Origin of the sequence: Verrucosispora sp. ts21, assembly GCF_002879555.1 — a bacterium.
Lineage (GTDB): Bacteria > Actinomycetota > Actinomycetes > Mycobacteriales > Micromonosporaceae > Micromonospora > Micromonospora gifhornensis.
Map to the genome: position 1 here is coordinate 56,113 of NZ_PNOZ01000003.1, position 104,505 is coordinate 160,617.

The 104,505-nt window shown below is 71.9% G+C and carries 99 protein-coding genes and 2 pseudogenes; 43 read left to right on the forward strand and 58 right to left on the reverse strand.

Annotation, left to right across the window (positions count from 1 at the left end; genetic code table 11):
- The first annotated feature begins 161 nt into the window (after positions 1–161).
- Positions 162–782: a cysteine hydrolase family protein gene (locus C1A38_RS01780; protein ID WP_102656082.1), complete on the forward strand. Its 621-nt coding sequence runs from the start codon at positions 162–164 to the stop codon at positions 780–782.
- On the opposite strand, the gene C1A38_RS01785 is transcribed toward C1A38_RS01780, so the two are convergent.
- The 4 genes from C1A38_RS01785 to C1A38_RS01800 all read right to left on the reverse strand — a co-directional run bounded on the left by C1A38_RS01785 (position 713) and on the right by C1A38_RS01800 (position 4,586).
- Positions 713–1,624 carry an IclR family transcriptional regulator gene (locus tag C1A38_RS01785; protein ID WP_233196558.1) on the reverse strand — a complete coding sequence of 304 codons (912 nt, stop codon included), beginning with the start codon at positions 1,622–1,624 and terminating at the stop codon, positions 713–715. The genes C1A38_RS01780 and C1A38_RS01785 overlap by 70 nt on opposite strands.
- 92 nt (positions 1,625–1,716) lie before the next feature.
- Positions 1,717–2,916, reverse strand: a complete 1,200-nt coding sequence (locus C1A38_RS01790) for an FAD-dependent oxidoreductase (protein WP_146017404.1) — start codon at positions 2,914–2,916, stop codon at positions 1,717–1,719.
- Positions 2,917–2,918: 2 nt separating this feature from the next.
- Positions 2,919–3,698, reverse strand: coding sequence for a maleate cis-trans isomerase family protein (locus C1A38_RS01795; protein WP_102656085.1), 780 nt, complete (start codon positions 3,696–3,698; stop codon positions 2,919–2,921).
- Between the two features lie 156 nt (positions 3,699–3,854).
- Complete coding sequence (locus tag C1A38_RS01800) at positions 3,855–4,586, reverse strand: SDR family oxidoreductase (RefSeq protein WP_102656086.1); 732 nt, start codon at positions 4,584–4,586, stop codon at positions 3,855–3,857.
- A 260-nt stretch (positions 4,587–4,846) separates the two neighbouring features.
- On the opposite strand from C1A38_RS01800, the gene C1A38_RS01805 reads away from it, so the two are divergent.
- Positions 4,847–5,545 carry a hypothetical protein gene (locus C1A38_RS01805; RefSeq protein ID WP_102656087.1) on the forward strand — a complete coding sequence of 233 codons (699 nt, stop codon included), beginning with the start codon at positions 4,847–4,849 and terminating at the stop codon, positions 5,543–5,545.
- Positions 5,546–5,600: 55 nt separating this feature from the next.
- On the opposite strand, the gene C1A38_RS01810 is transcribed toward C1A38_RS01805, so the two are convergent.
- Genes C1A38_RS01810 through C1A38_RS01820 form a run of 3 tightly spaced genes read right to left on the reverse strand, consistent with a single transcriptional unit; the run spans position 5,601 to position 7,731 of the window.
- On the reverse strand, positions 5,601–6,770 hold the full coding sequence (locus C1A38_RS01810; protein ID WP_102656155.1) for a GNAT family N-acetyltransferase: 1,170 nt from the start codon (positions 6,768–6,770) through the stop codon (positions 5,601–5,603).
- Positions 6,771–6,799: 29 nt separating this feature from the next.
- Positions 6,800–7,276, reverse strand: coding sequence for an OsmC family protein (locus C1A38_RS01815; protein WP_102656088.1), 477 nt, complete (start codon positions 7,274–7,276; stop codon positions 6,800–6,802).
- Between the two features lie 2 nt (positions 7,277–7,278).
- Positions 7,279–7,731: a MarR family winged helix-turn-helix transcriptional regulator gene (locus tag C1A38_RS01820; protein WP_102656089.1), complete on the reverse strand. Its 453-nt coding sequence runs from the start codon at positions 7,729–7,731 to the stop codon at positions 7,279–7,281.
- A 93-nt stretch (positions 7,732–7,824) separates the two neighbouring features.
- Here C1A38_RS01820 and C1A38_RS01825 point away from each other — a divergent pair, with 93 nt between their 5' ends.
- Positions 7,825–8,253, forward strand: coding sequence for a winged helix DNA-binding protein (locus tag C1A38_RS01825; RefSeq protein WP_146017405.1), 429 nt, complete (start codon positions 7,825–7,827; stop codon positions 8,251–8,253).
- Between the two features lie 9 nt (positions 8,254–8,262).
- On the opposite strand, the gene cydB is transcribed toward C1A38_RS01825, so the two are convergent.
- Positions 8,263–9,261, reverse strand: a complete 999-nt coding sequence (gene cydB / locus C1A38_RS01830) for a cytochrome d ubiquinol oxidase subunit II (RefSeq protein ID WP_102656091.1) — start codon at positions 9,259–9,261, stop codon at positions 8,263–8,265.
- Between the two features lie 14 nt (positions 9,262–9,275).
- Positions 9,276–10,691 carry a cytochrome ubiquinol oxidase subunit I gene (locus C1A38_RS01835; protein ID WP_102656092.1) on the reverse strand — a complete coding sequence of 472 codons (1,416 nt, stop codon included), beginning with the start codon at positions 10,689–10,691 and terminating at the stop codon, positions 9,276–9,278.
- 251 nt (positions 10,692–10,942) lie between these two features.
- Here C1A38_RS01835 and C1A38_RS01840 point away from each other — a divergent pair, with 251 nt between their 5' ends.
- The gene (locus tag C1A38_RS01840; protein WP_102656093.1) at positions 10,943–11,722 is read left to right on the forward strand and encodes a lysophospholipid acyltransferase family protein; all 780 of its coding nucleotides are present in this window, start codon (positions 10,943–10,945) and stop codon (positions 11,720–11,722) included.
- Positions 11,723–11,788: 66 nt separating this feature from the next.
- Here the strand turns inward: C1A38_RS01840 and C1A38_RS01845 are convergent, their stop codons facing one another.
- Positions 11,789–12,760: an aldo/keto reductase gene (locus C1A38_RS01845; RefSeq protein ID WP_199180046.1), complete on the reverse strand. Its 972-nt coding sequence runs from the start codon at positions 12,758–12,760 to the stop codon at positions 11,789–11,791.
- Between the two features lie 98 nt (positions 12,761–12,858).
- Here C1A38_RS01845 and C1A38_RS01850 point away from each other — a divergent pair, with 98 nt between their 5' ends.
- From C1A38_RS01850 to C1A38_RS01880, 7 genes are all read left to right on the forward strand, one after another.
- Complete coding sequence (locus C1A38_RS01850; RefSeq protein WP_102656094.1) at positions 12,859–13,626, forward strand: glycerophosphodiester phosphodiesterase family protein; 768 nt, start codon at positions 12,859–12,861, stop codon at positions 13,624–13,626.
- 23 nt (positions 13,627–13,649) lie between these two features.
- The gene (locus C1A38_RS01855) at positions 13,650–15,044 is read left to right on the forward strand and encodes an MFS transporter (protein ID WP_102656095.1); all 1,395 of its coding nucleotides are present in this window, start codon (positions 13,650–13,652) and stop codon (positions 15,042–15,044) included.
- Positions 15,045–15,105: 61 nt separating this feature from the next.
- Positions 15,106–15,837, forward strand: a complete 732-nt coding sequence (locus C1A38_RS01860) for a thymidine kinase (protein WP_373306923.1) — start codon at positions 15,106–15,108, stop codon at positions 15,835–15,837.
- A 147-nt stretch (positions 15,838–15,984) separates the two neighbouring features.
- On the forward strand, positions 15,985–19,194 hold the full coding sequence (locus C1A38_RS01865; RefSeq protein ID WP_102656097.1) for an FtsX-like permease family protein: 3,210 nt from the start codon (positions 15,985–15,987) through the stop codon (positions 19,192–19,194).
- Positions 19,195–19,402: 208 nt separating this feature from the next.
- Positions 19,403–22,117 carry an ABC transporter permease gene (locus C1A38_RS01870; protein WP_102656098.1) on the forward strand — a complete coding sequence of 905 codons (2,715 nt, stop codon included), beginning with the start codon at positions 19,403–19,405 and terminating at the stop codon, positions 22,115–22,117.
- Positions 22,114–23,082, forward strand: coding sequence for an ABC transporter ATP-binding protein (locus C1A38_RS01875; protein WP_102656099.1), 969 nt, complete (start codon positions 22,114–22,116; stop codon positions 23,080–23,082). The genes C1A38_RS01870 and C1A38_RS01875 overlap by 4 nt, the downstream gene beginning before the upstream one ends.
- The gene (locus C1A38_RS01880; protein ID WP_013733860.1) at positions 23,079–23,777 is read left to right on the forward strand and encodes an ABC transporter ATP-binding protein; all 699 of its coding nucleotides are present in this window, start codon (positions 23,079–23,081) and stop codon (positions 23,775–23,777) included. The genes C1A38_RS01875 and C1A38_RS01880 overlap by 4 nt, the downstream gene beginning before the upstream one ends.
- A gap of 3 nt (positions 23,778–23,780) precedes the next feature.
- On the opposite strand, the gene C1A38_RS01885 is transcribed toward C1A38_RS01880, so the two are convergent.
- The 5 genes from C1A38_RS01885 to C1A38_RS01905 form a co-directional block, all read right to left on the reverse strand.
- Entirely contained in the window at positions 23,781–24,191 is a 411-nt protein-coding gene (locus C1A38_RS01885) for an Rv0361 family membrane protein (protein WP_102656100.1), read from the reverse strand.
- 126 nt (positions 24,192–24,317) lie between these two features.
- Positions 24,318–25,316 carry a tyrosine-type recombinase/integrase gene (locus tag C1A38_RS01890; RefSeq protein ID WP_102656101.1) on the reverse strand — a complete coding sequence of 333 codons (999 nt, stop codon included), beginning with the start codon at positions 25,314–25,316 and terminating at the stop codon, positions 24,318–24,320.
- Positions 25,317–25,461: 145 nt separating this feature from the next.
- Positions 25,462–25,887, reverse strand: coding sequence for an Hsp20/alpha crystallin family protein (locus C1A38_RS01895; RefSeq protein WP_013733857.1), 426 nt, complete (start codon positions 25,885–25,887; stop codon positions 25,462–25,464).
- 107 nt (positions 25,888–25,994) lie between these two features.
- Complete coding sequence (locus tag C1A38_RS01900; RefSeq protein ID WP_102656102.1) at positions 25,995–26,411, reverse strand: DUF6069 family protein; 417 nt, start codon at positions 26,409–26,411, stop codon at positions 25,995–25,997.
- 97 nt (positions 26,412–26,508) lie between these two features.
- A complete protein-coding gene (locus tag C1A38_RS01905; protein WP_102656103.1) occupies positions 26,509–27,012 on the reverse strand; it encodes a CGNR zinc finger domain-containing protein in 504 nt (167 codons plus the stop codon).
- 104 nt (positions 27,013–27,116) lie between these two features.
- On the opposite strand from C1A38_RS01905, the gene C1A38_RS01910 reads away from it, so the two are divergent.
- Positions 27,117–27,998, forward strand: coding sequence for an alpha/beta fold hydrolase (locus C1A38_RS01910; RefSeq protein ID WP_102656104.1), 882 nt, complete (start codon positions 27,117–27,119; stop codon positions 27,996–27,998).
- A gap of 9 nt (positions 27,999–28,007) precedes the next feature.
- Here C1A38_RS01910 and C1A38_RS01915 read toward each other — a convergent pair whose 3' ends face one another.
- Positions 28,008–28,478 (reverse strand): MarR family winged helix-turn-helix transcriptional regulator, encoded by a 471-nt coding sequence (locus C1A38_RS01915; protein WP_013733853.1) that lies wholly within the window; start codon positions 28,476–28,478, stop codon positions 28,008–28,010.
- An 85-nt stretch (positions 28,479–28,563) separates the two neighbouring features.
- Between C1A38_RS01915 and C1A38_RS01920 the strand changes: the two genes are divergently transcribed.
- The 5 genes from C1A38_RS01920 to C1A38_RS01940 all read left to right on the forward strand — a co-directional run bounded on the left by C1A38_RS01920 (position 28,564) and on the right by C1A38_RS01940 (position 33,645).
- On the forward strand, positions 28,564–30,114 hold the full coding sequence (locus tag C1A38_RS01920; RefSeq protein WP_102656105.1) for an ArnT family glycosyltransferase: 1,551 nt from the start codon (positions 28,564–28,566) through the stop codon (positions 30,112–30,114).
- A gap of 55 nt (positions 30,115–30,169) precedes the next feature.
- Positions 30,170–30,952 carry an FkbM family methyltransferase gene (locus tag C1A38_RS01925; protein WP_102656106.1) on the forward strand — a complete coding sequence of 261 codons (783 nt, stop codon included), beginning with the start codon at positions 30,170–30,172 and terminating at the stop codon, positions 30,950–30,952.
- Positions 30,953–31,024: 72 nt separating this feature from the next.
- Entirely contained in the window at positions 31,025–31,492 is a 468-nt protein-coding gene (locus C1A38_RS01930) for an HNH endonuclease (protein WP_102656107.1), read from the forward strand.
- Positions 31,493–31,915: 423 nt separating this feature from the next.
- Entirely contained in the window at positions 31,916–32,629 is a 714-nt protein-coding gene (locus tag C1A38_RS01935; RefSeq protein WP_102656108.1) for a DUF8817 family protein, read from the forward strand.
- Positions 32,630–32,685: 56 nt separating this feature from the next.
- Positions 32,686–33,645 carry a DMT family transporter gene (locus C1A38_RS01940; RefSeq protein WP_102656109.1) on the forward strand — a complete coding sequence of 320 codons (960 nt, stop codon included), beginning with the start codon at positions 32,686–32,688 and terminating at the stop codon, positions 33,643–33,645.
- Between the two features lie 4 nt (positions 33,646–33,649).
- Here C1A38_RS01940 and C1A38_RS01945 read toward each other — a convergent pair whose 3' ends face one another.
- Positions 33,650–34,117, reverse strand: coding sequence for a DnaJ family domain-containing protein (locus C1A38_RS01945; protein WP_102656110.1), 468 nt, complete (start codon positions 34,115–34,117; stop codon positions 33,650–33,652).
- Positions 34,118–34,262: 145 nt separating this feature from the next.
- Between C1A38_RS01945 and C1A38_RS01950 the strand changes: the two genes are divergently transcribed.
- Entirely contained in the window at positions 34,263–34,913 is a 651-nt protein-coding gene (locus tag C1A38_RS01950) for a LysE family translocator (protein WP_102656111.1), read from the forward strand.
- A 3-nt stretch (positions 34,914–34,916) separates the two neighbouring features.
- On the opposite strand, the gene C1A38_RS01955 is transcribed toward C1A38_RS01950, so the two are convergent.
- On the reverse strand, positions 34,917–36,917 hold the full coding sequence (locus C1A38_RS01955) for a beta-galactosidase (protein ID WP_102656112.1): 2,001 nt from the start codon (positions 36,915–36,917) through the stop codon (positions 34,917–34,919).
- A gap of 373 nt (positions 36,918–37,290) precedes the next feature.
- On the opposite strand from C1A38_RS01955, the gene C1A38_RS01960 reads away from it, so the two are divergent.
- The 5 genes from C1A38_RS01960 to C1A38_RS01980 all read left to right on the forward strand — a co-directional run bounded on the left by C1A38_RS01960 (position 37,291) and on the right by C1A38_RS01980 (position 44,114).
- On the forward strand, positions 37,291–38,508 hold the full coding sequence (locus C1A38_RS01960; protein ID WP_102656157.1) for an ROK family transcriptional regulator: 1,218 nt from the start codon (positions 37,291–37,293) through the stop codon (positions 38,506–38,508).
- A gap of 270 nt (positions 38,509–38,778) precedes the next feature.
- Positions 38,779–41,223 (forward strand): beta-glucosidase family protein, encoded by a 2,445-nt coding sequence (locus C1A38_RS01965; protein ID WP_102656113.1) that lies wholly within the window; start codon positions 38,779–38,781, stop codon positions 41,221–41,223.
- A complete protein-coding gene (locus C1A38_RS01970; protein ID WP_232510813.1) occupies positions 41,220–42,257 on the forward strand; it encodes a LacI family DNA-binding transcriptional regulator in 1,038 nt (345 codons plus the stop codon). Before C1A38_RS01965 ends, C1A38_RS01970 begins: the two co-directional genes overlap by 4 nt.
- A gap of 12 nt (positions 42,258–42,269) precedes the next feature.
- On the forward strand, positions 42,270–43,490 hold the full coding sequence (locus tag C1A38_RS01975; protein ID WP_102656114.1) for a coiled-coil domain-containing protein: 1,221 nt from the start codon (positions 42,270–42,272) through the stop codon (positions 43,488–43,490).
- Between the two features lie 282 nt (positions 43,491–43,772).
- Positions 43,773–44,114 carry an RNA polymerase-binding protein RbpA gene (locus C1A38_RS01980; RefSeq protein WP_007070998.1) on the forward strand — a complete coding sequence of 114 codons (342 nt, stop codon included), beginning with the start codon at positions 43,773–43,775 and terminating at the stop codon, positions 44,112–44,114.
- 60 nt (positions 44,115–44,174) lie between these two features.
- Here C1A38_RS01980 and C1A38_RS01985 read toward each other — a convergent pair whose 3' ends face one another.
- The 4 genes from C1A38_RS01985 to C1A38_RS02000 all read right to left on the reverse strand — a co-directional run bounded on the left by C1A38_RS01985 (position 44,175) and on the right by C1A38_RS02000 (position 48,899).
- Positions 44,175–44,723 (reverse strand): FxsA family protein, encoded by a 549-nt coding sequence (locus tag C1A38_RS01985; protein ID WP_013733839.1) that lies wholly within the window; start codon positions 44,721–44,723, stop codon positions 44,175–44,177.
- A gap of 90 nt (positions 44,724–44,813) precedes the next feature.
- Positions 44,814–45,617 (reverse strand): polyprenol monophosphomannose synthase, encoded by an 804-nt coding sequence (locus C1A38_RS01990; RefSeq protein ID WP_102656115.1) that lies wholly within the window; start codon positions 45,615–45,617, stop codon positions 44,814–44,816.
- A gap of 32 nt (positions 45,618–45,649) precedes the next feature.
- Positions 45,650–47,266: an apolipoprotein N-acyltransferase gene (gene lnt, locus C1A38_RS01995; protein WP_102656116.1), complete on the reverse strand. Its 1,617-nt coding sequence runs from the start codon at positions 47,264–47,266 to the stop codon at positions 45,650–45,652.
- A 52-nt stretch (positions 47,267–47,318) separates the two neighbouring features.
- Positions 47,319–48,899: an FAD-dependent oxidoreductase gene (locus C1A38_RS02000; RefSeq protein ID WP_102656158.1), complete on the reverse strand. Its 1,581-nt coding sequence runs from the start codon at positions 48,897–48,899 to the stop codon at positions 47,319–47,321.
- A gap of 51 nt (positions 48,900–48,950) precedes the next feature.
- On the opposite strand from C1A38_RS02000, the gene C1A38_RS02005 reads away from it, so the two are divergent.
- Positions 48,951–49,550 (forward strand): helix-turn-helix domain-containing protein, encoded by a 600-nt coding sequence (locus C1A38_RS02005; protein ID WP_043720873.1) that lies wholly within the window; start codon positions 48,951–48,953, stop codon positions 49,548–49,550.
- Positions 49,551–49,954: 404 nt separating this feature from the next.
- Here C1A38_RS02005 and C1A38_RS02010 read toward each other — a convergent pair whose 3' ends face one another.
- From C1A38_RS02010 to kdd, 6 genes are read right to left on the reverse strand one after another with little or no spacing between them, the layout of a single operon-like run.
- Positions 49,955–51,286 (reverse strand): glutamate mutase L, encoded by a 1,332-nt coding sequence (locus C1A38_RS02010; RefSeq protein ID WP_102656117.1) that lies wholly within the window; start codon positions 51,284–51,286, stop codon positions 49,955–49,957.
- Positions 51,283–51,675, reverse strand: coding sequence for a 3-aminobutyryl-CoA ammonia lyase (gene kal, locus C1A38_RS02015; RefSeq protein WP_102656159.1), 393 nt, complete (start codon positions 51,673–51,675; stop codon positions 51,283–51,285). The genes C1A38_RS02010 and kal overlap by 4 nt, the downstream gene beginning before the upstream one ends.
- Positions 51,675–52,430: a lysine 5,6-aminomutase subunit beta gene (gene kamE, locus C1A38_RS02020; RefSeq protein ID WP_204290979.1), complete on the reverse strand. Its 756-nt coding sequence runs from the start codon at positions 52,428–52,430 to the stop codon at positions 51,675–51,677. Before kamE ends, kal begins: the two co-directional genes overlap by 1 nt.
- Before the next feature lie 44 nt (positions 52,431–52,474).
- Positions 52,475–54,034, reverse strand: a complete 1,560-nt coding sequence (gene kamD, locus C1A38_RS02025; RefSeq protein ID WP_102656118.1) for a lysine 5,6-aminomutase subunit alpha — start codon at positions 54,032–54,034, stop codon at positions 52,475–52,477.
- Positions 54,031–55,599 carry an amidohydrolase gene (locus C1A38_RS02030; protein ID WP_102656119.1) on the reverse strand — a complete coding sequence of 523 codons (1,569 nt, stop codon included), beginning with the start codon at positions 55,597–55,599 and terminating at the stop codon, positions 54,031–54,033. The genes kamD and C1A38_RS02030 overlap by 4 nt, the downstream gene beginning before the upstream one ends.
- Positions 55,600–55,603: 4 nt before the next feature.
- Entirely contained in the window at positions 55,604–56,659 is a 1,056-nt protein-coding gene (gene kdd / locus C1A38_RS02035; protein WP_102656120.1) for an L-erythro-3,5-diaminohexanoate dehydrogenase, read from the reverse strand.
- Positions 56,660–56,792: 133 nt separating this feature from the next.
- Here kdd and C1A38_RS02040 point away from each other — a divergent pair, with 133 nt between their 5' ends.
- Entirely contained in the window at positions 56,793–58,196 is a 1,404-nt protein-coding gene (locus C1A38_RS02040; protein WP_013733828.1) for a KamA family radical SAM protein, read from the forward strand.
- Between the two features lie 65 nt (positions 58,197–58,261).
- Here the strand turns inward: C1A38_RS02040 and C1A38_RS02045 are convergent, their stop codons facing one another.
- Positions 58,262–58,447, reverse strand: coding sequence for a CsbD family protein (locus tag C1A38_RS02045; protein WP_013733827.1), 186 nt, complete (start codon positions 58,445–58,447; stop codon positions 58,262–58,264).
- 152 nt (positions 58,448–58,599) lie between these two features.
- Here C1A38_RS02045 and C1A38_RS02050 point away from each other — a divergent pair, with 152 nt between their 5' ends.
- A complete protein-coding gene (locus tag C1A38_RS02050) occupies positions 58,600–59,211 on the forward strand; it encodes a histidine phosphatase family protein (protein WP_013733826.1) in 612 nt (203 codons plus the stop codon).
- Positions 59,212–59,277: 66 nt separating this feature from the next.
- Here C1A38_RS02050 and C1A38_RS02055 read toward each other — a convergent pair whose 3' ends face one another.
- From C1A38_RS02055 to C1A38_RS02075, 5 genes are all read right to left on the reverse strand, one after another.
- Positions 59,278–60,963, reverse strand: coding sequence for a CDP-glycerol glycerophosphotransferase family protein (locus C1A38_RS02055; protein WP_102656121.1), 1,686 nt, complete (start codon positions 60,961–60,963; stop codon positions 59,278–59,280).
- Positions 60,960–62,414, reverse strand: coding sequence for a polysaccharide pyruvyl transferase family protein (locus C1A38_RS02060; RefSeq protein ID WP_102656122.1), 1,455 nt, complete (start codon positions 62,412–62,414; stop codon positions 60,960–60,962). Before C1A38_RS02060 ends, C1A38_RS02055 begins: the two co-directional genes overlap by 4 nt.
- 305 nt (positions 62,415–62,719) lie before the next feature.
- Positions 62,720–63,217: an Lrp/AsnC family transcriptional regulator gene (locus tag C1A38_RS02065; RefSeq protein WP_013733823.1), complete on the reverse strand. Its 498-nt coding sequence runs from the start codon at positions 63,215–63,217 to the stop codon at positions 62,720–62,722.
- A gap of 39 nt (positions 63,218–63,256) precedes the next feature.
- Positions 63,257–64,399 (reverse strand): acyl-CoA dehydrogenase family protein, encoded by a 1,143-nt coding sequence (locus C1A38_RS02070; protein ID WP_102656123.1) that lies wholly within the window; start codon positions 64,397–64,399, stop codon positions 63,257–63,259.
- Positions 64,396–65,517: a M24 family metallopeptidase gene (locus C1A38_RS02075; protein ID WP_199180047.1), complete on the reverse strand. Its 1,122-nt coding sequence runs from the start codon at positions 65,515–65,517 to the stop codon at positions 64,396–64,398. The genes C1A38_RS02070 and C1A38_RS02075 overlap by 4 nt, the downstream gene beginning before the upstream one ends.
- A 171-nt stretch (positions 65,518–65,688) precedes the next feature.
- Between C1A38_RS02075 and C1A38_RS02080 the strand changes: the two genes are divergently transcribed.
- The gene (locus C1A38_RS02080; protein WP_013733820.1) at positions 65,689–65,901 is read left to right on the forward strand and encodes a hypothetical protein; all 213 of its coding nucleotides are present in this window, start codon (positions 65,689–65,691) and stop codon (positions 65,899–65,901) included.
- 38 nt (positions 65,902–65,939) lie between these two features.
- On the opposite strand, the gene C1A38_RS02085 is transcribed toward C1A38_RS02080, so the two are convergent.
- Positions 65,940–66,320 carry a VOC family protein gene (locus C1A38_RS02085; protein WP_102656125.1) on the reverse strand — a complete coding sequence of 127 codons (381 nt, stop codon included), beginning with the start codon at positions 66,318–66,320 and terminating at the stop codon, positions 65,940–65,942.
- A gap of 84 nt (positions 66,321–66,404) precedes the next feature.
- On the opposite strand from C1A38_RS02085, the gene C1A38_RS02090 reads away from it, so the two are divergent.
- Complete coding sequence (locus tag C1A38_RS02090; protein WP_199180053.1) at positions 66,405–67,310, forward strand: 5'-3' exonuclease; 906 nt, start codon at positions 66,405–66,407, stop codon at positions 67,308–67,310.
- On the opposite strand, the gene C1A38_RS02095 is transcribed toward C1A38_RS02090, so the two are convergent.
- Genes C1A38_RS02095 through C1A38_RS02105 form a run of 3 tightly spaced genes read right to left on the reverse strand, consistent with a single transcriptional unit; the run spans position 67,307 to position 70,424 of the window.
- Positions 67,307–68,125 carry a sugar phosphate isomerase/epimerase family protein gene (locus C1A38_RS02095; RefSeq protein WP_013733817.1) on the reverse strand — a complete coding sequence of 273 codons (819 nt, stop codon included), beginning with the start codon at positions 68,123–68,125 and terminating at the stop codon, positions 67,307–67,309. The two genes, C1A38_RS02090 and C1A38_RS02095, sit on opposite strands and share 4 nt — an antisense overlap.
- A complete protein-coding gene (locus C1A38_RS02100) occupies positions 68,122–69,276 on the reverse strand; it encodes a dihydrodipicolinate synthase family protein (RefSeq protein ID WP_013733816.1) in 1,155 nt (384 codons plus the stop codon). The genes C1A38_RS02095 and C1A38_RS02100 overlap by 4 nt, the downstream gene beginning before the upstream one ends.
- Positions 69,273–70,424: a Gfo/Idh/MocA family protein gene (locus C1A38_RS02105; RefSeq protein WP_013733815.1), complete on the reverse strand. Its 1,152-nt coding sequence runs from the start codon at positions 70,422–70,424 to the stop codon at positions 69,273–69,275. The genes C1A38_RS02100 and C1A38_RS02105 overlap by 4 nt, the downstream gene beginning before the upstream one ends.
- A gap of 109 nt (positions 70,425–70,533) precedes the next feature.
- Between C1A38_RS02105 and C1A38_RS02110 the strand changes: the two genes are divergently transcribed.
- The 4 genes from C1A38_RS02110 to C1A38_RS02125 all read left to right on the forward strand — a co-directional run bounded on the left by C1A38_RS02110 (position 70,534) and on the right by C1A38_RS02125 (position 76,327).
- Complete coding sequence (locus C1A38_RS02110) at positions 70,534–71,421, forward strand: class I SAM-dependent methyltransferase (protein ID WP_013733814.1); 888 nt, start codon at positions 70,534–70,536, stop codon at positions 71,419–71,421.
- A gap of 95 nt (positions 71,422–71,516) precedes the next feature.
- Entirely contained in the window at positions 71,517–72,533 is a 1,017-nt protein-coding gene (locus tag C1A38_RS02115; RefSeq protein WP_043724413.1) for a LacI family DNA-binding transcriptional regulator, read from the forward strand.
- A 44-nt stretch (positions 72,534–72,577) separates the two neighbouring features.
- Positions 72,578–75,280 (forward strand): alpha/beta hydrolase, encoded by a 2,703-nt coding sequence (locus tag C1A38_RS02120; RefSeq protein WP_102656127.1) that lies wholly within the window; start codon positions 72,578–72,580, stop codon positions 75,278–75,280.
- A gap of 42 nt (positions 75,281–75,322) precedes the next feature.
- On the forward strand, positions 75,323–76,327 hold the full coding sequence (locus C1A38_RS02125; RefSeq protein ID WP_233196559.1) for a phosphotransferase family protein: 1,005 nt from the start codon (positions 75,323–75,325) through the stop codon (positions 76,325–76,327).
- A 24-nt stretch (positions 76,328–76,351) separates the two neighbouring features.
- Here C1A38_RS02125 and C1A38_RS02130 read toward each other — a convergent pair whose 3' ends face one another.
- From C1A38_RS02130 to C1A38_RS02160, 7 genes are all read right to left on the reverse strand, one after another.
- On the reverse strand, positions 76,352–77,272 hold the full coding sequence (locus C1A38_RS02130) for a CU044_5270 family protein (RefSeq protein ID WP_199180048.1): 921 nt from the start codon (positions 77,270–77,272) through the stop codon (positions 76,352–76,354).
- Positions 77,269–77,853, reverse strand: coding sequence for an RNA polymerase sigma factor (locus tag C1A38_RS02135; RefSeq protein ID WP_013733809.1), 585 nt, complete (start codon positions 77,851–77,853; stop codon positions 77,269–77,271). The genes C1A38_RS02130 and C1A38_RS02135 overlap by 4 nt, the downstream gene beginning before the upstream one ends.
- A 156-nt stretch (positions 77,854–78,009) precedes the next feature.
- Entirely contained in the window at positions 78,010–79,806 is a 1,797-nt protein-coding gene (locus C1A38_RS02140) for an IucA/IucC family protein (protein WP_102656130.1), read from the reverse strand.
- Positions 79,803–80,381 (reverse strand): GNAT family N-acetyltransferase, encoded by a 579-nt coding sequence (locus C1A38_RS02145; RefSeq protein ID WP_013733807.1) that lies wholly within the window; start codon positions 80,379–80,381, stop codon positions 79,803–79,805. The genes C1A38_RS02140 and C1A38_RS02145 overlap by 4 nt, the downstream gene beginning before the upstream one ends.
- Entirely contained in the window at positions 80,378–81,658 is a 1,281-nt protein-coding gene (locus tag C1A38_RS02150) for a lysine N(6)-hydroxylase/L-ornithine N(5)-oxygenase family protein (RefSeq protein ID WP_102656131.1), read from the reverse strand. Before C1A38_RS02150 ends, C1A38_RS02145 begins: the two co-directional genes overlap by 4 nt.
- A gap of 35 nt (positions 81,659–81,693) precedes the next feature.
- The gene (locus C1A38_RS02155; protein ID WP_013733805.1) at positions 81,694–83,211 is read right to left on the reverse strand and encodes a pyridoxal phosphate-dependent decarboxylase family protein; all 1,518 of its coding nucleotides are present in this window, start codon (positions 83,209–83,211) and stop codon (positions 81,694–81,696) included.
- 140 nt (positions 83,212–83,351) lie between these two features.
- A complete protein-coding gene (locus C1A38_RS02160; protein WP_013733804.1) occupies positions 83,352–84,383 on the reverse strand; it encodes an ABC transporter substrate-binding protein in 1,032 nt (343 codons plus the stop codon).
- 71 nt (positions 84,384–84,454) lie between these two features.
- Between C1A38_RS02160 and C1A38_RS02165 the strand changes: the two are divergent.
- From C1A38_RS02165 to C1A38_RS02190, 6 genes and pseudogenes are all read left to right on the forward strand, one after another.
- A pseudogene (locus C1A38_RS02165) lies at positions 84,455–85,551 on the forward strand (FecCD family ABC transporter permease).
- The gene (locus C1A38_RS02170; RefSeq protein WP_102656132.1) at positions 85,548–86,570 is read left to right on the forward strand and encodes a FecCD family ABC transporter permease; all 1,023 of its coding nucleotides are present in this window, start codon (positions 85,548–85,550) and stop codon (positions 86,568–86,570) included. The pseudogene C1A38_RS02165 and the gene C1A38_RS02170 overlap by 4 nt, the downstream one beginning before the upstream one ends.
- Positions 86,571–86,599: 29 nt before the next feature.
- On the forward strand, positions 86,600–87,406 hold the full coding sequence (locus tag C1A38_RS02175) for an ABC transporter ATP-binding protein (RefSeq protein ID WP_013733801.1): 807 nt from the start codon (positions 86,600–86,602) through the stop codon (positions 87,404–87,406).
- Positions 87,403–89,442 (forward strand): penicillin acylase family protein, encoded by a 2,040-nt coding sequence (locus tag C1A38_RS02180; protein ID WP_102656133.1) that lies wholly within the window; start codon positions 87,403–87,405, stop codon positions 89,440–89,442. Before C1A38_RS02175 ends, C1A38_RS02180 begins: the two co-directional genes overlap by 4 nt.
- Complete coding sequence (locus tag C1A38_RS02185) at positions 89,435–90,019, forward strand: GNAT family N-acetyltransferase (RefSeq protein WP_102656134.1); 585 nt, start codon at positions 89,435–89,437, stop codon at positions 90,017–90,019. The genes C1A38_RS02180 and C1A38_RS02185 overlap by 8 nt, the downstream gene beginning before the upstream one ends.
- 62 nt (positions 90,020–90,081) lie before the next feature.
- Positions 90,082–90,618: an RBBP9/YdeN family alpha/beta hydrolase gene (locus C1A38_RS02190; RefSeq protein ID WP_102656135.1), complete on the forward strand. Its 537-nt coding sequence runs from the start codon at positions 90,082–90,084 to the stop codon at positions 90,616–90,618.
- Positions 90,619–90,648: 30 nt separating this feature from the next.
- On the opposite strand, the gene C1A38_RS02195 is transcribed toward C1A38_RS02190, so the two are convergent.
- Positions 90,649–91,536 carry a Vgb family protein gene (locus C1A38_RS02195; protein WP_102656136.1) on the reverse strand — a complete coding sequence of 296 codons (888 nt, stop codon included), beginning with the start codon at positions 91,534–91,536 and terminating at the stop codon, positions 90,649–90,651.
- A gap of 184 nt (positions 91,537–91,720) precedes the next feature.
- Here C1A38_RS02195 and C1A38_RS02200 point away from each other — a divergent pair, with 184 nt between their 5' ends.
- A complete protein-coding gene (locus C1A38_RS02200; RefSeq protein WP_199180054.1) occupies positions 91,721–92,251 on the forward strand; it encodes a TetR/AcrR family transcriptional regulator in 531 nt (176 codons plus the stop codon).
- Positions 92,252–92,274: 23 nt separating this feature from the next.
- On the opposite strand, the gene C1A38_RS02205 is transcribed toward C1A38_RS02200, so the two are convergent.
- The 3 genes from C1A38_RS02205 to C1A38_RS02215 are packed head-to-tail and all read right to left on the reverse strand — an operon-like array spanning position 92,275 to position 93,435.
- Positions 92,275–92,658: an MmcQ/YjbR family DNA-binding protein gene (locus C1A38_RS02205; protein ID WP_233196560.1), complete on the reverse strand. Its 384-nt coding sequence runs from the start codon at positions 92,656–92,658 to the stop codon at positions 92,275–92,277.
- A gap of 16 nt (positions 92,659–92,674) precedes the next feature.
- A complete protein-coding gene (locus C1A38_RS02210; RefSeq protein ID WP_102656139.1) occupies positions 92,675–92,959 on the reverse strand; it encodes a hypothetical protein in 285 nt (94 codons plus the stop codon).
- Complete coding sequence (locus C1A38_RS02215) at positions 92,944–93,435, reverse strand: hypothetical protein (protein WP_102656140.1); 492 nt, start codon at positions 93,433–93,435, stop codon at positions 92,944–92,946. The genes C1A38_RS02210 and C1A38_RS02215 overlap by 16 nt, the downstream gene beginning before the upstream one ends.
- A gap of 138 nt (positions 93,436–93,573) precedes the next feature.
- Between C1A38_RS02215 and C1A38_RS02220 the strand changes: the two genes are divergently transcribed.
- Together C1A38_RS02220 and C1A38_RS02225 are read left to right on the forward strand one after the other, a co-directional pair.
- Entirely contained in the window at positions 93,574–93,855 is a 282-nt protein-coding gene (locus C1A38_RS02220) for a hypothetical protein (protein ID WP_102656141.1), read from the forward strand.
- Positions 93,856–93,877: 22 nt separating this feature from the next.
- Positions 93,878–94,645, forward strand: a complete 768-nt coding sequence (locus C1A38_RS02225; protein WP_102656162.1) for a hypothetical protein — start codon at positions 93,878–93,880, stop codon at positions 94,643–94,645.
- Here C1A38_RS02225 and C1A38_RS02230 read toward each other — a convergent pair.
- From C1A38_RS02230 to C1A38_RS02265, 8 genes are all read right to left on the reverse strand, one after another.
- Positions 94,642–94,839 (reverse strand): GNAT family N-acetyltransferase, encoded by a 198-nt coding sequence (locus C1A38_RS02230; RefSeq protein WP_199180049.1) that lies wholly within the window; start codon positions 94,837–94,839, stop codon positions 94,642–94,644. The genes C1A38_RS02225 and C1A38_RS02230 overlap by 4 nt on opposite strands.
- Before the next feature lie 15 nt (positions 94,840–94,854).
- A complete protein-coding gene (locus tag C1A38_RS02235; protein WP_102656142.1) occupies positions 94,855–95,562 on the reverse strand; it encodes a RibD family protein in 708 nt (235 codons plus the stop codon).
- A complete protein-coding gene (locus C1A38_RS02240; protein WP_102656143.1) occupies positions 95,559–96,191 on the reverse strand; it encodes a GTP cyclohydrolase II in 633 nt (210 codons plus the stop codon). The genes C1A38_RS02235 and C1A38_RS02240 overlap by 4 nt, the downstream gene beginning before the upstream one ends.
- A gap of 11 nt (positions 96,192–96,202) precedes the next feature.
- Positions 96,203–97,099, reverse strand: a complete 897-nt coding sequence (locus C1A38_RS02245) for a lysylphosphatidylglycerol synthase domain-containing protein (RefSeq protein ID WP_232510889.1) — start codon at positions 97,097–97,099, stop codon at positions 96,203–96,205.
- A 128-nt stretch (positions 97,100–97,227) separates the two neighbouring features.
- On the reverse strand, positions 97,228–98,079 hold the full coding sequence (locus C1A38_RS02250) for a class I SAM-dependent methyltransferase (protein ID WP_102656144.1): 852 nt from the start codon (positions 98,077–98,079) through the stop codon (positions 97,228–97,230).
- A complete protein-coding gene (locus C1A38_RS02255) occupies positions 98,076–99,110 on the reverse strand; it encodes a glycosyltransferase family 4 protein (RefSeq protein ID WP_102656145.1) in 1,035 nt (344 codons plus the stop codon). The genes C1A38_RS02250 and C1A38_RS02255 overlap by 4 nt, the downstream gene beginning before the upstream one ends.
- 1 nt (position 99,111) lies before the next feature.
- Positions 99,112–99,534, reverse strand: coding sequence for a 6-pyruvoyl trahydropterin synthase family protein (locus tag C1A38_RS02260; RefSeq protein ID WP_013733787.1), 423 nt, complete (start codon positions 99,532–99,534; stop codon positions 99,112–99,114).
- 4 nt (positions 99,535–99,538) lie between these two features.
- A complete protein-coding gene (locus C1A38_RS02265) occupies positions 99,539–100,519 on the reverse strand; it encodes a zinc-dependent alcohol dehydrogenase (RefSeq protein ID WP_102656146.1) in 981 nt (326 codons plus the stop codon).
- A 127-nt stretch (positions 100,520–100,646) separates the two neighbouring features.
- Here C1A38_RS02265 and C1A38_RS02270 point away from each other — a divergent pair.
- Positions 100,647–101,398 (forward strand): annotated as a pseudogene (locus tag C1A38_RS02270) (CDP-alcohol phosphatidyltransferase family protein); the annotation flags it as partial.
- Positions 101,399–101,413: 15 nt separating this feature from the next.
- Positions 101,414–103,177 (forward strand): sulfatase-like hydrolase/transferase, encoded by a 1,764-nt coding sequence (locus C1A38_RS02275; protein WP_502696911.1) that lies wholly within the window; start codon positions 101,414–101,416, stop codon positions 103,175–103,177.
- Between the two features lie 67 nt (positions 103,178–103,244).
- Here C1A38_RS02275 and C1A38_RS02280 read toward each other — a convergent pair whose 3' ends face one another.
- Positions 103,245–104,384 (reverse strand): RICIN domain-containing protein, encoded by a 1,140-nt coding sequence (locus tag C1A38_RS02280; protein ID WP_102656149.1) that lies wholly within the window; start codon positions 104,382–104,384, stop codon positions 103,245–103,247.
- Positions 104,385–104,505: the final 121 nt, after the last annotated feature.

A 104,505-nucleotide genomic window follows, 5' to 3' on the forward strand; every position in this document is an offset into this window, starting at 1 on the left:
CGCCCGCCGGGCTCGCGATTATCGCGAGATTGTTCGCTTGTGCAGTACGCCGTTCTGTTGGTGCGAACGTAAGCTATGTTCGGCGGCAAGGTCAATGGTCCGGGGGGCCTGACTCGGCGCCACTGGTTCCATACCAATCCCCCAAGTCGGGAGTTAATGCCATGAAACATCCGGCGCAACGCACTGCGGTGCTGGTCATCGACATGCAGAACGACTTCTGCTCCCCCGCCGGCGCGATGGCGGCCCTCGGCGCCGACGTGCAGGTCAACGCCACTCTGGCCGGTCGGCTGCCGAATTTCCTTGACCGCGCACGCGACGCCGGCTGCCTGGTCGTCTGGGTGCGGCAGGCCGCCCACGAACAGCTCGTCTCACCGGCCCGGCGGGCGCGGGCCGAGGCGATGGGACGCAGCCCGCTCAGCGTCTGCGCCGCGGGCTCCTGGGGTGCCGAACTCGCCGACGGGCTGCGGCCCGAGCCGGGCGACTGTCACCTGGAGAAGACCCGCTACAGCGCCTTCGTCGGCACACCCCTGCACAACCTGCTGCGCGCGAACGGACGCGACCACGTGGTGGTGGTCGGGACGGCAGCCAACGTCTGCGTGGACTCCACCATCCGGGACGCGTACATGGCCGACCTGGCCACCACGATGCCGACCGACCTGGTCGGCTGGACCCGCGCGGACCTCGCCGAGGCGGCGATCCGCAACCTCGGGTTCTACTTCTGCGAGACCACGACCTCGGCCGAGCTGCTCTCGGACTGGTCCGCGGCGGGCCTTGCCGCCTGACGGCGCGTCACGCGCCTGCGGTCGCCCTGCTCCGGCTCCGCCGGGGCACCGGCGGCGGCCGGCTGGTAGCCCAGCTCCGCGCTGACCTGGCGGGCCGCATCGGCCACCAGGTCGCCGTACTCGGCCAGCAGGCGCGGCGAGAAGCGGTTCTGGGGCCCGCACAGCGACAACGAACCGTAGACCTCACCCGAGGCGAGGCGGATCGCCGCCGCCACGCTCGCCGCACCGGCCTGCCGCTCACCCTGGCTGACCGCGTAGCCCTGCTCACGGACCTGCCGCAGGTCGGCCCAGAGTTGCTCCACCGAGGTGATGGTGGCCGGCGTGAGCGCCACCAACTCGTGGTCGGCGAGATACTCGGCCACCTCGGCGTCGGGCAGCGCCGCCAGGATCGCCTTGGACGACGACCCGGCGAGCAACGAATGTCGGGAACCGAGCGTGACCGACATCCGGATCTCGTGCGGCGAGAGCACCTGGTCGGTGTAGACCCGTACCCAGCCCTGCCGCATCGACAGGGTCGCGGTCTCCCCGGTGGCCTCCGTCAACCGGCGCATGTGGCGGTTGGTGACGGCCTGGACGTCGATGGCGCGCAGCGCGGCCAGACCGACCGCCAGGGCACCGGCCCCCAACCGGTACCGCCGGGTGCCTTCGTCGAAGGTGACGAACTGGTTGGCGGTCAGTTCCTTGAGGATGCGGTGGGCCACCGCCTTCGGCAGATCCAGCTCACGCGCGACAGTGGACACTCCGACCATGTCCGGGCTGCGTTCGGCGAGCAGGTCGATCACGGCCAACGCGCGACCGAGGCCGCTTGTCGTGTAGCGGTGACCGTCCGCTGGTTCAATCACCGGCACCGCTGATCCCCCATTCGGCCCTGACTGTGCTGACACCTGCCGTACGACGGCGGCGGCCCGTCCGGGCCGCCGCGAGCGCCCGGCGTCTAGTGCTGGATGCCGAGCATACTGACACGACGTAGATACTCTTTGGCGTCCTTGGGATTTTCGGCGAGCGTCCGCAGGCGGATCAACCGTTCGCGGCGGCCGGCCAGTTCGACGCCGTCGGCCGAGGTGCGGTTCTCCGTCGTGGTCGGCTGGACGAACTGCTCGGCGATCGACCGGCGGCGTTGCGCGTACGCCGCGGTGGCCGCGTCCTGGTCGGGTTCGGCCAGGGCGGCGGCGACCGCCACCGCGTCGTGGATCCCGGAGTTCAGTCCCATCCCGCCGGTGGTGCTGCTCAGGTGGGCGGCGTCGCCGGCCAGCAGCACCCGACCGATCCGGAAGGAGGCCGCCAGCCGCTGATGGCTGCGGTACATCTGGTGCTGGCTCAGCGGCAGCTCACCGGCGTCCGGCCGATCACCCAGCAGCAGCGCGACGGCGGCCAGGAAGTCCGGGTGGGTGCCCGACGGCGGCTCGTCGTCGACCCCGGTCCCGGTCGACAGCGCCGCCCGCCAGATGTCCGGGGTCCGGATCAGCGAGAAGCGGCCCCGGGGGCCGGACCAGTAGCCGACCGCGCCGAGGTCGGGCACCGCGTCCTCGAACCGGAACGGGGTGGCCACGACCAGACTCATCGTCGGGTACGTGAAGCCGGGGAACGGCACCTCCAGCAGCTTGCGGGCGGTGCTGTGCGCGCCGTCGGCGGCAACCACCCAACGGCAGGTCACCGCGGTGCGGGTGCCGTCCATGGCGACGTCCAGGGTGACCTGGGTGTCGTCCTGGCGCAGCCCGACCACCTCGTGTCCGAACCGGATGTCCACGTTCGGGTCCTGCGCGACGGCCTGGCGCAGCAGCCGGACCAGCTTGTACTGCTCGAACTGCAGACGGAACGGGTAACGGGTCTCGCCTTCCAGCAGTTCGTAGGGAAAGCGGGCCGTCTCGGTCAGCTCCAGGTCGCGGTAGTCCAGCCGGTGCACCCGGACCGCTTCGGCGAGCATCGGCGCGGCCAGATCCAGCTCGTCGAGCAGCTCGGTGGTCGGCGGGTGGACGGTCGAGCCCCGCCACTCCGACTGCACCTCGTCCTGACCGCGTTCCAGGACGATCACCGGGATGTCGCGTCGGGCCAGGGCCAGAGCCGTCACCATGCCGACGGGTCCGCCGCCGAGGACGACGACAGGTGCTTGTACGGGGTGGCTGGGTGACGCCACGTTCACTCCTTCCCGCCGGCGATGTCGCCGACGACTCCGGTCATCGAGGTGTGCGCCACGAGCGCGGCCAACTGCCGCAGCGCCGGGCTCGGCGACTCGCCCGCCAGGTCGGTCGCGCCGGCGGTCTCCAGCAGCTGCCAGGCGCCGGCCAGGTTCGACGAGAGCACCGGCACGGGCGCGGTCGGCAGGACCTCGTCGAGCACGTCCAGGCTGGGCGCGCCGGTGCCGGTCAACAGCACCGCATGCCCGGGCGGGAACCCGTCGGCCTGCAGCACCTGCCGGACGGTGTCGCGCACGGTGGTCGAGGTCAGGTCGTAGATGGCGCCCGTGCCGGGCACCCGCACCGGCGCACCGACCGTACGGCCGGTGGTGCGCCAGAACGCCGCCGCCTGTTCGGTGAGCCAGTCCGGGTACGGCGAGACCAGGGTCAGCGAGCGTACGCCGAGTCGGTCGAGCAGCTGCCGTACCGCGCTCGCGGCACCGAACACCGGCGCGCCGAGTCGCTGCGTCGCCGCGTCGTCGGTGCGGTGCGCGTCGGTGTGCCCCGGCCGGTAGTAGCAGCCGGTGCAGGCGACGTAGGTGGCCGCCAGGTCCAGTCCGTGCAGGGTGGCGGCGGTCTCGGGCAGCAGTTCGGCGTACCGGTCCAGCCGCTGTGCCAGCGGGCCGTCCACGACCGGCAGGCGCGCCACGTGGTAGCGGACGCGCAGCGGCAGCAGCCGGCGCAGCTCAGGCTCCACCGTCGGGTTGGCCGGTGGGACGATGATGCCCAGTGCTTTCTCCATCACCCACACCTACCAAATCGTTCGACTGAGCCGTACGCCGTTCTACGTACTGGAACGATAGGGGCTGGGGTGGGATCGGGTCAACCCGTTCGTGACCGCTCCCGTAGCGGCCGATGACACGGCGCGACCAGGCAGGACGTGCTGAACCGGTCCGGGTCAGAGGCCGCCACCGACGCGCAGGACGGCGCCGGTGGTGTAGGAGGCGTCCGGGCTCAACAGCCAGGCGACGGCGGCGGCGACCTCGTCGGGTTCGCCGGGGCGGCCCAGCGGAATGCGGGCGGCGGCGCGGTCGGGCCGGTCCGGTTGGCCGGACAGGGCGTGGATGTCGGTGCGGATGATGCCGGGGGCGACGGCGTTGACCCGGATGCCCCGGGGTGCGAGTTCCTTGGCCAGGCCAATGGTCAGGGCGTCGGTGGCGGCCTTGACGGCGGCGTAGTGCACGTACTCCCCGGGGCTGCCGAGGGTGGCGGCGACGGAGGAGATGTTGACGATGGCCGCGCCATCGGTCATCCGGTGCGCGGCCTGTTGGGCGCAGAGCACGTAGCCGACGAGGTTGACGTCGACGACCTCCCGCAGGTCGTCGACGCGCAGGTCGGTGAAGGGGCCGATCGGGCTGGTGATGCCGGCGTTGTTGACCAGCCCGGTGACGGGGCCGAGCGCGGCGGCGGCGTCGAACAGGGCGCTGACCTGGTCGGGGTCGCGGGTGTCGGCGGGTACGGCGACGACGCGTACGCCGGTGGCGCGCAGTTCGGTGGCGACGGCCTCGGCGGTGGCGTGGTCGCGGCGGTAGCCGAGGGCGAGATGGTGGCCGGCGGCGGCGAGGCGTCGGGCGGTGGCGGCCCCGATGCCACGGCTGCCGCCGGTGATGACGGTGACCGGTGGTGTCATTGACTGTCTCCCCTGTCCCGACCGGTGGCGGCGACGTTACCGTGACGGTCGATGCGGTGGGCAGCGTGATGTGGCGCAGCACACGACCGGGTGCATCACCGATTCGTGAGTCGATGCCGGCACCCGGCACCCGGCACCCGGCACCCGGCGGCCGGGTGGCCACGCGTGCGGCCCGGGCGTGGGGGCTGATCTTCGGGTTGTCGGCGGCGACTGGTATCAAGGCAGGCGATTGAACACGTGTACGAGGGAGAGGTCGTGTGATGGGTGCCGCTGACCAGGGTTTGTCCGATGACGAGGTTCGTGGCATCCGGGAGGCGCTGGCCGCGGGCCGTAAGCCGAAGGTGGTGTTCACGGCGGCGGCGGGTCAGATCGCCGGGCAGTTGGGTCAGGTCGTCGAGTTGACCGATCCGTCGGTGTCCGACGAGTTCGTGGTGGTGCGCTTCGGGCGCGACGAGTTGCCCTTCTCCCCCGCAGATGTGGCGATGGCGCCGCGAGGTGCGGGTCGCCGACCGGCCGAGTCGAAGGTGGAGGCTGCCCCGGCCGAGCCGGTGGCCGCGGAGCCGGAGTTCGTGTTGGACCAGGTGCCGCAGCCGCGTCGGGAGGAGCCGAAGGTGCGGGAGGAGTCGAAGGTGGAGGCAGCGGAGGCGAAGCCGGCCCGGCGGGCGGTGAAGGCGGCGAAGCCGAAGGGCCCGGCAGGGTTGACGGTGACGTTGGCGTACGCCGAGGGCGAGTGGACGGTGGCCGCCCAGCAGGGCGCGAAGGCGTTGGCGAAGCCGTACGTGGTGAAGCCGGCGGAGGCGCTGCGGATGGTGGCCCTGGTGGACGTGCCGGGGGTGCACGAGGCGGTGGAGCAGATCCTGGCGGCGGAACGCGCCGAGGCCGAACGGCAGGCGGAGAAGCTGCGGGCCGAGCTGGCCGAGATCGAGGCCCGGCTGGCGGAGTTGCGCGAGGCCAGCTGACCGGAGTCGGTGCCGTGGGGTCCGGGGTCGACGCCCCGGGCCCCACGCTCGTTTGTCAGAAGGAGTCGAGGGCCTGGGCGGGTGGGCCGGCGGCGAGCAGGTCCAGAGCGCCGGGGTCGGGTGTGCGGTGCTGCAGGAGGCCGGCTTCGGCGAGGGTGCGGGCGGTGGCGGTGGCCGTGTAGAGGCGGGCGAACCCCCGTACGGTCAGGTGCAGGTCGGTGTCGCTGCTGCTGCGGCGCAGCTGGGCCTGGCCGTCGGCGACGGTGAGCTGCCAGGTGCCGGTGTTCCAGTCGGCGAGTTCGTCGGTGAGGCTGAAGGTGACCTGTCCGCGGACGTGGGCGGGCCAGCCGCGGGCCTCGACGGCGCGGACGATGTCGACGGGACGGTGCATCCAGGTGTCGCGTTCGTGTTCGCTGGCGCGTTCGAGGGGCAGGTGCGCGCTGATCGCGTCGCCGGTCAGTGGCGTGAGCCGCACCGTGGGGGTGACGCTGTGCCAGCTGGCGAGGACGCCGATGAGGGCGCGGGCGGCGTCGGCGGTGGTGGCGAGGGCGTCCTCGACGGTCAGTACGGCGTCGGGGCCGTAGCCACGGCCACGGTTCCAGCCGGCGTAGCCGACCAGGGTGCCGTCGTGTTCGACGAGGGTGAGCCCGTCGTAGGGCAGTTCGTCGCCGGCGGCGAACCGGGGGTGGGTGCGGGTGAGCAGGCCGTTGCGGTGTGCGGCGACGCGGCGGTACAGGTCGACGGTGGCCGGCAGGTCGGCGGGGGTGCCGGCGCGTACGACGAGGTGCGGTGCCGGCCGGTGTCGGGGCAGCGCGGTGGTGGGCAGGTCGAGGGTGCGCAGGTGTCCCGTGACGTCCCAGCCGAGGGCGCGGTAGGGGCCGCTGGTGGTGGCGAAGAGGGTGCTGACGGCGGCGCCGCGTTCGTGGGCGCCCCGCAGCAGGGCGCGCAGCAGTGCTCGGGCGATGCCGGTGCCGCGTGCCTCGGGGGCGATGGCGACCCCGGCGACGTCGGCGGCGGGCACGGCCCGGCCGGTCCACCACTGCTCGTCGTGCAGGTCGACGGCCTTGCCGACAAGGGTGCCGGCCGGGTCGAGGGCGCCGTAGCTGGTGCGTCCGGCGGGTGCAGCGGCGGGCTGCGGGGGTGGCTGCGGGTCGGAGCCGAAGGTGAGTCGGCCCAACTGCCAGGCGGCGGGCAGGTCGTCTGCGGTGAGTTCGCGGATGGTCAGTTGCACGGCCTGACGATAGTGACGTCCGGTCAGCCGGTGCGGGTGCTCGGTTGGTGGCGGACCGGGAAGTTGACCGAGTTGGCGATGAAGCAGACGTGGTGGGCGCCGTCGTGCAGCGCGGTGGCGGCCTCGACGGTGTCCGGGTCGGCGACGGTGACCTCCGGGTGCAGGACGACCTCGGTGAAGCGTCCGCTGCCGGTGTTGTCGGTGGTCATGGTGCCGGTGGCGTGGTCGACGTAGTCGGTGACGACGATGCCGTTGTCGGCGCACAGGTGCAGGTAGGCGAGCATGTGGCACTGGGACAGGGCGGCGAGCAGGAGTTCTTCCGGGTTCCAGCGGGTCGGGTCGCCGCGGAAGGTGGGGTCGGAGCTGCCGGGGATGACCGGGTGACCGTCGGCGGTGACGTCGTGGTCGCGGCGGTAGTCGCGGTAGCCGCTGGTGCCGGTGCCGAGGTTGCCGGTCCAGGTGACGGTGGTGGCGTAGGTGTGGGTGTGCAGGCGCGGCATGGTCAGTCTCTCGGTTCCTGGTGGTGAGTGAGCAGGCGGCGCAGGAGGCGGACGAGTTCGTGGCGCTCGGTGGGGTCGAGGGGGGCGAGCAGGGTCTCCTGGGCGGCGTCGAGGGTGTGTTGCAGGTGGGTGAGTTCGCGGCGGCCGGCGGGGGTGATGTGGATGATGTTGCGCCGCCGGTCGGCCGGGTCCGGTTGGCGCTGGACGAGGTCGCGGTCGCCGAGGTCGTTGATGGTGGCGACGATGTCGCTGCGGTCGATGCCGCTGTGTCGGCTGAGGTCGGCCTGGCTGGCGGGGCCGGTGTCGGCGAGGGTGGCGAGGACGCGGTAGTGGTAGCCGCGGGCGTGGCGGGTGCCGAGCGCGGTGCTGACGATGCGGCTGGCGTGGGCGGCGGTCTGGGTGAGCAGCCAGCTGGGGGTGGTGCTCAGTTGGCTGGGTACGCCGGTGGGCTGCATGCCGTGGACTCTACCGCTAATCGTTGGTCGCACCCACGATCGGTGTTACGTTGGTCGGGCCAACATTGGCTGCGCCAACGAATGGAGTCGGTCATGTCCGTCACCCTCAACGGTCAGTTGCTCGGTCGTACCCACTACGCCACCCGGGCGGTGCTGGAGCGGGAGTTGACCGCGCTCGGGCTGACCTTCGCCCAGTCGTTGCTGCTCACCGCCGTCGCCGCCGCACACGGCCCGATCCCGGGCGACCAAGCCGTGCGGCGGCTGGTCGACGGACTGAAGGTCGACCTGGCGACCGCGCGCGGCGTACTGGCCGAACTGGTCGACGCGGCACTGGTGTCCGCCGACGCTGACCACGTCACGATCACCGAGCGGGGCCGGTCGGTCCAGAGCCGGGCGGCGGCCGCCGGTGCGGCGATCGGCGCCCGGCTCTGGACCGACCTGTCGGTTGACGACGTGGCCGCGACGGCGCGGGTGTTGGAGACGGTGCGGCAACGCGCCGAGGCGGCGCTGGCCGCGCACTGACCCCGGCGGTCAGTGCTGCGGGATGTGGGCGACGCCGATGCGCTTGCGGAACACCCAGTAGGTCCAGCCCTGGTAGGCCAGCACGATCGGGGTGAAGATCACCGCCACCCAGGTCATGATCTTCAGGGTGTAGGGGGTGGAGGCGGCGTTGACGGCGGTCAGCGTGCCGGCCGGGTCCAGCGTCGAGGGCAGCACGTTGGGGAACAGCGCGGCGAACAGGGTGGCCACGGCCAGCGCGATGGCCACCGCGGTGCCGGTGAAGGCCCAGCCTTCGCGGCGTACCTTGGCGGCGGCGAGACCACCGAGCAGGGCCAGCGCCGCGCCGACGGCGAAGACGACGGCGGCCGTGCTGGAGCGGATGGTCAGGGTCCAGCTGAGGAAGGCCACGGCGAGCACGGCGGTGCCGACCCCGAGGCGTACGGCCAGGGCGGCGGCGCGGTTCCGGATGTCGCCGACGGTCTTGAGGGCGATGAACACCGCGCCGTGCGTGAGGAACAGGGCCGCGGTGGTGGCGCCACCGAGCAGGGCGTACGGGTTGAGCAGGTTGAACAGGCCGCCGGCGTACTCGTGGTCGGCGGTCAGGGGTACGCCGCGCAGGATGTTGGCGAACGCGACGCCCCACAGGATGGCCGGGATGAGCGAGCCGAAGAAGATGGCGGCGTCCCAGCGTCGTTTCCAGGAGGCCTCCGGGCGCTTGTGGCGGTACTCGAAGGCGACCCCACGCACGATCAGGGCCAGCAGGATGAGCAGCAACGGCAGGTAGAAGCCGGAGAAGAGGGTGGCGTACCACTCGGGGAAGGCGGCGAACATGGCGCCGCCGGCGGTGATCAGCCAGACCTCGTTGCCGTCCCAGACCGGCCCGATCGTGTTGATCATGACGCGGCGTTCCCGGTCGTCACGGCCGAGTACGGGTAGCAGCATGCCGACGCCGAAGTCGAAGCCCTCGAGGATGAAGTAGCCGGTGAACAGCACGGCGACGAGGAGAAACCAGATGGTGGTCAGTTCCACGATGGGGCTCCGGGTCAGTAGGCGAAGGCGAGCGGGCGCTCGCTGTCGTCGGTGTCGTCGGGTTCGGGGTCGGGGGTGACGTCGGGCACCCCGGCCTTGGCGTAGCGCAGCAGGAGTTTGACCTCGACGACGGCGAGGACGGCGTAGATGAGGGTGAAGGCGGTGAAGCTGGTGAGGACCTCGGTGAGGGAGACGCTGCGCGACACGCCGTCACGGGTGAGCATCTCGCCGAAGACGATCCAGGGCTGGCGGCCCATCTCGGTGAAGATCCAGCCGAAGGAGTTGGCCAGCAGGGGCAGGATCGGCATGGCCAGGCCGGCGCGCAGCAGCCACTTGCTGTCGGGGGTGGTGCGGCCCTTGCGGTGGGTCCAGAGGACCAGCAGGGCGAGGGCGGCGGCGGCGAGCCCGAAGCCGATCATGAAGCGGAAGCTCCAGTAGGTGACCGGGATGATCGGGGTGTAGCTGCCGGCGCCGTACTGGGCGGTGTAGAGGGCCTGCAGGTCGTTGATGCCCTGCACGGTGCCGTTGGGGTCGCCGGTGCCGAGATACGACAGCAGGTAGGGGATCTTGATGGCGAACAGTTCACGGCTGCCGTCGAGGCTGCCGACGGTCAGTACGGAGAACGACGCGGGGCTCTCGGTCTGGTAGAGACCTTCGGCGGCGGCCATCTTCATCGGCTGCACCTGGGTCATGATCTTGCCCTGGATGTCGCCGGTGATGGAGACGGCGACGGCGGAGACGAGGGTGACCCAGGAGCCGAACTTCGCGGCGAAGCGGTACGCCGGGGTGTCCGCGCTGTCGCGGTTGCGGATCAGGTGCCACAGGGCGACGGCGACCAGCAGGCTTCCGGCGACCAGGAAGGAACCCGCGATGGTGTGCGGGAAGGTGATCAGGGCGACCTTGTTGGTCAGTACGGCGACGAAGTCGGTCAGTTCGGCACGGCCGGTCTCCGGGTTGAAGCGGTAGCCGACCGGGTTCTGCATGAACGAGTTGGCCGCGAGGATGAAGTAGGCCGACAGGTTGGTGCCGATCGCGGCGGCCCAGATGGTGGCCAGGTGCAGGCGCTTGGGCAGCCGGTCCCAGCCGAAGATCCACAGGCCGATGAAGGTGGATTCGAGGAAGAAGGCGACAAGGGCCTCGATGGCCAGCGGGGCACCGAAGATGTCACCGACGAAGCGGGAGTAGTCGCTCCAGTTCATGCCGAACTGGAATTCCTGCACGATGCCGGTGACCACACCCATCGCGAAGTTGATCAGGAACAGCTTGCCGAAGAACTTGGTGAGCTTGAGGTACTTCTCGTTACCGGTGCGGTGCCAGAGGGTCTGGAGGATGGCGACCAGGACGGAAAGCCCGATGGTCAGTGGAACAAAGAGAAAGTGGTAGACGGTGGTGACACCGAACTGCCAGCGGGCGACGTCCAACGCGTCCACCTGCGACCCCCCAGGCTGCTGCTCATACTACAAGACGTAGTAGATACTACCGCTCGTCGTACAGCAAAATGCAGAGTCGAGGGGCCCGAACGGGCCCGGGACCAATGACCCTGCTCACCTCTGCCGGAGGGCCCGCCGCGATCGGCCCGACCGCCGACGACGGCGCTGCCCGGTCAGCCGGGCGATGACCTGCGCAGGGGCTTCCGCCCCGAGCATCGGTACGTGGCCAGGGCATGCGACCATGCCCGCTGATGGACCTCGCGCACTCCCCCTGGCAAGCTCCGCTGATCTGGCGCGCCGCACAGGCGCTCGCCCGTGGCACGGTCGCGCTGCTGGCCCGGCTGGAGGTCACCGGCGACCTGCCCGCGTCGCTACGCGACAGGCCGCTGATCCTCGCCGCCAACCACATCAGCCCGTTCGACCCGATCGTCCTCACCGCCGCCTGCCGGCAGCGCCGGATCGCGCCCCGGATCATGGCCACCGGCGGGCTGTTCCGGGTACCGGTGATCGGCGCCGCCATGCGCGCCGCCGGGCACATCCGCGTCGACAGGGGTACCAGCGCAGTGCACCGCGCCCTGGACGACGCCGCCGCGGCGGTCGCCGCGGGTGCGGTGATCCTGGTCTACCCGGAGGGGCGCATCAGCCTGGACCCGGGCCTGTGGCCCGAACGCGGCAAGACCGGCACCGCCCGGCTCGCCCTGGCCTGCGGCGCCCCGGTCATCCCGGTCGCCCAGTGGGGCTCCCACGAGGTCCTCCCCTACCAGGCGCCCAAGGGGCTGCTCGGGGGCGTGGCCCGCGCGCTGCTGCGTCGCCCGACGATACGTGTGCACTTCGGTGAGCCGGTGCCGCTGGCCGACCTGACGCCGGGGCGCCCCGGCGTGGCCCGGCTGGCCACCGACCGGATCATCGACGCCCTCACCGACACCCTCGCCCCGTTGCGCCCGGACGAACCGGACCGGCCCCGGCACGTCGACCCGGGACGGCCGGTCGACACCAGCCGCTCCCACCGGCGACGCACCGCCGCCGACTGACCGACCCGGCCTGGCTCGGCCTGGCCTGGCTCGGCCCGGTCGGGTCGGGTCACGCGGTCAGGGTCGTCACGGCAGGGCTTCGCCGCGGGCGGTGAGCCACAGCTCGTACCACTGCTCGTGGGTGAGGGCGGGTTCGCGGCGTACCGCGTCGGCGCAGGCGTGGATGCGTTCGGGTCGGGAGGTGCCGATCACCGGCACGATCCGGACGGGGTGCCGCTGCAGCCACCACAGCAGGATGGTCTCCGGTGTGGTGCCGTGCTGCTCGGCGAGGGCCGCCACGTGCGCGGTGGTGGCGTGCTCGGCCGGGGTCTGGGCGGCACCGGTGAACCGTCCCCGGGCCAGTGGGCCCCAGGCCTGCACCCCGACCCGGTCGAGCAGGCCGTGCTCGACGGTGCCGAGGGGGAACCCGAGCGTGGCGGCGGGTCGGGTGTTGACCAGGACGCCGGCCTCCAACCAGTCGCGGTCGGCCAGGCTCATCTGCAACTGGTTGACGATCAGCGGCAGGTCCAGGTGCGCCTGGAGGTAGGCGATCTGCGCGGCGGCCATGTTCGACACGCCGAAGTACCGCACCAGGCCCTCCCGGTGCAGCGCGGTCAACGTCTCGGCGACGTCCTCCGGGTCGGCCAACGGATCTGGCCGGTGCAGCAGCAGCACGTCGATCACGTCGGTACGCAGCCGGGTCAGGCTCTGCTCGACGCTGTGCCGGATGTGGGTGCCGCGCAGGTCGTAGTAGCCGGGCCGGTCACCGTCGGGCAGGTGGATGCCGCACTTGGTCTGTAGCAGGATGCGCTCGCGCAGACCGGGCGTACGGGCCAGCACCTCACCGAAGACGGCCTCGGACTTGCCGTGGCGGTAGATGTCGGCGTGGTCGAAGGCGGTTATGCCGGCCGTCAGGGCGGCGTCGATGGCGGCCGCGGCGGCGTCGATCTCCGCGGGGCCGTAGGGTTGCCGGTCCCATCCCCCGCCCAACCCCATGCACCCGTAGATCAGCCGGTGGGTGCGGATGTCGGTCACGGTGCGGGACTGCTTCTCGATCATGGTGTGTGGATAGCACAACCGGTCCGCAGCTGCCCGGTGCGGGTGGCGGCCACGTCCCGGCCACCCGCAGGTCACCGGGGCCGGGCATACTGCGCTGCGTGCCACCCGGTTCCCGCTATCTCGACGGATCGACCCCGCTGGCGTTCGCGCACCGTGGCGGTGCCGCCGACGGCGACGAGAACACCACTGCGGCGTTCGCCCGTGCGATCGACCTCGGCTACCGGTACGTGGAGACCGACGTGCACGCCACCGCCGACGGTGTGGCCGTGGTGTTCCACGACGACACCCTGCAACGGGTCACCGGTGCGCCCGGCCGGGTGGCCGACCTGCGCTGGGCGGACCTGGCTGCGGTGCGCGTCGGTGGGGCCGCGGCGGTGCCCCGCCTCGACGAGGTGCTCGACGCCTGGCCGCAGGTGCGGTTCAACATCGACGTCAAGTCCGACCGGGCGGTGGCGCCGACGGTGGCCACGGTGACCCGGGCCGGTGCCGGCGACCGGGTACTGCTCGCCTCGTTCAGTGACACCCGGTTGAGCAAGCTGCGGGCGTTGACCGGCGAGCAGGTGGCGACCAGTCTCGGGGTCCGGGGGGTGGCGCGGCTGCGTTGGGCCTCGCTGACCGGGCGGCGACTGCGACTGCCGCCGTCGGTGGTGGCCGCACAGGTGCCGGTGCGCTACGGCCGGCTGCCGCTGGTCGACCGCCGGTTTCTGCGTACGGCCCATCGGTTGGGGTTGCAGGTGCACGTCTGGACGATCGACGAACCTACCGAGATGCACGAGTTACTTGATCTTGGTGTTGATGGCATCATGACCGACCACGTCGGCGTGCTGCGCGACGTCTACCGCAGCCGCGGCCACTGGGCCGCCTGAACAAACAGGGCAAAGGACCCCACATGGCCGAGACGGTGACCCCCGCCGCACAGGACGACACTCCTCCCCGCGCCAGCACCCGCCGCGAGCGCACCGGCTGGTACTTCTACGACTGGGCCAACTCGGCGTTCCAGACCACCGTCATCACGGTGTTCCTCGGGCCGTTCCTGACCAGCGTGGCCAAGGTCGCCGCCGGATGTGAACTGGGTGCCGAGTGCAACGGCTACGTGTACCCGCTGGGCATCAAGGTGGCGGCCGGGTCGTACTACCCGTACCTGATCTCGCTGTCGGTGCTGCTGACCGTCTTCGTGCTGCCGGTGATCGGGGCGATCGCCGACCGGTCGTTGCACAAGAAGCGGCTGCTGGCCGGCACCGCGTTCACCGGCGCCTTCGCCACCATCGGCATGATCTTCGTGACCGGGGACCGGTACCTGCTCGGCGGGGCGCTGTTCATGGTCGCCAACATCGCCTTCGGTGCGGCGATCGTGGTGTACAACTCGTTCCTGCCGCAGCTGGGTGGCCCGGACGAGCGCGACGGCATCTCCAGCCGGGGTTGGGCGCTGGGCTACCTCGGTGGTGGTCTGCTGCTGGCGTTGAACCTGGTCGCGGTGCAGTCGTTCGACAACGGCACCGCCGAGCGGACCCTGGATCTGGCCCGCTGGTCGATCGTCTCGGCGGGCCTGTGGTGGGCGGTGTTCACCCTGGTGCCGCTGCGCTGGCTGCGGGAACACCCCACCGCGGCGGCGTTGGCCGCCGGTGGCCGGGGCAACGTGCTCACCGACGGGTTCCGGCAGCTCGGCCGCACCCTGCGGGAGGTCAAGGCGTACCCGTTGACGTTGTTCTTCCTGCTCGCGTTCCTGGTCTACAACGACGGCATCCAGACCGTCATCACCCTGGCCAGCCAGTACGGCACCGAGGAGCTGCGGCTGGATCAGAGCACCCTGATCGTGACGATCCTGCTGGTGCAGTTCCTGGCCTTCGGTGGCGCGTTGGGCCTGGGCGCGTTGGCCGGGCGCATCGGCGCCTGGAAGACGGTGCTGCTGAGCCTGGTGCTGTGGACCGCGGTGATCGTCGGGGCGTTCCGGTTGCCGGCCGAGGCGCCGCTGCCGTTCATGCTGCTCGGCGCGGCCATCGGTCTGGTGCTCGGCGGCAGCCAGGCGTTGAGCCGCTCCCTGTTCAGCCAGCTGATCCCGGCCGGCAAGGAAGGCGAGTACTACGGCTTCTACGAGATCAGCGACAAGGGCACCAGCTGGCTCGGCCCACTGGCGTTCGGCCTGGTGTTCCAGCTCACCAACTCCTACCGGGTCGGTCTGGTCTCCCTGCTGATCTTCTTCGTGGTCGGGTTCGTGTTGCTGCTGGCGGTGCCGATGCGGCGGGCGATCGTCGCGGCCGGCAACACCCCGCCACGGGTGCTCTGAGGCACATCGCGGGCCCGGCCGTGATCGGCCGGGCCCCGCCGATCGGCTAGGCTGCCCGTCCGTGACGAGCCCCGCAGACGCCGTACCGACCTGTTTGTCCCGACCCACGTTGGACGGGTCGAGCGACACCCCGGCCGGGTGTGTCGCCGCCCGTGGCGTTGACGGGCGGCCCGCGCACGCCGCCGCGCTGCGGTTCTACTGGGGGCCGATGGACTGCGGCAAGTCGACGATGGCGCTGCAGATGAACTACAACCACGCCCGGCAGGGCCGGCGCGGACTGGTCACCACCCGCATCGACCGTTCGCTGGGTCCGCAGGTCACCACCCGCATCGGGCTGGCCCACGAGGCGATCGAGATCACCGACGAGGTGGACCTGCGGGCCCTGGTCCGCGACGCCTGGGCCGACGGGGTACGGGTGGACTACCTGATCTGCGACGAGGCCAGCTTCTACTCGGTGCAGCACGTGGAGCAGATGGCCGAACTGGTCGACAGCTACGACGTCGACGTGTACGCCTTCGGTCTGGCCACCGACTTCCGGTCCTGCCTGTTCCCCGCCGCCCAGCGGCTGTTCGAACTGGCCGACTCGGTGGCCCGCATCCAGGTCGAGGTGCTCTGCTGGTGCGGGCGTGAAGGGCTGCTCAACGCCCGGGTCGCCGGCGGGCGGGTGGTCCGCGAAGGCGAGCAGGTCGTCATCGGTGACACCGTCGACACCGCCGAAGTGCGCTACCAGGTGCTCTGCCGACGTCACCACCGCAACGGCGACCTGGGTCCCCGCATCACCGTCGACGCCTGACAGCCGTCCCCCGCCACCTGTCGCCTTCGGCGGATAACAAAACGATCACTGCTGCGAACCTTTCCCCGGGTCCCGCCCCTTCTGGTGCATGACGACACGTGAGCAGGGGCCCTCGGCGCCCCGCGAACCGGTGGGGGTACAGATCGAATGAGGTTCGCGTTGCGGCGTGCCCGAGGCACGAAAGGGCTGCTGCTGGCCGCCGCCGGGGCGGCGCTGGTGGCCACCGTCGCCCTCACCGGGCTGGCCGCGTACAACCGGGACGTGGTCGACTCGGGCACCCGTAACGTGCTCGCCGCGGCCACCCCGCAGGAACGGTCGGTGCTGATCCGGTCGGCGGCCGGGCGTACCGCCGACGCCCTGCGGGAACGCGACACCGCCCTACGCGAGCAGGTACGCGTCGACGTGGACGGGTTGGCCGCCCGGGTCACCTCCGCCGGGTACGCGGCCGGTCGGCAGTTGCGCGGCGATGCCGGTGACGCCACCGCCGACCGTACCGGCAGCATCTACGCCTCGGTGATGTTCCTCGACGACCTGCCGGAACACGCCCGGCTCACCGCGGGCGCCTGGCCGCAGGCCGGATCCGCGCGACCGGAAACCGTGTTGGCCGCCGCGGCGGCGGCGACGCTGCGGGTGGGGGTCGGTGACCGCATCCCGATCACCGACGGACTCACCGAACGGGTCACCGAGGTGACAGTGGTGGGGGTGTTCACGCCGGTGGACCCCGACGCCGCGTACTGGCGGCTCGCGCCGGAGACGGCGACCGGCTCGCTGCCGCAGGCGGCCACCTACGGCCCGATGATCGTGCACCGCGACGACTTCGTCACCCATTTCCTGGCCAACGCCTCCGCCGGCTGGCTTGTCGAACCTGACCTGTCCACGACCAGCACCACAAGCGAGTTGGACCGGTTGGCGCAGGTGGCCACCCGGATCGTCACCACCACCACGGCGCAGGCCGGCCTCGGGGACTCCGCGGTGGCCATCAGCGACCTCGCCAGCCTGGTGCCCCGGCTGCAGCAGGCCACCCTCGTCGGCCGGTCCGCGTTGGTCACTCCGATGCTGCTGGTGGTGGTCCTCGGCGGGTACGCGCTGCTGCTCGTCGCGGTCCTGCTCACCGAGCACCGCCGGGGTGAGACGGCGCTGCTGCGCGCCCGAGGCGCCAGCCGATGGCAACTGGCCGGGCTGACCGCCCGCGAGGCCACCCTGGTCGTCCTGCCCGCCGCCGTCCTGGCCCCGCTGCTCGTCACCGAACTGCTCGGCCTGGCCGGGCACATACCCGGGCTCGCCGCGGTGTCGCTGCGCCCGGACGCGTCACTGGACGCGATGATCTGGCTGGTCGCCGGGGCCGCAGCCGCCGGTTGTGCGCTGGCGATGATCGGGCCGAGCCTGCGCCGGGGCGGCAGTTACGTCGCCGACCTGGCCAGCCGTTCCCGGCCGAGCCGCCGCGGCATGGTGCAACGGGCCGGACTCGACGTGCTGCTTGTCGGTCTGGCCCTGCTGGCGTGGTACCAGCTGAGCCGGTACTCCTCGCCGCTGTCGCGCAGCCGGGGCGGCGAGTTGGGCATCGACCCGCTGCTGGCCGCCGCACCCACGCTCGGGGTGCTGGCCGGGGCGGTGCTCGCCCTGCGGCTGCTGCCCCCGCTGGTCCGGCTCGCGGAACGCTGGGTGGACCGCAGGCCGTGGACCGCCACCATGCTCGGCACCTGGCAGGCCGGTCGGCGACCGCACGCCGGTCCGGTGCTGCTGCTCGCCCTCGCCGTCGCGGTCGGCACCCTCGCCTGGTCACTGGCGAGTACGTCCCGACAGTCCCTCGACGACCAGGCTGCCCACCAGGTCGGGGCCGACCTGCGGCTGACCGAGACCGACGGGTCGGCACCCGACGACCGGGCCGACCGGCTCGCCGAGCTGCCGGGTACGACGGCGGTCCTGGCCGGCTGGCGGGACCGCCTGCGGGTCGGGCCGGACCTGCAACCGCTCACCGTGCTGGCCTGGGACGCCGAGAACGCCGGCGAGGTGGTGCGGATCCGTCCCGACCTGGCCGACGGCTCGGCCGACAAGCTGTTCGACGGCCTCACCGCCGGGCGTGTGACGGCACCGGAGACCCCGCTTCCGGCGGGCACCCGACGGCTGACCGGACAACTTCGGACCAAGATCGATCACCCGTTCGGTGTCGTCACCCCGGTACGCCACCACGCGGTGCTCGCCGGGCCGGGGAACGGATACCGGCGGTTGCTGCTCGGCGTCACCGGCAACGGCGAGCGGCTGCCCTTCTCCGTCGAACTGCCGGCCGCAGAGACGCCCTGGCGACTGGTCGGCTTCACCGTCGAGACGGCCGGCAGCGACCGGATCACCATCGACTGGCAGCTGTCCGACCTGCGGGCCAGCCGGGACGCCTCCCGTGGGGAACCGGTCGACCTGGCGGCCGACGGGCCGTGGCGGATGGTCGACCCGTCCGGTCCGGTGGCCGCGCCGAGGGCCACCGGGAGCACCCTGAAGGTCAGCTACGTGGGAAACCAGGGGGCGGATCTCTACGCGCGAAGCAAGACGCTGCGGCTGGGCATCTCCCGACCCGCGGCCGGCGGTCTGGTGCCGGCGGTGGCCACACCGCAGGCCCTCGCCGCACTACGGCGCGACATCGGCACGCAGACCCAGTTGTTCCTCGGCGGCGCCGACGTCGACCTGACCATGGTCGACACGATGGTCGCGGTGCCCGGCGACACCGACGACGCCGCGCTGCTGGTCGACCTGCCGTCGCTGGCCACCCGACTCTTCCACGACTACGGCATCGTCCGCCCGCCGGAGGAGTGGTGGCTGGCCACCCGGCCCGGTCAGGCGGAACAGGCGGCGAACGCGGCCGCCGCGCTCGACGGCCTGACCGTGCTGAACCGGGAGAAGGTCGCCGACGACCTGGCCCGCGACCCGTTCGGGGTGGGTGCCCGAGGTGCGCTGTTCGCCGCCGCCCTCGCCGCGGTGCTGCTGGCCGCCGTCGGGGTGGCGGTGGACGTCAGCGCCACCGCCCGTCGACGGGCCACCGAGTTGGCCGTGCTGCACACCCTCGGCGCCGGACATCGCCTGGTCGCCCGGTCGCTGCTGGCCGAGCAGGCGTTCCTGGCCGGGGTGGGTGTGCTGGTCGGCCTGGCGGTGGGGGTCGGGGTCGCCGCGACGATGGCACCCCTGGTCATCCTCACCCCGTCCGCCGAACGACCTCATCCACCGCCGTTGTTGAGCGTCGACTGGCCACCGGTGGTCGCCACCGGCGCGGGCCTGCTGCTGTTGGCGCTGACCTTCAGCGCCGCGGTCTCGGTGACCATGCGGAACCGCCTGACCGCCACCCAACTGCGCATCGGGGAGGACCGATGAGCATCAGCCCCGCAGTCGCGAACGAAAGGCACGGCACCGTGAGCGCGAGGAGTGAGCTTGCGAGCCCCGCAGTCGCGAACGAAAGGCACGGCACCGTGAGCGCGAGGAGTGAGCTTGCGAGCCCCGCAGTCGCGAACGAAAGGCACGGCACCGTGAGCGCGAGGAGTGAGCTTGCGAGCCCCGCAGTCGCGAACGAAAGGCACGACAAGTGGTGAGGCGGATCGGGGCGTACGGCGCCCAGGTGGGGCTGTTGGCGGTGCTGGGGTTGGTGGCGGCGGTGCTGCTGACCGCGATGCCCCGCTTGGCCAACGAGTACGCCGACCGTAGTCTGCACGCCGATGTGGCCCGGCTGCCGCACCTGGTCCGTGACGTGGCGCTCGCCGTCGAGCAGCGCCCCGACCAGCAGCGTTCCGACGAGGCGAAGCCGGCTGCGGCGGGTGAGGCCAGCCTGGAGCGGTTCGCCGCGGCGTTGCCGCAGCCGCTGCCCGCGCTTGTGGATCGCCGGTGGTACGCCGCCGTGCTGGACGAGCAGAACCTGTCCGCCACCGGTGACGATCCGCCGATGGACGGCGGGGCGACCAAGAAGATCGGCCTGCGTGCACAGACCGGCCTGCAGGATTCGGCGGTGCTCACCGCCGGTCGCTGGCCGGACACCAAGACCGGCGGGTCGGCTGAGGTGGCGGTGTCCACGGCGGTGGCCGAGATCCTGTCGCTGCGTCCCGGCAGCCGGCTGCGCTTCACCGGCGCCAGTGCGGCGAATCAGGCGTCGGCGCAGGTCGTCGGCGTGTTCAACCCGCGCGATGCCGGCGATCCGATCTGGGACGACCTGACGTTGGGCCTGAACCCGATCGTGCCGGTCGCCGACGGTGAGCCCTACCTCGCCATGGCGGTCACCGACTGGGCCGGGATCGACACCGTGGTCGCCGGCAGCGGTGTGCCGGTCAGCTACCAGTGGCGGTACCGCCTCGACGAGCGGCGACTGGACACCGCCACCCTGGAGACGGTGGTCACGGCCATCGGCGACACCCGGCGCACCGAATGGCTGCCCCGCTCGACGGTGCACACGTCGCTGGACGTCGCGCTGGTCCGGTTCGGCGACCAGTTGCGGGCGGTGCAGGCCCTGCTGGCCATCGCGCAGACCGGCCTGGTCGCCAGCCTGCTCGGGCTGATCCTGTTGGCCGCCCGCCTGACCGTGCAACGCCGCCGCGACGAGTTGGCGTTGCTGCGCGCCCGAGGCGCCTCGCTGGCCGCGATCGGACGGCGAACGCTCGTCGAGGCGGTGCCGGTGCAACCGGTCGCGGTGCTGCTCGGGTGGCTGATCGCCACCCGGGTGCCGGGCCGATCGGAGGGGACGCCGTGGGGGGTGGTGCTGCTGGCGGTGCTCACCACCGCCGTGGTGCCGGTGCTGGCCATGCTGTCGCAGCGGCGGGCCGCGCTGACCGCCGGGCGGGTCGACCTGGTCCGGCAGCGCCCGTCCGTACGCCGGTTGGTGCTGGAGGCCGGCGTGCTGGTGCTCGCCGGTCTGGGTGTGGTGCTGCTGCGTCGCCGTGGCCTCGACCCGGCCGGCGGTGTCGACGCGTACCTCAGCTCGGTGCCGGTGCTGGTCGCGGTCGCCGCCGCGCTTGTGGCGATCCGGCTGCTGCCGTGGCCGCTGCGACTGGTCGGTCGGCTGACCGGCCGGACCCGGGGCGCGCCGTTGTTCCTCGGTGTGGCGCGGGCCGGTCGGGGCGCGCCGGTGGCGTTGGGGCCGTTGGCGGTGTTGATCGTCGCGGTCAGCACCGGCGTGTTCGGTGGGGTCGTCACGACCACTGTGGCCGCCGCCCGGGATCGGGCCGCGACGCTTACGGTGCCGGCCGACGCCTGGCTGACCGGGTGGGCCTTCTCCCCGGACGCGGCGGACGAGCTGAACCGGGTGCCCGGGGTGCAGGCGGTGGCCCGTGCGTCGGTGGAGTCCAGCCGGCGGCTGCTGTCCGAGGCCGGGCCGCAGGCGAGGGCGCTCGGGCAGGCGCGGGTGCTGGTGGTCGACGCCCCGGCCTTCGCCGAGGTGGTGGCCCGCAGCGGAGTCGACGTGCAGGTGCCCGCCGCGTTGCGGTCCGCGGCCCGCGGTGACGGGCCGGTACCCGCGGTGGTGTCGCCGACGTTGGCGGCGGAACTCGGCGAAGCCACCGCGGTGGCCGATGTGCAGAGCCGGTGGTACGAGTTCCGCGTCGCCGCGGTCGCCGACAGCTTCCCCGGTGTGGGGTTGGGGGTCGACCGGTTCGTGGTGCTGCCGTGGCAGGCGCTGCCGGAGTACGAGTTCACCCCGATCATTCCGAACCGGTATCTGATCGCCGGCGACGGTGTCGACGAGGCGAAGCTGCTGGAGGTGGCCGACGCCACGCAGCGTCGCCGGCAGTCCGAGGTGCTCGGCAGGGAGGTGACCCGGACGCAGATGCCGGCGACGTTGGAGACCCGGCAGGCGTACCGGGAGGGGTTGGAGCGTACCGGGGCCAACGAGGTGTTGACCTTGGCTTTCGCCGCGGGTGCGGCCGGCGGCGCGGCACTCGCCGTGCTCGCTGTCGGGTTCGCGGTGGTGGCCGACGCGGCCGGCCGGGGCCGGATGCTGTCGCGGCTGCGCACGATGGGCCTGTCCGCCGCGCACGGCCGCCGGCTGCTGGTGTACGAGCTGGTGCCGCTGGTGGTGGTCGCGGCGGTGACCGGTGCGGCAGTGGGGATCGCCCTGCCCCGGCTGCTCGGCTCGACTCTCGGGTTGTCACAGTTCGCGCCCGGTGTGCCGATGCGCGATCACCTGGACCCGTTGGTCGTGGGCGGGGTGCTGGCGCTGGTGTTGCTCGGGCTGCTGGCCGGCCTGTTGGTGGAGAACCTGGTGAACCGACGGATGCGTCTCGGTGAGGCGCTGCGTCTCGGAGAGGGGAACGCATGACCGTGGTCAAGGACGCGCCGGACCTCGCGACGCTGCAACGGCGCGCGGCGGAACGGGCCGCCGCCCGGGCCGGCGGCGCGGACCGGTTGCGTGGGCACATCGTCTGCGACGGGCTGGTGCGCATCTTCACCAGCGAGGGGGTGGAGGTCGTCGCCCTGCAGGGCCTGGACCTGGTGGTCGACCGGGGTGAGCTGGTGGCCATCGTGGGGGCATCGGGTTCGGGCAAGTCGACGGTGCTCAACATCCTGTCCGGGTTGGACACCCCGACCGCGGGGATCGCCCGGGTGGCCGGCTACGACCTGTTGACGATGTCGGCGCGGAAGCGGTTGCGGTACCGGCGGCACACGGTCGGGTTCGTGTGGCAGCAGACCGGGCGCAACCTGCTGCCCTATCTGACCGCCCGGGAGAACGTCGAGTTGCCGATGCGGCTGGCCGGCCGGGGCGGCCGGGCCGGGCGGCGGCGGGCGACGGAGCTGCTGGAGATGGTCGGGGTCGGCTACTGCGCGGATCGCCGGCCGGGGCAGATGAGCGGCGGCGAGCAGCAGCGGTGCGCGGTCGCGGTGGCGGTGGCCAACGACCCCGAGGTGCTCTTCGCCGACGAGCCGACAGGTGAGCTGGACGAGGCCACCGCCGCCGAGGTGTTCGGCGCGTTGCGGGCCATCAACGCGGAGCTGGGGGTCACCGTCGTGGTGGTCACCCATGATCCGCAGGTGGCCTCGCAGGTGCGGCGCACCATCGCGATCCGCGACGGCCGGACCGCCTCCGAGGTGCACCGCACCGCGCGCGTCGGCGCCGACGGCGTCGAGGAACTGGTCACCGAGGAGTACGCGGTGCTCGACCGGGCCGGTCGGATGCAGTTGCCCGCCGGTTTCGTCGACGCGTTGGCGTTGCGGGACCGGGTGAAGCTGACCCTGGAGCCGGATCACGTGCAGGTCCGCTCCGGCGAGGAGAGGAAGACGGTGTGAGCGAGGATCTGGTCCGGGTGCAGGGCCTGTGCCGCGACTACGGCAGCGGCGACCGGGTGGTGCACGCGCTGCGGGACGTGTCGCTGCGCGCCGGACGCGGTGAACTGGTGGCGGTGCGGGGCCGTTCGGGTGCGGGCAAGACCACCCTGTTGAACCTGATCGGTGGTCTGGACCGGCCCACCGCGGGCCGGGTGTGGGTGGCCGGTCACGAGGTGACCGCGGCCGGCGAGCGGGACCTGCTGCGGCTGCGGCGCGACGACATCGGGTTCGTGTTCCAGTCGTTCGGGTTGATCCCGATCCTGTCGGCGGCGGAGAACGTCGGGGTGCCGATGCGGTTGGCGAAGGTGCCGGCGGCGCAGCGCGAGGAACGGGTGTCGGTGCTGCTGGAGCTGGTCGGGTTGGGTGGTCACGCGGCGCAGCGGCCGTACGAGATGTCCGGTGGGCAGCAGCAGCGGGTGGCGATCGCCCGGGCACTGGCCAACGACCCGGCATTGCTGATCGCCGACGAACCGACCGGTCAGCTGGATTCGGAGACCGGTCGGGCGGTGATGGACCTGTTGCGGGCGTTGGTGCACGCCCGTGGGATGACCGCGCTGGTGGCCACGCACGATCCGACGTTGATGGAGTTGGCCGACCGGGTGCTGGTGCTGCGCGACGGTCGGCTGGTCGAGTCGTCCGAGCCGGTCGGTGTGTGACGGTCAGTACGGGTCGCCGCAGACCCGCCAGCCGTCCTCCTCACGCACCACCGACAGGTCCCGCTCCTCGGTGCTGCCGCTGTCGCGGGTCAGCCGTACGGTGACGGTGCCGTACGGCCGGCCGGCGCGGGTGGCCACCGACACGTCGACGATCTCGTAGTCGCGCACCACCGGCGGGGTGCGGACCCAGCTGGTGAAGCCCAGTTCGCTCCACCGGCTGCGCGCGTCGCTGCACAGCCGCTCGTACGCGCCGTCGGTGTCGCCCGCGGTGACCTGCCGCAGGAACCCTTCGGCGGTCTCCCGGACCGGGCCGGCGGCCTGCGTGACGACCTGGACGTTCCAGGCGCCCAGGCCGGCGACGCCGACGCAGCACAGGGCCACCCCGATCCCGGCGAAGGTGAGCCCAGCCCGCATCGGGTGGCGTCGCCGGGCCGGTCTGCTCCACGACTGCGCAGCGCCCACACCCTCAGACGGTAGAGAATTCGCCGCCACGGCGGGCGGAAAGCCGCCGCCGTCGGTGGGGTGGGCGCTGCGTGACGCTCAGCCGCGGCGGCGGGCGCGGGCGGCCCAGATGACGTACGCGGGATCGCGGTCGAGGTTGTGCCGGTCCCGGTCGTAGCGGCGGGTGGTGCGCGGGTCGGCGTGGCCCATCGCGTCCTGCACGTCTTCCAGCGGTACGCCCTCGGCGCGGGCGGTGGTGGCGAAGGCGTGCCGCAGCGAGTGCGGCGACAGGTGCGCCCAGGCCGGTATCTGGGCGCTGCGGGCGAGTCGGCGGACCAGCCGGAACACCGAGTGCCGGTCCAGGCGGGCGCCGCTGGCGGTGACCAGCAGCGGGCCGGTGAGCTCGTTGACCTGCACGCCCTCGGCGGCGGCCCGCTGCGCCAGGTACGTGTCGACGGCGTGGGCGGTGGAGGGGGTCAGCGCCCGGCGGCGGGCCTTGCCGCCCTTGCCGACGAAGCGGACGCTGCGGTGTCCCCGTTCCGCGCCGAGGTCGGTGATGTCCAGGGCGACAAGTTCCCCGACCCGCAGGCCGAGGTCGGCCAGCAGGGCGATGGCGGCCCGGTTGCGGGCGGCGGTCGGCCCGGTGTCGGTGTCGGCGGCGGTGAGCAGCGCGTCGACCTCGTCGGGGGTGAGCCCGATGGTGGCGGAGTGGTCGCGGTCGACGCGGGGCCGGTCGGCGTCGGCGACCGGGTTGGTGTCGACGGCGCGCAGCTTGACCAGGAAGTCGTACCAGCTGGACAGGGCCGACAGTCGGCGGGCCACGGTCGCCGGGGTGAGTGGACGCCCGGTGCGCGCCACCAGTGTGGACTCCAGTGTTCGCGCGTACTCGTTGACGTGCAGGAAGTTCACCCGCAGCGGGTCCAGGTGGCGGTCGGTGCACCAGGCGAGCCAGTTGGCGACGTCGCGTCGGTAGGCGTCGCGGGTGTGCTCACTGAGTCGCCGGTTGCGCAGCCACGCCTCGGTGACGGCGGTCGGGCCGCCGGGCAGAGCGGGATGATCCGGTGGGCGGAACAGTACCGGAGTGTTGGACACGGCCATGTGAAAAAGGTTCCCAGCCGAAAGGCCGGTTCACGATCAGGCGCGCCGGAACATGATCAGCAACCCTGGGCGGCTGGTCCGGGCGATGTGGAGTGACGGACGACGGCGGGACGGCACCCGTCCCGCCGTCGTCGCGGTCGTCGTTTCAGGCGTTGATCTGCTTGCGGCCGTTGCCGGTGGCGCTGATGGCCACCTTGCGGGGCTTGGCCCGCTCGGCCACCGGGATGCGCAGCGTCAGTACGCCGTTGTCGTAGCCGGCTTCGAGCTTGTCGGTGTCGAGCGTGTCGCCGAGGAAGAGCTGCCGGTGGAACACCCCCATCGGGCGCTCGGCGGCGACGAGTTCGACGCTGTCGCCGGTGGGGCGGCGACGCTCGGCGCGGACGGTCAGCACGTTGCGTTGCACGGTGCAGTCGATGCTGTCCGGGTCGACGCCGGGCAGGTCGAATGCCGCATAGAAGTAGTCACCGTCGCGGTAGGCGTCCATGTGCATGACGGCGGGACGGCTGGTGGTGCCGAAGAACTGCTCGGCGATCCGGTCGATCTCCCGGAACGGGTCGGTGCGCATCAGCATGTCGTGCCTCCTCGGTTCCTTGGGCCGAAGGTTTCAGAGTTGAGTCCGTACGACTCAACTTCACCTACGTGTTTAACGCGCTCGGCGCTCGTCGTCAAGTCGAGTTTTCAGTGGTCGTGCTCGGGTAGTTGGCTGACCAGGACGACCGGCACCATCAGGTGCATCGCTCCCAGGGCGATCTTGGCGCCGGCGGTGGCGTCGACCTGGAGCAGAGGCGCGAACGACAGCAAAGTGGCCGCCACCACGAGGCTGAACCAGATGGTGGTGGCGGATCGTCCGGTGAATCGCTCCAGCACGGCCAGTGCCGCCCAGCCCAGCAGGGCTGCTGCGAGGGAGACGACGACGACCGGGACGAGGTTGACGACCATTACGGCCTGACCGGGGCTGCGTACCGCGTAGTCGGCGCCGCCGAACGCCCCGACCAGCCAGATCGCGACACAGGCGGCAACGGCCGCCAGGATGCCGAGGGATCGGCGGCGCAGGGACGCGGTGGTGCTGACGGATGGCGCGGTGGTGCTGCTCATGGGCCACTCCTTGGTTGGGTACCTGCACAGTGACCGTATCAGATGATCTCGCGCGGGACGATCTCTTTCGAGATCAAGCAGGCGTTCGAAGTGCCGGTCAGGTCGCCGGTTCGCGGCGGGCGCGCTCCTGGTGGCGACGGGCCTTCAAGCGGTTGCCGCAGGTCTTCATCGAGCACCAGCGGGCGGTGTTGGCGCGACTGCGGTCCAGGTGGAACAGGCGGCACTCGTCGTTGCCGCAGGGGCGCAGTCGACCGGGGTGGCGCGCCTGCACGTCGTACCAGGTGAGCACCAACTCCACCGCGAGCATCCGTTCGGGCGGCCCGCACAACCGCCAGCGCAGGGTCGACCCGTCGACCTCGGGCACCTGCTGGATGTCGGCGAGGATCCGGCGCAGGTCCCCCTCCGGCGCCGGGCCGCGCGTGGCGACCTGAAGCACGTCCCTGGCCGTACGTAGCCACTCGATCGCCTGCGCGTCATCCGCGCCGCCGTGCTCCCGCGCCCACTGCCGCAGTGCGCCCTCGTCGGCCCACCGGTCCTGCGGTCGGCCGCCCACCACCGGAGTGCTGTTCAGCGCTTCCAGTAGCGCCTCTTCGTCGATCATCCACCCACCCGGTCAGCTAACCCTATTGATTGCCTTGACAGGTTACCCCGACATCCGGTCCACTGGGTGCAGGTAACCATCAAAAGTTGTCGAGAGGGTTAGTCATGGTCGAGGTTCGTCACCGGTACGCCACCGTGCGAGGACACCGCATCTTCTACCGCGAGGCAGGGCCCCACGACGCGCCGACGCTGCTGCTCCTGCACGGCTTCCCCACCAGCTCACGGATGTTCCGCCACCTGATCCCCCGCCTCGCCGACCGGTTCCACGTCATCGCCCCCGACCACCTCGGCTTCGGCCACTCCGACACCCCGCCCGCCGACACGTTCACCTACACCTTCGACGCGCTCGCCGACCTCACCGAGGCGCTGCTGACCGACCTCGGCGTCACCCGCTACGCCATCTACGTGCAGGACTACGGCGCTCCCATCGGATGGCGGCTCGCGCTGCGCACCCCGGCGGCCGTCACCGCCGTGATCAGCCAGAACGGCAACGCGTACGACGACGGCTTCGTCCCACAGTTCTGGGCACCCGTGTGGGCGTACGCCAAGAACCCGGGACCGGACACGGAGCCCGCGGTCCGCGAGGCGCTCAGCCTCGACGCCATCCGCTGGCAGTACCTGCACGGCGTGGACCGGCCCGAACTGGTCGACCCCGACACCTGGACGTTCGACCACCGCGACATCAACCGCCCCGGCAACGACCAGGCCCAGCTCGCCCTCTTCCGCGACTACGCCACCAACCCGCCCCTGTATCCCCGGCTGCACGCGTACTTCCGGCACAGCCAGGTGCCGCTGCTGGCCGTATGGGGCGCCGAAGACCTCATCTTCGGCCCGGACGGCGCACGCGCCTTCACCCGCGATCTACCGGCGGCCGAGATACGCCTGGTGCCCGGAGGCGGTCACTTCCTGCTCGAAAGTCACCTCGACACCGCGGCCGGCCACATCCGGGACTTCCTGACCCGGACGGTGGCGACCATCGCGGCCTGAAACTCGCCGCTAACAGACCGAGCCGGCCGGCCCGCAGGCGTTGACCCGGGACAGCCGCCCGCCGACCAGCCGCTGCACCGCGCTGAGGAACACCTCACGCTCGCTGTCCGGCAACGCGGCGAGCACGTCCTGCTCCAGCCCGGCGGCGATCTCCTGAGCCTGGTCGAGCACCTGCTCGCCCTGCGTGGTCACCTCCACCAGCCGGGCCCGTCGGTCGGTCGGCGACGGGACCCGGCGGGCCAGGCCGGCGGCCTCAAGGTGATCCAGGGTCACCACCATTGTCGTCTTGTCCACCCCGCAGAGCTCACCGAGCTGCCGCTGGGTGAGACCGCCGGCCCGGGCCCGGGCCAGCACGCAGTGGTCCCGAGGAGTGATGCCGAGCTCGGCCAGGCCCACGGCGTGCTCCGCGCGCAGGGCGTGGCTGGCCCAACTGAGCAGAAACATCAAGTCCGACGGGCGCCCCGGCGACGGGATGGTCATGCCCTGAGGTTAACAACATATTCCGAACCGGGATCGTTGCCTCGATCACGGACCGGGTACCCGTCGGCGGCCGATCTGACCGACAATGGGTGCCGTGACGCGGTCGACGGCACCCGAGACCGACCTCGGCCAGCCCCATCGGCCGGGCCCACCCGCTCCGGGCCCCCGGTCCGGTGGCCCGTGGCTGGTCGCCGCGGCGGTTACGATCCTGCTGCTGATCATGGCGCCCCGGTACGGCTACCACCGCGACGAGCTGTATTTCCTGCTCGCCGGGCGCCACCTCGACTGGGGGTACGTGGACCAGGGGCCGCTGGTGCCCGCCCTGGCCCGGCTGGTCGACACGATCGCGCCGGACAGCCTGCTCGCCCTGCGTACGCCGTCTGCGCTGTTGGCCGGTGCGGCGGTGCTGATGGTCGCCGCGATCGCCCGGCAGTTCGGTGCCGGGCGCGGCGGACAGTTGCTCGCCGCGGCCCTCGGCGGCGCGTCGGGCATCACGCTGGCCAGCGGTCACCTGCTCAGCACCACCACCGTCGACCTGGTGGTCTGGCTCGCCGCCGCGCTGTGCACGGTCCGGCTGCTGCGGACCGGGGACAGTCGGTGGGCGCTGGCCGTCGGCGCGGTTCTCGGCATCGGCATGCTCAACAAGCTGCTGCCCGCGCTGCTCGCCGTCGGTCTGCTCGCCGGGCTGGCGATCGCCGGACCCCGCCGGCTGCTGCGCGACCGCGCCGTCTTCCTCGCCGCCGGGATCTTCGCGCTGCTCGCCGCGCCGAGCCTGCTCTGGCAGGCGACCCACGGATTTCCCCAGCTCGGGGTCGCCGCCACCATCTCCGGCGGGGACAGCTCCTACAGCGGTCGACTCGACGCGGCCATCCTCCAGTTCCTGATCATCAGCCCGTTCGTCGTGCCGATCTGGTCGATCGGACTGATCGTGCTGTTGCGCCGCCCGGCATGGCGCAGGTACCGGGCGCTGGGCTGGGCGTGGCTGGTCGTCGTCGGTGTCGTACTGCTCGTCGGCGGCAAGGGCTACTACCCCGCCCCGCTGCTGCTGGTGCTGACCGCCGCCGGCGCGGTCGTGGCCGCCGGGTGGGCGCGGCACGGCCGGGCCCGCGCGCGCCGGGCGTTGCTGGCGGCCGTCGTGGTGCTCACCGCCGTCAGCAACACGGTGCTGCTGCTGCCGGCGTTGCCGGTCGACCGGCTGCCCGGCTTCGTGGTCGCCGTCAACTACGACACCGGCGAGACCATCGGCTGGCCGGCGTTCGTCGACTCTCTCGCCGCCGTGCACCGCCGGCTACCGGCCGACGAGCAGGCCCGGGCGGTGATCCTCACCGGCAACTACGGCGAGGCCGGCGCGGTGGCCCGGTACGGCCCGCAACGTGGCCTGCCCGCCGCCTACTCCGGGCACAACAGCATGGCCGACTTCGGCCGGCCACCGGACGACGCGGACGTGGTGATCGCCGTCGGCTGGCAACAACCACACCAACTGCGTACGTGGTTCACCGAGGTGACCCTGGCTGGCCGGGTGGACCAGCGGGTGGCGGTGGACAACGACGAGAACGGCGGACCGATCTGGCTGTGCCGGGGCCTGCGCCGCCCGTGGGCCGACATCTGGGCCACCGAGGTACGCCACAGCGGGTGACCGTGGCATCAACGAAGCGCCATGGCCGATGGTGTGGACGGGTTAAGGTGCGGCGATGAGCTTCCAGTCTGCCGCGGTCGAGGCGCTCAAGGCCGATCCGGCCACCGCTTCACTGCACCGCTCCCTCGAGGTCTACTACGGCGACCCGGAGCGCGACGCGGCGATGGACGCCTTCTACGCCCGCTTCGTACGCCCCGGCGACCTGGTGTTCGACATCGGCTCGCACGTGGGCGACCACATCGGCAGCTTCCGCCGCCTCGGGGCCCGGGTGATCGCCGTGGAGCCGCAACCGCTGTGCCTGCGCGCGCTGCGGGCCATCTACGCCGACGACGACCAGGTCACCCTGGTGGCGGCGGCCTGCGGGGCACAACCGGGTCGGATCGGTTTCCTGGTCAACTCCGCCAACCCGACAGTCTCCACCGCCTCCCCCGACTTCGTCGCCGCCGCGGCCGGGGCCGGTGGCTGGGAGGACCAGGTCTGGGACGGCCAGATCGAGGTACCCGTCACCACCGTCGACGCGTTGATCGCCGAGCACGGCACACCGTCCTTCACCAAAATCGACGTGGAAGGATTCGAGGACGCGGTGCTCGCCGGTCTGACTCGACCGCTGCCGGCGCTGTCGTTCGAGTTCACCACGATCGGACGGTCGGTGGCGCTGCGCTGCCTGGACCGGCTGGCCGCCCTCGGCTTCGGCGGTTTCGACGTGGCCCTCGGCGACACCAAGGCGCTGACCCTCGGCCGTTGGGTCGACGCCGCCGAGATGGCCACGCACCTGCTCGCGCTGCCGCACGAGACCAACTCCGGCGACGTCTACTGCGTCCCGGCGACCAACCGGTAGAGGTGTGCCGGCTGCCGTTCGCGCCGCCTGCTACGACGGCAACCTGTCGGCGGCGGGCCATAGCATGAACCGATGCTGTCCCAGATCAACGGGCTGTCGCGACACTTCACCGAGGAGACCCTGCGGGCCTACCTGCTGAGCCGCTCCACGCGTGCCGACAACGGATGTCTCGTCGTGCGTGGCTATGGCCCTCAGCGCGGCGTGTACCAGAAGCTGGCCGGTCGGGCCTGGGCGCACATCGCCGCGTACGTGGTCTTCGTCGGCGGCTACGACCCCACCTTTGAGGTCCACCACGACTGCGGTACCCCGGACTGCATCGAGCCCAGCCATCTGCGTCAGCTCAGCCACGCGGACAACTGCCGGGAACGTGCCCAACGTCCGCGGTGCCGCAACGGCCACGACCGGGAGACCGATCCCGTGACGGGCCGGCTACGGCGGGTCTGTCGGGTCTGCAACCGACAGGCGCAACAGCGGTGGCGTGAGCGCCAGGCCGCGACGGTCGCCGACGCCCGCGCCACGTACGGACGCCAGCCGTCCTGATTGGCGTCCATCTCCCACCACCGCGTCGAAGCCCCGCTGCCGGACCCTGATCCTCGGTCGGCGCCACAACTACACCAGCCCAACTACTTACGCATAATAACAGTCATTATGATGCACGCACGATATGCCCGCTTTGTGGAGGAGAATTATTAGATTGCCGAGCAAAGTAATCCAGTAATTCATGCGAGCCGGGTCCGTCTTCGGGGATCCACCCACCTGTGGTTCCAGCGAGCGTTCTGTGCCACGAGCGATCAGGGGCGGTCCGCCGCCTGTCCGGCTGGAGCCGCACCCCGCTGTGACGTACGGCGGAGCGTCGCTTGCGAGTCAACGCCGCTCGCGTCACATCGGCCGTTCGGTCGTCCGTGGCCGACGAGCGGACATTCCCATGTGCGAGCGCCCCGACCCGACGGCTACGAAGGACGAATGACGAACGAAGTGACCATTCCCCTGCTGCCCTGCCCATCGATCGACGACATCGTCGACTTCTACTCGGTGCTCGGGTTCCACACCACGTACAAGCAGCGCAAACCCAACCCGGCCGCGGGGTTGCAACGGGAAGACCTGAACCTGCAGTTCTTCGAGATCCCGAGGTTCGACCCGGCGCAGTCCTACGGCTCCTGCATCGTGCTGACCTCGGACACGGGGCAGCTGTACCGGGCTTTCGCGGCGGGAATGCGCGCCGCGTACGGCAAGGTGCTGGTCTCCGGGACGCCGCGGATGACCCGGCCCCGGGCGCGGAAGAACGCCGACGGGCTGAGCGGCTTCAGCGTCATCGACCCCGGCGGCAACTGGATCCGCATCTTCCAGAACACCCCGGCCTCCCCCACCCCGGCACCGACCGGCCGGCTGGGCAAGGCGATGGCGAACGCCGTCGTGCAGGCCGACTCCCGAGGGGACGCCCGACAGGCGGCTCGGATCCTTGACAGCGCGTTGGCGCACCCCGAGCCGGATGACGACCCGGTCGCGTTGGTGGAGGTGCTCGTCTACCGCGCCGAGGTGGCGATGGCCCTGAACGATCCGCCCACGGCGGCCGAGATGCTCGCCCGCGTCGAGCGTGTCGCGTTGAGCGCGGACGACGCCACCCGGGCTGCTGCCGCGTACGAGGCCGCCACCGACCTCACGGCAGCACTGCCCTAGCTACCACGGGAATCGTCGCTGGACCCGAGGGGTCACCGTCCAAGATCATTGCACGCATGGGTGCAGCACTGTGTCTTCTCTCCGCGGCCTGCTTCGGCGCGATGGCGATCTTCGGAAAGCTCGCGTACGACGCCGGGGTGTCACCCGGGGCGTTGCTGCTGGTGCGCTTCAGCCTGGCCGCCGTCCTGCTGGCGATGGTCCTGCTGGTGCGACCGGGCCTGCGCCACGCCGGTGCGCGCGCCGGCGACGCGCCCGGGCGGACGCCGATGAGGCGGGGGCGGGTGCTGGCCATCGCCATCGGCCTGGGCGCGGTCGGGTACGCCACGCAGGCGAGCCTGTTCTTCTCCGCACTGCAACGGATGGACGCCTCGCTGCTGGCCCTGATCCTCTACACGTACCCGGTCATGGTGACCGTGGTGGCGGTGGCGCTCGGCCGGGACCGGCTCAGCCCCGCGCGCGGGGCGGCGCTCGTGGCGGCCTCGGCGGGCACCCTGCTGGTGCTGCTCGGTGCCGGCGGGGTGAGCTTCCACCCGGTCGGGGCGCTGCTGGCGTTCGCCTCCGCGGTCACCTACACCGTCTACATCCTCATCGCCGACACGGTGGTGCACCGGTTGGCCCCGGTGGTCCTGACGGTCCTGGTGATGACCGGTGCCGCCGGCACGCTCGGCGTCCGCGCCGTGCTCACCGGCGGCGTCGACCTCGGGTTCGGGCCGTCGGGATGGTTCTGGCTGGCCTGCATCGCCGTGGTCTCCACCGTCGTGGCGATGCTCACCTTCTTCGCCGGGCTCAAACGCACCGGCCCGTCGACGGCGGCGATCCTGTCCACCTTCGAGCCGGTGGTCACCGCCGCACTTGCCACCCTCGTCCTCGGCGAGTCCCTGACCCCGGTACAGCTGTTCGGCGGCGTGCTGGTGCTCTCCTCCGTCGCCGTCCTCCAACTACGCCGGACCCGCCGTCAGGACGGAGCGCCGTCGGAGCGCGATCGGTCCGCCGCAGCGGCGGGCGTCGGGTCGTAGGCGGTCAGCCGGCGCGGCGGCGGCGGAACCAGGTACGCCTGCGCGGCGGCGGCGTCTCGTCGGCAGCGGCCTGCGAGGCGGTACGGGCGGCTCGGCGGTCGGCCTGCCAGCGCTGCACCACCGTGTCGGCGTTCACCGGACGCACCACCACCCGCGGGCCGGACGGGTTACGCAGCCACGCCATGATCTCTTCGTTCAGAGCGGCGACGCAGGCCCGCACGGACCCTTCGGTGGGCAGGTCACGCACCTCGGCGGGCAGCTGCTCGATGCGGCGGCGCAGCAGCAGCGGGGTGGGTAGCAGCAGATCGGTGGGCACCTGCTCGCGTTCCATGAAGCTCTTGATCCACCAGGACTCGTCGTAGGGCAGGCCACGGCCGGGGATCGGCTTGCCGGCACCGGGCAGGTTGTCGAACTCGCCGCGTTCCTGGGCCGAGCGGATCTGTGCTTCGACCGACGCCTGCCAGCTGTCCATTCCGCCACCTCCCCCACCTCACGGTAACGCGACCACGGGTACCCGATGCACAGCGTCACCGCGTCCGTCGGCATTCCGCGAGTCGTCCGTCGAGCCGCACCAGGGCGGCACTAGGCTCCCCGACGAAGACGGGGGGTGTACGACGATGGTGAGTACTGCCGGAATTGTCGGGATCGCGCTTGTTGCTCTGGGGCTGGTGCTGACTCCGGGGCCGAACATGGTCTACCTGGTGTCGCGGTCGGTGACCCAGGGGCGGCGCGCCGGGTTGATCTCGCTGCTCGGGGTGGCGGCCGGTTTCGCGGTCTACCTGGCCGCCGCGGTGGCCGGCATCGCCACGGTGTTCGTGCTGGTGCCGGCGCTGTACACGGCGGTGAAGGTGGCCGGTGCGGGATACCTGCTGTGGCTGGCGTGGCAGGCGGTGCGCCCGGGTGGGCATTCGCCGTTCACCCCGACGCCGCTGCCGGCCGACCCGAACCGTCGGCTGTTCACCATGGGCCTGGTCACCAACCTGCTCAACCCCAAGATCGCCATCTTGTACGTGTCGCTGCTGCCGCAGTTCATCGACCCGAGCCGGGGTGCGGTGGCGGTGCAGAGCCTGCTGCTCGGGTCGACCCAGATCGCGGTGGCGTTGACGGTGAACGGGCTGATCGTGCTCACCGCCGGCAGCATCGCCGGGTTCCTCGGCCGACGGCCCATGTGGCTGCGCGCGCAGCGGCTGGTGATGGGTACGGTGCTGGCGGCACTGGCCGTACGCATCGCCGCCGACCGTTCGCACGCCGCGGTGGCCGCGCCCTGACCTTCAGTGTTCGCGCAGCACGGCGACGCCGCCGGGCGGCAACTGCACCGCCTCGTCGACCGCGGTCGCGGTGAGCAGGTCGGTGCCGCGGGCCGGAACCCGTTGCGGGGTGTCGGTGTGGTTGAACAGGAACAGCCAACCGCCATGCGCAGCAGCACGGCGGCGGACCGCCTCGACGCCGGCCGGTGCGTCCGGGCACACCGGGGTGAGGCCGGCCGACCGGGCCGCCTCGTCGAGCAGGCGGCGATAGGTGGCGTCGTCGGGTCGGGTGGAGACGTACCAGGCGGTCCCGGAGCCGGCCCGGTGCCGGGTGATCGCCGGCTGGCCGTCGAGGACCCCACCGGCGTACGCGGTGATCACCTGCGCGCCGGTGGGTCGTAGCGTCTCGGCCCAGATCCGCCCGGTCCCGCCGTCGCTCAGCCGCACCTGGTCGTCGGCGGCGAGCGGATGGAACTCCTCGACCCGCACGCCGAGCAGGTCGCGTAGCGCGCCCGGGTAGCCGCCGAGTCGCACCCGGGCGTGTTCGTCGGCGACCCCGCTGAGGTACGTGGCCAGCAGGTGTCCCCCGCCGGTGACGTACTCGCCGACCCACTGGGCGGTGTCGTCGTCGGTCAGGTAGAGGGCGGGCAGGACGAGCAGCCGGTATCCGGTGAGCGGGTCGCCGGGCAGCACGATGTCGCAGCCGTAGCCGGCGTGCCAGAGGGCGCGATGGGCGGCGGCGGTCTCCTGCTGGTGATCGAGCCGGTCCGAGGGCATACCCGGGTGGCGCAGCGCCCACCCGCTCGCCGCGTCCACCACCAACGCCACACCGGCCTCGACCTGCCCGTCGACCTCGGCGAGTCGGTGCAGGGCGGCGCCGAGGGCGGTTGCCTCGCGGAAGACCCGGCTGTCCGGGCCGGCGTGTGGCACCAGCGCCGAGTGGAAGCGTTCGGCGCCGCCGACAGGGGCCCGCCACTGGAAGAACATCGCCCCCTGCGAGCCGCGGGCGACGTGGGCGAGGCTGTGTCGGGTCATGCGGCCGGGTTCCTTGGTGTGCGCCCGACCGGTGGTGTGGATCTGGTGGGGGGCGCTTTCCATCAACAGCCAGGCCGACGTCGCGTCGCCACGGTGGCGGCTGCCGTGCCGCGCCCAGCCTCGGGCCAGGTCGCCGACCAGGGCAGTCTGTTCCTCTGCGCCGATGTCGACCGCCGACGGGTAGTGGTCGACGGCGACCAGGTCCACCTCGCCGGCCCAGCGGGCGTGGTCGACCGGTACCCAGTCGCCGAGCACGTAGTTGGTGGTGACCGGGATGGCCGGGTTGGCGGCGTGCAGCAGGTCGCGTTGTTCGCGGTACGCGGCCAGCAGGGTGTCCGACCAGAAGCGACGGAAGTCGAGCAGCTGGCCGGGGTTGGCCAGGTACTGGGTGGCGCGGGGGGTGCTGATCTGCGTCCAGTCGCTGTAGTGCTGGCTCCAGAAGCTGGTGACCCAGGCGTCGTTGAGGGCGGCGAGGTCGCCGTGCCGGTCGGCCAGCCAGCGGCGGAACGCGCGGGCGGTGTGTTCGCAGTGGCAGGTGGTGCCGTACTCGTTGTGCACGCGCCACAGTGCCAGGGCCGGGTGGTGGGCGTACCGGTCGGCGAGGGCGCCGGCGATGGCCAGGGCCGCCGTACGGTAGGCGGGTGCGGCGGCACAGTAGGTGTCCCGGCTGCCGTGGTGCAGGCGTACGCCGTCGGCGGTGACCGGCAGGGCGCCCGGGTGGGCCGCGGAGAACCACGGCGGCGGGGAGGCCGTCGGGGTGGCCAGGGCGACGCGGATGCCGCCGGCGTGCAGCAGGTCGAGCACCTCGTCGAGCCAGTCGAAGGTGTACCGGCCGGGGGCCGGTTCCAGGCGGGACCAGGCGAACACGCCGACGGTGACCAGGTTGACCCCGGCCTGGCGCATCAACGCGACGTCCTCGGCCCACACCGACGCCGGCCACTGTTCCGGGTTGTAGTCCCCGCCGAAGCAGAGTCGGCCGTCGCTGAACATGCCACCCACCCGCCCATTTAGTTTGAGATCCGTCCAAACTAGGGATGGACTCTGCCCATGTCAAACCCGGCCGATACTTCCGGGATGGCGGCAACTCGTTGACAGTTCGTTGGAAAGTTAAAGAAACTGTCGGCACCGCCTGCGGTGGGTCGGTCCACCGCAGGGACCGGCCGGAACCGGCACAGCGGAAGGGAGTTTGCCGCCTCCGGCGCCCCGACTAGCATTAGTTGGGTTTCCAATCCAATAGACCGATCGACGGTGATCTGTCCCAGGGCAGGCAAGTGCCAGCGCGGCCGGCGGCGTGCCCGGCCCGCCACGGCCGTACGCGATGATGGACGCACGCCGTGACACCGGCGCAGGGAGCGGGCAGATCGTGATCAGCATCCACAGCGAGCCGCAGCCGACCGACCTCGGTGACGTGCGGGTCGCCAACCGGGCGGTCGTGCTGCGACACGTCCGTCTGCACGCCCCGTGTTCCCGGGCCGACATCGCCGCGCACACGGGCCTGAACAAGGCCACCGTCTCCAGCCTGGTGGCCGAGCTGATCGACAAGCGGTTGATCCGCGAGACCGGGCTGACCGAGAACCGGGTCGGCCGCCCCGCGACGATGCTCGTGCTCGACGGTGAGCCGTACGCCGCCCTCGGCCTGCAGATCGGCGCCGACGAACTCGTCGCGGTCGCCATCGACCTGGCCGGCAACCGTCTGCTGACCTGGCGGCGGGCCTTCGCCGCCGGCACGGCCTCCCCCACCGAGACGCTACGGGCGCTGGCCGTGCTGGCCCGTCGGGCGATCGGCCGGGTCGGCGCGCAGGGCCGTACCGTGCTGGGTCTGACCGTCGGCGTGCCGGGGCTTGTCGACTCGGCCGGCACGGTGCCGGTGGCCACCGCCCTCGGCTGGCGGGAGGTGCCCGTCGCCGCCGAACTGCGTGCCGCGCTGCGGGAACCGGCCTTCACCGTCGGCGTCGACACCGTCGCCAACCTCGCCGCCATCGCCGAACAGCGGCACGGCGGGCACGCCGGCACCGCCGACCTGGTGCACCTGACCGGCGGCATCGCCGTCGGCGCGGGCATCATCGCCGACGGACGGCTGCTGCGCGGCGGGCGCGGCTTCGCCGGCGAGATCGGCCACCTGTGCCTCGACCCGAGCGGCCCGCGATGCTTCTGCGGCGGCCGGGGCTGCCTGAGCGCCCTGGTCGGCCTGCCCGCGGTGGTCAGCCGGCTGCTGCCCGACGTCGAGGCCGACGGCCCGGTCACCGACTACCTGCCGGAGTTGCAGCGGATCGTGGCGCTGGCCCGGCAGGACGACCCGGCCGTGCTCAGCGGGCTGGCCGAGGTCGGCCGGCACCTCGGGCAGGGGGTGGCCGTCCTGGTCGACCTGCTCAATCCGGAGGCGGTGGTGGTGGGCGACCACCTCGCCACCCTGGCCCCCTGGCTGCTGCCCGCGGCCCGATCCGGGCTGGCCACCCGCGCCCACGCACCCGGCGCCGGTGGCTGCCGGCTGGACGCCTCCATCCTGGACACCGCGGCGGCCCTGGGTGGCGCCACCGCCGCCTTGGCCGCCGTCGAGGCAGGACGCCTGCCCGGGCGCTGACCCCGGCGACGCCGCCCGATCCGGGTGCTCGACGGAGCACCGCGTCCGACCCTGCGCCGAGTCTTGACCGGACCCGTGCCGGGTGCCAACCTCGAAGCGAGCCGCTCCGCTCGGGCACCCGGGGCGGCTTGCTTTCCACGGTTTGTCGAAGCGCTTCACCAGCGTCCGGGCCGACGACCGTCATCCCACCCTGACCTGCGACGCCGCTCGGCCATCGGTCGTCGAAGCGCTTCGACTCCCGGCGTGCCGGGCACTGGAAGGCGAACCACCATGACCGACCGCAGTACGCCCCCGCACCAGACACGCGTCGACGACCTGGTCGCCGCGCTGACCCTGCCGGAGAAGATCGGCCTGCTGCACCAGTGGCAGGCGCCGGTGCCCCGGCTCGGCCTGCCCGGCTTCCGCACCGGCACGGAGGCGCTGCACGGTGTCGCCTGGCTCGGCCCGGCCACCGTCTTCCCCCAGGTGATCGGCCTGGCCAGCAGCTGGAACCCGGACCTGGTGCGGGCCGTCGGCGTCGCCGTCGGCGAGGAGGTACGCGCCAAGCATCACGCCGACCCGCAGCGCGTCGGCCTCAACGTGTGGGCGCCGGTGGTCAACCCGCTGCGCGACCCCCGCTGGGGACGCAACGAGGAAGGCTGGTCGGAGGATCCGTGGCTGACCGGGACGCTGGCCACCGCGTACGCCCACGGGCTGCGCGGTGACCATCCGCAGCGGCTGCGGACCGCCCCCACGGTCAAACACTTCCTCGCCTACAACAACGAGACCGACCGGGCCACAACCTCCAGCGACCTGCCACCCCGGGTGCTGCACGAATACGAACTGCCCGCGTTCCGGGCCCCCATCGCCGCCGGCGCGGCGGTCGCCGCGATGGCCTCCTACAACCTGGTCGACGGGGTGCCGGCGCACCTGAGCCCGCTGATCGAGGCCGAGTTACGTCGCTGGGCGCCGGGTGAGGTGCTGGTCGTCGGTGACGCGGGTGCGGTGAGCAACCTCGCCGGGGTGCAACGCCACCTGCCCGACCACGTCAGCGGATTCGCCGCCGCCCTGCGGGCCGGCGTCGACAGCTTCACCGAGGACGACACCGACAGCGCCCCCACCCGGCAACGCCTGACCGAGGCGCTGCGTCGAGGACTGATCAGCGTGGCCGACGTCGACCGGGCGGTACGCCGGATCCTCACCCTCCGCTCCCGCCTGGGTGATCTGGACCCACCGGAGACCGACCCGTACGTCACCGGCACCGACGTGATCGACTGCCCGGCGCACCGGCGACTGGCCCGGGAAGCCGCCCGCCAGTGCGTGGTGCTGCTGCGCAACGACGGCCTGCTGCCCCTGACCGCGCCGCCGCGCATCGCCGTGCTCGGCCCGCTGGCCGACACCGTGTACGAGGACTGGTACAGCGGCACCCTGCCGTACGCGGTGACCCTGCACGACGCGCTGGCCGCGCGGCTGCCGCAGGTCAGCACCCATGCCGGCGCCGACCGGATCGCGTTGCGGGTGGCCGGACGCTACGTCGGCTGCCCGGACGACGCCGACGGTGGCCCGCTGAGTGTCGACGTCGAACCGGCCTGGTTCGACGTGTTCGACTGGGGACGGGACACGGTGGCGTTGCGGGCCGTCGGCAACGGCCGACACGTCGGCGTCGACGACGACGGCGTCCTGGTCAACGACCGCCCGGGGCCGGGCGGCTGGGTGGTACGGGAGACCTTCCAGTTCGACCCGCTGCCCGCTGGCACGGTGCTGCTGCGGCACCTGGCCACCGACCGGTACGTCACCGTCGACGCCGACGGGCTGCTGCGGGTCGACGGCGACGGACCGCAGGCCGCCACCGCCTTCGTGATCGAAGTCGGGGTCGACGGGGCCGCCGAGGCCGCCGCGCTGGCCGCCGCCGCCGACGTGGCGGTGGTGGCGCTGGGCAACCATCCGATGGTCAACGGCCGGGAGACCGAGGACCGGGACGACCTGGCCCTGCCGGCCCGCCAGGAGGCGCTGCTGCGGGCCGTGTACGCCGCCAACCCACGCACCGTGCTGGTGGTGACCAGCAGCTACCCGTACGCGATCGGCTGGGCCGAGCAGCACCTGCCGGCGGTGCTGTGGTCCGCGCACGGTGGACAGGAACACGGCAACGCCCTGGCCGACGTGCTGCTCGGCGACGCCGAACCGGCCGGCCGGCTCACCCAGACCTGGTACGCCGACACCGCCGAACTGCCCGACCTGCTCGACTACGACGTGATCGGCGCCGACTTCACCTACCTGTACCACCGGGGTGAGCCGCTGTTCCCGTTCGGACACGGCCTGTCCTACACCGACTTCGACTACACCAACCTGCGCCTGAGCGCGACGGCGGTGCCGGCCGGTGCGGAGGTCGAGGTGAGCGTGGACGTCACCAACACCGGCGAGCGGGTCGGCGAGGAGGTGGTGCAGCTCTACACCCGGCAGCGTCGCTCCCGGGTCAAGCAGCCGTTGCGTCAGCTGCGGGACTTCGCCCGGGTGACGGTGGCGCCCGGCGAGTGCCGCACGGTCACCCTGCGGCTGCGCACCGCGGAGCTGAGCTGGTGGGACGCCGACCAGGGCCGCCTGGTGGTGGAGGACGCCACCCACAGTGTGCTGGTGGGCCGCTCCGCGACCGACGTCCGGCTCACCGGCACCGTGGCCGTACGCGGTGAGACGCTGCCGTGTGCGTCGCGGCTGTCCAGCACGAGCGGGGCGCGGTGAGCGGGCGCGGACGGGTGGCGTCCGGGCAGCCGACCATCGCCGACGTGGCCCGCCACGCGGGTGTCGCGGTGAGCACCGTGTCGTACGTGCTCAGCGGCAAACGGGCCATCTCCGAGGTGACCCGCAGCCGGGTGCTGTCCAGCATCCGGGTGCTCGGCTACCACCCGAACGCCGGGGCGAGGGCGTTGGCCAGCCGCCGGTCCAACGTGATCGCGTTGGTGCTGCCGCTGCGCTCGGGCATCCAGGTGCCGGTGGTGATGCAGTTCGCCACCGCCGTGGTGACCTCGGCCCGCCGCCACGACCACGACGTGCTGCTGCTCACCTCCGACGAGGGTCCGGAAGGGCTGCGCCGTATCGCCGCCGGTGCCCTGGTCGACGGGGTGCTGGTGATGGACGTGGAGTTGCACGACGTACGGGTGCCGTTGCTGCGGCAGCTGGGCCGACCCAGCGTCCTGATCGGGCTGCCCGCCGACACCAGCGAGCTGACCTGTGTGGACCTGGACTTCCACCGGGCCGGGCAGTTGTGCGTGGAGCATCTGGCGGGCCTCGGTCACCGACGGATCGCCCTGCTCGGCGCTCCGGGGGCCGTCTACGACCGGGGCACCGGGTTCGCCCACCGTACCCGCGCCGGGGTGATCGAGGCGGCGGCCCGCCACGGTGTCGACGCGGTGACCATGCCCTGCGAGGAGAACGCCGCCGACGTCCACCACCGGGTGGCCGGGCTGTTCGCCCGCCACCCGGACATCTCCGCGTTGATCGTGCAGAACGAGGCGGCGGTCGCACCGATGCAGGCGGCCCTGGCCGCGTCGGGTCGCCGGGTGCCCGACGACGTGTCGGTGGTGGCGGTCTGCCCCGACCAGTTCGCCGACCATGCCAGTCCCCGGTTGACCTGTGTGCCGGTGCCCGCCGAGGAGATCGGCCGGCAGGCGGTGTCGCTGGTGATGGGCAAACTCCGCGACGAGCCGGTGCCGGAGGTCACACTGCTGCCGCCACGGTTGACTGTGCGCGACAGCACCGCCCGCCCCGGCCACTAGACTGCCCGTTCGATGGACGCCGAGCCCGCCACCGACACCCGCCCCTGCGCCCACTGCGGTGCCGACGTGCCGCAACGGGCCGGCGCGGGCCGACCCTTCCGCTACTGCCGGGACAACGACGGCGCCTGCCAGCGCGCCTCCCGCAACAGCCGGATGCGTCACCGCAACGCCCCCGGCCTGCCCGGTCAGGTGGCCCGCACCTGGGAGGCGGTGGACCGACTCGACCAGATCGTGCAGACGTTGACCGAGGCCCTGCACGCCGAACTGTCCCCGGCCGGGGTGGAACGGCAGCTGGCGCAGATACGGGCGGAGACGGCCGGTGCGGTCGCCGCGGCGCAGACCGAACGCGACGAGGCGGTGCGGGCGGCCGAGGACGCCGCGGCCCTGGCCGAGCGGGACCGCCGGCAGGCGCAGGCCACCACCGCCGAACGCGATGCGGCCCGCGTCGACGCCGACCGGGCCGCGCAGCAGGCGGCGGCCGCCGATGCGCGGGCCGAGCAGGCGCAGACCGACCGGGACGAGGCCCGTCGGGCCGCGGTCGCCGCCGAGGCGCTGCGCGCGCAGGCGCAGACCGACCTGGACGACGTCCGCGCACAGGTGGCGGCCACCCGCACCGACCTGGACGCCGAGCGACGTCGCACCGCCACGCTGGTCGCCGAACGTGACACCGCCCGCGCCGAGGCGCACCGCGCCGACCGGGTCGCCGCGGAGGCCACGGCACGCATCGAGGCGCTGCACGCCGAGGTGGAGCAGGTCCGCAGGCAGGAACAGCAGGTGCGGGCCGAACTGGCCCAGGCCCGTACCGACGCCGAGCAGGCGACCACGCGGCTGGCCGCCGTTCGCGTCGACCTCGACCAGGCGCAGCAGGCCCGGGCGCAGGCCGAGGCGGACCGGCAGCGGGCCCAGGCCACGGCCCGGCAGGTCGGGGGCGACCTGGCCGCGGCGATCGCCGACACCGATTCGCTGCGCGTCGATCTGGCCGCCGCCGTCGCCCTCGCCGACACCCTGCGCGCCGACCTGGCCGCCGCCGTCGCCCTCGCCGACACCCTGCGCGCCGACCTGGCCGCCGTACGGGAGGCGGCAGCGGCCGCCGACAGCCGCATCGGCGAGCTGACGCAGCGGCTGCGGGTGGCCGAGAGCGACCGCGACGATGCCCGGGAGCGGGTCGCCCAGCTCGCCGGTCAGGTCGCCGAGCTGGCCACCGCGCTGACCCGGCGCGCCCCCACCGGCTAGCCACGCAGCCCCTCGCGCGCCCGGTCGGGGAGGGTTTCGGGGTGAAGGTGGCGAGGCGCTACGCCGGTGCGGTGGGGCGGCGGGCTAGGATTTGCGCTGACGGCGGCGATGGGCCGCACGACCCGGCCGGGGCGGACCCCGCCGGGCACATGCCGTGGCCGGTTACCCTTGACCGTGCACCCGCGGGTAGCGGGCCGTCGAGGCGTGGCTGTGGGGAATGGCCCGGCGACGGCGGACCGTTACACCGACAGGACCAGCACCACCGAAGAGGGGAAGTCGATCATGGGCGAGCGCATGCTGCGCGGTAGCCGACTGGGCGCGGTCAGCTACGAATCCGATCGCAACACGGAGCTCGCGCCGCGGCAGACCCGCGAGTACCTGTGCGCCAAGGGCCACCAGTTCGAGGTTCCGTTCGCCGTCGACGCCGAGGTGCCCACCACCTGGGAATGCAAGTTCGACGGCAGCGTGGCCCGGCTGGTCGACGGCACCGAGCCGGAGCAGAAGAAGGCCAAGCCGCCGCGTACCCACTGGGACATGCTTTTGGAGCGGCGTTCGATCGCCGAACTGGAGGACATCCTCGCCGAGCGGCTTCAGGAGGTACGCACCCGCCGCGGTCGCGCCTGACCCGTCCGACAAGCGACGCCCCCGGGAGATCCACTCCCGGGGGCGTCGTTCGTTGTCTCGTCAGCGTGGCTCGACGATCTCACCTTCGATGGCCTGACCGTTGTCGACCACGGGCGCGACCGGCGGGGGCGGTGCGGCGGGACCGGTGGGCTCCGGTCGGCCCGCCTCGCCCGGTTGCGGCGCACCCCGGTACACCCGCACCCGACGCGGCCCGAACAGGTCACCGGCGGTCATCGACGACACCCGACGCTCGGCGGCCCGCTGCATCCCGCCGCGCGCCACCTTCCGCACCGGCGGCACCAGCAACACCACCCCCACCAGGCCACTGACCAGGCCCGGGGTCGCCAGCAGCAACGCGCCGAGCAACCCCACCAGCCCGTCGGTCACCTGCCGTCCCGGCGGCCGACCGGACTGCGCGGCCTCCCGGAAACCCCGCCAGGCGCGGATGCCTTCCCGCCGCAGCAGCACCATGCCGAGCAGCGACGCCGCGAACACCAGCAGGGTCGCCGCGCCGAAGCCGATCGCCCGGCCCACCAGCACGAACACGGCCAGCTCCGCGACCACGGACACCAGCAGGGCCAACGGTACGAACCGCAGTGACCGGCGCATATCACCCCATCCGCCGCATGGCGTGTCAACGTACGCGGCTGGCCGGTGCGGCGCAGCCGTCTGCGTACCTCCAGCATGACACGACCCGGCTCACGGCCACCGCGCCTGCCCCGCCGTGGCCGCCCGCCACCCCCGCCGCACCGCCGTGCGCCTGTCGTCCACCGCCCACCCGGTGATCCGCCACAACGCCTCCACCACGATCAGCGGACTCATCTTGCTGGCGCCGCGTTCCCGCTCCGCGAACGTGATCGGCACCTCCGCGATGCGGGCCCCGGCCCGATGCGCCAACCGGCACAACTCCACCTGGAACGAGTAGCCCTGCGAGGACACCGACTCCAGGTCCAGCAGGTCCAGCAGGCTCGACCGGTAGACCCGGTAACCGCCTGTCGCATCGGCCACCGGCATCCCCAACGCCAGCCGCGCGTACAGGTTGCCGCCCCGCGACAACAGCAGCCGCCGCAGCGGCCAGTTGACCACCCGCGCGCCCCGCGTCCACCGCGACCCGATCACCACGTCGGCGTCGACGGCCGCGGCCAGCAGGGCGGGCAGATCCCGCGGATCGTGCGACCCGTCGGCGTCCATCTCCACCACCGCGTCGAAGCCCCGCTGCCGCGCCCACGCGAACCCGGCCAGGTACGCCGCGCCGAGCCCCTGCTTGCCTTCGCGGTGCAGCACGTGCACCTGAGCGTCGGCGCGGGCCAGGTCCTCGACGATGGCCCCGGTGCCGTCAGGACTGTTGTCGTCGGCGACGAGCACCTCCACCTGCGGGGCGGCCCGCCGGACCCGACCCACGATCGCCGAGACGTTGTCGGCCTCGTTGAAGGTGGGAATCACCACCAGCACCCGGCCCACCCCAGGCACCTCGGTTATCGCCGGACGAATGGTCTCCTGCATCACCGCTGCCTCCCTCGTGCCGGCCCGCGGGTCTAGCCGGGGCGCCGCCGCAGCACCGCCGCGCCGGCCAGCGCAGCCACGGCCAGCCCGGCCAGCAGCACCTCCGGCAGCATCCCGATCCGGGTGGCCAGGGTGCGCCCCTCGGTCAGCGTCAGCTGCCGTACCACGACCGCGCGGGTGTTGAAGCCGGTCGCATCGCTTACCCGCCCGTCCGGGGCGACGAACCCGGACACCCCGACCGTGGAGGCCATCAACGCCGGACGACCGTGCTCGACGGCCCGCAACCGCACCATGGCCAACTGCTGACGGGCCTCGGCCACGTCGAAGGTGGCGTTGTTGGTCTGCACCACCAGCAACTGCGCCCCACCGGTCACCGTGTCCCGCACCAGCCCGTCGTAGGCGACCTCGAAACAGATCACGTCGCCGAGCACCACCGCCGGGGTACGCACCACACCCGCCTCGGTGCCGGCCACGAAGTCGGCGCGGACCCGGTCGACCTGCTTGCTGACCATCCGGGCGATGTCGCGCATCGGCACATATTCGGCGAACGGCACCGGATGCCGCTTGATGTACAGCTGCTCCAGGTCGGGGCCGGTACCCGGACGCCACAGCAGCCCCGCGTTGCGCACCTGCCCCTGCTCCGGCCCGCTCAACACCGCCCCGACCAGGATCGGCACGCCGACGGCGTCGGCGGCGGCCGAGATGCGGGCGCCGGCGGCCGGGTTGCGCAGCGGGTCGATGTCGCTGGAGTTCTCCGGCCACACCACCAGGTCGGGCTGCTCCCGCGCACCGGCGGCCACCTGGGCGGCCAGTTCGATCGTGGCGTCGACGTGGTTGTCGAGCACCGCCTGCCGTTGGGCGTTGAAGTCCAACCCCAGCCGCGGCACGTTGCCCTGCACGATGGCGACGGTGACACTGCCACCGCGTGCGGACCCGCCCAGCGGCACCAGCAACGCGGTGCTGAACAGCACCAGCACGGCCGCCCCGGCCCCGGCGGCCGGCACCCACCAGCGGGGTGCCGCGGTGGGCTGCCGACGGGCCCGGGCCAACCACCAGAGCCCGGCGACGAGCAGCCCACCGGACACCGCCACCGCGAACGTCACCAGCGGGGCACCGCCGAGGGCGGCCAGGCGCAGCAGCGGCGAACCGTCCTGACCGAACGCCAGCCGCCCCCACGGAAACCCACCGAACGGGGTGCGGTCACGCAGCGCCTCCTGACCCACCCACAGCACACCGGTCACCACCGGCCACACCGGCGGGAACCGGTCGACCAGCGGCGACACCCACGCCGTCGCCACACCCAACAACGCCAGATATGCGGCCTGCAACAGCGACAACAACACCCACGGCAGGTAGCCGGTGTGCAGGTTCGTCCACGCCAGCAACGGCGCGAACAGCGCCACACCGGTCACGAACCCCAGACCGGCGCCGGCGCGCAGCCGCCGCCGGTGCGTCGCCGCGGCCAGCAGCGCCACCCCCACCGGGGCCAACGGCCACCACCCGTACGGCGGGAAGGCCAGCAGCAACGCCAACCCGGCGGCCACCGCCATCGCCAGCGCCACCGGCAGACGCACCGGCGACAGGCGCGATGGCGGGGTGGCTGCGGCGACAGGGTCCACGGTCGTCACGGGCGAGTCGGGCACGGTCACCCGCCGAAGGCTACCGGGACCATCGGGGCGGTGACGCCGCCGGTCGGCCGACTCACATCCGGCGGGCCACCAGCACCGCGTCGTGCACGACGATGTCGCGGCCCTGCGGGTCCACCGCGCCACGCGAGCGGGTCTGCGCCACCAGCACCTCGAACTGCTGCGGGTCCAGGTCGGCGGCGACCTGCTCGGCGGTGAACATCATCTCCGGGTAGTGCATGCGGTGCGCCGTGGACCGCAGATCCTGCGGGTGATGCCCGACGATCAGCAGCCGCCCACCGGGCGCCACCGCGGCGGCCAGCCGCGCATACAGCTCCCGCCGCGGCTGCGGCGGCAGATGCATGAACTGCGCCGACACCAGGTCGTACGCCCCCTCGTCCAGCTCGCCGCGCAGCAGGTGGGTGTGCACCCACTCGATGCGCTGCGCGACCTGCTCACCCACCTCGCGGGCGTGCTGCGCGGCCCGCTGCAGGGCGGTCTTGGAGATGTCCACCCCGGTGACCCGCCAACCCCGTTCGGCCAGCCACACCGTGTCGGCCCCCTCACCGCAGCCCACATCCAGCGCCCGCCCCGGCGTCAACTCCGCCGCCTCGGCCACCAGCTGCGGGTTGGGTCGGCCACTCCACACCGCCGGCCGTTCCTGGTACCGCTGCTCCCAGCCGGCCTCGGTGAACGCCTCCTCTCGCACGCGGCGGTGCCGCGCCACCGCCTGCCGGGTGTCCTCCTCCATCAGGTCCGCGTTGATCGCCGCCGCGGCGGTGATCCCGGCCCCGGCCGCGCGGATCACCTTCGCCGACAGGTCGGCGACGTTGCCGGCCACCCACACCCCCGGCACCGAGGTGGCCCCCGACGGCCCGGCCGGCACCTGCTCACCGAGCACATGCCCGAACATCTCCACCGGCTCCGCCGCCAACCCCAACGACCCCAGCAACTCCGACCGGGCGGTCATCTTCGGACCCGCCACCAGCACGTCGCACTCCACGTGCTCCCCCGAGGCCAGCCGCACCCCGGTGACCTGGTCGGCGTCGACCGTCAGCTCGGCCACCGGGCCCGGCACCACGGCCACCCCCAGCGCGGCCAGCCGCTCGGCCTCCTCCGCGTCAGGCGCCGGCTCGTGGTGCAGCAGAAGCAGCACGTCGGCGCTCCACTGCCGCCACAGCCGCGCCTGGTGTGCCGCCAGCGGCCCGGTGGCCAGCACCGCGATACGTCTGTCGGCCGCCTCCCACCCGTGGCAGTACGGGCAGTGCAGCACGTCACGTCCCCACCGCTTCGCCAGCCCCGGCAGCGGCGGCAACTCGTCGACCAGACCGGTGGTGACCAGCAGCCGTCGTGCCCGCACCGTACGCCCGCCGTCGACGGTCACCGTGAACTCGTCGCCGTCGCGGTCGACACCGGTGACCCGCCCGGTCACCAGCTGCCCGCCGTAACCGGCCACCTCGTCGCGGCTGATCGCCGCCAACTGCGCCGGCGGCATGCCCTCCCGACCCGGGTAGTTGTGCACCCCGGCGGCCGGGGCGTTACGCGGCTCACCGGCGTCGACCACCAGCACCGAACGGCGTGCCCGGGCCAGCGTCAACGCCCCCGCCAGACCGGCGGCCCCGCCACCGACCACCACCACGTCGTACCTGTCGTCCATGTCCGCTCCCTCGTTGGTTCCGTGCGTCACCATCCACCCGCACCACCGGAGATGACAAGTATTGTTGCCGTTGTGGCAAACAACGAGGCGGTGCTGGCGGCGGTGGGTCCCCGCCTGCGGGCCCTGCGCAAGAACCGCGGCACCACCCTGAGCGAACTCGCCGACACCACCGGCATCTCGGTGAGCACCCTGTCCCGGCTCGAATCCGGACAACGCCGCCCCACCCTGGAACTGCTGCTGCCCCTGGCCCGCGCCCACCAGGTGCCGCTGGACGAACTTGTCGGCGCACCCGCCGTCGGCGACCCCCGGGTACACCCCCGCCCGATCGTCCGCCACGGCACCACGTTCCTGCCGCTGACCCGCCGCCCCGGCGGCCTGCAAGCCTTCAAACAGATCCTGCCCCCGCACAGCCCCACCGAGACGCAACTACAGTCCCACGAAGGCTACGAATGGCTGTACGTGCTCTCCGGCCGGCTGCGACTGCAACTCGGCGAGCACGACCTGATCCTCGAACCGGGCGAGGTGGCCGAGTTCGACACCCGCACCCCGCACCACATCAGCAACCCCGGCCCCGAAACCGCCGAGGTGCTCAACCTGTTCGGCCCGCAGGGCGAACGCCTGCACGTGCGGGCCCGACCCGCGACCGGCTGACCGACCACCACACCAAGTCGGGGCGCGGCGTGCGCCGCGCCCCGATGCTCCCAGGCCCCTTCCCGGCCGGTGGGGCGAGAGTGCGGCACGCCGACCTTCGGACCGACACGACGGTGACTGGCTGTCCCCGTCGGGCCGTTGTCTACTGGCCGTGCACCTCACCCTGCCCGTACACCGGTAACCGCGGCCGGTTCGCGCCGCCCCGCCGACCCCCGCCCGCTGGACCTGGCCGCCGCAACAACATGTCGCTCGGCCAGCGGACGAAGGGACGAAGCGAACAACAGCCACTTCCCGTGGTAGGACTCAAAGACGGTACGTGGGCCACCCCCGCCCTTGTCAACCCACCACCGCCGAGTCGTCACCACACATCGGCGTGTCGCACACCACCCGCACGGTGCAGCCGGTCAACCGAGCAGCGACCGCAGCAACCCCCGCGCCGCCACCGGATACTCCCCCACCAGCAGACCCGCCGCCGCCAACACGTAGTCCACATCGACCACCGGCCGCGCCGCCCGCGGCACCGCCCACCCACCGGCATGATCGGTCAACACCGCGTCCAGCACACCGCCCGCCTCGTTGTCCCGGGCGTGGCGCAACACCCCACCCGACCCGACCAGCAGCCGCACATCCCGCAGATCCCGCCCCGACCGCTCCCCCGTACCGACCCCACGGGCATGCCGACGCACCGCCACCGTCGCCGCCAACGCCGCGATCCGCGCATCCACCGCCCGCCCCGCCGCATCGGCCGGCAGAAACCCCGCATCGGCGGCCCGCCGCGCCGCCGCCGACGCCAACTCGTCCCGCTCGGCCTGCCCCACCAGCCGTTCCTCGACCGCGGCCCGCACCACCCCCGGCGCACTCCACCGCATCCCCAGATCACCCTCGACCGTGCGGGCCCGCCACAACGACCCCGCCACCTCCCGACCCGGCCCACTGGCCCGCTCGTCCGGCGTCAACACCGAATACACATCCGTGGTCGCGCCACCCACATCCACCACCACCAGATCACCACCGGCCACCTCGGCCAACGCCTCCACCCCGGTCAACACCGCATCCGGAGTCGCCGCCCGCACCAGGCCGGCGAACCGACGTCCCCGCGACAACCGCTTACCACCGATGACATGCCGCAGGAACACCTGCCGGATCGCCTCCCGCGCCGAGGCCGGCGCCAACACCCCAATCCGCGGCAACACGTTGTCGGCCACCGTCACCGGCACCCCCGCCGCCGCCAACAACCCCTGCACCTCGTCCCGGACATCCGCGTTGCCCGCCACCACCACCGGCACCCGGAACCGGGCCCGCGCCAGCCGGGTTGCGTTGTGCAGCAACGTCTCGGCATCCCCACCGTCAGTGCCACCGACCAGCAGCACCACATCCGCGCGGGCCGCCCGCAACGCCGTCAACTCACCACGACCGAGCCGCCCGGCTGCCACATGCACCACGTTCGCGCCCGCCGACAACCCGACCCGCCGACCCGCCTGCGCCGTCACCAGCGGCTCGTAACCCACCACCGCCAGCCGCAACCCACCCCCCGCCGACGAACACACAAACCACGGCACATCCCGCGCCCCCAGGCCCGTCAACGCCGACCCGACCGCCGCCTCCAGGCCGTGCAGCACATCCGTGTCCACCGACGTACGCGCCGACGCCGACGCCACCAACCCACCGCCGTCGAGATCCACCACCAGCACCTTGGTGAACGTCGAACCGACGTCGGCGCAGACCGCGACCCTCACGCCACCGGCGGAACGACCACCGTGCCGGTCGCCGTCACCACCACCACCGGCTCCGCCAACACCGCCGCCGCCGACCCACCCCGATCAGGCCGCCCCCGACACACCACCCGCGCCTCGAAATCGAGGGTCCGGCTACGGGTACCGACCCGCGTCACCGTCGCCACCACCTCCAGCACGTCCCCCGCCCGGATCGGCGCCCGGAACTGCACATCCGAATAGGACGCGAACAACCCCTCGTCCCCGTCGGTGCGGATACACACCTCCGTGGCCACATCACCGAACAACCCCAACGCGTACGCCCCGTCGACCAGATCACCGGCATAGTGGGCATGCGAATACGGCACGTACCGCCGGTGCGTCACCGACAACCCGACCCGCGAATCAGACATCACTTCACCCTCTTGTTCGTGTCCGTGAGCAACGCATGGACCAGGTAACTGGCCACCTCACCCGGCGTCGTCCCCCGACCGAAGATCCGATCCACCCCCAGCTCGGCCGCCATCGACTCGTCGAACCGCGGCCCACCGACGATCAGCAACGGCCGCCGCCCCGCCGGCATCGCCTCCCGGAACGCCGCCGACATCTCCCGCGTGTTGTGCAGATGCGCATCGCGCTGCGTCACCACCTGCGACACCAGCACCGCGTCGGCACGCTCCCGCCGGGCCGCCTCGACCAGCTCCGGCACACTCACCTGCGCACCCAGGTTCGTCACCTTCAACTCCCGGTAGTACTCCAGGCCCTTCTCACCGGCAATGCCCTTGACGTTGAGAATCGCGTCGATGCCCACCGTGTGCGCGTCCGTACCGATGCACGCCCCCACCACCGACAACTTGCGACGCAACCGCCGCTTCACCACCGCGTTGACCTCCTTGGCACTCAGCAGCGGAAAATCGCGCTCCACCACCTGCACCTTCGCCAGGTCCACCAGATGGTTCACCCGCCCGTACACCACGAAGAACGTGAACCCGTCACCGATCGGCTTGGCGTGCACCAGCATCGCCGGATCCATGCCCATCTTGTTGGCCAACTGCACCGCCGCGCCCTCGGCCCGCTTGTCATGCGGCACCGGCAACGTGAACGACACCTGCACCATGCCGTCACCAGTGGTGTCCCCGTACGGCCGCACCACCGTCTTCTCACTCATGCCGTGCAGGCCCGCACGGCCCTCGCTGCGCTCGGTGCGTTCACTCATGCCGGCTGCTCCAGGATCTCCGTGGCCGGGTTGTAGTAGTCCGCCTCGTGCCGGGCCACCCCGTCCAGACCCTTCCCCCGATCCGCCGGCCGCTTCATGATCCCGAACGTGCCCTCCGCGATCGCCGTCAACAACGACTGATCCCCGATCCGCTCCAACAGATCCACCGCCTCACCCAACACGCGGTGCGCCCGCTGCTGGATGAACCCGCCCGACGCCGGCACGAAATCCTCATGCAACCCGCCGGCCGCCCCCAGCACGTACCGCACGTTCTGCAACGCGATGTCCCGATCCGACAACCACGGCGTCACCACCGCCTCGGTCATCATCCCCACCAGCAGAATGCCCTGCCCCGTCATCGTGCCCACCAGATTGAAGAACCCGTCGAGCAGATTCCCCCGGAACACGTCACCGGTCATGTGCTTCGTCGGCGGCATCCACTTCAACGGCGCATCCGGAAACAACTCCCGCGCCAACAACGCGTGCGCCAACTCCAACCGCAACGACTCCGGCACATCAGGATTGATCTCGAACGCGTGCCCCAACCCCAACTGCCAGTCCGCCAACCCCGCCTCATGCGCGAAATACTCGTTCAACAACTGCGACACCGTCACCGTGTGCGCCTCGTCGACCGCATCCGCAGTGGTCAGATAGTTGTCCTCACCGGTGTTGATGATGATCCCCGCCCGCGCATGCACCTGCCGCGAAAAACGCTGATCCACAAACGTCCGAATCGGATTGATGTCCCGGAACAAAATCCCGTACATCGAATCGTTGAGCATCATGTCCAACCGCTCAAGACCCGCCAACGTCGCCATCTCCGGCATACACAACCCCGACGCGTAATTCGTCAACCGCACATAGCGGCCCAACTCCTTCGACGACGAATCCAACGCCGCCCGCATCAACCGGAAATTCTCCTGCGTCGCGTACGTGCCCGCGAACCCCTCCCGCGTCGCCCCCTCCGGCACATAGTCCAACAACGACTGCCCCGTCGACCGGATCACCGCGATCACATCCGCCCCGGCCCGCGCCGCCGCCTGCGCCTGCGGAATGTCCTCGTAGATGTCCCCCGTCGCCACGATCAGATAGATCCACGGCCGCCGCGCCGGATCCCCGAACCGCCGCACCAGGCGCTCCCGCTCCGCCCGCCGCCGATCGATGCGCCGAACCCCCGCACCCACCGCCCTACGCGCCGCCCGCCGCGCCGCCGTCGCCGCCTTTCCCGACGGCACCTCGAACCGCACCGACCCCGCCGCCGCCTTCTGCGCCAACAACGTCACATCGGTGATCTGCTCCCGCGCCAGCGCATCGAACACCGGCACCGCCACCCCGTGCCCCAACCCCACATCCGCCACCACGGCATCCACCAGCCGATTCACCCACGGAATGCCATCCGGATCCGCGCCGGTGACCCCCGCCAACCGCAACACGGCCCGCTCCACCGACACCGTGGTGTGGCTACGCGCCAACTCCACCACCGGACGCCCCGCCCGACGCGCCAACTCCCGCGCCCGCGCCACCAGCACCGGATCCAGATCAAGCTTGCCCGTCACGAAAGCCCTTCCCCCTGATAGATCACGTCACCACGCAACACCGTCGCCCGACACACCGGCAACGGCGTCGGATCCTGCTCCCCCCGCAACTCCGGATCCTCGGCCTGCAACACCGGCAGACCCCGCTGCACCCCCGCCGGCGTCGACCACACCGCGAACGTCGCCGGCGCCCCCAACGCCAACACCCCCTCGCTGTCCATGTGCACCGCCCGCCAGCCACCCCGGGTGTGCGCCGCGAACGCCGCCCGCACCGTCATCCGCTGCACCGGACTGTGATGAGCCGCCGCCGCCCGCACCGAACCCCACGGATCCAACGGCGTCACAGGCGAATCCGAACCGAACGCCAACGTCACCCCCACCCCGTGCATCGCCCCCATCGGATTCGACGCCAACGACCGCTCCAACCCCAACCGCGCCTCGTACATCCGACCCGCACCACCCCACAACCGGTCGAACGCCGGCTGCATCGACGCCACCACCCCGTACTCCACGAAAGCGGCGATCAACCGCCGATCCATCACCTCCGCGTGCTCCACCCGATGCCGCGCCGCCCGCACCCGATCCGTACCCAGCCGCTGCGCCGCCGCCGCGAACCCCGCCACCACAGTCGAGATCGCCGCATCGCCGATCGCATGGAAGCCGCCCTGCATCCCGTGCGCCGCACAGTCCAACAGGTGATCACGCACCTGCTCCGCACTCAGATACCCGTGACCACACCCGTCACCGTCGACGTACGCCTGCGACAGAAACGCCGTACGCGACCCCAGCGCCCCGTCCGCGAACAGATCCCCACCGGCCCCCACCGCACCCAACTCCCGCGCCCGCGCCGCACCACCCAACTCACCCCAGTACCCGTACACCTCCGGCACCCCCGCACCGGAGATCGACAACAAGCCGGTGAAGTCCTCCTCGTCGGAGATCTCCGGCCCACCACACTCGTGCACCGCCGCGATCCCCAACGACGCCGCATGCGCCAACGCCACCCGCTGCGCCGCCACCCGCTGCGCCCGCGTCACCGACGCCCGCGCCGCCGCCCGCACCACGTGATGCGCGTCCAGCCGCAACCAACCCGACCCGTCATACCCGGACACCGCCGCCTGCGGACACGCCGCCAGCAACGCCGAGGACACCAACGCCGAATGAATCGACGCCTGCGACAGATACACCCGCCGCCCACCGGCCGCCCGCCCCAACTCCACCGCCGACGGCGGCTGCGGCACCGACCACGTCGACTCGTCCCACCCGTGACCCAACACCACCGCGTCCGCAGGCAACCCCGCCGCGAACGCCGACACCGCGTCCAACAACTCACCGGCCGAGCGCACCCCGGACAGGTCCAGCCCCGACAACGCCAGCCCGGTGTCACTGACATGCACATGCGCGTCCACGAACGCCGGCGTCACCAACGCCCCGGCCAGGTCCACCACCCGGTCGGCGGTCGGCGCGTCCGCATCAGCACCCAACCAGGCAATCCGCCCATCCCGTACCAACAATGCCGTCGCGGACGGTTCCGCCGGACAATGCAGCACGCCACCGCGGTACAACGTCGAGGGGTTGTTCGTCATGGCCTCAGTCTGCCGCCAGCCGAGCCTCGAACAGCCCCCGCACCCCGGGATCAGCCCGCAACAACCCCAACGCCAACTCCGCGTGCCCCGGCACGTACCCGTTGCCGACCAGCATCGTCACGTCCGCGGCCAGGCCCTCGGCCCCCAACGCCGCCGCCGAGAAACTCGTCGCCATCGAGAAAAAGATCACTGTTCCGCCGTCGGCCGTCGCCAACACCGCACCGTGCTCACAGCCCGGCACGTCCACGCAGACCACCGTCACATCCGCCGGCACCCCCAACGCCGACGTCACCGCCGTCGACAACGCCACCGGATCCCGGGCGTCGGCCATCGCCACCGCATCACACAACCTGGCCGCCGTCAGCGCGTCACGCTCCGCCGCCACCGGCACCACCCCGACCGTACGACCCGCCCCCGCCTGCCGCGCCGCCGCCAGCGACAGCGAGCCACTCTTACCCGCGCCACCGATCACCGCCACCGTCACCGGCGGCCCGTCCACCGCCCGCTCGGCCACGTACCGCGACACCACCCGCGCGGTCAACGCCGGCGCCCCACACACGTCAAGCACCGCCAGCGACAACTGCGGATCCAGATCCTGCGGCAGCACCGCCGCGACCGACCGGGCGAACAGGATCGCCCACCCGTCACACGGCACCTGCTCACTACGGCCGTCCCAGCGGGCCAGGCCGTCGGTCACCACCAGCGGCGTCAACGTCAGCGACACCAACGTGGCGACCCGCTCACCCGACTTCAACCCCAGCGGCGAACGCCGGCCGGCCTCCTCCACCGTGCCGATCAACATGCCACCCGACCCGGTCACCGGGTTCTGCATCTTCCCCCGCGTCGAGATGATCTCCAGAACCTCGGCGCGGACCGCAGCACCATCACCGCCGTGCTTGTCGAACAGCTGCCGGAAACTCGCCGCATCCAGGTTCAGCCGCTCCACCCGGATGCGTACCTCGTTCGCCGCGATCTCCGGGCGCGCGTCAAGCCGCCAGGCCGCCTGCGGCAGCACCCCCGCCGGTTCCACGACGCGGTGCAGACCCACCGGTGACGTCACGCCGACCTCCCTGTCCGACCGCCTGAACCTCCGGCCGAGGCTCGCGAGGCGGGAAAACTTACGGCAGACTAATTTCTTGACCGGATATTTTCCAGTACCCTTCAGTACCTTCGATCAACCACCAGGAGGGGCCGTGACCCAGACCCACCCGCCGGTGCAGAGCACCCCGGCTGCCCAGCCGGCCCCCGCCAACACCACCGGCCAGCCCTACGAATACCGCCGCACCCCACTCGTCGAACCCGACTGGACCCGCTTCCCCGGCTGGCGCCACGTCACCCGCGACCAGTGGGAAAACGCCCAGTGGCAGCGCGTCAACTGCGTCAAGAACGTCAAACAGCTGCGCACCGTGCTCGGCGACACCGTCGACGAGAGCTTCTACGCCGACCTCGAAGCCGACCAACGCGCCATGGCCACCATGTCCATGCTGGTGCCGCCACAGATGATCAACACGATGGTGCCGTTCGCGCCGCCCAGCACCGAAGCCCTGCTCGCCGACCCGATCCGGCGCTACATGATCCCGGTCGCCTCCGACCGCCGCACCGACTGGCCCTCACACCCCTACGCCAGCCGCGACTCCCTGCACGAACACGACATGTGGGTCGCCGAGGGCCTCACCCACCGCTACCCCACCAAAGTCCTCGCCGAACTGCTCGCCACCTGCCCCCAGTACTGCGGCCACTGCACCCGCATGGACCTGGTCGGCAACTCCACCCCCGCCGTCGACAAGCTCAAACTCAGCCTCAAGCCGGTCGACCGCTACGACGCGCACATCACCTACCTCAAGGCCCACCCCGGCGTACGCGACGTGGTGGTCTCCGGTGGCGACGTGGCGAACGTGCCCTGGCGCAACCTCGAGTCCTACCTGATGCGCCTGCTGGAGATCGAAACCATCCGGGACATCCGACTCGCCACCAAGGCCCTCATGGGCCTGCCCCAGCACTGGCTGCAACCCGACGTCGTCGAGGGCCTGGAGCGGGTGGCCCGCACCGCCGCCCGCCGCGGCGTCAACCTCGCCATCCACACCCACGTCAACCACGCCCAGTCGCTCACCCCACTTGTCGCCAAGGCCGCACAGACCGCCCTCGACGTCGGCGTACGCGACGTCCGCAACCAGGGTGTGCTCATGCGCGGCGTCAACGCCACCAGCAAGGACCTGCTCGACCTGTGCTTCGGCCTGCAGGGCGAGGCCGGCATCCTGCCGTACTACTTCTACATGTGCGACATGATCCCCAACGCCGAGCACTGGCGGGTGCCGGTCTGGCACGCCCAGCAGCTCCAGCACGACATCATGGGCTACCTGCCCGGCTACGCCACCCCTCGGATCGTCTGTGACGTGCCGTTCGTCGGCAAGCGCTGGGTGCACATGGTCACCGAGTACGACCGCGAGCGCGGCATCTCGTACTGGACCAAGAACTACCGCACCTCCATCGAGTCGGCCGACCTGGCGGCGTTGAGCAAGCGGTACGCCTACTACGACCCGATCGACACCCTGCCCGAGGCCGGCCAGCAGTGGTGGCAGACCCACCGCGACGACTGACGCACTGACGGCACGTACCGCGAAGGGGCCCCCGGGATTGTCCGGGGGCCCCTTCGCGTCGCTCGTCACCTGTCGAAGGCGTTCTTCGCCTTGTTCTTCATGTCCTCGCCCGCCCGTCGCGCGCGGGCCTCGGCCTGCTCGCCGGCGCCCTCGGCGCGCATGCGCTCGTTGTCGGCCATGTCGCCGATGCGCTCCTTGGCGGTGCCGCTCATCTCCTCGACCTTGTTCTTCGCCTTGTCGATGAAGCTCATCTCGCCTCCTCTGCTCGGCCGGGACGGCCAAGCCCCGTGTTGTTGGTGTCCCCGGGTGTCGCGGGTGAAAACCCGAGGTGGGCGGTACATCGCGTAAGGCGTCCTAGGATGCTAGGTGGTCGGCGGGAGACGGGGACTGGTTGACTGGACCAATGGGACAGATCACGCTCATCCGACACGGCGCCACCACCTGGAGCACCGCACGACGGCACACCTCGTACACCGACCTGGGGCTGACGCCCGACGGCGAGCGGCAGGCCCGATCGCTGCGTCCCGCCCTCGCCGCCGAACGGTTCGTCGCGGTGCTCAGCAGTCCCCGACTGCGGGCGGTACGCACCGCCGACCTGGCCGGCCTGACCATCACCGACACCGACGAGGACCTGGCGGAGTGGAACTACGGCGAGTACGAGGGACAGACCACCGCCGAGATCCACGAAGACCAGCCGGGTTGGAGCGTCTGGACCGACGGGTGCCCGGGCGGGGAATCCCCCAGCGAGGTCGGCGAACGCGTCGACCGGCTGCTCAGCAGGCTCCATCCCCTGCTCGACAAGGGTCACGTCGCTCTCGTCGGGCACGCCCACTCGCTGCGCGTGCTGGGTGCCCGGTGGGTCGGCCTGCCACCGTCGGCCGGTGGACTGCTGCGACTGGACACCGCCACCCTCAGCCTGCTCGGCACCGAACACGGACGCCGGGTCATCCTGCGCTGGAACCACCCGCCCGCACCGCCTGTCGACGCGGTGGACGCCACGACGGCCCGACACTGACCCACGAAACGGCGACTGGCTCCGCCCCGGCGGGTGCCGGAAGGCGGAGCCAGTCGCCGCGACAGGTCAGAGGTAACGATTCGCCTCGTCGATGAAGTGCTGCGCGTACCCCTCCGACGGAATGTCCCCGAGGTAGTACTTCTTCAGGTCGTGCCGGGTGGCCGCCAGCGGGTCACTGCCGAGCAGATCGTCCAGCACCGGGTCCAGGTTTGTCACCCGGCCGCTGTGCGCGTCGATCACGTACGCCGCCCGGGCCAGCGGGAAGGCGTCGGTGAACCGCTCGGCCGGCGTGGAGACCGCGACCATCGCGAACGGCTTCTCCGAGTACAGGTAGTCGGCGACCACACTGGACACGTCCGACACCATCGCGTCCGAGGCGTTGAAACAGTCCACCACCGACATCTTCGTCTCGGCCTCGGCACCGAACACGTGCTTGCGGCCGCTCGTGCGACGGTCCTCGGCGAGCAGCGCCTTGATCCGCTCCGACTCCTGCGTCAACGCCGCCGAGCGCATCGTGTACGGGTGCGGCCGGAACACGATGCTGCAACCCCGCGACACCAACGCCTTGACGATGTCGTAGCCCACCAGCAGCGACGAGTAGTTCGAGTCGGCGTAGAAGCCGGCCCAGGTCGGGGCGTACAGCACCCGCGGCGCGGTCAACGAGGCGATCGGCGCGGCGGCGATCGCGACGTTCTCCACCTGCGGACGCCCGACGATGCTGAACATCTCCGCCGGCATGCTCACACCGTTGGCCGCGAACCGGTCCACTGCGGCCTGACCGGCGACGAAGTTCTTGTCGTACATCCGGAAGACCGGGTTGTGGCTCGGCACCTTGTCGCTGTCACCGTGGTTGAGCTGGATGTGCGTCAGGTTCGTGTACCGCACGAGGTGGTTGTTCTTCGTCGCCGTGTTGACGTAGAACGCCGCCCGCAGCGACGGGACGATCACGTCGTCGATCTGGGTCAACCCCGAGCGCAGCACCACCGGCGCCGTGGTCATCCGCAGCACCTCGTTGAAGTTGGCCTCGGAGCGCACCAGCACGAAGAACTTCTTGCCCAGCCGCTCCAGGTAGGGCAGCCACATCCCGACCTGGTAGGCGGTGCCGGCCGGCGCCTCCCAGTGCAGCAGGAAGACCGGCTCGTACGCGGCCAGCGCCGCGTTCAACCGCGTCTCGCTGGCGTGCCGGGCCCGTACCCGGGTCACCGCCTGCCAGCCGGTGAACGCGATCAGGGCGAGCGCGGCCACCGACACCACCAGCGAGATCACCTCGAGGGTGCCGGCGAACGCGCAGACCAGCGCCACCACCACGGCAGCGCCGTTGACAAGCACCGCCCGACTGGTGTTGGGCCGCAGGTTGGGCCGCAGACCACTGCCGCGCAGATTGGCCGACACCGGATAGACCGAACGGGACGTGGCCGTCACCGCCGGCTCGGCGAGAATCGCCAACGCCGCCACGCCGACCCCCAGGGCCAGCACCAGATCCGCGCCGGAGTGCACCACGCCGAGCAGGTAGGCGCAGGCCAGCAGAAGCAGGCGGATCACGAGTGTCGAACCGGAGGGGGTCGGACCGCCGCTCAGCGCGTTGCGCCACAGGTAACCGAGCAGGCCGAGCGCGACCAGGGCCGGGGGCAGCGCCCACCACGGCGAGTCCGCCACCGCCGCCAGCAGCAGCGCGGCCAGCGCCGCCACCTCGGCGGCCAGCGCGGGCAGTCGGCCCGCCAGCCACCCCCGCAACCCGGACTTGGCGCTCACCGGCGGGCGCCCGTCGACGTGCCGTTCATCCGCAGCACCCGGCTGACCCGGCCGCGCCAGCTCGCCAGGAAGGTCTGCTGGACCTTCAGTTCCTTCTCCAACTGGGTTACCCGCTCCTCGAGTGACTTGTATCCGCGGGGCTCGCGGAAGGGGGGTTCGAAGTCGTAGGCAGGTCGGGCCAGGTCACCGTCGTGGCCCTGCCGCAGCCAGCGCAGCCGCGACATGACCTGGCGACGCCCGACGGCGTCCGAGGCCATCAGCGTGTGCACCGGCCCGGGGAAGTTGGCGGAGGCGATCGCCTTGTCGTAGGCGGGGTTCTCCTTGCCGGGCTGGAACACGTGCTCGAGGTCGTTGTGCTCCAGGAAGCGCAGGTAGGTCTCGAAGGTCGGCACCTGACGCGGCAGGAAGGCGTCGAAGTCGGCCTCCTCGTAGAGCCGCTGCGCGTCGACGTCCGGCGGCAGGTCGGCGTAGAGGCGGTACGGGATGCCGTGGTACTCGGCCAGCTCGACGGTGCGCGAGTCGTGGGCCAGCACCACCGCCGGCGTACCGGCCAGCACCGCCGCGACGTTGCCGTGGATGCGGGTGCCGAAGGCGAAGTGCTGCTCGGCCATGAACTCGACCCAGGTCGAGGCGTCCACGAAGAAGCGCATCCGGTCGTTCTCGTACAGCGGATGCTCGGTGTGGATCGGCATCCGCTTGTTGCCGACCTTGGCCGGGTTCTCACCCCAGAGCATCAGGGCGAGACGGTGGTGCTGCTGCGGCACGATGACGCTGTTCGGGTAGCGGTCGGTGTTCGCCTCGACCAGCCGGTCCACCCCCTTGACCTTCGGGGTGTACGAGATGGCCAGCGGGCTGTCGTAGCGCAGGTGCCCGACCTTGCGCACCAGCGGCCCGAGCGGCCCGTTGCCGAACATCGACGGGCAGCCGATGACCCGCACGTGCTCGTCGCCGAAGCCGAGGTACTTCAGCATCCGCGCGGTGTACTCACCGCGTACGCCGATGGAGGCGGAGCGGTCCAGTACGGCCCGGGTGAACCGGGTGACGATCCGCTTGTACTCGTCGGGCAGCGAGTCGAACTCGGTGCCGTACGGCAGCTGGGCGCCGATGCCGACCACGGTGACGGGGATGGTCAGCTTCTCGATGACCTTCGCGAGTCGTTCCAGGTGCGGCAGGAAGGTGTCCCGGTACGAATTCGCCATCGGCAGCACGAACCGGTCGAACTCCTCGTTCGTCCGCGCGATGTACCGGCCCAGGTGAACCGGACGCTCGTGCACGTACGAGTTGGCGACCAGCTCGGCGTCGGGCACGCTCAGCGCCCGGAAGACCGCGCTGTAGAAGAGCATGTTGCCGGAGTTCGACCCGAACACCCCGAGTCGGGAGGTGGCCAGACTCTGCTCGTGGGACAGCACTGTCGCCGGATGTTTGCCGGCACGTACGAGGATGCGTGTCATGAGCGGGCACCGGACCCTGTGTGGCTGAACCGCGACCGTGCCGGTCGGAACATCTCATCCTCCCCTTGACGACACCCCGAGCGACCCGGTGCCGCGGCACCACCAGGGAACAGCGCGCGTACTGGCTCGCGCCGCTCACGATCGGGTCTCACTTCCGCAGAATCAGGGATGGATCCTAGCTCCGTATCCCGGAAGTTCACCGCACCGGGGTCGGATGTTCTTGATCATCTCGTCGCATTCCACGCATTCCCCTCAGCCCTCACCAGACGCCATCCCGAAACGCCTGGTCAGGGCGGGCCGCTCGGCTAACCGCCGGACGGCTCGGCGGCGACACCACGCGGCCGAGGCTGCTCCGCCGGCAGCGCGAGCTTCGGCGGACGGTGCTCGTACGGGGTGGAGAGCACCACTGTCGTGCGGGTGGTGACGTTCGCCGAGGTCCGGATCTCCTGGAGCACCCGCTCCAGGTCCGCCGGCCCGGCCACCCGCACCAGCAGCAGGTAGAAGTCCTCACCCGCGACCGAGTAGCACGAGTCGATCTCCGGCAGATGGGCCAGGCGTTCCGGCGCGTCGTCGGGCTGCGAAGGGTCGAAGGGCCGGATCGCCACGAACGCGGTAAGTGGCAGGTCGAGCGCCTCGAAGGAGACTTTCGCGCCGTAGCCCTTGATGACACCGCGCTGCTCCAGCCGACGTACCCGCTGGTGCACCGCGGAGACCGACAGGCCGACCCGCTCGGCGAGGTCCGTGTACGACAGCCGACCGTCGACGGTCAGTGCCGCGACGATGGCCCGATCGATCTCCTCCACGGCGTGCAACCTACCCGCTTAGCGCCCGATGTGCGACGTTCAGCCCTTCGCCAACGCCCGGGAAATCACCATCCGCTGGATCTGGTTGGTGCCCTCGACGATCTGCAACACCTTCGCCTCCCGGAAGTAACGCTCCACCGGATGATCGGCCACGTAGCCGGCGCCGCCGAGCACCTGCACCGCGTCGGTGGTCACCCGCATCGCCACGTCGGTGGCGAACAGCTTCGCCTTGGCCGCCTCGATCGAGTACGGCCGGCCGGCGTCGCGCAGCCGCGCCGCGGCCAACGTCAACGCCCGGGCGGCGGAGATCTGGGTGGCCATGTCGGCCAGGGTGAACCCGAGCCCCTGGAACTCGATGATGGCTCGGCCGAACTGCTGGCGCTCGCGGGCGTAGGTCACCGCGTAGTCCAACGCCGCCTGGGCCAGCCCCACCGCGCAGGCGGCGATGCCGAGCCGGCCGGAGTCCAGCGCGGCCATGGCGATGGTGAAGCCCTTGCCCTCCCCGCCGATCAGCCGGTCGGCGGGCACCCGGGCGTCGTCGAAGACCAGCTGCGCCACCGGTGAGGAACGCAGCCCCATGGTGCGCTCGGCGGTCTGCGGCGTGATCCCCGGCGTCGCCCGGTCGGCGAGCAGGCAGGAGATGCCCTTCGGGCCGGGCCCGCCGGTGCGGCAGAAGATGTTGTAGAAGTCGGCCGTGTGGGCGTGGGTGATCCAGGCCTTGGTGCCGGTGACGACGTAGTCGTCGCCGTCGCGGACCGCCTTCGTGGTCAGCGCCGCGGCGTCCGAGCCACCCTGGGGCTCGGAGAGGCAGTACGCGCCCAGCAACTCGCCACCGATCATGTCCGGCAGCAGGCTGCGCTGCTCGTCGGTGCCGAACGCGGCCACCGGGTAGCAGGACAGGGTGTGCACGCTCACCGCCTCGGCGACGGTGAGCCAGCGCCCGGCCAGGATCTCCAGCACCTGCAGGTAGACCTCGTAGGGCTGGGCCGCGCCGCCGTACTCCTCGGGGTACGGCAGCCCCAGCAGCCCGGCGCGGCCCAGGGTGCGCAGCACCTCCCGGGGGAACTCCCCACGCTGCTCGTGCTCGACGACCCTGGGTGCGAGCTCCCGGTCGGCGAGTTCGGTGGTCAGCTCCAGCAGGTCGTGGGCCTCGTCGGTGGGCAGGATCCGCTCGACGGTCATAGCTCGATCAGCTCCGTGGTGGTGGTGTTGAGCCGACGTACGCCGTCGGTCGTGCAGACGACGATGTCCTCGATGCGGGCGCCGTGCCGCCCGGCGAGGTAGATGCCCGGTTCCACGGAGAAGGCCATCCCGGCGACCAGCGGGCGGTCGTTGCCGGCCACCACGTACGGCTCCTCGTGGCCGTCCAGACCGATGCCGTGCCCGGTACGGTGCAGGAAGGCCGCGCCGTATCCGGCGGCGGCGATCGGCTCGCGGGCCGCGGCGTCGACCGCCTCGGCGGTCACCCCCGGACGGACCGCGGCCACGGCGGCGTGTTGCGCGTCGCGCAGCACCGCGTAGTAGTCGACGAACTCGGCCGGCGCCGGGCCACCGGCCACATAGGTACGGGTGCAGTCGGAGCGGTAGCCCGAGGGCATGGTGCCGCCGATGTCCACCACCACCGGCTCACCCACCCCGATCGGCCGGTCGGAGGTGCCGTGATGCGGGCTGGCCCCGTTCGGGCCGGCGGCGACTATCACGAAGTCGACGGTGACGTGCCCGGCGGCGCGGATCGCCGCGGCGATGTCGGCGGCCACCTCCACCTCGGTACGCCCCGGCCGCAGCCACTCGCCCATCCGCTCGTGCACCGCGTCGATCGCCGCACCGGCCTCGGCGAGCGCCGCGATCTCGGCGGGCGACTTGACGATCCGCAGCTCCCGCAGCACCTCGGAGGCCAGCCGCTGCCGGGCACCGGGCAACACCGCACGCAGCGCGAGGACCTGCTCGGCCCACATCCGGTCGGCCAGTCCCACCGCGTCGAGAGCCCCGTCGAGGGCCGCGGTCACCAGCGGGTACGGGTCGCTGCCGTCGGTGTGGTCGACGATGCGCACGCCGGTGGCCGGCGCCGGGGACGCCTCGGCCGCAGGCCGTTCCAGGGTCGGCACGATCAGGGTCGGCTCGCCCTCGGCGGGCAGCACCAGCAGGGTCAGCCGCTCACCGGCGTGCGCGTCGTAGCCGGTGAGGTAGCGCAGGTCGGAGCCGGGGCTGAGCAGCAGGGCGTCCAGGCCGGCGGCGGCGATGGCGCGTTGCGCGGCCACCAGTCGCTGCGGCGGGTAGAGTTCGTCGATTCCCACCCGCACAGCTTAACGGTCGTTTGGGGGCGGGTTGTGGACGGTCGCGGCCGAGCGTAGCCCGCCGACCGGTCAGGAATCGAGAAGCACTCCGCGGCGCAGCACAGCAAGCTGACCTTCAGGACATCCCGCCCGGCACGTCCCGTCGGGCCGGGCAGCTCATCTCTGCTGGAGGTCGCCGTGCGCTGGAACAATACCGTCCGACAGACCCACCGATGGACCTCGATCATCTTCGTGGTGACGGTCATCGTCGCCTTCGTCGCCGCCGCCCAGGCGGAACCCGCCGAATGGCTCTTCTACCTGCCACTACCCCCGCTGGCCCTGCTCCTGTTCACCGGGTTGTACCTGTTCGTGCTGCCGTACGCCGTCCGGCGGCGACGCACCGCGAGCTGAGTGCGGCGGCGCCGCACCGCGAGCCGCCTCGGCACGGCTCAGTGCATCAGCCAGAGGCAGAACGGGTGGCCGTCCGGGTCCAGGCAGACCCGGACGTCATCCTGCGGCTGGAACTCGGCCATGGTCGCGCCGCAGGCCAACGCGTGCGCCAGGGCCGCGTCCAGATCCTCGACGCCGATCTCCAGGTGCATCGACATCTGCTGCCGGCCCAGCTGCGCCGGCCAGGTCGGGCGGACGTACGCCCGTTCCCGCTGGAACGACAGTCCGACACCACCGTCGACGTTGTGCAGGATGACGTCGTCGGCCTCCTCGACCTTGATCTCCCAGCCGAGCAGCCGCACGTAGAAGCGGGCCAGCGCGGCCGGGTCGGGCGTGTCCAGGTTGACCGTGGTCAACCTCAGCCGGGTGGGTACGGACATCTGTTGTCCTCCTGGTCGTGCCGGGCACCCCGAACGTCGGTGGGGTGTGCCAGGCTGTCGGACGTGGCACAGCAGACCCCGATCATGCTCGTCGACGCGCCCAGTCTCTACTTCCGCGCCTACTTCGGCATCCCCGAGTCCGCCGCGAAGACCGCCGACGGCCAGCCGGTCAACGCCGTACGCGGCTTCCTCGACATGCTCGCCCAACTGGTGCGCACCCGCCGCCCGGGCCGGATGGTGTGCGCGATGGACCACGACTGGCGACCGGACTGGCGAGTGGCGCTGCTGCCGTCGTACAAGGCGCACCGGGTGGCGCCGGAGGGCGGCGAGATCGTGCCGGACACCCTCTCCCCGCAGGTGCCGATGCTCCTCGACGTGCTGGAGGCGCTGGGCATCACCGTGGTCGGCGCGGCCGGCTACGAGGCCGACGACGTGCTCGGCACCCTCTCGGTCACCCAGCCCGGCCCGGTGGAGGTGGTCTCCGGCGACCGTGACCTGTTCCAGTTGATCGACGACGCCCGCGGGGTGCGGCTGCTCTACATCGGCCGGGGCGTGGCCAAACTGGACGACTGCGACGACGCTGCGGTGCGCGCCCGCTACGGTGTGCCGGCCGACCGGTACGCCGAGTTCGCCGCGCTGCGCGGCGACCCCAGCGACGGGCTGCCCGGAGTGGCAGGTGTCGGCGAGAAGACCGCCGCCCGGCTGATCGACCGGTACGGCGACATCGCCGGCATCCTCGCCGCCCTGGACGACCCGGCCTCCGGATTCGCGCCCGGCCTGCGCGCCAAGCTCGCCGCCGCACGGGACTACCTCGCGGTGGCCCCGAAGGTGGTCCGGGTCGCCCTGGACGTGCCGCTGCCACCGCTGCCCACCGAGTTGCCGACCGCGCCCGCCGACCCGGATCGGCTGCTCGACCTGGCCCAGCGGTGGAACCTGGCCGGCTCCACCCGCCGCCTGGTCGACGCCCTCGCCACAGGCGCCGACTCCTAGACGACCTCGCGCAGGTAGCCGTCGATCGAGGCGGCGAGCACCTGCTCGCCGGGGCGGGCCCAGACGTCGGCGTGGAAGACTTCCACCTCGATCGGGCCGGTGTAGCCGGCCCGATCGACCGCCTCGCGCAGCCGGCGCAGTTCGATGCAGCCGTCGCCGGGCAGCGCCCGGCCGAGCAGCACCCCCTCGGGCAGCGGGGTGATCCAGTCGCAGACCTGGAACGAGGCGATCCGCTCCCCCGCCCGGACGATCTGCGCGTACACGGTGTCGTCCCACCAGACGTGGTAGGCGTCCACCACCACGCCGACCACGTCGGGGTCGAACCGTTCGGCGATGTCGAGGGCCTGGCCGAGGGTGGCGATGACACACCGGTCGGCGGTGAACATCGGGTGCAGCGGCTCGATCGCGAGCCGCACCCCGGCGGCCTCGGCGTGCGGGGCGAGGTCGGCGATCGCGTCGGCCACCCGGGCCCGGGCCCCGTCGATGTCCCTGCTGCCCTCCGGTAGCCCGCCGCAGACCAGCACCAGCACGGGTGCGCCGAGCGTGGCGGCCTCCTCGATGGCGCGCAGGTTCTCCTCGCGCCAGTCGTCGGCGGTGAAGAAGCCGCCCCGGCACAGGGTGGTCACCGCCAGCCCGGCGTCGCGGACCAGCGTGGCGGTGCGGGCCAGGCCGTACTCGGCGACCGGTTCCCGCCACAGGCCGATGCCCGGCACGCCGGCGGCCACGCAGCCGGCCACCACGTCGGGCAGCGGCCAGTGTTTCGTGGTGGCCTGGTTGAGCGAGAAGCGGCGCAGCGCCGCCCGGTCGGAGGTCACTGGGCCACCCCCGCGACCGTGAAGTACGCCCGGGCGCGGGCGGCGGCCAGGTCGGCGTCGGGCAGCAGCCCGGCGTCCTCGGCGAGGGTGAGCAGGGTGGCCAGGTGTGCCGGGGACCGGCCGGACTGCAGGCCGCCGACCATGGTGAAGTGGTCCTGGTGGCCGGCCAGCCAGGCGAGGAAGACGATGCCGGTCTTGTAGTACCAGGTGGGTGCGGCGAACAGGTGCCGGGCCAGCGGCACGGTCGGGGCGAAGATCTCGTCGTACCCGGTCAGGTCGCCGCGGTCGAGAGCGGCAAGCGCGGCGGCGGCGGCCGGGGCGATGGCGGCGAAGACGCCCAGCAGCGCGTCGGAGTGACCGCTGTCGTCGCCCCGGATCAGCTCCGGATAGTTGAAGTCGTCGCCGGTGTAGAGGCGTACCCCGGCCGGCAGCCGCCGCCGCAACGCCACCTCGCGGCCGGCGTCGAGCAGCGACATCTTGATGCCGTCCACCCGCGACACATGGGCCTTGATCAGCTCGACGACGGTGTCGGCGGCCAGGTCCAGGTCGGTCGAGCCCCAGTAGCCGGTCAGCGCCGGGTCGAACATCGGGCCGAGCCAGTGCAGCAGCACCGGGCCGTCGGCAGCGGTCAGCAGGTCGTCGTACACCCGCAGGTAGTCCTCGGCGTGGCGGGCGACGGCGGCCAGGTGGCGGCTGCACATCAGCACCGGCACCGCGCCGGCGGCCTGCACGTCGGCGAGTTGCTCGCGGTAGGCGGCGGTGACCTCGGCCAGGGTGGCCGGGCCGGGCGGAAGCTGGTCGGTGGCGACCCCGGCGACGATCCGGCCGCCGACCGCGCGGGCCTGCGCCGCGCTGCGCCGGATCAGCTCCCGGGTGCTCGGATAGTCCAGGCCCATGCCGCGCTGCGCGGTGTCCATCGCCTCGGCCACCCCGAGGCCGTACGACCAGAGGTGCTCGCGGAAGGCGAGGGTGCGGTCCCAGTCGAGCACGGCCGAGGTGCCCGGGGTGTTGTCGGCGCCCGGATCGGCCACCACGTGCGCGGCGGCGTACGCGATGCGGCTGCGCGGCGGGCCGTCGGGGCGCGGATGCCCGGTGCCGCCGGCCAGCCGCAGTCGCCGCCCGCCGGGCAGGGTGACGGTCGTGCCGCTCACAGCGACAGCTCCGGCACCTCGACGCGACGACCCTCGCGGGCCGACAGCAGACCCGACTCGGCCAGCTGCACGCCGCGCGCCCCGGCCAGGAAGTCCCACCGGAACGGCTCACCGGCCACCACGTGCCGCAGGAACGCCTCCCACTGCACCTTGAAGCCGTTGTCGAAGTCCTCGTTGTCCGGCACCTCGGACCACTGTGACCGGAAGTCCTCGGTGGCCGGCAGGTCGGGATTCCACACCGGTTTCGGGGTGAGGGCCCGGTGCTGCACCCGACACCGCCGCAGTCCCGCCACCGCGCTGCCCTCGGTGCCGTCGACCTGGAACTCGACGAGTTCGTCGCGGAACACCCGCACCGCCCAGGACGAGTTGAGCTGGGCGATCACCCCGCCGTCGAGCTCGAAGACGGCGTACGCGGCGTCGTCGGCGGTGGCCTGGTAGGGCCGGCCCGCCTCGTCGACCCGGCGCGGAACGTGGGTGGCGATGGTGGCGGAGACCGCACGCACCTCGCCGAACAGCTCCGCCAGCACGTAGTGCCAGTGCGGGAACATGTCCACCACGATGCCGCCGCCGTCCTCGGCCCGATAGTTCCAGGAGGGACGCTGGGCGGGCTGCCAGTCACCCTCGAAGACCCAGTAGCCGAACTCGCCGCGCACCGACAGCACCTGACCGAAGAAGCCGCCGTCGAGCAGGCGCTTGAGTTTGCGTAGGCCGGGCAGGAACAGCTTGTCCTGCACCACACCGGTGCGTACGCCGGCGGCGCGGGCCGCGCGGGCCAGGTCGAGGGCCGCGGCAGTGTCCTCGGCGAGGGGCTTCTCGGTGTAGATGTGCTTGCCGGCCTCGATCGCCGCCCGGATGGCCTTCTCCCGCTGCTGGGTGACCTGGGCGTCGAAGTAGATCTCGACGTCGTCGCGGGCCAGCGCCGCCGCCAGGTCGGTCGTCCAGTCGTCCAGGCCGTGCCGTTGCGCGATCTCGCGCAGCTTGGTCTCGCTGCGTCCGACCAGGACCAGGTGCGGCCAGACGGTGGTGCCGTCGGCCAGTGGCAGGCCACCGGCGTCCCGGATGGCCAGCAGGGAACGCACCAGATGCTGGCGGTAGCCCATCCGGCCGGTGACGCCGTTGACGATGATGCCGATCGACCTGCGGGTCATTGAGGGATCCTTCCGCAACGAGGCCAGGTAAGCGCTTTCCTGCGCAGCCTAGAGCGCGCAGGAACGCCGGGGCAAGGGCTTTCCCGCCGGCAACGATCCGGCCGGCGAAATGCTGTCGCGCTACGCCGCCGTGGCGCAGACCATGGGCCACATGGACCCACAGGCCCGCGAGATCGTCGACTACTACACCCTCCGGTACCGCGAGGATCTGCGGCTCAGTGCAGGGCGGCCACAGGCTCGGCTGGAACGACAGCGGACCCTGGAGATCCTGCGGGAGTCGCTGCCCCCGGCACCGGCTCGGATCCTGGACGTGGGTGGTGCAACGGGCGAGTACGCCCGGGCCCTCGTCGCCCTGGGCCACCGGGTCCGGCTGCTCGACCTGGTGCCCGCCCACGTCGCGCAGGCCCGCGCGGGGCACCCCGGCCTCGACGCGGAGGTCGCCGACGCCCGCGCGCTGCCCGAGGACGACGACAGCTACGACGCGACGCTGCTGCTCGGTCCGCTCTACCACCTGCCGGAGCACGCGGACCGGTGCACCGCCCTGGCCGAGGCGGTCCGCGTCACCCGTCCCGGCGGCACGGTCTTCGCCGCCGCGATCTCCCGGTTCGCCCTGCCGCTCGACTTCGCGGCCACCGGACGGCTCGACGATCGGACGATCGAACGGGCCCGGACGCTGCTCACCGATGGTCGCAACGACCCGGTTCTCGGCTTCACCCACGCCTACTTCCATCGTCTCGAGGAACTGGTCGACGAATGCCTCACGGCGGGCCTGGTAAACGTCACTGTCGAGGGTGTCGAAGGGCCGGCGTGGCTCGCCGCCGAAGCGGGGGCGCACGGACCGACGGCGGAGCAACTGTTCACCGCCGCGCTGGCGCTGGCCAGGACGTACCACGACGAACCGGCACTTGTCGCGACCAGCGCCCATCTGCTCGCCCGGGCGACGGTGCCCGGCGACCCGTCACGAACCCGTCCGAACCAGCCGGACCTACCGGTGTGACCTGCACGAACCATGCGGCGGCAAAAGTCCCGCACTGCGGTACGGTGGCGCTGGCCGTCAACGACGCGGCCGACGCGACACGGGAGGGGACGCGGGTGGCGACGCTGTCCGATGTGGCGCGGCGGGCGGGCGTCTCCCCCGCCACGGCTTCTCGAGTGATCAACGGCAGCAGCAAGCCGGTCACCGACGAGTTGCGGGAACGGGTCCTGCAAGCCGTCGCCGAGTTGCAGTACGTGCCCAACGCCCACGCCCAACTGCTGGCCCGTTCCCATCGAGGCGCGGTCGGCGTGATCGTGCACGACGTCTCCGACCCGTACTTCTCCGAGATCACCCGGGGGCTGCAACGGGTCGCCACCGACCAGGGGCGGCTGCTGATGATCTGCAACAGCTACCGGGACCCGGACCGGGAGCTGGAGTACGTCGAACTGCTGCGCGGGCAGCAGGTGGCCGCGATCATCCTGGCCGGCTCCGGCTACCACGATGCCGACTTCACCACGCTGCTCAACGGCAAGCTGGCCGCGTACGAGGCCACCGGCGGGCGGGTCGCGGTGATCGGCCGCCACGAGCACTCCGGTGACGCGGTGATGCCGGACAACCGCGACGGCGCGCGGCTGCTCGGGCAGGAGATCTGCCGGCTCGGCCACCGACGCATCGGGGTGGTGGCCGGGCCCCGGGTGCTGACCACCACCACCGATCGGCTGACCGGGCTGCGCGAGGCGCTCGCCGAACACGGTCGGCAGCTACCGGATCAGCTCGTCCGGTACGCCGATTTCGACCGGGACAGCGGCGCCGAGGCGACCGCCGCCCTGTTGGACGCCGAGCCCGGGCTGACCGCGATCGCGGCGCTCAACGACTCGATGGCCATCGGCGCGTTGTCGTTGCTGCGCTCCCGCGCGGTGGCGGTGCCCGATCAGGTGAGCGTCTTCGGCTTCGACGACATGCCGATGGCCCGCGACGTCACCCCGGCGCTGACCACGATCCGGTTGCCGCTCGTCGAGATGGGTGCCCGGGCGATGGCGCTGGCCCTGGACGGTGGTTCCGCCGGGCCCCGGGTCGAGTCGCTCGCCGCCGAACTGGTCCGCCGCGACAGTTCCGGACCACCGCCGCACTGAGGCGCATCACGGGAGATTTGCGCGAATGGGATAGATATAGTCACATGCGTAAACTCCTGATCTCAGCCGCTCTCGTGGTGGCGCTGGTGACCGGGGCCACCGGGCCGGCGGCGGCCGAGCCACCCCACAACCCCGCTCCCCGATCCGCCGTCGAAGGCTGGTCGGTGGCCGACGGCGAGCTGACCTGGCGTTCCGACACACCGGTGCCGATGGGCGACGCCGCCGTCGAATTCTGGTCGGGCCAGCGGCGGCTCGGCGCGGCTCGTCCGCACCCGGACGGTCGGACCTTCAGCCTTCCGCTGACCGCGCCGGTCGAACCCGACGAACTCGCGGTGCGGGTCGGCGGCAGGCGCATCGACGCGGACGCCCCGCGCGAGAGCGCCCGCCGGTCGGAACCGGTCGCCGCCGCGGCGGCCCCGCAGCCCGCCGGCCCCGTCGACCCCGGCAGGCCCGGACCGTACCGGCAGATCACCGGGGAGTACGACCTTCCCGGGGTCACCCTGCCGGAGTTCCCGGAGAAGGTCGAGATGCGGGCGGTGGTGGTCGCGCCGCAGGGCACCACCGGCGCCCGGCCACTGGCGCTGTTCCTGCACGGTCGCCACGCCGTCTGCTACCGGGGCGACGAGCAGGTGCCCCAGCAGTGGCCGTGCCCGGCCGGCACCGATCCGATCCCGAGCCACCGTGGCTACCTGCAGGCGCAGCGGCTGCTCGCCTCGCAGGGCTACGTGACCGTGTCCATCTCGGCCAACGGCACCAACGGTCAGGACTGGGCCGCCGCCGACGGCGGTGCCCAGGCCCGCTCCTCGCTCGTACGGCTGCACCTGGCGAAGTGGGCCGACTGGGCCCGCACGGGTCGTGCCGCAGCGCCGAGCATCGTGCGGGCCGCGCCCCGGGCCGACCTGTCCCAGGTGTTCCTGATGGGTCACTCCCGTGGTGGCGAGGGGGTCAGCCGGGCGGCGATGGACTCACTCACCCCACCACCGAGGGCCCAGGACGGCTACCCCGGCACAGTTCGCTGGACCGTACGCGGCATGCTGCTAATCGGCCCCACGCTCTTCGGGCACAACCCGGTGCCGGACGTCCCGTCGGTGACCATCCTGCCCGGCTGCGACGGTGACGTCTTCGACCTGCAGGGCCAGATGTTCGTCGACGCCACGCGCGGACTCAGCCCGAGTCGCGCACTGCGCAGCGCGCTGTACGTGATCGGGGCCAACCACAACTACTTCAACACCGAATGGACGCCCGGACAGTCGGTGGCACCGTCCCAGGACGACTTCTACACCAGAGACGACGAGCCGGACCTGGTCTGTTCACCGGGCATGCCGAGCCGGCTCACCGCCACCCAGCAGCAGACCGTCGGCGCCACCTACATCGCCGCCGCCGCGCGGCTCTTCGTCGAAGGTGACGACCGGATCCGGCCGCTGCTCGACGGCACCGGCCGACGGGCACCCTCGGCCGACCCGGCGCGGGTGCTCGCCCACGCCCTCGGCGGCAACCGCACGCCGGTGCTCACCCCGGACGCGTCGACGCAGCTGTCGGGTGGTGCCCGGATCTGCGACCAGGTCACCGACGACGCCGAGCGGTCCTGCCTCGACCCGATGGACCGCAACGCTTTCCTCGCACACTTCACGCCCTTCCTCTGGACCATCCCCGAGCCCAACCGGTACGCGGCCGAGCTGGCCTGGTCCCGTGCCGGCACACCGATCCGGCTGGCTCCGGCCCGGCCGGTTTCCGTCGCCGGCGCCCGTGACCTGGCGCTGCGGATCATCGTCGCGCCGAACACGACCGACACCCGGTTCGACGTGACAGTCGTCGGCACCGACGGGCGACGCAGCCGGCTGGGCGAGGTACGCATCGACGGTCTGCCCGGCACCGGCAACACGACCTCGCACTGGGCGCAGGAGGTGCGGGTGCCGTTGAAGGGGGCACCCGCACGACTGGCCGCCATCGAGGTCACGCCACGCACCGCGTTCGGGCAGGCATGGCTGCTCGACGCGTGGGGCTGGAAGCCGGGCACCCCCGACCCGCGTGCCCCCCGCCTGCCGCGGCTCGACATCGGCACCTTGGAGGTGGCCGAGGGTGACTCCGGCACGAAGACGTACGAGATCCCGGCGACCATCACGGGACGCGGCAGCGCGACAGTACAGCTGAACCTGACCGATGACATGTTCGTCAGCCGCTCCTGGCTGGCCACCGTCCGGCCCGGTCAGCGCAGCATCCGGGTGCCGGCCGAGGTGGTCGGTGACACGCTGTGGAACTACACCGAGCGGTACCTGCTGACCGCCAAGGCGCAGCAGGGCATGGTGGTCGGCAGCTACCTCGGCGGTCTCGACGTGCTCAACGACGATCCGGCGCCGACCATCACCGTCGAACCCGTCCAGCGCGTCACCGAAGGCGAGACGTTGACCTGGCGTTTCACCTCGTCCGCGCCGACGGAACAGGGCATCTTCGCCATCGCCTGGCCGCAGCCGCCGACCGACGGTCCCGAGCTGTCCACCATGGACGTCGATCCGGACTGGTTCACCGAGCACGCGTACTCGCCGGTGGAGCCCGAACGGCCGCTGTCCCAGACCTGGCTGGTGCCGTACCTGGACCTGGCCCCGGACGCGGTCGTCGCTGAGATCACCGTCCCGACGATCACCGACTCGGTGGTCGAGCCGGACGAGTGGATCGAGCTGCGCTTCGACCAGGAGCCGGACGGGCCGCAGCTGCCGCCGGTGCTGACCGGTGTGGTGACCGACGGCTGAGCGGGGACGCCGCGGTGGCACCGGTACGGATACCCTGTGCCGGTGCCACCGCTGAGCCCCACCCAGCAGCTCCTCTCCCCCGACGACGTGGCCGACTACATCGCCGCCTCGTTCGGCGCGGACCGGCAGGTCGCCGACTGCGGGCCGCTGACCGGCGGCGGGTTCGCCACCGTCTGGTGGGTACGCCTCGACGACGGCGCAGACGTCGTCCTCAAGGTCGGGCCACCGTCGCACGTGCCGCTGCTGCGCTACGAGACCGGGATGCTCGCCGCCGAGGCCCGTTACTTCCGGCTGGTCGCCGCCCGGGCCCCGCAGGTGCCGGTGCCGCCGGTGCTGCACCACGGTCGCGACGCACGCCTCGGCGAGTGGCTGGTCACCGGCCGACTGCCCGGCCGGGCGCTGCCCGACCTGGACGGTGCCGACGCGGGCGCACGCTACGACTTCGGGGCGGCGATGGCCACCCTGCACCGGATCACCGGTGACCGGTTCGGCTACGACGCCGGCCGTGCCGGCGGCATTACCTGGTCGGTGGCGTTCGCGGCGATCGTCGACGATCTGCTCGCCGACGCGGCCGACTGGAACGTCACACTTCCCGCGCCGCCGCAGCGGTTCCGGGAGGTGGTGGCCCGGCACGCCGGCCTGCTCGACCAGGTGCGCCGACCCGCCCTGCTGCACTTCGACGGCTGGGACGGCAACGTGCTGGCCGCGCCCGACGCGCACGGGGCGTACCGGATGTGCGGGCTTGTCGACGGCGAACGGTTCCTCTACGGCGACCCGATGCTGGACCTGGTCTCGCCCCTGCTGTTCCGGCGCGCCGAGGACGAGCCGGAGCATCCGTTCCTGCACGGCTACGCCGACGCCGTCGGCACGCCGCTGGTCTTCGACGACCGGGTACGCCGCCGGTTGGCGTTGTACCGGATGCACCTGCACCCGCTGATGACCGTGGAGATGCCCAGCCGGGGCATCACCGTCGACAACGACCCCGGCCGACACACCCTGCTCGCCGAGCTACTCGACCGCGACCTGGCGGACCTGAGCGCCGAGTGACCGGCCGCTGTGCGCGGCGCGTGATCACGGACGCTGCCCGAGCTTCGGCACCACGGCACGTTGCAGCACCGCAGTGGTGGCCAGCACGGTGCCGGCCGGTCCATCGGCAGTGTCCGCCACGAGGTAGCTACGCGAGCCGAGGTACTCGAAGGTCCGCTCATCGAAGATCCACTCGTCGCGGCGGTCCCGTTCGGTGTACGCGACGGCGGTCCCCCGCCGGCCCGCCGCGTCGGTCACCTGACGGATCATCTCGACTCCGGGAATCCGGGCTGCGGCCCGGTATAGAGCGGCGCTTGTCTGTGGCGGCACCAGCGATTCCCGCAGGATGTCGCCGATCGCGGTGAACGCCGCGCCGTCGCGGCTGCTGCCGTGGCCCCGCTCGGCACGTTCCCGGTAGAGCTTGGCCAGCAGTTCATCCGGGTCGTCGGGCAGATCGACGACCGCCGCGTTCGGCGTCATGTCCGTCAGCGTCACCCGCTCGGGGATCACGCCGATGACCGGCAGTTCGAAGAACGGCTGTCGGAGCAGACCATCGCCCGGCTCGTACCGGGGGATCCAGATCTCCCGCTCGCGTACCGGTCGCAGCCGGGCCGGACCGCCACCCAGTTCGGCGTAGGCGCCCAGGCTCCTGATGTAGACGTACCTCCCGTCGCCCGGTTCCGGCTTCTCGACGACGGCGGCGGCCATCGCGTTCAGCAATGTCGTCGCGGCCGCCGGTTCCGCCTGTTGCACAGTTACGACAAGCGGCGCGCTCTGCGGCACCCCGGGCAGCGCGATCGTCCCGGCCGCGATCACCGCGGCCAGTACGCCCACCGCGCCCACCAGCACCGGCGTCCGCTTCGGCCGTCGGGCCGGCCGGGTGATCTCGTTCATCAGGTGCCGGCGCAGGGCCTGCCGGTGCGCGGTGGCCATCGCCGGCACGTGCGGAACAGTCGGCTCGCTCATCGGTACTCTCCCTGCTCGACGGGGGTGCCTCGCGGACGGTCCAGTTCCTGCTGGGCCAGCGCCCGCAGCCGGGTTCGGGCCCGGGACAGCCGCGAACGCACGGTCCCGACGGGAACCCCCAGGGCTTCGGCTGCTGCCGCGTAGTCCAGCTGCGACCAGACGCACAGCAGGAACACCTCCCGGTCCGCCCGACGCAGGGCCCGCAGGGCCGCCACGGCGGCGGCGAGCTGGTCGGCGTCGTGCATCCGGCCGACCACGTCGTCGGCGAAGTCCGGCACCGTGTCGCGTACCGGCAGCCGCCGTAGCGCCGCCCGGTGCCGGCGCGCCGCCCGCCGCCGGTTACGCAGCACGTTTGTGGCGATGCCGAGCAGCCAGGGCCGCAGGCTCTCCCCGTCCGGTCGAAGCGACTCCCGGATCCGCCACGCCTCGAGGAAGGTCAGCGACACCACGTCCTCGGCGAGCACCGGGTCGCCCTCGCTCCACACCGCATGGCGGTGGACCGCGTCGGCATGCTCGTCGAAGAGTTCACCAAAGGCGTCGGTGTCGCCGGCTCGGATCCGACGCCGCAACTGTGCTGTCACACCTGTACCTGTCCGTGGCCGCCGACGAGTTCCATGTCTGCCGACATGTTCCATCGGCGGACATGTTCCATCGGCGGACATGTTCCATCGGCGGACATGTTCCATCCGCGGACATGGTCCATCGGCGGGCACGGACAGGTGAGCGTCGGTGGCGGGTCAGGAGGGTGTGTGCCGGGCCAGGGGGTTGGTGAGGGCGCCGACGAGTTGCAGGGCGGCCGACGGGTCGGCCAGGTCGACCATCTGCTGGTTGTCGCGCAGTTGCAGCCGGTTGAGGCAGGACAGGGCGAACTCGGGGGCGAACAGGTCGTAGCGGGCCAGCCGGTCGGCCAGGTGGGGTACCCGGGCGGCGTAGTCGGTGGCGCAGTCGGCGACCGTACGCCAGAAGGTCTCCTCGTCGGCGATGCCCTGGTCGGCGAGGGTGGCGCCGAGGAAGCGGAAGAAGCAGTCGAAGACGTCGGTGAAGATGGACAGCAGTTTCATCTCCTCCGGCACCTCGGCGCGGATCCGTTCGACCGCCGGGGGCAGGGCCGCCTCGGTGTTCATCACCACGATCTCCTCGGCGATGTCCTTGAAGATCACCCGTTGTACGGCGTGGTCGCGCAGCACCAGGATGACGTTCTCGCCGTGCGGCATGAACGCCAGGTCGTAGGCGTAGAAGGCGTGCAGCAGCGGGGTGAGGTAGGCGTGCAGGTAGCGGCGTAGCCATTGCGCCGGTGCCAGCCCGGAGGCGGTGATCAGTTCGGCGGCGAAGGACCGGCCGTCGGCGTCGACGTGCAGCAGCGAGGCCATGGTGGCCAGCCGTTCGCCGGGGGCCAGGGTGGGCACCGGGCTCTCCCGCCACAGCGCGGCAAGCATCTTGCGGTACGGCGAGTAGCGGTCGGTGGCGGCTTCGTACTGCCGGTTGCGGTAGCCGACGGCGGCCCGCTCCCGGATGATCGTCAGGCCGGTGGCCTGGAACACCTCGTCGGCGGTGATCAGATCGGCCAGCCAGTCGTTGATGGCCGGGGTGGCTTCCATGTACGCCGCCGACAACCCTCGCATGAAGCCCATGTTCAGCACCGACAGCGACGTCTTGACGTAGTGCCGGTGCGGCGCGCTGACGTTGAAGAAGGTGCGGATGGACTGCTGGGCGAGGTAGTCGTCGTCGCTCTCGCCGAGGTGCACCAGGCGGCGGCGGGCCACCTCACCGGCGAAGGTCACCGACAGCTTGTTCCACCACTGCCAGGGGTGCACCGGGATGAGCAGGTAGTCGGCCAGGTCCAGGTCGAGGGCGGCCATGGTCTCGGCGAACCGGGCCAGCGTCGCCTCGCCCAGTTCGGTGCGGAGCAGGGTGTCGTAGTCGAGGTCGGCGGCGCTGGTGAACGTGGCGTGGTCGCGGTGGGCGGCCAGCCAGATCAGGCGTACGGGCCGGGCGGCCTCGGGGGCGTAGCTGTGGTATTCGTCGACGCCGAAGCCGAGGCGGCCGTTGTTGGCCACGAAGCAGGGATGTCCCTCGGTCATCGACGTCTCGATGGTCTGGAAGTCGGCCTCGATCAGTTTCGCCGCCGAGGGCAGGGCCCGGTCCAGCTTGTAGGCGCTGCCGGCCAGGGTGGAGCTGATCTCCTCCAGGTAGACCGGCAGGATCCGGTCGGTGAGGCCGAGCGAGGTGCGCAGATCCAGGCAGAGGTCGACGGCGTCGAGGGGCTGCGGCTGGCCGTCGCGCTGCCGGGTGATGCTCTCCGGGTCGATGTCCCAGTGCTCCAGGGTGCGCAGCCGGGCGGTGAACCGGTAGCGGACGGTGCCGCAGTCGCTTGTCACCGTGTACCAGCGGCGGCCTCCGGCGGCGAGGCCGTCCGGCTCGGGGGTGATCAGCCGCTCGTGGGCGAACTCGGCCAGCGCCTTGCGCACCAGCAGCCGGTTGGCCCGCTCCCAGGTCTGCGGGCGCAGGTGGGCGACCGGGTCGGTGGTGGTCACAGCGTTGCTCCTTGGTCACGGGTCGCGGCGAGGAACCGCTCGCGGGTGCAGATGCTCAGCAGGGCCTGCTTCTCCGGCTTGGTGATCGGGCCGATCACCTCGAAACCGACTGCCGCGTTCAGGGCGTGCACGGCGGTGTTGCGGACGTCCGGCTCGACCACCACCCGGACGGTGTCGGGGTCGGCGAACAGCCACGACATCACGGTGGTGATCACGGCGCGGGTGAAGCCGTGCACCGGGGTCTCGGCGGGCGCGCAGAGGAAGTGCATGCCCACGTCACCGGGCTGGGCGTCGTAGAGCCCGACCAACTCGACCTGGGCCGGGTCGTACCGTTCGGCGAGGAAGGCCGGCTCGCCGCGCCACAGCCCGAGGAAGGCGTCGTGGTGCGGATGCGCGGCGATGCGCTGGTATTCCTGCACCACTGCGGCCAGGTCGGCGTCCTGCATCAGCCAGAACGCCGCCTTGGGGTGGGTCACCCAGCCGTGCAGCAGCGGCGCGTCGGCGGCCACGTCGAGCGTACGCAGGGCGAACTCCCCCAGCACCGGATCGGTCCGGATGTGCACGGTGGCGCTCATGCGGGCACCCCGAACTCCTGGAAGGTGATCGACTTCTCGATCGGGTACACCTCCCGGCCGACCAGCTCCCGGATGATCCACGAGTTGCGGTACGGACCCATGCCGAGATCCGGTGAGGTGATGCTGTGCGTGTGGGTGCCGCCGTTCTGGAGGAAGATCCCCCGCCCGGTGTGGTCGACGCTGTAGTTGCGGGCCACGTCGAGGCGGCCGTGGGCGTCGAAGCGCAGCCGGTCGCGGATCGGGTCGCAGAAGGCGGGCACCTGGTAGCGGTAGCCGGTGGCCAACACCAGCCCCTCGGTGTCCAGGGTGTGCTCACGTCCCTGCTCGACGTGGCGCAGCCGCAGGGTGTGCCGGCCGGTGGACCGGTCGTGGTCGACCCCGGTCAACTCGGTGTTGGTCAGCAGTCGGGTGTTCACCGGGCCGGGCACGCTCGAGGCGTAGAGCAGGTCGAAGATGTCGTTGACCAGGTCGGCGGAGATGCCCTTGAACAGCCCCTTCTGCTCGGCCTCCAGGTCGTAGCGGGTCTGCTCGGGCAGGGCGTGGAAGTAGTCCACGTAGTCCGGTGAGGTCATCTCCAGGGTCAGCTTGGTGTATTCCAGCGGGAAGAACCGGGGTGAGCGGGTCACCCAGTTCAGCTGGTAGCCGTACGTGCCGATGTCGGAGAGCAGGTCGTGGTAGATCTCGGCGGCGCTCTGCCCGCTGCCGACGATGGTGATGCTGCGTTTGGCGCGCAGCGCGTCACGGTGTTCCAGGTAGCGGGAGTTGTGCACCGCGTCGGAGTCCAGCCCGGCGCAGGCCTCCGGCAGGTACGGCGGGGTGCCGGTGCCGAGCACCAGGTGCCGGGCCCGGTGGGTGACGGTGTCGCCGCCGACCGTGGCGGTCACCACGTACTGCTCGCTCGTCGGGTCGTACTCGACGGTGCTGACCTGGTGACCGAAGCGCAGGTTGGGCAGCTTCGCCGCGGCCCACCGGCAGTACGCGTCGTACTCGGCGCGCAGCGGGAAGAAGCTCTCCCGGATGTAGAAGGGGTAGAGGCGGCCGATCTCCTTGAGGTAGGCGAGGAAGGAGAACGGCGAGGTGGGGTCGGCCAGGGTGACCAGGTCGGCCAGGAACGGGGTCTGCAACCGGGACGACTCCAGCAGCATGCCGGGGTGCCAGGAGACGTCGTCGCGGGCCTCCAGGAACAGCGCGTCGATCTCGGCGATCGGCGCGGTCAGGCAGGCCAGACCCAGGTTGTACGGCCCCAGGCCGATCCCGATGACGTCGTAGCTTCTCATTCGGCCCTCCATGCTCGGTTTCTGCGTCGACCTGCTCAGCCCACTGGACAAGGAAGCTCCAAAGTGGACGTGTTGGGCGCGTACCGGCCGGCGTGTTCGGCGATCAGGTCGAGCACGTACGCCACGTCGTCGGGGCTGGTCGCCGGGTTGAGGACTGTGAACTTGAGGTACTGCCGGCCGTCGACCTTGGTGCCGGCGACCACGGCCAGGCCGGAGGCGGCCAGCGCGGACCGGGCGTGCAGGTTCGCCGCGTCGGCCAGGTCCGCCGGGGTGCCGGCGGGCCGCCAGCGGAACACCACTGTGCTCAACGCCGACGCGGTCAGCACCTCGAACCGGGGGTCGGCGGCGGCCAGCTGCCACGCCTGGGCGGCCCGGTCACAGACCTCGTCGAACAGTTCGCCGATGGCGTCGGGGCCCATCACCCGCAGGGTCAGCCAGAGCTTGAGGGCGTCGAAGCGGCGGGTGGTCTGCAAGGACTTGTCGACCTGGTTGGGGATGCGTTCGGCGACCATCCGGGCCGGGTTGAGGTAGTCGGCGTGCCAGGTGGCGTGCCGCAGCGTACGCCGGTCGCGGACCAGCACAGCGCTGGAGCTGACCGGCTGGAAGAACGACTTGTGGTAGTCGACGGTCACCGAGTCGGCCCGTTCGATGCCGTCGAGCAGGTGCCGGCGGGTCGGCGAGACCAGCAACCCGCAGCCGTACGCGGCGTCGACGTGCAGCCAGGCGCCGGAGGTGGCGCACACCTCGGCGATCTCGTCGAGCGGGTCGATGGTGCCGAAGTCGGTGGTGCCGGCGGTGGCGACCACCGCGAGCACGGTCAGGCCGGCCCGCCGGCAGCGGCTGATCTCGTGGCGGACGGCACCGGCACGCATCCGCCGGTCCGGGCCGGTCTGCACCACCACGACCGCGTCCGGGGCCAGGCCGAGCAGCTTGGCGGCCTTCTGCACGCTGAAGTGGCCCGCGGCAGAGGTGATGATCCGCAGGCGGGGCAGCAGGATCCGCCGGTCGGTCGGGCTCGCACCCGCCAGGGCCTCCTCCCGGGCCAGCAGCAGCGCGTGCAGGTTGGACTGGGTGCCGCCGCTGGTGAACACCCCGTCGGCGGCCGGGCCGAGACCGATCCGGGCGGCGGTCCAGTCGATCAGGCGTCGCTCGATCAGGGTGGCGCCGGCGCTCTGGTCCCAGGTGTCCATCGAGGAGTTCACGGCGCTGAGCACGGCCTCGCCGAGCAGGGCCGGGATGACCACCGGGCAGTTGAGGTGGGCCAGGTAGCGCGGGTGGTGGAACCAGACAGCGTCGCGCAGGTACACCTCGTCGAGTTCGTCGAGGGCGGCGGTGGTGTCGCGCAGCGGCCGGTCCAGGTCGATCGCGTCCACCAGCGGCGCCAGCTGCTCCGGGCGTACGCCGGTGAACGGTCCGGTCGCCTCGGTGACGCGCCGGGCCACCCGGTCGGCACCGGCTGTCACCGCGGCCCGGTAGTCGTCGACTGTGCCGTCGTGGAACAGGTGGGCTCGGGCGGCGCTCGGCGGTGTCACGGTGTGCACCGGCAGGGTCATGGACGTGTCCTCCACGCTCGGCGGTTCGGTTTCCGGGCAGCCGGAACCCGCCGCCCGCGCAGCGCGCGGCGGGTTGGCGTCGATGAGGGTGGTGGGCGGACGACCGGCGGTCTCAGGTCACGCCGGTCGTCCGTGGCGGGTCAGGTCAGCTTCTTCGCGCCCTGGATCGCCTTGGCGAGGTCTTCGAGCAGCGGGGCGGCCCCGGCGTACGAGAAGCGGGGCACCGCGTCCCATCCGGTCACCTGGCCGGCCTGCACGGCGGGCAACTGCGTCCAGGTGGGCTTGGCGGCCAGGTCGGCCGGTTGCAGGGCGGTGCTGCGGTTGTCGAGCAGGATCAGGTCGGCCGGGAACTTGCCGGCGTTCTCCCAGCTGAGCGCCTCGAAGTAGTCACCGGACTCCAGCTTGGTGGGCACCACGATGTCGACGCCGAGTTCGGCGAAGTACATCAGGTCGGTGCTGACCTTCGGGTTGGAGACGTAGAACAGGTCCGGGCTGCCGGAGGCGGCCAGCACCTTGATGCCGGGGTTGGCCTTGACCGCCTGGCGTACCGCCTCGGCGGCGGCCTCGAAGCGCGCCTTGGCGTCGGTGACCTTCGGTGCCGACAGGTCGGCGCCGAGGGACTGGGCGAGTGCGGCGTACCGTTCGATCGGCTTGGTCATCGGGACGCGGGCGGTGGTGATGGTGACCACCGGCGCGAGCGGAAGGATCTTGTCCTTGCTCTCGTCCGGCACGTACCAGTAGGCGCCCGGGTCGTACATGTGGGTGACGAGCAGTTCCGGGCGCAGCGCCGCGTACTTCTCGACGCTGAACTCGCCCCAGACGTTGCCGAGGATCTCCACGCTCTCCACGTCCAGGTCGCCGGCCTGTGGTTCCTTGCTGCCGTCGGCCTTCTTCGTCTCGCCGAAGACACCGACCACCTCGCGCCCGAGTCCGAAATCGACCAGGGCGGCTGCCGAGCCGGTGAAGGCCACCACCCGGGCGGGCCGCGCCGGAGCGGTGACCGCCTCCGGGCGGTCGTCGGTGAACGACCACGACCCGGAACCGTTGCTGGTGCTGGCTTTGTCGGCCTCGTCCCGCCCGCAGCCGACGAGCACAGCGGCGAGGGCGGCGGCGCCACCGGCGGCGAGCAGGCCGCGACGGGAGAGGCGGCGGGCGGAAACGGGATCAGGCATGGTGTCGTCTTCCGATCAGGGTGTGCGGATGGCCATGGACAGCCGCGGTTAGGCTAACCTAACCTAACTGCCTGTCAAGTCCCGCACGGCGTTTCGCACCGCACTGGAGTTCACACTGTCCGTCACCGAGTCGCCTCCCGCCGCGACACCACTGCGGGACCAACCACCGCCGCGGGCAGGTCATGCCGCGTCACGCGCCGCCGGCCTCGCCGTCGCCGCACTGGCTCTGGTCGTCGTGGTGGTGCTCAGCATCGCCGTCGGCGCCAAACCGATCCCGCTGACCCAGGTGTGGGCGGCCCTCACCGATCCGGGTGCCGTCGACTACGCCGTCGTGCACGACATGCGCCTGCCCCGAACCCTGCTCGGGCTGCTCGCCGGCCTGGCGCTCGGCACGGCCGGTGCGGCGATGCAGGCGCTGACCCGCAACCCGCTGGCCGACCCCGGTCTGCTCGGCATCAACGCCGGCGCCGCCGCCGCGATCGCCACCGCCTCGTTGCTGTTCGGTGTGGGCGGCGGCACCGGTCAGGTCTGGTTCGCGCTCGGCGGCGCCGCCGCGGTCACCGTGGGCGTGTACGCCGTCGGTGGTGGCCGGACCGCCACCCCGGCCCGGCTGGCGTTGGCCGGCGCGGCGCTCAACGCGGCCCTGTACTCGTACGTCAGCGCGGTGATGCTGCTCGACTCGGCCGGGCTGCAACGGCTGCGGTTCTGGACCGTCGGCTCGCTGGCCAGCGCCGACGACGCCACCGTACGGCGGGTCCTGCCGTTCATCGCGGTCGGTCTGGTGGCCGCCCTGGCCGCCGCCCGACCGCTCAACGCGTTGGCCCTCGGCGACGACACCGCCCGCGCCCTGGGCGCCCGACCGGCGTGGATCCGGGCCGCGGTGATCGCCGCCATCACGCTGCTCTGCGGCGCCGCCACCGCCGCCTGCGGGCCGATCGTCTTCGTCGGGCTGCTGGTGCCGCACCTGGTGCGTACGCTCACCGGACCTGACCTGCGGTGGCTGCTGCCGTACTGTGCGCTGCTGGCGCCGGTGCTGCTGCTCGGCGCCGACGTGCTCGGTCGGGTCCTCGGCCGTCCCGGCGAGTTGCAGGTGGGGCTGGTCACCGCCGTGCTCGGCGGTCCGCTCTTCCTCTGGCTGGTGACCCGGACGAGGACGGCCCGCCCATGATCGTGATTCGGGTTCCGGGCCGCCTGTCGGTGCGGCTGCACCCCCGCGCCCTCGCCGTCGGGACGACCGGCCTGCTGCTCACGCTCGCCGTCGGTGTGCTGGCCGTCGGCCACGGCGACTATCCGATGTCCCCGGCCGACGTGCTGCGCACGCTCACCGGTGGCGGCAGCCCCGCCGAGGATTTCATCGTCACCCAGTTGCGCCTGCCCCGGCTGGTCACCGCGTTGGCCGTGGGCGCCGCGCTCGGGCTGGCCGGTGCGGTGTTCCAGGCCCTGGTCCGCAACCCGCTGGGCAGCCCCGACGTGCTCGGCTTCACCCAGGGTGCGGCGACCGGCGCGCTGATCGTGGTGGTCGTCGGCGGCAGCAGCGCCGCCCTGGCCGGGGCCGCTGCGATCGGCGGTGTGCTCACCGGCCTGCTGATCTACCTGGTCGCCTGGCGGCGTGGCGTACACGGCTACCGGCTGGTGCTTGTCGGCATCGGCGTGTCGGCCATCCTCACCGGCGTCAACGGCTACCTGCTGACCCGCGCCCCGCTGATGGAGGCGGCCCGGGCGATGCTCTGGCTCACCGGCAGCCTCGACGGTCGCGGCTGGTCCGACGCCGCGCCGCTGCTGGCCGCCCTCGCGGTCACCGTACCGGTGCTGCTGGCCTGCGGCCCGGCGCTGCGGATGACCGAGTTGGGCGACGACGCGGCCACCGGGCTCGGCGTACCCGTGCCCCGGCTGCGGATGCTGCTGCTGGCCGCGGCGGTCATCCTGGTCTCCCTGTCGGCGGCCGCCGCCGGCCCGGTGTCGTTCGTCGCGCTCACCGCCCCGCACCTGGCCCGTAGGCTGACCCGGGCACCCGGCACCAACCTGCTGCCCGCCGCGATCATCGGCGCGCTGATCATCGTGGTCGCCGACCAGGTGGCGCTGCGGGCCTTCCCCAGCCAACTGCCGGTCGGCGTGGTGACCGGGGTGCTCGGTGGCGGCTACCTGGTCTGGCTGCTGGCCATGCAGCGCCGGGCGGGCCGGCTGTGATCCGCGACAACGAGAACGGAGCGACAAGCATGCCGACCTCCCGGCTGGGTGGCAGCGGACTGCGGCTGGCCTACGAACGGCGGGTGGTCGCCGACGACCTGACCGTCGCCGTGCCGGACCGGTCCTTCACGGTCATCATCGGCCCGAACGCCTGCGGCAAGTCCACCCTGCTGCGGGCGCTGTCCCGGCTGCTGAAACCGGCCGTCGGGGCGGTGCTGCTCGACGGTGAGGACATCCAGCGACGGCCGGCCCGGGCGGTGGCCCGTACCCTCGGGCTGCTGCCGCAGTCGCCGATCGCGCCGGACGGCATCGGGGTGGCCGACCTGGTGGCCCGGGGCCGCTACCCGCACCAGGGGCTGCTGCGCCAGTGGTCCCGCGACGACGAACGGATCGTGGCGGAGGCGATGGCCGCGACAGGTGTCGCCGACCTGGCCGACCGGCTGGTCGACGAGCTTTCCGGCGGCCAGCGGCAACGGGTCTGGTTGGCCATGGCGCTGGCCCAGCAGACCCCGCTGCTGCTGCTCGACGAGCCGACCACCTACCTGGACATCGCCCACCAGATCGAGGTCCTCGACCTGTGCGCCCGGCTGCACGAGGAACAGGGCCGTACCCTTGTCGCGGTGTTGCACGACCTCAACCACGCCGCCCGCTACGCCACCCACCTGATCGCGATGCGCGACGGACGGGTGGTGGCCGCCGGTGAGCCCGGCCAGATCGTCACCGCCGAGCTGGTCGAGGAGGTATTCGGGCTGCCCTGCCGGGTCATCGACGACCCGGAGACCGGCACCCCGCTTGTCATCCCGGCCGCCCGCATCCGCACCGGAGGCCGGGCATGAGCAAGCGGTACCGCGACGGGTACGGGATTCCGCATCTGCGCGCCGACGACCATGAGGCGCTGGCGTTCGCCCAGGGCCGGGTCACCGCGCGGGACCGGGCCTGGCAGATCGAGGTGGAACGGCACCGCTCCCAGGGCAGTAGCGCCGCCTTCCTCGGGCCGGAGGCGCTGAGCTGGGACAGCTTCGCCCGCCGGGTACGGCTGGACGACACCGCCCGCCGCTGCCATGCCGCCCTCGACCCGGCGACCGCCGCGTGGGTGGGTCGCTACGTCGACGGGGTCAACGCCGGGCTGGCCGCCGGTGCGGCACGCGCACCCGAGTTCGCCGCCACCGGGCTGAGCCCCGGACGCTGGGAGCCGTGGACGCCGCTGGCGATCTGGCTCGGCCACCATGTGCTCTTCGCCGGCTTCCCGGGCAAGCTCTGGCGCGAACACGTGATCCGCCGGCTCGGTCCGGGCGCGGCCCGACTGTTCGCCGTCGACGGGCACGGCACCTCCGGCAGCAACGGCTGGCTGCTGGCTGGCGAGCGCACCGCCACCGGCACGGCGCTGATCGCCGGTGACCCGCACCGCTTCATCGAGGCCCCCGGCATCTACCAGCAGATCCGGCTGGCCTGCCCGGAGTACGACGTGCTCGGCTTCGCCGTGCCCGGCGTACCGGGCATCGCCCACTTCGGGCACGCCGGCACGGTCGCCTGGGCCATCACCAACGCTTCCGCCGACTACCAGGACGTGTACGCCGAACGGCTGCGCCGCGACGGTGACGGCGTGCAGGCGTACGGGCCGCAGGGGTGGCAGCCGGTGCACCGGCACGTCGAGACCATCGAGGTGGCCGGTGCTGATCCGGTCGAGGTCGAGGTGATCGAGACCGAGCGGGGGCCGGTGATCTCCGGCGGTTCCGACGAGCCGCCCGAGGTGACGGTCAGCCTGCGGTATCCGCCCCGGGTCACCGGCGACCTCGGCTTCGCCGTACTGCCCGCGCTGCTGCGCGCCCGTACCGTCGGCGATCTGGACACCGCCCTCGACGACTGGGTGGAGCCGGTCAACGTGGTGCTGGCCGCGGACACCGCCGGTGGGCTGCTGCACCGGGTCGCCGGCCGGGTCCCCCGCCGACACCCGGACAACGGGCTGCGGGTGGTGCCCGCCTGGGAGCCCGCGTACGCCTGGCAGGGCTGGCATTCGATGCCGAAGCGCCCGGTCGACCAGGTTGCGGTGATGGCCAACGAACGCAGCATCTCCGCCGGCCTCGGCGTGGAGTACGCCCCGCCGTACCGGGCCGACCGGATCCGTGAGCTGCTCGGCGAGCGCACCGACTGGCGGGCCGAGCAGATGGCCTCCGTGCACACCGACACCTACCTGGCGGCGGCCGGACCGCTGCTGGACCTGCTCGCCGACGTCGACGGTCTCAGCGCACCGGCGCAGGCGCTGCGGGATCGGTTGCTGCGCTGGGACCGCCGGATGGTTGCCGACAGCGTCGACGCGGCCCGCTTCGCCGACCTGCGGGCGGCGGTGGTCCACGCGCTCGCCGCCCACCCGGCGCTGGCCGAGCTGACCGCACCACCGGCCCACCCGGAGGTGTTCACACCCTGGCTGGCCCTGCTGCCCCGGATCGGGTACGCGCTGCCCTCGCTGCTGCGCGCCGACCTGCCCGGCCTCGACCCGGCGGAACTGGTGCGGACGGCGGCCGAACAGGTCGCGGCGGCCGACGACACCCGACGCTGGGGTGAGCGGCACCGGCTCGCGGCGTGGCGGGCGCTGCCCGACCCGGCCGCCGCACCGGGACCGGAACTGGCCGGGGACCACGACTGCGTGCTGGCCACCTCCAGCATTCCCGGCGTCACCGACCTGTGCGGACGCGGCCCGTCCGCCCGCTACGTGTGGGACCTGGGCCGGCGGGAGAACAGCCGGTGGGTGGTGCCGCTGGGCGCCACCGGCGCCGGGCCGCACCACGACGACCAACTGCCCCTGTGGGTACGCGGCGACCTGATCGAGGTGACAGGCGACTGGGACCGGCTGACCGAGGAGCACGATGACTGACCACTACCAGCGGCAGGTCCCCGGCTTCGGGACGGTCACCTTCCGGCCGGTCGACCCGGACGCCGACGCCGAGGTCATCCACGGCTGGACCAGCCAGGAACGGGCCCGGTTCTGGGGGATGCGCGACGCCGACCGCGACCGGGTCGCCGAGATCTACCGGTACGTCGACTCGCTGCCCACCCACCACGCCTGGCTGACCCTGCGCGACGGGCAGCCGGTGGCGCTGTTCCAGACCTACCAGCCCGAACACGACCCGGTCGGCGAGTGCTACCCGGTACGCCCCGGCGACCACGGCGGTCACCTGCTGATCGGCACCCCGGTACGGCCCGAGCCGGGCTTCACCGGCACCCTGCTGGCCGAGTTCATCGCGTTCGTCTTCACCGACCCCACCCGGCTGCGGCTGGTGATGGAGCCGGACGCCCGCAACGACAAGGCGATCGCCCGACTGAGGCGGGCAGGTTTCGTCGAAGGGCCGCTGATCGACCTGCCGCACAAGCGGGCCCGGCTGATGTTCCTCGACCGCGCCTCGGACCCCGCCGACGGCCCACCCGCCGCCGTTTCAGCCCACGGGCGGTGAGCCGGCCCGCCGATTGTGTCGGACTCGGGTGATTGGATCGGCGAAACTCGAATGGGGGCACGGTGGGACGCAACGCGATCATCTTCCACGGGACCGGCGGCAGCCCGGACAACTGCTGGTATCGCTGGCTGGCCGGGCGGCTCACCACCCGGGGCTATGCCGTCGAGGTGCCGCACCACCTGGGCATCAACGTCGAGCCGATCTCCACGTTCCTGCCGAAGGTGCTGGGCAGCCACACCTTTGACGAGGACACCGTCCTGGTGGGGCATTCCGGCGGGGCGGCCCTGCTGCTCGCGCTCCTGGAACACCTGGACGTGACAGTCGCCCAGGCGATCCTGGTCGCCGGCTACTGCACCCCACCCAACGCCGAGGAGGAGCCGGTCCTGCAACCGAGCTACGACTGGGCCGCGATCCGGGAGCACGTGCGGGACATCTACTTCGTCAACTCCCGCACCGATCCGTACGGCTGCGACGACCGGCAGGGACGGGCCATGTTCGAACGGCTCGGCGGCACCCAGATCGTGCGCGACGACGGGCACTTCGGTGACTACGACCAGCCGTTCGAGCGGTTCGACCTGCTCGACCGGCTCATCCCCTGACGCTTCGCGCCAGGTCGGTCCGCGCCGCCGTCATCGCCCGGGGATGGCGATGCGGGCCAGGGCTCCGTTTTCCAGTGCCGTCCACAGGGCCCCGTCGGGTCCGAGGGTGATGCCGTGCGGCTCCGAGCGAGGGGTCGGCAGGTCGTGGACGTCGATGATCCCGTCCGGGGTGATGGACCCGACCCGGTTGCCGGCCCACTCGGTGAACCACAGGCGGCCATCGCCGTCGCTGGTGATGGCGTGCGGCCGGGCGGCGCGGTGCGGTAGCGGGAACTCGGTGATCGTGCCGTCGGGGGTGATCCGCCCGATCTGGCCGGCGGCGATCTCGACGAACCAGACCGCGCCGTCGGGGCCGGTGGTGATGCCCACCGGGGCGGCGGCTTCCGTCGGCAGCGGACAGGTGGTGATGGTGCCGTCCATGTCGATCCGGCCGATCGCGTTGGCCTGGTTCATCGTGAACCACATGCCGCCGTCGGTGCCTGCGGTGATGGCCGAGGGGTAGGCACCGGTGACCGGGAGCGGGAACTCGGTGCTCTCTCCACCGGGGGTGATCCGGCCGATGCGGTCGGCGTTCATCTCGGTGAACCACAGGGCGCCGTCGGGCCCGGCGGCGATGCCGTACGGTCCGCCGTCGCGGCTGGGCACAGGAAATCGGGTGATCACCCCGTCGGCGGTGATCCGGCCGATGTGGTGGGCCCGCGACTCGGTGAACCACAGCGCACCGTCGGGGCCGGTGGTGATGATCGTGGGCTGCCCGGCCGGGTCGAGTTGGTAGGTGGTGGGTTCCTCGCCCGGGACCATGCGTCCGATCTGGCCGGCGTGGACGAGGGTGAACCACAGGGCACCGTCGGGGCCGGTGGTGATGCCGTACGGGCCGGCACCGGGGTCGACCACCGCGTACTCCTCAATGACGGTCATGGTGTCTGCTCCAGTCCGTTTGCGACGGCGATGGCTTCGATCTCGGTCCCGTTCACTAAAGCTACACATGTAGCTATAGCATCGTGGCATGGCGTCGCCGCGACCGACAAGCGAACTTCCCGACGACTCCGGGACCGGCCGGGCGTGCCGCCCCGGTGGGCGCAGTGCCGCGGTACGCCGTCGGGTGCTGGACGCCGCGCTCGCCCAGCTGGTGCAGCACGGCTACGACTCGCTGAGCATCGACGTGGTGGCTGAGCGCTCCGGCGTACACCGCACGACTGTGTATCGGCGCTGGCGGGATGTCGGTGGCCTGCTGGCCGACGTCCTGCACGAGGCCAGCGTCGACGCCTGGCGTCCACCCGACACCGGTTCACTCGAAGGCGACCTGGTCGAGGTGAACCAGGAGGTCCATGCCGCACTGACCGGTGATCCGGTGACCGTCGCGCTGATCGCCGCGTCGTTCCGATCCACGCAGGCCGCCGCAGCCCTCCGTGCCTTCTGGACGGACCGGTACGACCGCTGCACCGACATCGTGCGACGTGCGGTCGACCGGGGTGAAATCCCGGCGGCCACCGATGCTCGTCGGCTGCTCATCGCCGCGACCGCCCCGCTGTATCACGAGCTGGTACTCCTGCGGTCCGCGCCCGATGCCCGCCTTCCCGAACAGGCGGCCCGCAGCGCAGCCACCGCCGCCCGTGCCGGCGCGTTCGGCTGAGCTGCCGAGCGGCTGCGGGATGCTCAGGGCTGCCGGGCGTCGAGCCGCGCGATCCGGCGTGCGCCGGCCGTGAGTCGATAGCTGGCGTCGAGCAGTTCGCCGACCTCGTCCCAGTCGGTGTCGTCGGTCAGGTCCACCCCCACCCAGCCGGAGGGGCCCAGGTAAGCCGGAACGAAGCACCGCTCCTCCGTCAGCAGCGCCGCGCGCTCCTCGGGGTCGACAAGCACCATCACCGACTGGTCGTGCTGACGATAGACGCCGTCGACCTTCACCGAGCCGCCGTAGTAGGCGAAGACCTTCGTGGTGAAGAAGGCAGGACGTCCATGGGAGACCTTCTCGGCCGCGTCGGGGAAGGCCAGGGCGAGCGTCCGCACCCGGCCCAGGATCGGGTCCGCCTCGTCGAACATGATGGGATGCGGCATATCAGAAGGTAACCACATCCCGGCTGCCCTGCTTCGCCCTGCTCCACCGGTCCGCGAGTGCGTGTCCTGCCGAATCCGACCGTGGGACGGCCGACCGCAGCATCAGACCAGCGCAGATCAGGTCGCCGTCCGGGCCGATGATCACGGCGCCGTCGACAAGTCTGGCCCCGACGAACCCGGACAGGATGCCCGGACGCTGCGCCGGGCCGACCCTTGTCTCCCCGTACTCACCCATGTCGTAGGAGGGGTACGGGCCCTCCTTCGCCAGCATCAACCGGTCACCCATGCCGTGCAGGCCGACGGCAGGGCGGATTCGAAGTGCAGCCACGCGTGCAGCAGGCTCGCAGCGTCGGGCTCGCATCGTCCGGCGTACCAGTACCGGGCTTCCGTCACCGCCTCGAGCCGTCGGCCCGCCATGTCGTCGAGCCAGGATGCGACCATCCGAGGGTCGCCGAACCCCACGTACGGTGTCGGGTGTTCGATGCCCAGGGCCTGCCACACGGCGCGGGCGGTGGCCTCGTGGACGTCTCCCGTAGTCGTGTCGACCTCGGTGGTGAGCACGTCGGTCACCGTGACCTTCGCCGCCGCCGGGAGGCCGCGCAGCGCCCACCGAGCGCCCAGGTCGGCTTCCCGTCGGTGTGCTGTGGTGACGGCAGCGGTCACCTCCACCTCAGGCCCACTCGATGGCGCGACCTCGACGGTGACCGCAGCGAATCGCGAGGTGCGGCTCGTCTGCCGCAGCAGCCGGTAGGTGGTCGTCATCCTGATGACTCCAGCCGCAGCGGGTCGCAGGGAACGAGAAGCATCATGCCCTGATGCTGCCCGACCCCGTGCCACGGCCACCAACGGTTATCCCGCTGCGCCTCGTCGGCAGATGCACGCCCCTTCTACGGTGAGCACATGTGGTGGTATCTCCTGCTCGCCGGCATCGGGCTCGCCATGGGCATCGCAGTCCTGATCTACAGGCGTGGCCGTCGCCAGCCGCAGACCGTCGAGGAGAAGGCGGCAGCCGCACGATCCGCAATGCGTGCCATCCGCCGTGATTCGCCGCGCCCTCGTCGCGGCGTCGTCGGGCCGGGCGGAGGGGTGCCCGACCGGCACTCCGCCGCCATCGCGGAGAACGCCGTCTACGGCGACGCGGCACACTTCGGCTCAGGCGGTGGCGGAGGGGGAACGGACTGACAAGCGACGGGAGCTGCTGGTCATGAATGAAGGCTCACCCGGCGCACCGGCCGGACGAACGTGGCGGTGGTGGCCTGCGCTGCGGCTCGCTCTGGTTCTCCTCTGGCTGCTCGCGGCGGGGATGACCTGGTGGACGGCTCCCCGGCAGCAGGGCTACGACCAGGCGAGGGCGGACGCCGCTGCGGGCCGCATCACGGCATACCAGTGGGGCGACCGATGGGAGGTCAGCACCCCTCCACGATGGTTCGACGCTCCCGCCTTGCACAGCTCCGACACCCTCGGTCCCCTGTTCGCGTGGAGAACCCCCGACGGCCGGAGGCACTGGACCGACACCGACCGGTTCGACCAGGTGACCATCACCGACACCGTCGACAATGGCAGCTACTCCGGGCCTGGTGCCATCGGTGTCGCGCAGGACCTGCGAGCCTCCGGCCTCGAACACCGGGCCGGCGCACTCCACCTACCGACACCCGTCGTCATCTGGGCGGGTCTCGTCCTCGCTGTCATCTCTGTCGGCGTCGTCGTCGCCGGACCGGCTCCGGTACGGGGCACTCGGTGGTTCTGGTTCTGGCTGATCTCCATCACACCGTACGGCCTCGGGTTGCTGTACTGGTGGGCCCGGGAGCACCCGTGGTCGGCCTCGGCGACTCCGGCCGGGCACGTTGACCGGCGAGACAGCGGCATCCTTGGTCTCGGACTGGGCATCCTCGCGTCGATCGTGATCAGCCTTGTCCTGCTGGCCCTCCACACAGCCCTCGGCGACCGGTGGGTGCCACAGCCTGGCACCTAGCCCCGCGCGTCGGCGTCCCATTCGGTGGCGAGTAGCCCGAGAACGACCTGGTCAGCGAATTCCCCATGCACCCATGCCGCGCGGCGCAGGGTGCCTTCGCGCACGAACCCGGCCTGGGTGGCTGCTCGGATCATCGCGGCGTTGTCGGCCAGCGTCTCGACCTGCAACCGATGCAGGCCGCGGACCGTCAGCACGAGGGGATCCGGACGCTAGGCCAGTTCGCAGCGTTCCGACAGGGCGTAGCGGGTCAGCACCACGTCGCCGATCTGGCGGGCTTCGACCACCTGGGCGCGTCGGGCGGAATGCCACGGGAACCGGCCGTCACCGACGAAGCGGGGTGCCCGACGGTCGCCCACGAAGAAGGGGGCCACCACCAGGTGCAGTTCGTCGGCGAGCCCCGCGGTGAGGAACTGGCCGTGGACCAGGGCACCACCTTCCACAAGCAGTCGGCGTACTCCTCGGTCGGCCAGGTCGGTCAGGGCCCGGGACAGGTCGATCGGGTCACCGGCGTCGACCACTGTGGCCCGCTCCCCCACCCGGTGCCGGGTCTTCTCCAAGGCGGCGCTGGCACAGTAGACGATCCGCTCGGTGTCACCGACGGTGAAGAACCGGGCCGCCGGGTCCAGGTCCCCGCAGCCGGTCACTGTCACCCGGATCGGGGACTCCGGCAGGCCACGGGCGATCCGGTCGGCGCGGCGGCGGTCGCAGCGCACCAGCAGGCGAGGGTCGTCGCGGCGGACGGTGCCGGCACCCACCAGGATGGCGTCGCAGCTGGCACGTACCTCGTCGACCCGGTCCAGGTCGGCGTCGTTGGACAGCATCAGCCGTTCGTCGGTGGCGTCGTCGATGTAGCCGTCGATCGAGGTGGCGCAGCTGAGCAGCACGTACGGCCGGCGGGCCGTGGCCGGGCCGGTCACCGGACTGCGGGGAGGTCGGCGGCACGGGCGGCGCGGCTGGCCTTCGCCGCGAGGTAGTCGGCGTTGGCCGGGGAGAGGAACATGCCGGTGGGCACCTGCTCGGTCACGGTGACGCCGAGCCGGCTGAGCTGGTCGGTCTTCTCCGGGTTGTTCGTCAACACCGCGATCGGCCCGACGCCCAGCGCGGTGAGCATCTGCGCGGCGACGGTGTAGTCCCGCTCGTCCTCGTCGTGGCCGAGAGCGACGTTGGCCTCGAAGGTGTCCAGCCCGGCGTCCTGCAGGGCGTACGCGTCGAGCTTGGCGTACAGGCCGATGCCGCGACCCTCCTGCCGCAGGTAGAGCAGGTACCCGCCGGCCTCGGCGATGCGCTGCACGGCCTCGCGCAACTGGGGACCGCAGTCGCAGCGCTGGCTGCCGAACACGTCGCCGGTCAGGCACTCGCTGTGTGGACGGACCAGCGGCACGGCCCCGGCGGCGGTGTGGTCACCGAGGGCGAAGGCGAGGTGCTCGCGACCGTCGACCAGCCCGTCGAAGGTGTGCAGCCGGGCGGTGGTCTGGTATCCGTCGGAGAAGCGCAGCGGCACGGTGACCTGCGTCCGGATGGTGGCGGCAGGCAGTGATTCGGACATGGCTCTCCTCGTCAGACGGTGGCGGGTACACGGACACGACGGGCCAGCAGCACGGCGGCTCCGGGCAGGCTCGCGACGAGCACCAGGGCGCCGTACACCGTTGCGGTGGCCACCCCCTCGGCGGCGGTCAGGCCGGCGGCGGCGAACGCCCACGCGGCCACCCCCTCGCGGGGGCCGAACCCGGCGACGTTGGCCGGCACCCCCATCGCGAGCAGGGCCAGCAGGGTCAACGGCAGCAGCAGGGTCAGCGGGGCGGTGGAACCGGCAGTTCGGGCGGCCACCAGGAACGTGGCGAGGTGCCCGGCGACCGCGAGCGCGGAGGCGACCAGCACCCCGGCCCAGGTGCGCTTGCCCAGCAACCCGGCACGTACGTCGGCCACGGCGGTGACCATCGCGCGGGTGAACCGGGAGGCACCCGAGTGCGGCAGCAGGCGGGCGGCCAGCACCACGGCGACAAGCGCGGTCACCACGACCGCGGTGGCCACCGGCAGGTACGGTCGCACCGGCGACGGGAAGGCGAACAGCAGCACCACGGCGACGGCGACCAGGACGACCTGGCCGGCGACACGCTCCCAGACCACGGCCCGGATGCCCCGACCGACGTCACCGACGTCACGGCCGTGCCGTACCGCCCGGTGCACGTCGCCGAGGATCCCGCCGGGCAGGGTGGCGTTGAGGAAGACGGCCCGGTAGCAGTGGGCCACGGCTTCGCGCAGCGGCATCCCCACGCCGAGCCCGCCGGCGACCAGGCTCCACCGCCAGGCGACACAGACGGTGGTGAGCGCGCCCAAGGCCAGCGCGGCAGCCAGCGCGGGGGCGTCGATCAGGCGCAGCCCGGCCAGGAACGGCCCGGTGCCCAGCCAGCACAGCAGCCCCACCAGCACGGCGAGCCCGAGTGCCAGGCGCAGCCAGCCCCAGAAGGACCGGCCGGTCGGGGCCGCCGTGGACCCGACGTCACCAGCTTCGTCCGCCACGCAAGCCTCCCGGCATGGTGATCTTTCCCTGACTGTACGCACGTAACTCGCGGGCCGCCGGTTCAACGGGGTACGGCCAGCAGGTCGGTGTGATCGACCAGTACCCCGAGTCGGCCCGCGTTAGCCTCGTTGCGTCGACGCTTGGCGTACTCGTGGGTGAGATCGACAAGTTCCGGGCGTTGCTCGCAGGCCGCGTCGAGCCAGCCGGTGAACCACTGCGCGGTCAGGGCGGCCTGCTCCGGCCCGAGCCGCCACGGGCTGGGCCGGGTCTGCACGGTCATTCCGTGCCGGGTGAACGCCGCCGCGCAGGCGTCGACGGCGTCGGGGCCGAGCAGTCGACGGGCCCCCACGGCGCGGCGCTGGTGGGCGTTGAACGCGTCGGCGATCTCGACGTCGAGGGGGTCGGCCGGGGTCAGTTGCACGGTGCCGGTGACCGAGATCAGGAACAGCGCCGGGCTGCCGGCCTCCGCGCAGGCCGCGACCAGCCGTTCGATCTCGGCGGCGGTGAGCATGTCGAGCAGCGCCGAGGCGGTGACCAGCGCCGCGCCGGCCAGGTCGGTGGCGGTGAGCCGGGTCAGGTCACCGCGGCGGGTCTGCACCGTCACCGGCGCGCTGTCGGCGGCGACGGTGGGCATGCCGGCGCGGGCCCGAGCCAGCAGGTCCGGGTCCTGGTCGTAGAGGACCCAGTGCTGCGGGCCGGGCAGCAGCGGGGCCAGCCAGCGGCCCAGCGAGCCGGTGCCGGCCCCCAGGTCATGCACCACGTACGGCGTACTGCCGGGCAGCGTGGCGCGTACCGTGTCGACCAGGTCCGTGGCGCGGGCGGCCACGTCGGCCGGCTCCCGCAGCGCGAGCCACTGCGCGAAGTCCGGCGGCAGCTCGACGGGCGCATCCTGGACTGCCTGCTGCTCGGTCATGACGCCATCGCCTCTTCCAGGGCCGTGGTGATCCGGGTGGTGGTGCTCGTCCAGTCGTCGAGGGTGCTCCGTCGCCGGGCGGCGATGCGGCGCAGCCGCGCCCGTAGGGTCGCCTCGTCCAGCCAGCGGCGCAGCGCGTCGGCCAGCGCCGCCGGCTGCTCGGGCGGCACCAGCACGCCGGGGCGTTCCCCGCCGACGTGGCCGAGGGCGTCGGGCAGGCCACCGACCGCCGTGGCGAGCACCGGGATGCCGCGCGCCAACGCCTCGGTGACCACCATCCCGTACGTCTCCCCGCGTGACGGGTGCACCAGCAGGTCGGCGGCGGCGTACGCGGCGGCCAGCCGGTCACCGGACAGCGGACCGGCCAGCCGGATCCGGTCGCCGAGCCGGTGGGTGGTGATCTGCGTGCGGAGCCGGTCGACGAAGTCCGGTTCGCGGTGCAGCGGGCCGACGCAGGTGAGCGTCCAGTCCCGGTCGGTCACCGCCGCCAACGCCTCGACCAGCAGGTCGTGGCCCTTGTGGGCGGCGACCGCGGCGACGCAGAGCAGCGCCGAACCGGCCGGCGATCCGGTGACCGGCGGCGCCGGGTCCACCCCGGGGGCGGCGACGTGCACCAGCGACGGCGGCAGCGCGTACTGGTGCAGCAACCGGTCGCGGGTCCAGGTGCTGGTGGCGACGATGACGGTGGCGCTGGCCAGGGCCTGCGCCTCGGTGTCGTCGTCGCGCGGCAGGTGCACCAGCGGGACCAGCCGCAACCGCCGGGCCTGCGCGGCGAGGGTGTCCGGCACCACCGAGGCGACCAGCCCGTCGACCAGGACGAGCGCGCCGTCGGGCAGGGCGGTGAGCAGTTCGGCGAGCCGGGCGTGTTCCGCCGGGGACGGGGTCGGCCACGCTCCCGGTACGGGATGTTCGCGTACCGACCAGCCGGCGGCAGCGAGCCCGGCGCAGATCCGCCGGTCGTAGCCGTTGCCGCCGCTGGGCGTGGCCGGATCGTCGATGTCGCCGGGCAGCACCACGTGCACGCTCGGCACGTCAGGCGCCGGTGCCGCTCGCCCCCGGCAGTGACCGTTCGTAGCTGGCCCAGGCGACGTGTGACTCGTGCAGGGTGACGGTGATGCCGGTCAGCCCGTGCGCGCCGGCGCCCAGGTCGCCGGCGTGCACCCGGTCGGCGAGCCGGTCGGCGATGGTTCGGGCCAGCACCTCGGTGGTGGTGTTGGTGCCGGCGAAGGCGGGCTCGTCGTCCAGGTTTCGGTAGTTCAGTTCGCCGAGCACGGCCTTGAGCTGGTCGGTGGCCAGCCCGATGTCGACCACGATGCCGTCGGCGTCGAGATCCGGGCGGCGGAACGTGGCGTCGACCACGAACGTCGCGCCGTGCAGCCGCTGCGCGGGGCCGAAGACGTCGCCCCGGAAGCTGTGGGCGATCATGATGTGGTCACGTACGGTCACACTGAACACGGAGTCACTCCCCGTCGTAGGTGATGAGGTGGCACAGCGCGGGCAGGCTGCCGGCGCTGAGTCGGGCAAGGACGTCGGGCAGGTCCGCGAACGCCGACCGCCCGGTGATCAACGCGTCGAAGACCGGGTCGGCCAGCAGGTCGAGGGCGAGCGCCATCCGGTCGGCGTACCCTCGGCTGCTGCGCCGCGCGGGGGCGACCATGCCGACCTGGCTGCTGCGGATGGTCAGCCGCCCGGAGTGGAAGGCCGCGCCGAGGGAGAGCTGCACCTGGCGGTCGCCGTACCAGCTCAGTTCGAGCACGGTGCCTTCGGCGGCGAGCAGGTCCAGGCTGCGTTGCAGGCCGGCGGCGCTGGCGCTGGCGTGCACTACCAGGTCGCGGCCGCCGGTCGCCGCCTCGGGGGTGGCGAAGTCGACGCCGAGCGCGGCGGCCACCTCGGCCCGGGTCGGGTCGGTGTCGACGAGTTCCACCGCCACGCCGGGGAAGCGGGCCAGCAGCGCCGCGACGGCGCAGCCGACCATGCCGGCGCCCACCACGCTGACCCGGTCGCCGAGCAGCGGTGGCGCGTCCCACAGCGCGTTGACCGCGGTCTCCACTGTGCCGGCCAGCACCGCGCGGGACGCCGGCACCTGCTCCGGTACGACGGTCACCGCGTCGACCGGCACCACGTACGCGCTCTGGTGCGGGTACAGGCAGAACACCGTACGTCCGCGCAGGTGGGCCGGGCCCTGTTCGACCTCGCCCACGTTGAGGTAGCCGTACTTGACCGGGGCCGGGAAGTCGCCCTCCTGGAACGGGGCGCGCATCGTGGCGTACTGGCTGTCCGGCACCTTACCGGCGAAAACCAGGGTCTCGGTGCCTCGGCTGACTCCGGAAAACAGGGTGCGTACCTGCAGTTCGTCGGAGCCCGGTTCGGGTAGCGTCACCGGTCGGATCTCTCCCGCACCGGGTGCGCGCAGCCAGAAGGCGCGAGCGGGTCGCGTCACCGGTTCTTCTCCTCACCTGCGTCCGGACCGAACCGATCCGTCATGTTTTCCGTACTTCCTGACAGGGGTCGTCGATCATAAACACGGAGGCACGGTGTCCACAGTTCGAACCGGTCCGCAAATCGGGATGCTCGTCCAGGTCGTCCTGCTGGGCGGGCTCGCCACGACGGTCGGCCTCGGCGTCGCCGGCTGGCTCGCGGGCCTGACGTACGGTGCCGTGACCTGCCTGGCGCTCATCCGGGCGCTGCGGCGCACCGACTCGCCCCGGCTGGGCCCGGCCGACTGGGTCACCATGGGTCGGGGGCTGCTGGTGGGGGCGGTGACCGCGCTGATCGCCGACGCGCTGATCGCCGGGCGGCCCGCGCCGACGGTGGTGCTGGTGGTGCTGACCGTGGTCGCGCTGGCGTTGGACGCGGTCGACGGCAAGGTGGCCCGGCGGACCAGGACGGTCAGCAGGCTCGGTGCCCGCTTCGACATGGAGGTCGACTCGATCCTGGTGCTGATGTTGAGCCTCTACGTGGCGCCGTCGGTCGGGGTCTGGGTGCTCGCCATCGGCCTGATGCGGTACGCCTTCCTCGCCGCGAGCTGGGTGCTGCCCTGGATGGACGCGCAGCTTCCGCCCCGGTACTGGCGGAAGGTGGTCGCCGCGGTCCAGGGGATCGTGCTCGCCGTCGCCGCCTCCCAGCTGCTGCCCGCCCCGGTGACCCTGCTGGTGCTGCTGGCAGCGCTCGGGCTGCTGGTCGAGTCGTTCGGCCGGGACGTGGCCTGGCTGTGGCGGCGTCGTCTGCCGCGTACCGTCTCCCCGATCGTCGTCGCGACGGTGCCGCTGCGCGGTCGTCCGCTCGACCGGGTCGAGGAACCCGACCTGCCCCCCGCGCCTGTCCTGTCGCTGCGCTGACCCAGGAGAACCCCTTGTCGACCTCCGATGCTGCGCGCGCCACGAACACCGCCGAGCGCCTTCCCACGACCGACTTCCCGGACGCCGAGGCGGTGACCGAAGCCTCCGACGCCCCTGCCGCAGCCTCCGACGCCCCTGCCGCGTCCGGCCGCCGACGGATGCTGGCCCGGGTGGTCACCGTACTGGCCGTCGTGCTGGTCCTGGCCGCCTTCACCCTGCCCAACCAGCCGTGGCGGATGCAGGCCGGCGCGTTCCTGCGGATTCCGCTGGAGGCGCTGCTGCTCGCCGCCGCGCTGCTCGCGCTGCCCGGCCGACCCCGCCGGCTGGTCGCCGCCGTGGCCGGAGTGCTGCTCGGCCTGGTGGTGCTGGTGAAGATCGGCGACCTCGGGTTCTACTCGTCGTTGGGGCGGCCGTTCGACCTGGTGCTGGACTGGTCCCTGCTGGACGAGGCGTTCGCCTTCGTGGCCGAGTCGATCGGCCGGCCCGGTGCCATCGCCATCGCCGTCGGCGTCGTGCTGGTGCTGCTGGCCGTGCCGGTGCTGACCGCGCTGTCCACGGTGCGGCTCTCCCGGCTGCTGGCGCGGCACCGTACCGCCGGCACCCGGGTCGTCGCGTCGCTGGTGCTGGTCTGGGCGCTGCTTGCCGCGTTCCAGGCCCGGATCGTGACCGGTGTGCTGGTCGCCGACAGCAACGCCAGCACCATCGTCTACGAGCACGTCTCGGAGGTCCGCGAACGGATCAACGACCGGGCGGCGTTCCGTACCGAGGTGAGTGCGGACCCGTTCCGCGACGTGCCCGCAGACCAGCTGCTGACCGGGCTGCGCGGCAAGGACGTGCTCATCGCCTTCGTGGAGAGTTACGGTCGCGACGCGGTCTCCGACCCGGAGTTCGCCTCCGTGCAGCGGCTGCTCGACGACGGCGCCGGGCGGTTGCAGGCGGCCGGTTTCTCCTCGCGCAGCGGCTTCCTCACCTCGCCGACCATCGGCGGCGGCAGTTGGCTGGCACACGCCACCCTGCTGTCCGGGCTGTGGATCGACAACAACCAGCGGCACAAGAGCCTGCTGGCCAGCGACCGGTTCACCCTCGGCGACGCCTTCCGCAGCGCAGGCTGGCGTACGGTCGGGGTGATGCCGGCGGTCAACCAGGCCTGGCCGGAGGGGAAGTTCTACGGCTACGAGCAGTTCTACAGTGGCCCTGACCTCGGCTACCGGGGTCCCCGGTTCGCCTTCTCCCCGATGCCCGACCAGTACGCGATCAACGAGTTCCACTCTCGGGAGCGGGTCGGGCCGCGGGATCGGCCGGTGATGGCCGAGTTGGCGCTGGTCTCCAGCCACTCCCCCTGGACCAAGGTGCCCTCGCTCGTCGACTGGGACGACATCGACGACGGCGAGGTGTTCCGCAAGGGCATCATCGGTACGCCGACGGCACAGGCCCGCACCGGTTACCGGCACGCGGTCAGCTACAGCCTGCGTACCCTCATCTCCTACCTGGAGACCCACGGTGACGACGACACGGTGCTGGTGGTCCTCGGTGACCACCAGCCCGCGCCGGTGGTCACCGGGGACAATGCCAGCCCGGACGTGCCGATCCACCTGATCGCGAAGGATCCCGCCGTGCTGGAGCGGATCGCCGACTGGGGCTGGCAGGACGGCCTCACCCCGGACGCCGCCGCCCCGGTCTGGTCGATGGATTCCTTCCGCGACCGTTTCCTCACCACCTTCGGCTCCGCCCCGGCCCGGCCGCAGGCGCAGTCCCGCTGAGGCCGAGCCAGGTCAGAGCGTGGGGCCGGGGCGTGGGCCGGTCAGGGTGTGGGGCCGGTGGTGGTGACTACCGCCGGCTCCACTGCTGGTTGGCCTGGCCGTTGCAGGTCCAGAGGACGAGCCGGGTGCCGTTGGCGGTGCCCCCGCCGTTGGCGTCCAGGCAGAGGCCGGACTGCACGCCGGTGATGGTGCCGTTGGCGTTGACGTTCCACTGCTGGTTCGTCGCACCGTGGCAGTCGTAGATGGTGACCCGGGTGCCCGGCGAGGTGCCGTAGCCCTCGGCGTCGAGGCACTTGTTGCCGTAGACGGTGAGCGCGCGGCCGGAGGTGTAGCTCCACTGCTGGTTGGTGCCGCCGTGGCAGTCCCACAACTGCAACTGGGTGCTGTTGGCGGTGCTGTAGCCCGGCACGTCGACGCACCGGCCGGACTGGTTGCCGACGATCGCGCCGCTGGTGGGACCCGGGGTGGGGGTGGGGGTGGGAGTGCCGCCGTTACCGGGGGTGCCGATGCTGCCCGGCACCGACTGCAGGGCGTCGTACCAGACCGCGGCCATCTTGTCGTAGCCGTTGGCGGTCGGGTGGACGCCGTCGATCAGGTCGCCGGTGGTCAACGCGGCGTGCATGTTGACCAGGTGCACCCGCTTGCCCGCGTTCACCTTGCTCTGCACGATGCCGGGAATCGCGGCGTTGAAGGTGCGTACCGCCGCTGCCTGATTGGTGTTCGACAGCGTGATGATCTGCGCGACGAACACCTCCGCGTTGGGAGCGGTGTTGGTGATGCGGTCGATCAGCGTGGAGAGCCGGTTCGGTGCGCTGCTGACGTTGTAGTTCTGCAGGATGTCGTTGGTGCCGATGTGCAGCAGCACGGTCTGCGGTCGCTGCGTGTTCAGCCAGTTGACGATGTTGGCGTCGATCTGGTCGATCCGCCAGCCAGGATGCCCCTGATGGTCCCGGTCACCGAGGCTGGTCGGCCCGTTGAACTGCGAGCCGACGAAGTCCACCGTGTACCTGCCGTTGACCAGGCGCTGCCACAGGCCGATCCGGTAGCCGCCCGGGATCTGAGTGCCCTCGGTGATCGAGTCACCGAGCGGCATCACCCGTACCCCACCGTTGGACTCCGCACTGGCGGTCCCCGCCGCTGTCACCACCGCACTGACCGCCAGCCCGACCGCGGCCACCGCCGCAAGCCATCGCACCCTCATCCCCATCACCACTCCTGCCACTAGTCCTCAGCGCACACCAACAGTGTGAGCGCTAACACTCACAACAGTCGATATTCCCACCCCCACCGACCCCCGTCAACATCCACTCCCCTCCCCCACCCCGCCC

Coding starts and splice junctions, on each gene's coding strand:
- C1A38_RS01780 (WP_102656082.1), top strand. CDS start 162: ATGAAACATCCGGCGCAACGCACTGCGGTGCTGGTCATCGACATGCAG.
- C1A38_RS01795 (WP_102656085.1), bottom strand. CDS start 3,698: ATGGAGAAAGCACTGGGCATCATCGTCCCACCGGCCAACCCGACGGTG.
- C1A38_RS01800 (WP_102656086.1), bottom strand. CDS start 4,586: ATGACACCACCGGTCACCGTCATCACCGGCGGCAGCCGTGGCATCGGG.
- C1A38_RS01805 (WP_102656087.1), top strand. CDS start 4,847: ATGGGTGCCGCTGACCAGGGTTTGTCCGATGACGAGGTTCGTGGCATC.
- C1A38_RS01815 (WP_102656088.1), bottom strand. CDS start 7,276: ATGCCGCGCCTGCACACCCACACCTACGCCACCACCGTCACCTGGACC.
- C1A38_RS01820 (WP_102656089.1), bottom strand. CDS start 7,731: ATGCAGCCCACCGGCGTACCCAGCCAACTGAGCACCACCCCCAGCTGG.
- C1A38_RS01825 (WP_146017405.1), top strand. CDS start 7,825: ATGTCCGTCACCCTCAACGGTCAGTTGCTCGGTCGTACCCACTACGCC.
- C1A38_RS01840 (WP_102656093.1), top strand. CDS start 10,943: ATGGACCTCGCGCACTCCCCCTGGCAAGCTCCGCTGATCTGGCGCGCC.
- C1A38_RS01845 (WP_199180046.1), bottom strand. CDS start 12,760: ATGATCGAGAAGCAGTCCCGCACCGTGACCGACATCCGCACCCACCGG.
- C1A38_RS01855 (WP_102656095.1), top strand. CDS start 13,650: ATGGCCGAGACGGTGACCCCCGCCGCACAGGACGACACTCCTCCCCGC.
- C1A38_RS01865 (WP_102656097.1), top strand. CDS start 15,985: ATGAGGTTCGCGTTGCGGCGTGCCCGAGGCACGAAAGGGCTGCTGCTG.
- C1A38_RS01875 (WP_102656099.1), top strand. CDS start 22,114: ATGACCGTGGTCAAGGACGCGCCGGACCTCGCGACGCTGCAACGGCGC.
- C1A38_RS01885 (WP_102656100.1), bottom strand. CDS start 24,191: ATGCGGGCTGGGCTCACCTTCGCCGGGATCGGGGTGGCCCTGTGCTGC.
- C1A38_RS01890 (WP_102656101.1), bottom strand. CDS start 25,316: ATGGCCGTGTCCAACACTCCGGTACTGTTCCGCCCACCGGATCATCCC.
- C1A38_RS01895 (WP_013733857.1), bottom strand. CDS start 25,887: ATGCTGATGCGCACCGACCCGTTCCGGGAGATCGACCGGATCGCCGAG.
- C1A38_RS01900 (WP_102656102.1), bottom strand. CDS start 26,411: ATGAGCAGCACCACCGCGCCATCCGTCAGCACCACCGCGTCCCTGCGC.
- C1A38_RS01905 (WP_102656103.1), bottom strand. CDS start 27,012: ATGATCGACGAAGAGGCGCTACTGGAAGCGCTGAACAGCACTCCGGTG.
- C1A38_RS01910 (WP_102656104.1), top strand. CDS start 27,117: ATGGTCGAGGTTCGTCACCGGTACGCCACCGTGCGAGGACACCGCATC.
- C1A38_RS01915 (WP_013733853.1), bottom strand. CDS start 28,478: ATGACCATCCCGTCGCCGGGGCGCCCGTCGGACTTGATGTTTCTGCTC.
- C1A38_RS01920 (WP_102656105.1), top strand. CDS start 28,564: ATGGGTGCCGTGACGCGGTCGACGGCACCCGAGACCGACCTCGGCCAG.
- C1A38_RS01925 (WP_102656106.1), top strand. CDS start 30,170: ATGAGCTTCCAGTCTGCCGCGGTCGAGGCGCTCAAGGCCGATCCGGCC.
- C1A38_RS01930 (WP_102656107.1), top strand. CDS start 31,025: ATGCTGTCCCAGATCAACGGGCTGTCGCGACACTTCACCGAGGAGACC.
- C1A38_RS01935 (WP_102656108.1), top strand. CDS start 31,916: ATGACGAACGAAGTGACCATTCCCCTGCTGCCCTGCCCATCGATCGAC.
- C1A38_RS01940 (WP_102656109.1), top strand. CDS start 32,686: ATGGGTGCAGCACTGTGTCTTCTCTCCGCGGCCTGCTTCGGCGCGATG.
- C1A38_RS01945 (WP_102656110.1), bottom strand. CDS start 34,117: ATGGACAGCTGGCAGGCGTCGGTCGAAGCACAGATCCGCTCGGCCCAG.
- C1A38_RS01950 (WP_102656111.1), top strand. CDS start 34,263: ATGGTGAGTACTGCCGGAATTGTCGGGATCGCGCTTGTTGCTCTGGGG.
- C1A38_RS01955 (WP_102656112.1), bottom strand. CDS start 36,917: ATGTTCAGCGACGGCCGACTCTGCTTCGGCGGGGACTACAACCCGGAA.
- C1A38_RS01965 (WP_102656113.1), top strand. CDS start 38,779: ATGACCGACCGCAGTACGCCCCCGCACCAGACACGCGTCGACGACCTG.
- C1A38_RS01975 (WP_102656114.1), top strand. CDS start 42,270: ATGGACGCCGAGCCCGCCACCGACACCCGCCCCTGCGCCCACTGCGGT.
- C1A38_RS01980 (WP_007070998.1), top strand. CDS start 43,773: ATGGGCGAGCGCATGCTGCGCGGTAGCCGACTGGGCGCGGTCAGCTAC.
- C1A38_RS01985 (WP_013733839.1), bottom strand. CDS start 44,723: ATGCGCCGGTCACTGCGGTTCGTACCGTTGGCCCTGCTGGTGTCCGTG.
- C1A38_RS01990 (WP_102656115.1), bottom strand. CDS start 45,617: ATGCAGGAGACCATTCGTCCGGCGATAACCGAGGTGCCTGGGGTGGGC.
- C1A38_RS02000 (WP_102656158.1), bottom strand. CDS start 48,899: ATGGACGACAGGTACGACGTGGTGGTGGTCGGTGGCGGGGCCGCCGGT.
- C1A38_RS02005 (WP_043720873.1), top strand. CDS start 48,951: ATGACAAGTATTGTTGCCGTTGTGGCAAACAACGAGGCGGTGCTGGCG.
- kal (WP_102656159.1), bottom strand. CDS start 51,675: ATGTCTGATTCGCGGGTCGGGTTGTCGGTGACGCACCGGCGGTACGTG.
- kamE (WP_204290979.1), bottom strand. CDS start 52,430: ATGAGTGAGAAGACGGTGGTGCGGCCGTACGGGGACACCACTGGTGAC.
- C1A38_RS02030 (WP_102656119.1), bottom strand. CDS start 55,599: ATGACGAACAACCCCTCGACGTTGTACCGCGGTGGCGTGCTGCATTGT.
- C1A38_RS02045 (WP_013733827.1), bottom strand. CDS start 58,447: ATGAGCTTCATCGACAAGGCGAAGAACAAGGTCGAGGAGATGAGCGGC.
- C1A38_RS02050 (WP_013733826.1), top strand. CDS start 58,600: ATGGGACAGATCACGCTCATCCGACACGGCGCCACCACCTGGAGCACC.
- C1A38_RS02060 (WP_102656122.1), bottom strand. CDS start 62,414: ATGACACGCATCCTCGTACGTGCCGGCAAACATCCGGCGACAGTGCTG.
- C1A38_RS02070 (WP_102656123.1), bottom strand. CDS start 64,399: ATGACCGTCGAGCGGATCCTGCCCACCGACGAGGCCCACGACCTGCTG.
- C1A38_RS02085 (WP_102656125.1), bottom strand. CDS start 66,320: ATGTCCGTACCCACCCGGCTGAGGTTGACCACGGTCAACCTGGACACG.
- C1A38_RS02090 (WP_199180053.1), top strand. CDS start 66,405: ATGCTCGTCGACGCGCCCAGTCTCTACTTCCGCGCCTACTTCGGCATC.
- C1A38_RS02105 (WP_013733815.1), bottom strand. CDS start 70,424: ATGACCCGCAGGTCGATCGGCATCATCGTCAACGGCGTCACCGGCCGG.
- C1A38_RS02110 (WP_013733814.1), top strand. CDS start 70,534: ATGCTGTCGCGCTACGCCGCCGTGGCGCAGACCATGGGCCACATGGAC.
- C1A38_RS02120 (WP_102656127.1), top strand. CDS start 72,578: ATGCGTAAACTCCTGATCTCAGCCGCTCTCGTGGTGGCGCTGGTGACC.
- C1A38_RS02130 (WP_199180048.1), bottom strand. CDS start 77,272: ATGAGCGAGCCGACTGTTCCGCACGTGCCGGCGATGGCCACCGCGCAC.
- C1A38_RS02145 (WP_013733807.1), bottom strand. CDS start 80,381: ATGAGCGCCACCGTGCACATCCGGACCGATCCGGTGCTGGGGGAGTTC.
- C1A38_RS02150 (WP_102656131.1), bottom strand. CDS start 81,658: ATGAGAAGCTACGACGTCATCGGGATCGGCCTGGGGCCGTACAACCTG.
- C1A38_RS02155 (WP_013733805.1), bottom strand. CDS start 83,211: ATGACCCTGCCGGTGCACACCGTGACACCGCCGAGCGCCGCCCGAGCC.
- C1A38_RS02160 (WP_013733804.1), bottom strand. CDS start 84,383: ATGCCTGATCCCGTTTCCGCCCGCCGCCTCTCCCGTCGCGGCCTGCTC.
- C1A38_RS02170 (WP_102656132.1), top strand. CDS start 85,548: ATGATCGTGATTCGGGTTCCGGGCCGCCTGTCGGTGCGGCTGCACCCC.
- C1A38_RS02175 (WP_013733801.1), top strand. CDS start 86,600: ATGCCGACCTCCCGGCTGGGTGGCAGCGGACTGCGGCTGGCCTACGAA.
- C1A38_RS02180 (WP_102656133.1), top strand. CDS start 87,403: ATGAGCAAGCGGTACCGCGACGGGTACGGGATTCCGCATCTGCGCGCC.
- C1A38_RS02185 (WP_102656134.1), top strand. CDS start 89,435: ATGACTGACCACTACCAGCGGCAGGTCCCCGGCTTCGGGACGGTCACC.
- C1A38_RS02195 (WP_102656136.1), bottom strand. CDS start 91,536: ATGACCGTCATTGAGGAGTACGCGGTGGTCGACCCCGGTGCCGGCCCG.
- C1A38_RS02205 (WP_233196560.1), bottom strand. CDS start 92,658: ATGTTCGACGAGGCGGACCCGATCCTGGGCCGGGTGCGGACGCTCGCC.
- C1A38_RS02210 (WP_102656139.1), bottom strand. CDS start 92,959: ATGGGTGACCGGTTGATGCTGGCGAAGGAGGGCCCGTACCCCTCCTAC.
- C1A38_RS02215 (WP_102656140.1), bottom strand. CDS start 93,435: ATGACGACCACCTACCGGCTGCTGCGGCAGACGAGCCGCACCTCGCGA.
- C1A38_RS02220 (WP_102656141.1), top strand. CDS start 93,574: ATGTGGTGGTATCTCCTGCTCGCCGGCATCGGGCTCGCCATGGGCATC.
- C1A38_RS02225 (WP_102656162.1), top strand. CDS start 93,878: ATGAATGAAGGCTCACCCGGCGCACCGGCCGGACGAACGTGGCGGTGG.
- C1A38_RS02240 (WP_102656143.1), bottom strand. CDS start 96,191: ATGTCCGAATCACTGCCTGCCGCCACCATCCGGACGCAGGTCACCGTG.
- C1A38_RS02250 (WP_102656144.1), bottom strand. CDS start 98,079: ATGACCGAGCAGCAGGCAGTCCAGGATGCGCCCGTCGAGCTGCCGCCG.
- C1A38_RS02280 (WP_102656149.1), bottom strand. CDS start 104,384: ATGGGGATGAGGGTGCGATGGCTTGCGGCGGTGGCCGCGGTCGGGCTG.